Source organism: Dechloromonas sp. HYN0024, assembly GCF_003441615.1.
In the GTDB taxonomy this organism is placed as follows: domain Bacteria; phylum Pseudomonadota; class Gammaproteobacteria; order Burkholderiales; family Rhodocyclaceae; genus Azonexus.
In genome coordinates this window covers 1102920-1218262 of record NZ_CP031842.1, presented here as the reverse complement: position 1 = coordinate 1218262, position 115343 = coordinate 1102920, and the positions used below count along the sequence as shown (strand labels likewise).

Below are 115343 nucleotides of genomic sequence, written 5' to 3'. Positions count from 1 at the left end.
AGCCGTGACTCCGCCCGGTAGCCAACGCACTGTTGAAACCAATCGAACCGGGCAGTTTCCAGGCCGGCACCAGCTTTTTCACATGGCGCACGACGAAATTGACGATGACGCCCTTCAGGCCGAGCATTTCGCCCATCGGGGTAACGATGACGTGCTTGATGCCGGTGTTGGCGACCACCTGTTCCAGGGTATGGGCAAAGTTTTCGACGATGACGATAGCGACCGCACCCGAATCCTTGAGCTGGTGTTCCAGTTCACGCGGCGTGTAGAGTGGATTGCAATTGACGACGACACAACCGGCCCTGAGCGTGCCAAACAGCGCTACCGGGTATTGCAGCAGGTTGGGCATCATCAGCGCCACACGGTCGCCCTTTTTCAGCCCCTTGGCCTGGAGCCAGCCGGCAAAGGCCTTGCTCTCCTCGTCGAGCTGACGATAGGTCATGCTCTTGCACATGCTGAGGTAGGCCACCTTGTCGGCATAGGTTGAACAGGCTTTTTCAAACAGCGCGACGAGCGACGGAATATGGTCGATGTCGATCTCGGCCGGCACGCCATTGGGATAGCTTTGTAGCCAGATTTTTTCCATTATTGTCTCCTCCTTGTTGTGCCTGCTTAACTGCCGAGCAACGCCTTCTTGAGTGAGGCGTCTACCGGTTTTTCGCCCAGCCAGACTTTGAGCAGCGCTTTCCCAAAGGCAGTACCGGCTACCTTGCCGCGCCCTTCGCCATTGAGGCTGACAGCAACGCCATCGCTCGAAAAATCAATTGCCACGGTATCGCCTTCGCGGACCTTGCCGATCCCCTTCATGATGCCGCTCAACTGTACGGCCTGACCCTTCAACTCAGCCAGCTCGGCCGGGCTGTGGTTGCTTTTGAAGCCATCGTCGAGGGCCGAACTCAGCGTATCGGCATCGAGATCGCGCAGCATCCGCATCACCATGCGGCGCGGCTGCGGGCTATCGTAGATGGCATTCGGCGTCGCCGCCTTGTGACCGACGTAAAGCGCGCCGACATAGACCTTGATGAACAGTTTGCTGCGCAGGCCTGCGCCGTTGAGCACCAGTTCGCTACCGCCCACCCGGATGCTGTCATCCACCCTGACGCCGGCCACCTCGGCCGCATGCAGGCCTGGCGCGGCGACCAGCGCAGCTATCAGGGCGGCCCGCCGGACGCTTGTCGATGTAATCATGCTTTGTCTCCTCCACCGCTCTTTTGTCGGTAGTAATGTTTATCGGCAATATATACCGTGCGTTCGACCACGGTATGCACATTGCCCTGCTTGTCCTTCAATTCGACCTGATACGTTCGCTCCAGCTCGGGACTGGTCGCCAACCCGGCCCGGATTTCAGCCATTTCCGCGTCACTCAGCACAAAATCTGCATACAGCGTCGAAAACCCCGGCTTGCAGTAGCGAATGCTCGCCGCCTTGTCCCACACGATGTAGCCGCTGCCCAGTGCCGCCATCAGCATCATCGGATGCGCCCCGTCAGTGATCGCAAAGAGCGAACCGCCATAGAGCGAGCCGACGATGTTTTTCGTCTTCCAGTTCAAGGGCAGGCGTACCCGGATGTGGCGCAGGTCATTCGCCACATGGATCACCCGCCCGCCGCTGCCGCGAAAGGCGGGATGGAGGTTGAATCCCATCCGCACCATGCGCGCCCGCCAGACGGGGGGAAGTTTGGCCAGCCAGGCGGGTTTCATGCGTTGCTTCCCGGTCCGATGGTCAAATCCGCTCGATGATGCCAGCGGCGCCCATGCCTGTGCCGATGCACATGGTCACCATGCCGTACCTGCCGCCCGTGCGTTGCAGGCCATGGACGACCGTGGCAATGCGGATGGCCCCGGTCGCCCCGAGCGGATGGCCGAGGGCAATGGCGCCGCCGAGCGGATTGACCTTGCCCGGATCGATGCCGAGTTCCTGCATGACAGCAATCGACTGGGCAGCAAAGGCTTCGTTGAGTTCGATCCAGTCCAGTTGATCCTGGGTGATGCCGACTTGCGCCAGGACCTTGGGGATTGCCGCGACCGGCCCGATACCCATGATTTCCGGGGCTACGCCACCGACGGCATAACCGGCAAAGCGGGCCAGCGGCGTCAGGTTGTGCTGGCGGAGGATTTTTTCCGACACCAGCATCACCGCACCGGCACCGTCCGACATCTGGGAGGAGTTGCCGGCCGTCACCGAACCACGGGCATGAAACACTGGCTTGAGTTTGGCCAGCTTGTCGAGCGCCGAATCGGGACGCGGGCCTTCGTCGGTATCGACGGTCCGCTCGCGCAGGCGAATCTCGCCAGAGGTCAGATCGGGTAGACTTTCGCGGATGGTATAAGGTGAGATCTCCGCCTTGAAGTGGCCGGCGGCAATGGCTGCACAGGCCCGCCGATGCGACTCGACGGCAAAGGCATCCTGCGCTTCACGGCTGACCTTCCACTGGTTCGCCACCTTCTCGGCGGTGAGGCCCATGCCGTAGGCAATGCCGAGGTTTTCCTCGCGCGCGAAAATGGCCGGGTTCATCGACATCTTGTTGCCCATCATCTGCGGCATCACCGACATCGACTCCGTACCGGCGGCAATCATCACATCGGCCAGGCCGAGACGAATCTGGTTGGCGGCATCAGCCACGGCCTGCACCCCGGAGGAGCAAAAGCGGTTGATCGTGATGCCCGGCACGGTAATCGGCAGCCCGGCCAGGAGCAGGCCAATGCGGGCGACGTTCATGCCCTGTTCAGCTTCTGGCATGGCACAGCCGACGATAACGTCGCCGATCAGGGCGGGATCTATGCCCGGCACCTGCGCGACAACCGACTTGATGGCATGAGCCAGCATGTCATCCGGCCGCACGTTCTTGAACATGCCATTTTTCTTGGCCACCGGCAGACGGGTGGCAGCGACGATGTAAGCGTCTTGAATCTGTTTGCTCATTTTTCTTGTCTCCTGGCCCGATTAATTGCGAAGCGGCTTGCCGGTATCCAGCATGTGCTTGATCCGGGCCTGGGTTTCGGGGGTTTTCAGCAACTCGACGAAGAGTCGGCGTTCAACGGTGATCAGCCATTCCTCATCAACCAGGCTACCGGTTTCGACCTCGCCGCCGCACAGGGCGACAGCGGCAGAACGGGCAACCTTGTAATCGTGGGCCGAGATCATGCCGCCTTCCTTCATGTTCACCAGCATCATCTCAAAGGTAGCGATGCCGTTCTTTCCGGCCACCGGAATGGCACGCGGCATGGGTGGCGGTGCATAACCAGCCTCAGCCATGGCACGGGCCTCCTTGATGGCCACAAAAAGCAATTCATTGGCATTGAACAGAATGGTGTCAGATGGCTTGCCGAAACCGAGATCGATCGCTTCGACGGCGCTCTTGGCCACTCTGGCCATGGCGATGGTCATGAAGGCCGGTTGCAGGAAATTGAAGACCTCGCCCGGCGTAGCCGATTGCGCCGCCCATTCGGCCGCGCGCACAGCGAATTCCTTGCAGCCGCCACCGGCCGGGATCAGGCCGACGCCGGCCTCGACCAGACCGATATAGCTTTCCAGGGCCATGACGCGCTTGCCGGCATGCATGACGAACTCACAACCGCCCCCCAGAGCCAGGCCCTGTACCGCAGCCACGGTCGGCACCTGGGCATATTTAAGGATTTGCGAAGCCCGCTGGAAAACTTCGACGCCTTTCTCCAGTTGCTCGAAGGCCCCGGCCGCGCAGGCGGCACCCACCTGCTGCAGATTGGCCCCAACGGCAAACGGCGCTTCGTGCCAGACGACGACGCCATCCAGCGCCCCCTCGGCATGACGGACGGCACTGATCAAGCCGGCCAGCACTTCATCGCCGATGGTATGCATCTTGGACTTGAACGAAATGATGCCGATACCGGCATCAACCGCCGGTAGCCGCCACAGGCGAACACCATCGTTCTCGAACAAGGTCTCGCCGGATTTGTCGGGTGTCGCACCGCTCTCGCCCAGCACGCGCTCGGGGAAGAGCTGGCGCTGATAGACCGGCAACGTCGACCGGGCGACATAGGCATTCTTGCTGGCGGAATACGAGCCCTGTGCCGTATGTACGCCGGTACGCCCGGCTTCAAGCACCCAGGCCGGTAGCGGCGTGGCGCCCATCGCCTTGCCGGCCGCGATGTCGGCAGCAATCGCCTGGGCAATGTCGCTCCAGCCGGCGGCCTGCCAGGTTTCGAACGGCCCCTGCGACCAGCCGAAGCCCCAGCGCATGGCCAGATCGAGATCGCGGGCGTTATCGGCGACGTTCTCCAGCTGGACGGCAGCGTAGTGGAAGATATCGCGGAAGATGGCCCACAGGAACTGCGCCTGCGGGTGCGCCGAAGCACGCAAGGCGGAGAACTTTTCGGCCGGGTTCTTCATCTTCAGGATGGCGGCGACTTCTTCCGCCACCTCGCCAGCCGAGGCACGATAATCCTGTGCCGCCACGTCGAGCACCTGAATCTCCTTGCCCTGCTTGCGGAAGATGCCGCAGCGGGTCTTCTGGCCGAGCGCCCCCCGGGAAATCAGCGCCTGCAACCAGGCCGGGCTGGTGAAGTATTGGTGCCACGGGTCGTTGGGCAGGGTGTCCTGCATGGTCTTGACGACATGCGCCAGGGTATCGAGACCGACCACATCGGCAGTACGATAGGTGGCGCTCTTCGGACGACCGATCTTCGGGCCGGTCAGCGCATCGACTTCATCGAAGCCGAGACCGAAAGCCTGGGTGTGGTGCATGACCGCCAGAATCGACATGACACCAATGCGATTGGCGACGAAATTGGGGGTATCCAGGGCGCGAATGACGCCCTTGCCGAGACGCGAGGTCAGCCAGGTTTCCAGCGCATCGAGCGTGCTGCCGTCGGTACTCTGCGTGCCGATGATCTCGACCAGATGCATGTAGCGCGGCGGATTGAAAAAGTGGATGCCGCAAAAACGCGGCCTGACCGCCTCGGGCAAGCCCTGGGCCAGCGCATTCATCGACAGGCCGGAGGTATTGGAGGCAATGATGGCATTCGGGGCGAGGTGCGGCGCGATTTTGGCGTAGAGGTCGTTCTTCCAGTCCATGCGCTCGGCGATGGCTTCGATGACCAGATCACACCCGGCGAGCAGGGGCAGGTGTTCATCGTAGTTGGCGGCGTCAATGAACTGCAGCTTGGCCTTGCTGGCCAGCGGCGCCGGGTCAAGCTTCTTGAGGCCATCGAGCGCCTTTTTGACCACGCCGTTCTTGTCGCCCTCCTTGGCCGGCAGATCGAACAGCACGACCGGCACGTTGGCGTTGGCGAGATGCGCAGCAATCTGCGCCCCCATCACCCCGGCGCCAAGAACCGCAGCTTTCCTCACAATCAACTTGTTCAATTGCATCTCCTTTTTGGTCTCTTATTTTCCGTATCGTTAAATAAAACGAACGTTTGAATTATAGATGAGCGACACCTAGGGTCAAGCAGTTTTTGACTGAAATTCAAAAAAAATCCCCGGACCAGCCGGGGATTGAAAACCGAAAATATCGGATCAGAAAGCCATCGAAACCTGTGTACCGAACAGCCAGGCGCTGTCGCTGTAGGTACCCTGAACCAGACCTCTATTTAGGGCTGCCGTTGCACTACGCTGATCATTGTTGATACTGGCATCCTTCACGTAAAGATAGGCGCCGCCAATATCCAAAGTCATGTTATTAGACGGCTTCCACTGAAGGCCAAGGCTGAACCAAGTACGATCGTTGTCCGGTAGGGAAACCAAGCGAGAGTCAGCGCTGGAGACTGGTGTCTGATCATAGGCAACCCCGGCCTTGAGCTTGATCGTATCGTTCAGCTTGTAATTCGCGCCAACCGCAACCCGCCAGGTATCGCGAAACTTGGTATCAAGTGTTTGCAATGGTGTTCCTGAGTCACGAAAAATATCTACTTTTGGAATACTGCTCCACCCTGTCCACGACACATCGCCAAGTAATTCGATTCGCTCGCCAATCCCCTGCGAAATACTGAGAATAAACATATCCGGCAAGGCAATTTTGGCGTTGGCACCGCTGGAAGACGTCGGTGTTGCTGCAGGCCCGGAAACGGAGACATCGCCGCTCGTGCTGTATGTCACCTTGGAGCGGTACGAAAGTCCAACTTTGGTTTGCGGAGCAAGCGTCAACAAGGTACCGACGTTCCACCCCCACGATGAGTCACTGAGTTTCAAGGTTGCAGTGGTCAAACAACCTGCACCGAATGGCAGGGTGCAGCTGGTCGCCGCCGGATTTGCCGAAACTGCGGCCGTCCGTACATATTTGGCGTCGATCTGTTGCCAATTCACACCAGCCCCGACCGATAGCCATTCATTTGCACGCCACGCCACAGACGGATTGAGATTCATAGTCGTGATTTCGAAGCTACGCGACTGTGCAGCCCCAATCCACGGGTTGTCGTACTCGGTTTTCAGGCCGAACGGCGCACCAATTCCCAAACCAACATAGATATCCTTCGTCACTCCCCAGGAGATATAGGCATTAGGAACAAAGCCCACGCCCCCGCCATTACCCCCATTGCCGGTCAAACCCGGCGTTACTGAGCCGGTGTTTGAAAATTCAAACTTGGTCTGAACCGCAACGATACCGCCAGATACCTGTAACCCCTGAAGCTGCGTCATACCGGCCGGATTGTAGTAAATCGTGCTGGCATTTTCTGCCGAAGCGGCAGAACCCGCGCCGGCATTGCCGATGCCCGCGGCGTTCTGTTCACCAAGCAACTGGAAACCTGCCGCAGCCGCGCTGCCGGAAAAAGCGATGGCGATGAGCGCCGGGATCAGGCGCAGATTGGTTTTGTTCATTGATTCGTCTCCTGTTTTGTTTTGTTGGGAGAAATACTCCCTCTTTGCTGCTGCTACGATTAAATCCCAAACAGGCGTGTGAAACACCGTTTGAAATGCAGAAATTCAAACGCTCGTTGGAAATAAACAACACTGTTATTCATTGGCCGACCGCAAGTGCATCGGCCCGCCGGTGAATGGTGCGAAGCCAGTACCAAATATTACGCCGGCATCTGCCAGATCGGAGCCGGCAACGACACCATCGGCAACCAGTTTGTCGACCCGGTCGATCAAGGGTGTGACCAGACGATCAGCCAGTCCGGCCGGGATCGTCCCGGCAGCACCCTTGACCGCACGGCCGGATGACCAGTCATAGAAGCCCTGCCCGCTTTTCTTGCCAAGCTGGTTTTTTTCGACACGCTCAATCAGGCACCGCGGGGCTTCGGCCCCACCGGCCAGCTCCTTGCCTGCCGCCATGGCGATGTCGAGGCCGACGGTATCGACCAGTTCGATCGGACCCATCGGCATGCCGAAAGCCAGCATCGCGGCATCGACCGTTTCCGGCCCAATGCCTTCGTCGACGGCGCGCATGGCGGCCAGCATGTAGGGGGCCAGCACGGCATTGACCAGAAAGCCCGGCGCGCTTTTTACCGGCAACGGCAGTTTGTCGATCTGCCTGACAAAGGCGCACGCAGCCTGCACCATGGCGGGATCAGCGCCGTCGGCTTCGACGACTTCAACCAGCGGCATCATCGCCACCGGGTTGAAAAAGTGGATGCCGACCAGTCGTTCCGGCCGGCTCAGCACTGGGCGCAGATCTTCCAGCCGGAGGCTGGAGGTATTGGTGGCGAGGACGGCACCGGCTTTCATTTTGGGTTCAAGCGAACGGAACAGCGCATGCTTGGCCTCGACATTTTCGAAGATGGCCTCGATGACCACATCGGCCTGCGCCACGCCGTCACCGTTCGGATCGGGAATCAGTCGGTCGAAGGCATCGCGGATTTTGAGCGGTTCGCGCAGGCGCTTGGCGAACAGCGCGTGCGCCCGCTTGATCGCCGGAGCGATGCGATCCATCGACTGGTCCTGCAGCGTTACCGTCATGCCACGCAAGACGCACCAGGCGGCAATATCGCCGCCCATGACACCGGCACCGATGACATGAACGCGTCTGGCCTTGAAATCCGCTCCTTTGCCGAAGCCTTTGAGGCGCTCCTGCAGGTGATAGACGCGCAACAGATTACGGGCGGTCGGCGAACTGATGATGCGGTCGACGATCTCCGGCGCAGCCAGCGCGTTGCCGTCGTGCTGCGCCCACAGATCGATGATGGCGTAGGGCGCCGGATAATGTTCCGGCCGGGCCTTTTTCGCCACTTGCTTGCGGGCACCGCTGGCGACAACCGATTTCAAGGGACCATTGAGCAGCCGCTGAAGGAGAGGCAATGCCCGACGCGGCTGACCGGAAAGCAGGAGTTGGCGTGCCGCCATTTCCATGACCCGGGGCGGCACACAATCATCGGCCAACCCCATCTTTCTGGCGCGTTTGGCATCGAGCGTTTTGCCGGTCAGCATCAAGTCGAGCGCGGCAGCCGGCCCGATACGTTTGGGCAAACGCAGCATGCCGCCCCAGCCGGGGAAGATGCCGAGCATGACTTCCGGTAGCCCCATTTTCGTACTGGGCTCATCAACGGCTAGCAGGTAGCGACAGGCCAGGGCCAGTTCCAGACCACCGCCCAGACAATGGCCACGGACCAGCGCCAAGGTCGGGTACGAGACGGCAGCGAGACGATTGAACAGATCCCAGCCGCGTGCCACAAGCGCCCTGCCTTTTTCTGGCGTGTCGAGCTGCGAAAATTCCTCGATGTCGGCCCCGGCAATGAAGCCCGCTTCCTTGCCCGAGCGGATGATCAGGCCCTTGGGGGGCTGCCTGTCGAAATGATCGAGAATTTCACCGAATTCAGCCATCACTTCGGCGGACAGGGAATTGGCCGATTCGCCGGCTTTATCTAGAACGGCCAGGACAATGCCGAAGTTTTCTGTGCTTAGTTGCCAGTGTCTCATTGGTAGCTCTCCACCAGCATCGCCCCGCCCAAACCACCCCCAATACAAATCGTGGCAATCCCGCGCTTCGCTTTTTGACGTTTTAAAACCTGCAACAAGTGCAGCACGATACGGGCTCCGGAGGCGCCGACCGGATGGCCGATGGCAATCGCCCCACCATCGACATTGAGTTTTTCGTCATCGAGGCGCCCAAGAGCCCCCGGCAGATCGAGTTGTTCGCGGCAGTAGGTGTCGTCCTGCCAGGCCGCCTGACATCCGAGCACCTGCGCGGCGAAGGCTTCATTGAGCTCCCAGTAATCGATCTCAGCCAGACCCAGGCCCTGCCGCTGCAGGATGGGCGTCGCCGCATGCACCGGGCCGAGGCCCATCTGGGCCGGGTCGAGACCGGCCCATTGGCTGTCCACAATCTTGCCGATCGGCTTGAGTCCCCATTTCTCGACCGCTTCTTCCGAGGCGAGAATGACCCAGGCGGCACCGTCGGTGATCTGCGAACTGTTGGCAGCGGTGATGTTGCCGTATTTCTTGTCGAAAAACGGCTTCAACTTGGCCATGCCGGCCATGCTGGCGTCGGCGCGCACACCATCATCCTCGGCGTAGACCTTGCCCTGGGCATCAACCACCGGGACGATCTCACCGAAGTAGCCGGCAGCCCGCGCCGACAGCGCCTTAAGGTGGCTTTTGACGGCGAATTCATCCATCTGCTGCCGGTTGATGCCAAATTTCCAGGCCAGGTTTTCCGCCGTCTGGCCCATCAGCAAGCCAACGACCGGATCAGTCAGGCCCTTCATCAGGCCGATCACTGGGCTGAGCAAGTCGGCGAAGGGCAGTTTCACGAAATGGCCGATTTTCTGCCCCACCGTCCGCAGGCTCATCATGCCGGCAAACCAGCGCACCATCGCATCGGAATACAGCAGCGGCGCCCGCGACAATGCATCGACGCCGCCGGCCAGAACCAGTTCCGAGCGCCCGCACTGGATGTTGGCAATGGCCGAATCGATCGCCTGCATGCCCGAAGCGCAGTTGCGCATCACCGTCCACCCCGGCACTTTTTTACCGCAACCAAGGCGCAGGGCGACCATACGGCCGATATTGGTTTCGTCGGGCGACGGGGCGGCACAGCCGAGAATGACCTCATCCAGATCGCTGGGCAAAAAAGGCTGACGCAGCAGAAGCGCCCGGCCCGCCTGGGTGGCGAGATCGGAGGCAGCGAAGACACCCGGCCCTTTCTGCGCTTTCAGAAACGGCGATCGGGCTCCGTCGACTACATAGATTGCTTTGCGCATCGTCATGCCGCCATCCGGCATTCGGCCGGCTTGTTGGCGGTCGCCACGCCGAAATCGAAGGGGAAGTCATCGACCCGAACGACGATGTCGCGCAGGCGATTACGCCGCTTCATGACGTCGAACTCGGCTGCCGTAATGACACCTGATTCAAAGGCAACAATGGCGATGTCTCGCACATTGGCCAGCGGATTGTTGTCGAAACGGCCATCTTTCTCGGCGGCACGAATCTTCGCCTCGACCGGCTCGGCCTCCAACGTCGCGGCCAGGGCCAATTCGATGGCACCGACCGGCTCACTGTCGACCAGCGGCACATAGCATTCTGCCGTCAGTCGGTCGCGGGTGGCGGAGGGGGCGATCAGGGACTTGGCGACCGCGTGGCCAACCTCATCCGAAGGCACGACATAGGGATGGCCCCACGGGAAGATGGCGCGATGCAGGAAGGCGGCGATGAAGCGCACCGGGAAGTTGGCGATAACGCCATCGAATGCCTGCTGCGCCTTGTACATGGCATCCCAGATCGCCCAGTGGGCGAGCGGCGCATCCTCAATTTTCCGGCCTTCTTCCTCGTAACGCTTGAGGGTGCAGGAGATCAGGTACATCTGGGACAGGATGTCGCCGAGCCGCGCCGACAGCTTTTCCCGGCGCTTGACGCTGCCGCCGAGAACGAGCAAGGAAATGTCGGCCATGAAGGCGAAGGCGGCAGAGAAACGCGTCAGTTGCTGATAGTAACGGTGCATTTCGGGGGCCGTATCGACATTGACCGACGAGAAATGCGAGCCTGTCATGCCCAGCCACAGGGCGCGCAGACCGTTCCTGATGGTGAAGCCGATGTGGCCGAACAGCGCCCTGTCGAAATCGACCAGGCCCCGCTTCTGGTCGGGGTTCTGCGCCGCCTGCATTTCCGGCAGCAGATACGGGTGGCAGCGAATGGCCCCCTGACCGAAGATGATCAGCGAGCGGGTCAGGATATTGGCACCTTCAACGGTGATACCAATCGGCACCTGCTGATAGGCGCGCCCCATGAAATTTGAGGGGCCAAGACAGATACCCTTGCCACCGATAACGTCCATGCCGTCATTAACCACCTGCCGGGCGCGTTCGGTAACGTGATACTTGGCGATGGCCGAGACGACCGACGGCTTCTCGCCGAGATCGACGGCACCGGCCGTCATCTTGCGCACGGCATCCATCATGTAGGTGTAAGCACCGATCCGGGTCAGCGCCTCTTCGACACCTTCAAACCGGCCAACCGCCATCTTGAACTGACTGCGTACGCGGGCATAGCCGCCGACGGCGCGAGCCGTCATCTGCGCCATGCCGGTGTTTGACGAGGGCAACGAGATCGAGCGACCGGCAGCTAGGCATTCCATCAACATACGCCAACCCTGACCAGCCTTTTCCGGCCCGCCGATAATGAAATCGAGCGGCATGAAAACATCCGTGCCGCGCGTCGGGCCGTTCATGAACATGGCGTTGAGCGGGAAATGCCGGTTGCCGGTTTCGACGCCAGGATGATCGTAGGGCACGAGGGCACAAGTGATGCCAACGTGCTTCTTATCACCGAGCAGGCCATCCGGGTCATACAGGTGGAAAGCCAGCCCGAAAACCGTGCACACCGGGGCCAGGGTGATGTAACGTTTGTCCCACGAAACCCGCATGCCGAGCACTTCCTTGCCCTGCCACAGGCCCTTGCAAACGACGCCGCTATCGGGGATCGACGCGGCATCAGAACCAGCCCACGGGCTGGTCAGGGCAAAGGCCGGCACTTCGATACCCTTGGCCAGACGCGGCAGATAGTGATTCTTCTGCGCCTCGGTGCCGTAATGCAGGAGCAATTCAGCCGGACCGAGCGAGTTGGGCACCATGACTGATACGGACAAGGCGCTGGAACGCGTCGACAGCTTGGTCACCACCTGCGAGTGGGCATAGGCCGAGAATTCCAGCCCGCCGTACTTCTTCGGAATGATCATGCCGAGGAAGCCCTTGTCCTTGATGTACCGCCACGCCTCGGCCGGCAGGTCATAGAGTTCGTGCGTCACCTGCCAGTCGTTAACCAGACGGCAGGCTTCCTCGCATTCGTTGTCGAGAAAGGACTGCTCCTCGGGGGTCAGGGTCGGCTGCGGATAGGCATGCAGTTTCTGCCAGTCGGGCTGACCGCGAAACAGTTCGCCTTCCCACCAGACGGTACCGGCTTCGAGCGCATCGCGCTCGGTATCCGACATCTGCGGCAGCACCTTGCGGTAAGTGGAAAAAATGGGCCGAGTGATCAGACTTCGCCGCAGGGGCGGAATCATGACCAGCCCGACCAAAGCTACCAGGGCGATGGCCCCGAGCAGAGGGATGAAGTTGGTGAACATGCTGTTGTCTCCTTTTATGTCTTTTTTGGTCTTGGTCGTTTTTGGCTGCCGACCCCAGCCCTACTCAAAACTGCGGCAACGGGGCGCGCAAACCACCGATCAGGAAGGACATCAGGCGGGGCACCAGACGATCCAGACGGTCGGTCGAATCCTCGTCCTCGATCTGCCAGTCGGTGACCAGACGCAGGGCATCGGTGCCGGCAATGGCGTAGGACGTCGCGCCGAGCATGAAATGAAAGCGCCAGACGATTTCGGCCTTGGGCACCTCGGGCAGCGCCTTAAATAGCGCCTCCTTGTAGCGATCCATCACCGCCTGATATTCATGGGCGAGAAAGGCGCGGATGAATTCTGAGGGTTCGGTCAGCGTCCGGCCAAGCAGGCGCAGGAAAGTCATGCCGCCGTGATGCTCGTCGCCCGCCATACGCAGCAGCGTGCCGAAAAAGGCGTCGACAATCGCCGACGGTTTGACCGCCTGCCCGACCGCCTCGGCTTCCAGTGCATCAAGTGCCCGCATGCGTTCCTCGTTCAGCCAATCGAGCCGCCGCCGAAAAACCTCCTGCATCAGCGACTCCTTCGAGCCAAAATGGTAATTGACCGCCGCCAGATTGACCCCGGCCTCGCCGGTGATCTGACGCATCGACGTGCCCTCGTAACCATGCGCCATGAACAGGCGCTCACCGGCATCGAGAATTCTTTCGCGGGTATCAACAGTACGGACTTCCATGATGGCCTCTTGAGTGATTCATACGTTCGTTTGAATCATAAGGAAAACAATCGGCCGACGCAAGTGTTTTTCCTTCGGCAGGCTGAACGATAGTGAACGTCCATTGAACCCTATAATCTGGATCCCACTCAAAACCACTGTTTTTTCCTTGCCGGAGGTTTCCCTATGCGCAAAACAGTTATCGCCCTCTCGCTTCTGGTCGCAAGCCCCTTTGCGCTTGCCGACAGCTTCAAACTGACCAGCCCTGACATCAAGCCGAATAGCGTCATCAGCAACGAGCAGGTGTTCAATGGCTTTGGTTGCACGGGAAACAATATTTCACCCGCTTTATCGTGGAAAAATCCGCCAAAAGACACCAAGAGTTTCGCCCTTCTGGTGCACGATCCCGATGCCCCCACGGGTGGTAGTGGCTGGTGGCATTGGGTGGTGATCAATTTGCCGGCATCGGCCAGCTCTTTGCCCAGCGGCGCAGGAAAATCAGACGGTTCGGCCGCCCTTCCCGGCTCTACCCAGATCACCACCGATTTCGGTGGCCCTGGCTGGGGCGGCCCATGCCCGCCGATTGGCGACAAGCCGCACCGCTACAACTTCACGCTTCACGCGCTGAAAGTCGACAAGCTAGAGCTTCCCGCCGGGGCGACGGCTGCGCTGGCTGGTTACATGATCAACGCCAACAGCATCGGCAAGGCTTCCTTGACCGGTTTATTTGGGCGACAGAAGTAATATGTAGAGGACCGGCATAAAACCTCAGTCGGCATGGCACGCACAGAATATCTACCCCCGCCACGCCGACTGAAGTTATAGATTTAGCTCTGGCCACCCGAGAATGCCTCAGGCGTTACGCGTCTGAATATAGTCGATCACTTCAGCCGCCGGCACCGGGCGGCTATACAGATAGCCCTGGATCAGGTCGCAACCGCGGCTACGCAGGTAATCCAACTGGGCCGTGGTTTCAACACCTTCGGCCACGACTTTGAGACCAAGGTTGTGAGCAAGACCAATGGTCGCGTCACAGATCACCGAGCCGTCAGTGTCATCGCCGATCTCTTCGACAAAGGTGCGGTCCAGCTTGAGGTGCTTGAGGGGGAACATGCGCAGGTAGCTCAGCGATGAATAGCCGGTCCCGAAATCGTCGATGGCGATCACAATGCCCATGCTGTGCAGGATATCCAGGATACGGACGGTCTCGGTTGGCTGCTCCATCGCCACCGATTCGGTGATTTCAAAAATCAGGTCGGCCGGATTGAGATCGTAGGCTTCAATGACACCCCGAGCCAACACCGGCAGGTTGCCATTGCGCATCTGGATGGCGGAAATATTGATGCCCATCCTGACCCCGGAAATTCCCGCCGCGTAGAACTCTGCCAGTTGCCGGCCGGCCGCCCACAGTACCCATTCACCGAGTGGCTGGATAAGCCCGGTATCTTCGGCAATGCCGATGAAGCCAGCCGGTGCAAGCAGGCCTTTCTCGGGGTGCTGCCAGCGGACCAGCGCCTCGACCGCAGCCACCCGGCCACTGGCCATGTCAATGATGGGCTGGAAGTGCAGCCGGAATTCGTCGCGGGCCAGTGCCTGGCGAAGGCCATGTTCGGTTTTCAGTCGATCGACAGCGGCATCGTTCATCCTCGCGTCAAAGAACTGGAAGTTGTTCCGTCCGGCCGATTTGGCGTGATACATGGCGGCATCGGCATTTTTCATCAGTGTCTGACCATCGCCGCCATCGGTCGGAAAGATGGCAATGCCGATACTGGGTGAGGTGTACAGGTCGTGGCCGTCGATCTGGTAGGGATTTCCGACACTGAAGACCAGTTTTTCGGCGACCATCGCCACCGAACCGGAGTGTTCGACACCGGACAGCATGATCACAAACTCGTCACCACCGAGCCGTGCCACCACGTCGCTGTCGCGCACACTGCTGCGCAGGCGGCGGGCGACCTCAATGAGCAGTTCATCGCCGACATGATGCCCGAGCGTATCGTTGATCACCTTGAAGCGATCAAGATCGATAAACATCAGAGCAACCCGTGAACCATCCCGCCGTGCCGTGGCCAGCGCCTGATCCATTCGCCCGTTGAGACTCAGGCGGTTGAGCAGTCCGGTCAGGACATCGTGGTGGGCGATATGGTGCAGGCGCTCTTCAGCCGCTCGCTCCGATGAAACGTCAGTGAAGTGGGCAATGTGATAAAGCGTTTTGCCATCCGCATCACGAATCACCGATATTGAAATCCATTTCGGATAAATTCCGCCATCCTTGCGCCGATCCCAGATTTCGCCCTGCCAGAAATCATTCTCGGCCAGGCTCTGCCACATCTGCGCATAGTCCTCGGGGGTGGACCGCCCGGCCGACAGAAAACGTGGATTTCGTCCAACCGCCTCCTCTGCGGAATAACCGGTCAAGCGCGTAAACGCCGGGTTAACGGTCATGATCAGGTTGTTGGCGTCGGTAATCAGGATGGCCTCACCGCTGTATTGAACGGCGCTAGCCAGCAACTGCATCTGCGCCTCGGTGTCGTGCTGGACGCTGATGTCCTGAGAGGTACCGATCACCCGTACAGGTTTGTCATCCTTGCCATATTCGGTTTCCCAGCACTCGATCAGGTGCTTGATACGGCCATCGGGCATCTGCAAGCGATGCTTCAGGCAGATCGTATGGCCTTTGTCGATTGACTCCTGGAAAGCCTGTTCAACCATCGGACGATCCTCGGGATGAGTCGCCACGAGCAGCGCCTGATAATCCAGTCCGTCCTTACCCTCCTGCAGCTCAAAAATCCGGTAAAGCTCATCCGAACAGGTGAGCCGACCGGTTGCCAGATCGATCTCCCAACTCCCCAACTGGGCAATGCGCTGGGCCGCGATCAATCGTTCGCCATTACGCCGCCAATTGACTGACTCCGCCAACTCCGACCGCCGGGCCCGAAGCAGGCCATAGAGCACGACCAGCAGGACAGTTAGAAGGGCCGCAGCAAACAGTCCGACAATGATGATCCGGTGGCCCCAGGAAGCCATCACAGCGGACTCCGACAGGCCGGCCAGGACATAAAACGGATAGTGTTCAAGTGCCCGGTAACCGTACACCCGTTTCACGCCATCGACCTGGGCAGAAAAATCGAGAACGCCATGGCGAACGCCTGGCTTGATCCAATCATGGATCGGGTGCGAGGGATTGAGCGGACGGTTAATTTCGTCCGGCACAGGCGGCTGGCGCAGGACCAGTGCATGGTTATCGGTGCGCCGGATGGCCACGGCCCCGGATGCACCAAGCGGCGCCGTATCGAGGAGCCTCTGAAAATGCTCAAGTTCGATTGCCGCACTGACCAGACCGAGGAAGCTACCATCGGCGGCACGAACGGGCCGTGCCGCAACAAATGTATAGCGTCCGGTAATCCGCGACTTGAGGACCTCGGAAAAAACGATCGCCTCACCGATCCCGCTCCGGGGACGCTCGAAATAGGACCGGTCAAGCAGGTTTACATACTCGCCGCCCCCCGAAAGATAGAGAACATTCCCGGCGGGATCGATAACGCGAAAACCGGCAATTTCAGGGAATACCCGCTGCAGACGTTCAAGATCGCTCTCGATGGCGGCGCGAAACGACTTGCTCGCCGAGGCCTTCAGCGATTCCTTCGGAATCCGCCCGGCCAGCTCCTCGAGCGACACATCGATACGCCGCAAGGCAGCATCAAAACGGACTTCAAGCAACTCTGACTGCGTGCTTGCCGTCGACCTGGCGTCGACCCAAACCTCGTCATAGGCGGATGCCAACACATAGGCAAGCAGCATGAATCCGCCGACAGCCAATAAAATCAGGGCTATCCAGAGATGGTTGCCATAGCGTGCATTCTGTCCGGGTATTGCCTGCATGTCTCCCCGCTGGTCAGTCACACTGTTAAAAATTTACTCCGAGCACATGATATTCGAATTACCAGCGATTGCCGACAGGGGTCTGACCGAAGACTGCCGGTATTGCAGGAAGCGGCATGTCACATCATGGCCGCTTTTGCGTTCGCGAAACACCTTGATCGACTCGGCATACACCTCCCACTGATCGAGCGGAATGTCGGCCGGAAACAGTGTATCCCCGGCGAATGCCTGCTCGATCCGGGTCAGGTAGAAGCGATCACAATACGGCCAAGCAGCGGCGTAGATTGCTGCTCCGCCGATGACAAAGACCGGCTTGCCGGTCGCCAGCGCCGCCCGCAAGCCCTCCTCCACTGAACTAACGCCGGCACATCCCGGGCGCAGTGGCAGATCATGCTGCCGGCTGACGATGAACGAATCCGGCGGAACCACATCCATCGACTCGTAGGTCAGGCGACCGATGAGCAGCGCCGCACCCGCCACGGTTTGTTCGAAATAGGCCAGTTCCTCGGGAATATCCCAGGGCAGCCAGCCATCCAGTCCGAGCATGCCATTGCTCGCCACCGCCCCGATGGCCGAGATCACCGCCGACTCTTTGCCCACTGTTCGCGCGTCAGGGAAAGTGAAATGGCAGGCGTGCCCTGCCCGTTGTACACATGGGGCTTATGCATAGAAACAAGGGCCGAACTCACAATCGGCATGCCGAAAATGGCATCCATGACCTCAAGAATGCTCGACTCCAGGCACTCGCAGTGGGCATTGGCTTCAAGTTTTCGGATCGCCAGAAAGATCACCTCGTAATCGACGACCTGACGAATATCATGCGGGTCGGCCACGGCATCCATCGGTGCCCACGCGTCGGCGTGCACCAGCACGGCCTGGGGCCCGTGTTTTTCCAGCGGATTGCATCCGGTCCGCAATTGAATGGTGGCATCGACCGAGGCACACCAGTGATTCGCTAGCACGAGTCAGCTTCCTTTTTATCAATTGAAATTATCAGGGCCTAACAATACCAAAGCCTTTGCCAGTCAGCCGGCAAAAAAACAGGCGCCGTGGCGCCTTGTTGGTGAACTGCGGAACAAAATCCATCAGGCGGTGACGTTCACCAGCGTTCCCGTTGCCTGGCCGGAGGTATTGATGACCGGTACTGGTGCAGGAACCGGGGTGGCGCTCAGCGTATCGGACTTGAGTACCTCGCTGATTTGCGCCTTGAGATCGCCCAACTGAGTTTGTACCTGACTGGCCACATCCTGACTGGCCAGATTGAGCCGGGCCTGGCTGGCATCGCCTTGCGCCTGGCGCGATTGAACTTGCAGAGAACGGGCATTCTCCTGTGCCCGGTCAGCCACCGTCTGGGCTGACTGCGCCCTGGCCTGCAGGGCCGCAGCCTGCTGCTCTGCCTGATCGGCAGCCTGCCGCGCCTGTTGTAGCTGAAGTTGCGCCCAAAGCCCACTGCTGGCCGATTGAGCGCCTGCTGCCGAGCTTACTGCCATGTCATCACCAATCGCCGGTTATCGATCCGGCCACCATTACGCCGTCTCGTTTACGATTGTGCCCGTCACCTGCCCCTGCGCATTCTTGACCGGGCGCGGAGCCTCTTCCTTGAGTTCAACCCGTTCAGCCGGACGCGGCTCACGCCGCTCAACTTGTTGCGATTGCTGGGATTGCTGCGACTGGGCCGTCTGAGCTGTCGAGTTTGTGTAGGCACTAATGCTGGAAGCTACTGATTGAATAGCCATTTCTTCACCTCAAAACAAGAATTCCTGATCTCACTCTACACCATTCTGCGAAATATTCCAGAAGTATCCTCTACCGCCAAGTAGTCAAAATCAGCAGTGAATTTCTCCGTTTTCATCCTTAAGTCACCCCACGCCGCAATCAATTGGCCACAGATCACTGGGGCGCGACAGCAATGTCACGTTCCCGACGCCGACCAACATCGCCCAGGTTGAGCCCCATACAGTTATCCCCGACGTTTCCACAACCACTTTCATCGACTGTGGCTTCGTTGTTATCCTGTGCAACTGCCATAGACGAGAACTCAAGATGACCTTTGAATCAATCACATTTGCAGTCGAATCAGGCATTGCCCGCATAACGCTGAACCGACCCGACAAACTGAACAGCTTTACGGGTGAAATGCATGCCGAACTGCGTATTGCACTCGACAGCATTCAGACAGATAGCACTATCCGGGTTCTGGTGCTGACCGGAGCCGGCCGTGCCTTTTGTGCCGGGCAGGATCTGGCTGATACGGACATGCAGGTGGTCAACGGCAAAATGCCCGACATTGGCAATGTCGTCGAGAAGAACTACAAGCAACTGGTGCTGCGCCTGCAGAGCCTGCGCGTACCGACCATCGCCGCCGTCAATGGGATCGCGGCGGGAGCCGGGGCCTCAGTGGCACTGGCCTGCGATCTGGTCATCGCCACCAAGTCGGCGTCCTTCCTCCAGGCCTTCTCCAAGATCGGCCTGATTCCCGACACCGGCGGCACGTGGTTCCTGCCGCAACGCGTCGGCATGGCCCGCGCCATGGGCCTCGCCATGCTCGCCGATAAGCTACCGGCCGAGAAGGCCGCCGACTGGGGACTGATCTGGGAATGCACCGAGGATGCCAACTTTGCTGCCCGCATCGATACCCTGGCCAAGCAGTTGTCGGTCGCCCCGACCAAGGCGCTCGTCCGCACCCGCCAGGCCATGCACGCTGCCCCAAGCCACACGCTGGAGCAGCAACTTTCGTTCGAAGGCGGCTTCATGCGCGAACTTGGCTGGAGCCCAGACTACGCCGAGGGGGTTGCCGCCTTCATGGAAAAACGCGCGCCGAATTTCACCGGAGAATGACTACCCAGACCCCCCTCATCAGCAACGGAAACTGACCCAGGGCTACGAAGCAGTTAACGGATCGTACTGGGGGAAACGCACGGGCAGCGTCGCATCCTCGCTGGGCACACTGCAATCGGAAAGGCAGAGCATCCGGTCAAGATGACGGCGGGAAAGCGGCTCCAGCCGGTTGTACAACTCCTTGCACAGCAATCTCGCCTGCTGACCCGGCCAGTCGCCGGGCAGGAGGACTTCCGGCAATTCGGGGTCACGCAGCAGCAGGCGACGGTAGTCGTGAATGAGCAGAATGCGGACGAGGAAAGCATCCTGTTCGCTGACATCAGCCAGATGATCGCGCCGCAATTCGTCGAGAATCGGTTGGTAGCCGGCCACAAACTGGTCATAGGCTTCGGCCAGGCTACCCAAGTCCCAGGCCCGACGGACCAGATCGGCATCACTGGCCGACTGGGCCGAGCGTGAATCGGCGGCAAACAGCGGCAACAAGGCGCCCAGGGCCGAGGATAGGCCTTCGGCAATCAGCGCATCAAGGACACTCGGCAGTTCGGCACTCGGGTGCACGAAACAGTCCCCCCCAAGGACCCCGAAGCCTTGCCAGAAGAGGGCCCGGCGAAGCTGGTCGCGAACCTTGGGATCGACATCGCCGACCACCAGGATGAGCCGCCAGCGACGATCCCATAGCGGCGCATGTGAGGCATAGATATGCCGCGACGCCTCCTCGAAACGCCGCCGTCCAGCTGCCGTCAGCACGTAGTCGGCACGCCGGCCTACGGTTTCGGTACGCAACCACTCTTCCTTAACCAGGCGAAATACCGAGGTACGAACCAGTCGCTCGTTGAGTTCAAGCGGCTCCAGCAGACGAATCAGGCTCCCCAGCCAGATACGCCCACCGCGCGGCAAAACGGCGTCACCAAATACAGTAATGATGAGCGAACCGGCCTGAACCCGACGCTGCTGGCGAAATTGGTCGAGGCGGGAATGAATGGCAAGGCTCACGATGATTGGCGCTATCTGGTATGCAGCGATCGAGAAAAACAGGAGTACCAGCGCGATATGTTACCCGATCCGGCGTATCGTCTTTTTGGCCCGAGGAAAATACGAGACCCTAAAGAACAAGGCGCTTACAGGCCAGTTCAAATAGAACCGGATACAAATACACAAAAATGTTTAATTATCGGTACTGCTTTAGCCAGTCAGTCGGGCCAACTGTTCGTCACCGCTACCAGGGCAGTTCAGCCTGCACAGCCACAGGCATGGACTTCTCGCCTGCCAGCTCGACCAGGCCACCGGCACGAACGCCCAGCAGGCGAATCCGCTGATCAAGAGGAATTCGCTTGAGGCACAGTCCTGCCGCCTGGCGAATTTCCGCACCATCACTGACGGCGAGTGGCAGGGTGACATCCCGGGTCACCGCATGAAAATCCGAATATCTGACCTTGATGCCAACCGTCCGGCAAGCGTAGCCTTTGCGCACCAGATCATCCCCAACGCGCAGACACAAGGCCGTGAATACCTCGGACAGTTCCGCCCGATCAAGCCTGGCGTGCAAATCCCGCTCGAATGTCGTTTCCCGACTGATTGACTTGGGTTCCGACTCGGTTACCACCGGCCTGTCGTCAAGGCCATGCGCAATTCGATGCATCCACAAACCTGTCGCCTGACCAAATTTGTTGACCAGAAAATCGGCAGGTGCGGCGGCCAGCTGGCCGATAGTCTGAATGCCATGGCGGGCGAGACGCTCACTCGCCTTCGGACCGATCCCGTTCACTTTCTTTGCCGGCAATGGCCAGATCCGCGTCGGCAAGTCATCCATCGTGAGAATTGTCAGCCCATTCGGCTTCTCGAGGTCGGAGGCAATCTTGGAAAGCAGCTTGTTGGGCGTCACGCCGATGGAGCAACTCAAGCCGGTCGCAGCAAACACCGCATCCTTGATGCGCTGGGCGAGCGTACTGATTGGTTCGGCAATGTCGCTAAGATCGATGTATATCTCGTCGACTCCCCGATCTTCAACATTGGGTGCGATGGCCCGGACAGCAGCCTTGAACAGTCGTGAATAATGCCGATAGGCGTCGAAGTTGGCGGGCAGAAGAATCGCCTCGGGGGCCAGTTTGGCTGACTTCATCAGCCCCATGCCGGAAAATACGCCCAAGGCTCGCGCCTCGTAGGTCGAGGTAGTGATGACACCCCGCCCGACATAGTCACGCAAACGTGAGAACTGCCAGGTGCCATCAACCTGCATCACTGGCTGATGCACATTTCGCCCACCAACCACCACGGCCTGCCCGCGCAACACGGGATAACGCAGCAACTCAACGGAGGCAAAGAAGGCATCCATGTCGAGGTGGGCAATACGGCGAATACTGTTCATAAATACAGTATATCAAATCCGTACGGGACTGAAGCCCTGAACATGCAGATCGACCACCCGTTCGGCAAGCACTCATCAGAAGCCGAAAAGCATGAAGCCCATGTGTTTCAGACATGGGCTTCTCAGATCTTTGCCCCAGGTACTCATGGCCTAGGTATTCGGCAGTTTGCCGTTGGTGTGCTACTTGGCTTGCTTGTGAATTTGCGGCGGACTATCAACCATAAAGCCTCCAGTCATTTCAAAAACACCATTCTGGTGGAACCACTTATTGCCCAGAACCCGATTTCAGAATACTCCTCTGTTAAGGAAAGTCCAGCTAATTTGAAGATTTTTCGATAGCGCCGTTAAGCCATGGCGGGCGCCAGATGACGAGGCACCAGGGAGCGCTCGGAAACGATCAGCCGTTTGCGGATGCCAGCACCGATCTGGCGCTCGACTTCCCACATGGCGGAACCCTTGACCACGGCGACCTGCTCGATGGCGGTAACAAACTCACCCAGTTTGGTGCACAGATACTCAGCACCACGTTCGATTGAAGACTTCACTTTCATGCGGCCAAATCTCCCGAGTAGACGTTGCGTGAATAATCCTACTGAAGTTGCGACAGGATTGAAACCAGAAAATTTTTCGTACCTTTTTGCTTGCCCTGGTGTCGTCGCGAAGCCCTGTCATGCCAGGCTTTCGCAGACCCCAAGTCAATCAGTTCCCGGGCGCGGGCTTGCCGGCGCGGGGTGCCCTTGCCCCCGGCTTGCCCATCATGCGATCACGGGGGCCGGCATGAAAGTCGTCGAAAACTTTCTGCTGCTCAGAACTGAGTACGCCGTAGAAAGCCTTGAGCGCGGTCACATGTTCAGCCATCCGGGCTTGTCGGGCGGTCGCCATTTCGAGCATTTTTTCCGCTCGCTCGGGTGCCTTGAGTTTGGACCAGTCGTCCTGCCCGGCCGGCATGGCGACTCCCGCCTGTTCGGATTGCATCAGCTTGTTCCACGCCGGCTCCTGCTCGGCGCTTAGCTTGAGTGCCTTGTGCAGGCTGGCGTGATGCGCCTCCATCATTTTGGCGTGATGTTCCGAATGGTCCCTCATGTGATCACAGCCGGGATCGGCCATCACCGGGCCTGCAGCAAAGAAACCAACCCCAGCCGCAAGAAGAAGTGACTGGACAGCTTTGCGATAGGTCCTCATGGTTGCCCTATGCAAAGGCGCGGATACAGCGAGAGGCTGGACAACCTGCTTCACCTTGGCGGCGCTTTGGCTGAGCAGCAGGTAATTCCTCGAGACATTGAGGAAAGCCTTGATATGGATGCCCTGACGATTATCTTCGCCGTCACGGCGGTACTGGGTTTGGATCATTTGCTTGCTCCCTTGAGTGTCGTGCACAGGAAGCATCTTCACATCAACCGGCCACGCCGACTTTATAGGCATTGCAACGCTTTGTATCGATATGTTGCAGGGACGCGCCAAGCCCCCTTTGAAGGCAAAAAGGGCCAGCTCATGCTGACCCTTTTTGTGACCTTCCATCGGCCTCTATCTCCGGCTGGTGAAGCCGGACAGGCACTTATTTCTTGGCAGCGACCGGCGCCGGCGCGAAGGCAGGCTTGGCTTCGGCCTTGGCTTCCTGAGCTGCCTCGTGCTTTTCAGCCGAATGGCCCTTGGCCTTGCCATGCTTCTCAACCGGCTTGGCCGCATTGGCCTTCGGCGCTTCGGTCTTGACCGCATCGACCTTGACCGACTCGGCTGCCTTCGGGGCTTCGACCTTCTTCTCGGCAGTTGTCGGCGCCGGGGCAATGACCTTGGCAGCTGCGGCAGGCTGGGTAGCTGGTGCGCTGGTGGTGCCCTGAGCAAAGGAAGCGGATGCGAAACCAGCAGCAACGGTCAGCGCGACGAGAATTTTGGAAACTTGCATTTTGAATCTCCTGAGTAAGTAGGGTGTTGGTCCGGTATTCGGTGCTGACAACAATTTGCAGCGCCTTGTGCCGAATAACGCGGCCGGTTACCCACCGGATGTCAGAAGAAACGTAATGCTGTGTATCCATCGGTGACCGAGTTGTTTCGGAAGGTCTCGGCCATGGCCGTCCGACCGAACAACTCAGTCACACGGGGGATTTACAGGGCGAGCAAGGGGCGCAGCTTTTCCAGGGTCTTGGCACCCATGCCCTTGGCCTTGCACACGTCCTCGATGGCGGCATACGGACGCGCCGCCACGATGGCCCGGGCAACTTCACGTGACAGCCCCTTGAGGGCAGCCAGATCATCTTCGCTCGCCTTGTTGATCGATACCGGCTTGGCCGCCACCTTGATGCTGTCGGGCTTGCTGGCTGCCTTGGCAGCAGATTTCGCTGCGACAGGCTTGGCTTCTGGCTTCGGTGCCTTGGCCGCCACTGGCTTGGCTGCAGCCTTGGGCTTGGCGGCCACCTTCGGCTTGCCAGCCGCCTTGGCCTTGGCGGTCGGCTTTGCCTTGGCCGGCAGCGCGGCAATATTGCGATAGTCGCGCGTAACGTAACCAGCCGGCGTCCATTCGCGCAGCATTACGGTCAATGCGGCGCCATCTGCGGGTAGTGCGGCGGGCACGTCATACTGACAATCAGTCCATTGATTACCGCCACCGAGAATGCCGACAACGACGCTGGCCACCGGACTACCGACCCAGGCACCACCCGCATACGGCGTATCGAGTGCCCAGACTTCAAGTGCCAGCGTACCGCTCAGGTTGTCTTCGCCGCGCGGATTGGCAATCGCCTCAATAGTCAGCCGGGCAGCGCCGTCGGCCAGCGTACAGCGCACATCCCCGAGCAGGCAGGGCTGGCAGAAATTCTGGCGGGCCTCGTAGACACCGAGGTCACGCAGCGCGACCAGACCGTCAGCGGTGGTACTCAACAAGGCCATGGCCAGCACCTGGTCGGCCGCACCGGCCGGCGGAATCGCAGCACAGCAGGCGTTAACCGTAATTCCACCGAACATCGGCTCGATGGCCAGTTCCGCCACCCGGATGCCCACCGGTTCGTTCCCGGAGAATCCGCTCTCGCTGGCCAGCAGTTGCAGCGACCAGGCCGCGCCAGCCGCCAGATCAGCCTCGGAAAAATTGACATCCGCGTTGAGATAAACGAAATCACCGTCGAAACGATAGCCGTGATTGGAAAGTTGGGTCATGTGTAGTGCCTGTTTTGGGTTGGAAACGGCGCGCATTATAGAGGCGAATTTCCTTGTTTTATCATATAGTTAGTTTTAATTTAAAGAGCACCGACATGGTGCAAAAAAACGCGGATATTTGTCGTTTACATGACAAATATCCGCGCTTCTTTTGCCTTCGGGTGGCGACCACTCCGTCGCCCCGATTTGCCGCCAGAACTATTGGGCGATCCCCAATTTTCTCGTCCACCACGGCGTAATGGCGGGCAGCAGGGTCAGCGTCCAGATCACCACCCATGCCGTCAGCGGCATCAGCAATTCAAGTTCGGGAAACTGGGCCACGGTAATCACCGCGAGAACAACGGGAATCACCCCGGTTTCCCGCACCACACTGAGGAACAGCTTGTCCTTCATGTTGAGACTGGTTGGCAGCATCGACAGCATGACCGCGACCGGCCGGGCAATCAGGATGAAAGCCAGCGACACAACGAGACCGAGGAGCGCCGTATGCCAGAGGGTATCAAGGGCGACGAACGGGCCGACCATCATGAAAATAGTCGGCTTGGCGATACTCTCAACCTTGATCTCCATGGTCCGCAAGGTGGTGTGGAAATAGGCCTGACCATGATTGTAGTTGGCCATCAGGCCGGCTATAAATGCCGCCAGGAAACCGTTGCCATGAATCAACTGGGCGAGCAGGAAGGTAACCAGGGGGATGGCCAGCACCATGGCGAAATCGTAGGTCGTTTCGCCGACATCACGGTCGTTGTCCCGCGACTTGTAAACCCCGTAGCCATGCATCGCCCCCCAGCCGACCATGCCGGCAATCGAGCCGAACAGGAACTGCTTGCCGAGGAGCAGCATGTTTTCCGTGCTGAACAATCCGGCCGCCAGCGTACCCAGCGAATCGACCGAGGTGCCGGCCAGCACCATGGCGGCAACCGCCGCCGTGAAGATGGCACCGACCGCATCGTTGAGGGCGCTTTCGGCCACGGCAATATCGTTGAGGCGTTTGTAGTCGTCCTTGAAGACAATGTTTTTGAGGGTCGGGATCAAGGCCGCCGGATCAGTCGAACCGAGAATGGCCGAGAGCAAGGCGGCCGTTTTTCCATCCAGTCCGACCAGCATCAGGATCGGGAACATGACAAAGAAGGTGATGAGATAACCGACGATGGCAATCATCAGGGTCGGAAAGGCAATCTTGACGAAATCGACCCGGTCAAGCTCGTCGCCCCCCCCTTTCAGAATGATGGCCGCCAGTGCGGTACACACCACCACGGCAATCATGATCTGCGGGGCAATGGGGGCCAGTGCATCATGCAGGACGATGCCGACTAGCAACTGCAAGGTGAAGTTCGGGAAAATCGTCCCTTCGGCCGCTTTGCTGCAGGCCCAGCCAAAGACCAGAAAGATCCCCAGGCACCACAGCGAATTGGCAATCGCCGTCTCGGTACCGCCCAGTTCGACGAGGTGCTGAAGGATTTCAGGTGCGCTGCTGTTCAGGAGAAAGGCAACAACAAACAGGGCCGCAATTTTTCCGTATTTCATGGTGTCGATTTCTCGAAATGGTCTGGTTTGGCCGGCAGAATAACCGCCCGCCCCGCCAACTGTCGATAAGGGAAATCCTCTGTGGGCCGACGCGCTTTGCCGGCACCCGGCAATATCCCTGACGGCGCCGCCGCAAAAAACCGACGCTTGGCGCACGCCCGTCCGCCCCAATAAAAAAGGAGCCCGTGACACAAGCCAGGACTCCCTTTGCGGCGGGTCTTTAGCCAGCCGATACTGATCGGGCCTTACTTGCCCATGTGCTGCAATACGGTATGCAGGCGTTCAGCCGCATAAGCTGCCTCGGGATCGTTCTCGGTCAGCTTGAGGATGTCGGACCAATTGATGTAGCGGTCCAGCCGAACCAGGGCATTGGCGCTGACCACATCCAGATCGATATTCAAATTGATGGCATCACCGCTACCGTCCAGCTTGTACTCGAACATACCTCGCATGCTTCCTTCTCCCAATTGATCGTGTTTTAGATGTTCGCAGTGTACCGACCAGCGCCCCGAAATGAAATCCCGGGCCGTCGCTGGCGACGGCATTTTCGGTTCGATAGCACCGAAAAAGTGCCGCGACCCCAAAATTCGCGCCTGCTTGGTGCTTTCGCCAAGGTTTCACCATCGTTCCGGATGGCAACTTCCGGCTGGCCACAACAGGCTGCAGCGGCTTTGCTCGCTGCCCTCAACAGGCGAAGCATTCGGCATGCGAATTGCTTGATTTGTAAATCGTCAAAGAAATGTCAGGGAGTTTCTGTATCCTCTGCCTGCTTTCATGACACACGACCAAACAAAATATTTCCAAGGGGGTAAAAATATGGCAAGCGAACGCAAGGCAACACTGAGCATTGATGGTCAGACACCGGTCGAATTTCCGATCATGACGCCGACCCACGGCAACGACTGCGTCGACATTCGCACACTGGGTGCCAAAACCGGCCTGTTTACCTACGACTCCGGCTTCCTGTCCACGGCCAGCTGCAAATCGACCATCACCTTCATCGACGGCGATGTCGGCCAACTGCTCTATCGCGGCTACCCCATCGAGCAACTTGCCGAAAACTGCAACTTCCTTGAAGTGGCTTATCTGCTGAAGAACGGCGAACTGCCGAACGCCAGCCAGAAGACCGAATTCGAGACGGAAGTCACCCGCCACACCATGGTGCACGAACAACTCGCCAAGTTCTTCTCCGGCTTCCGCCGCGACGCCCACCCGATGGCCGTCATGACCGGCGTCGTCGGTGCGCTGTCGGCCTTCTACAACAACGCGATGGACTTCGCCGACGCCGAGAACCGCAACAAGAACTTCACCCACCTCATTGCCAAGATGCCGACCATCGTCGCCATGGCCTACAAGTACAGCACCGGCATGCCCTTCATGCATCCGGACAATGAACTTGGCTATACCGCCAACTTCATGCGCATGATGTTCGGTAATCCGTGCGAGAAGTACGTCCCCAATCCGGTTCTAGTCAATGCCCTGGACACCATCTTCACGCTGCACGCCGACCACGAACAGAACGCCTCGACGTCGACCGTCCGTCTGGCCGGCTCGTCGGGTGCAAATCCCTTCGCCTGTATTGCTGCCGGTATCGCCTGTCTGTGGGGCCCGGCACACGGTGGTGCGAACGAAGCCTGCCTGCAGATGCTGGAAGAAATCGGCGACGTTTCCCGCGTTCCCGAATTCATTGCACGCGCCAAGGACAAGAACGATTCCTTCAAGCTGATGGGATTCGGCCACCGCGTCTACAAGAACTTTGACCCACGTGCCAAGCTCATGCGCAAGGTGTGCAACGAAGTGCTGACCGAACTCGGCCTGCAGAATGACCGCCTCTTCAAGCTGGCCATGGAACTGGAAAGAATCGCCCTGGAAGATCCGTACTTCGTCGAGAAGAAGCTCTACCCGAACGTCGACTTCTACTCGGGCATCGTCCAGAAGGCGATCGGTATTCCGACCGAAATGTTCACCTGTATCTTCGCCCTCGCCCGCACGGTTGGCTGGATGACGCAGTGGGAAGAAATGATTACCGATCCGGAATACAAGATCGGTCGTCCGCGTCAGCTGTACATGGGTGCCGCCAAGCGCGACGTCGTGCCGCTGGCTCAGCGCGGCTAATCGCCCCCCTTGAGGATGACCGGAAGCAAAGCCTGGTCATCCTCACTGCTGCACCTGCCTGTAGCGCCCTGGAAGACAGGCTGATCATCGGGAAGTCTGGCCGACTTGACCGATTGAATGATACGTTCTGACTTCGCCTGAATTCCCCTCTCAGAACACCATGCAAATAAACTCTGGAAACCCGCTCCGCGGCCCTCTGGCCGGCATCAAGGTCGTCGAATTCGCCGGCATCGGCCCCGGCCCCTTCTGCGGCATGCTCCTCGCCGACATGGGTGCCGATGTAACGCTGCTTGAGCGCGCCGGCGGCACCTTTGCCTCGCAACTATTTGGCGGTGGCCGCAAGGCGGTAGCCAATCGCGGCAAGAAATCCCTGTGCATCGACCTAAAGCACCCCGAGGCCAAAACCCTCGTCAACAAACTGATAGCTGAAGCCGACGTGCTGATTGAAGGCTTCCGCCCCGGCGTCATGGAACGTCTCGGCTTTGGTCCGGACGCATGCCTGGCCATCAATCCGCGCCTGATCTATGGCCGCATGACCGGCTGGGGACAGACCGGGCCGCTCGCCCCGCGCGCCGGGCACGATGCCAATTACGCGGCAATTGCCGGCGTCCTCGATACCGGTCGTCGTCACGGCGGTGCGCCGTGGGCCCCGCCGACGCTGGTCGGCGACATGGGTGGTGGTGGCCTCATGCTGGCCTGGGGCATTGCCTGCGCCCTGATAGAAACCCAGCGCTCGGGCCAGGGTCAGGTCATCGACGCCGCCATGTGCGAAGGTGCGGCAGTCCTCGCCCACGGCCTGTTCAACCTCGAAGCCCTGGGCGAATGGCAGGGCCAGTGCGCCATCGACTCCAGCGCCCCGTTCTACGACGTCTATCAATGCGCCGATGGCGAGTGGATCAGCGTCTGCCCGCTTGAGCCGCAGTTCTACAGTACCTTCATCGAGCGCCTCGGCCTCAGTGGCGACCCCGATTTCAATGGCAAGCAGTACGACACCTCCCGCTGGCCAGTCATGAAGGATCGCCTGACGGCAATTTTCAAGTCAGCCCCGCGCGATCATTGGGATACCCTTTTTAACGACACCGACGACTGTGTCTGGCCGGTATTGAGCATGGGGGATGCACCAGCGCACCCGCACAACGTGGCGCGCCAGGCTTTTGTCGACATCGCCGGCATTCGCCAGCCAGCTCCGGCTCCCCGCCTGTCGCGGACCCCGGGCGACATCCAGAGCCCACCACCATTGCTTGGCGAACACTCGCGCCAACAGTTGTCCAGCCTTGGTTTGCCGGATGAAGAAATCGAGCGTCTGGCAAGGGCCGGCGTAATCAGTGACCCGGTCTCGCCGTAAGGCATGACCGAACTGAATCGGAAATAGCCCGCCAACAGTCGCCTGCAACAGGAAAAGTTGCTCAGCCGGCCCCATGGCAAACCGGGCCATCCTCCCTCTGACCTGAGCCTCGAATTGATACAGGGCATGCGCAAAGCTACCGTGCTACTGTTCGCTGACGCACATAGTTGATGCTTGTCCTGAGCTAGCTTCGGCTCGCCACTGCATTTTTCGGAAGTGTGTAGCAGCGCACGGAAAAACTGCTGAAGTACAGCTACACCTCAACCACCCAGACTCTTGATGCACCGGACCGGACCCATGATCGAACCACTGCTCCTCACCGCCGCCCGCATCGCCACCTTCCATGAAAAATCACTGCTGACCAACGCCAGCGGCTTCTTCTTCGGACGCGACGAGCGGCTGTTTCTGGTGACCAGTCGCCATGTCGTGTTCGACAAGGCGAGCAAGCACTTCCCGACCCGGATCGAGATCGAACTGCATACCAATGCCGCCAATATCGCTGAATCGACCGGCTTTTCCATCCCGCTCTATCACAATGGCAAGAGCCTCTGGCGGCACGGGCTGGATGCGGCCGGCGACATCGATGTCGCGGTCATCGAGATCAACCGCAAGGCGTTGCCCAAAACCGCCGTCTATCGCGCCTTCAGCCCACACCACCTGCTGAGCAGCCTGGATCAGGTCGAGGTCGGTTCCTCATTGCTCATTGTCGGCTTTCCGCTTGGCTTCCATGACGCCATGCATCACACGCCGGTGGTCCGCCACGCCATCATCGCCTCGTCTTTCGGCCTGCGTTTTCAGGGCGAAGGTTTCTTTCTGACCGATGCCCGCACCCATCGCGGCAGCAGTGGTGCACCGGTAGTCATGCGCATTGTGGACACCACGACAGCCCACGGCGACCTCCCCTGGATGTTGCTGGGCGTTCATTCGGCCCGCTTCGACGTCGGCAACCGTGATCTGGTCGAAGACGAGGCGCTCGGCTTGAACTGCGCCTGGTACGCCGACATCCTGCTCAAGCTGACCGAGGGATAGACCGTCGCATAGAACATATTTCAGGACTTCAGCCTAATCACTGCCCTAAAAGAAGACCTGGACTTTTCGGTGTAGCGGGTCCGCTAAAACAGCGGCCCCGCAATTTATAGGCTAAAGCGTTCAGCTACCAAAAACCTTGTCACTGAACCCGTATTTTTCGATGAGACGATAGATATGTCGTTCGCTGATACCCAGAACGGCGGCCGTCTTCACACGATTGCCGCCATGCTTGGCCATGACCTGGCGAAGGTATTCGCGTTCGATCTGTTCCAGATTGGGGTCTTGTCCGAAGCGCAGCACCACCTCGCCGGCCTGGTTGCGTGGAATGAAGGAAAGATGTTCGACGCGGACTGGATTTCCTGGTCGCGCCAGGATGATGGCGCGCTCAATGGCATTTCTCAGTTCACGAACATTGCCTGGCCAATCATAGGCCAACAACATTTTGAGCGCCTCGGCTGACATGCTGGTTGGCGCATTTCGAGTAAGCAGTGCGAGAAAGTGCCGTGCCAAAGGTTCAATATCCTCACGGCGCTCGCGTAACGGTGGAATGGTGATGACAAAGCGCGAGAGGCGGAAATAGAGATCGCTGCGAAACGTGCCGCCCCTACTCATTGCCTCGATGTCACGATTGGTTGCAGTGACGATCCGGGCATCGGAACTGAGTGTCTTGTTGCCACCCAGGCGACGGAAACTGCTGGTTTCAAGTACGCGCAGCAACTTGGCCTGGATGGCGCTACCGATATCGCCGATTTCATCTAGGAAGAGCGTACTACCGGCCGCTTCCTCGATCAGGCCTTTCTTTTGCCGGTCTGCCCCGGTAAAGGCACCCCGCTCATGGCCAAATAGTTCGGATTCAAACAGATTTTCCTGCAAACCGCTGCCGTCGATTGGCACCAACTCTCGCTGCGCCCGCGGACTACGCTCATGAATCGCCTGGGCAACCATCTCCTTGCCTGTACCCGACTCGCCGAGGATGAGGACCGTGGTATCGGTCGGGCCGACGGCATCGATCATCTCCTGCACGTTGCGCATCGCCTGGCTCTCAAACACCATTGGCCCCGGCCTGTGGGAAGCCAACTGGGTTCGATAAAAGCGGTTGGATTCGCGCAATTCGGCTGTTTCAAGTACCCGCCGGACAGTCAGTTCCAATTCGTCGATATTGACCGGTTTGGTCAGGAAATCAGCAGCACCCTCACGGATGGCGCTGACCGCATTCGGTATCGAACCATAGCCGGTGAGGATTATGACCGGATACTGGTTGCGTATCTCGCCGAGAATCCGCGAGGCATCGCTATCCGGCAATTTGAAGTCGAGAATGATGGCACACGGTTCGATTTCGCTGAGTCGCTCCTGTGCCTCTGCCCATGAGCCAGCACCGAGCGTGGAAAATCCCATGGACTCGATTTGTCGCCGCAGCAAACTGCTGAATACAAGATCGTCATCGACAATCAGCAGGGTCTTTTTCTTCATGCGCCCCTCTTTAGTGCGGTTTCAGCAAGCGGCAGGCGAATGCGAAAAAGCGTACCTTGCCCGACCGTGCTATCGACACGGATAGTGCCCCCCATGCGCTCAACAAAATTCTTGACGATGGTTAGACCAAGCCCCGTCCCGGTCACCCCGTCGGCACGCCTACTGAAAAAAGGATCAAAAATGCGAGCGAGGACGTCGGGAGGAATGCCCACGCCGGAATCGGAAATCTCGATCACGGCATCACCATCATCGGCGAGCAGACGGGCAATGAGCGCCCCCCCGGTGTCCATGGCGTGGTGGGCATTCTGGATCAAGTTGAGAAAAATCATGCGGATGTCGGCTTCATCGGTCAGCAGGCGCAGGGGTTGTTCGGGAAGTTCAATTTGCTGGGTTATGCCATGTGCGTGCGCATCGAATTCGAGCAACATCAGGGTATCTGCCAGCGCCTCATTGACCACCACCAGTTGCAGGCTGCTGACAGGTGGGCGCGAGAGTAGAAGCATACGCCGAGTTACGGCAATGCACTTGTCGACCTCCTGGTCAATAAGCCTCATGTATTCGATAATTTGATCTTGTGTAACATGTCCGGCCGGCAATTCGCGCACCAGTCCCTGGACACCAAGTCGGACCGATCCAAGCGGATTGTGAATTTCATGGGCGATCCCCGCTGCCAGGAGGCCGAGTTCCGATAGGCGCTGTTCATGTGAAATCTGCGATATCTGGCCCAGATCGCGCACCGACTCGACAATGTAGCGCTCACGCCCCTGTCCATTATCCAGCTCGACCAGTACAGCATGAATCTCGGCATGGAAAACCGTGCCATCAGGCCTTTTCAGGTAATGGCTAGCCTTGAGCCGATCGCCCACTTCCTTAAGTTCCATTAGTGGGCAAACCGTCAGTGTCGGCACACAGGGTTCGTCACGGCCGTAGCTATACTGGTAGCAAGGCCGCTTGAGTATGGTCTGGGCCGATTGGCCAACCTGCTGACAGAAGGTATGGTTGGCCAGAACGACCTGCTTGTCGGCAACACGAATCAGGCGCACGCCATCCGGTAGTCCGTCCAGCAACGTCTGCAGAAACTGTTGCTGCGCCTCAGCCAGAGATATTTGCACCGACAGTTGCTCGGCCATCGAGTTAAAGCTGATGGCCGCACGTCCGATCTCGTCATTGTTCGCTGATTGCGCCCGAACCATCAGATCTCCGTTTGCCAAGGCTCGGGTGGCAGCGTCCAGGCCAGCCAGAGGCTTGATGACATGTCGGCGTAACATCAACCACAAGGTCAGCAGCGTTAGTGCGATAACGCCGGTTCCAGCCAGCATGAACAGAATGGCGCTATGCATCGCGCTTTCACGGATCGGTGCAGCATCATAGTCAACGACGAGTATCCCGTTGACCGGATTTGCGACGATTTCGCCATGGCAGGAGGTACAGGCCGCGCGATTTGGCACGGGATTGATGGATCGCAGCACTTCGCCGCCGACCTGGGCTTCAAAGCGGGTGACGGGCTTTCCCGACGTGGTCATGTGCGCAATCGTCGGCATCAGTTGTCCCAACTTGTCGGGATCGGAGGCGAAACGAACTTCGCCGGCGGGAGAAAGAATCAGTACATCACGAATGCCATTGAGCCCGCCTAGCTTGGCCACGATATCGCGCAAGCCATCCACATCGCGCTTGAGCATGGCATTTTCCCAAGTCACCTGGAGCATGCGGTTGAGTTGCATCGAAACCTCAGCCCGCTCATGGAGGAGCTGATCGCGGTAAAGTCCGAGAAAGAGTAAGCCAAGGGCCAGCGAGGCTCCTCCCGCGACCAGGAGAACGCCGCGCAGCAGGCGATGACTCAGGTGACGCGTTTTGGTTTGCATCTGGGAAGAATTTGTCCGGTTAATCGGCAATTAGAAACCTAATGCCTCTACCGTAGCAACAAGATCGGCAAAAGTTGCGGCTTCAAGTCTTGCCGCCAACGATTCCCTGTCCAGACGCGGGTCACTGTAAGGCGAAAAAAGGACGTCGTCAGGTAAGTCGCGCATATCTTCCGGCGACATGTAGCCAAAGCCGCAGATTTGTTTCAGGCAGTCGCGCTCAACATCGTTAAGTTCGAGACCGTGGTGCTTGAGAATTTCCAGGTAGCGTTCTGCCGTGCGATTGACCTTGCCGCTGATTTCCATGGTGTTGGTCTCACCTTCGGTGAGTAATGCCAGCGGTGGGCCAAAGAATAGAGGAGTTTTTCGATTCACATTATCCGCCTGCAATCAGAAATTCAAATGGAAATCGGCCAGCGCACAGGGCTGGCCATTCATGCCTGAGAGGATGGAAGCATCATGTGCTTGGCAGCACCCTGATCAACCTGCTCAGTGGCTCGCCGCACCTGACTTTCGCCGCTCGTGGTCGGCCGTTTTCAAACCTTTCGGCAATGCAGGGGCGGCCTCTGGCTGATGCTGCGCAAAACCCCGGTTGCGGTCACCATGCTGGACATTGTGAGGATTGTGGCACTCGGTGCAGACAAACCAGCGCTTGGTGCCAGTGCTCGCCCATTCGCCGATCCGCTTGCCATGGATACCCTCGCGCCAATCCCGATAGACCTCGCCGTGGCACTTCCCACAAAGACGCTGCGGCTGGTCGAAGCTGATCGGATTGTCGCGGTGGTCAACCAGCTTGTTGCGCTGCGTCGAATGATGGCAATCCAGACACCAGATATTGCCCCGCCCATGGGGCAGTTTAGTTGAGTCGAGCACGATGGCCTGATGCATCAAGACCAGTTGGCGAGTGTCCTTATTTTGTGGAAATCCCTTGGGCAAGACACCGGTATGACAGGTATTTCCGCAAAGCGGAAGCAGTCCCAGCTTGTCTGAACGCGGCTTGACCACAGCTTTTTCGCTGTTGAAATTTGCATCCTGAACAGGCATGTCGCCCATTGGCACGGTGCCATCGAAAGGGTCGCTCCACCACAAAACGGCACCTGTCTTAGGCGAACACTTCACGTTCGTCAGATTTTCTCCAATCGTCCGCTGGGTGACTTCGGATGCACCCTTACGACTTTCGAAACACTTGACCGGCTCTGCCCAGGCTGAAGAAAAGCTGAGCATGGCAACCAGCAGGGCTGCTGACAAAAAAGCAGGGATCTTCATTCCAGTTCCTTTAGGTCAACTCGGGCGTAGGCGACACGCCGGTGTCGCTGGCGGTGACCCTGTCCTGCATCGAGGTGGCATAGGCAATATCGCCCAGCAGTATTCCGATAGCCCCTTTCAGCAAAATCGTGAGGATAAGAAAGCCGAGTGCCCAATTGCCGAGTGTGACGACTATCTCAAGGGTGGTCGGAAAATACTGCGAGAACTCACCGATCGGTGTCGGAATAAAGCCGGGAACCAGCAGGCCCATACCTTTCTCCACCCATATGCCGGCAAAGGCCAAGCTGCAGGCAATCGGCAGCCAGCGATAGTCGCGACGCAAGCCGGGCGTCAGCAGGATAACGAAGGCGCCAAGGCTGGCGGCCAGCGACCCCCAGAACCAGGGCACCAGATCATTGAAACCATGCATGCCGAACATCAGGTATTGCAGCCCCAGTGCATGTTCGGTATTGGCATAAAGCTCGGTGACCACTTCTGACAAGCTCAGGAAGAGGGAAAGGCCAAGGCAATAGGTGATGATCGTTGCCAACTGATTAATGGCAGAGTTGTCGATCCAGAGCCGGGTTCGCGCACGAACAATAAGGAAGATAAGAACGATTAGCGACGGCCCTGCCGCAAATGCCGTCAAGATGAAGCGGATCGGCATCATGCTGTGGTGCCACATCGGGCGCGACGGCATGGTATTGAGCAGGAATGCCGTAACCGTGTGGATACTCAGTGCCCAAACGATGGAGACGTAAATCAGCGGCATATAGAATTTGTTGTTCAACGGCTGGCCGGTGTATTTCTTGTAAAGGAAATAGAAACCACCAATCAAATTGAGGAACAGGTAGCCGATCAGAACCAGGGTATCCCAGGCCAGCATGGAATTTGGAAGGTTGTAGATGCCGATGACGGGCAGCATGTGCCAGAGACGATCAGGCCGCCCCATGTGCGACACGATGAAAAGTATGCACATCAACACCGCCGAAATCGCCAGCATTTCACCCAGCACCGCCACTGCGTGGAGCCCCTTGTGGTGGTAGACATAGGCCGGGAAAACAATGGTCACGGCTCCGGCCGCAATGCCGACCAGGAAGACGAAGTTAGCCAGGTACAGACCATCATGGACCTGGTCAGTCAGACCGGTGTAGCGTAAGCCATCGGCCGTATGCAGGTAGGTTCCGTATAGCAAGCCGAGAATGAGCAAGCCGAGAAAAGCAACCCAGGCATAAAATGCCGGACTGCCTTTCACCACGTAAGTTACATAATCGATGGCAAATCTCTTCAGTTTGTCCATGATGTTGCGTCTCAATCCATGAAATAGAAGAATTTGGGGAAGGTATTGAGTTCCGCCTTCAGGCGAAAGACGTTCTTGCGCGCGATGATTCGGCTGACTTCGCTATTGGGATCAAGTAGGTTGCCGAACTTTCGGGCACCTGTCGGGCACACTTCGACGCAGGCGGGGTAGCGTCCCTTGCGGGTACGCTGGATACAAAATGTGCACTTCTCGACGACGCCCTTCATGCGTGGCCGGTTGCCGAGATAATGGGTCACCGGATTCATGGCTTCCTTGGGCAGTTTCGGATCACTCCAGTTGAAACGCCGCGCCCAGTAGGGACAGGCCGACATGCACATACGGCAACCAATGCACCAGTTGTAGTCGATAACAACCGGACCATCTGCTTCACGGTAGGTCGTACGAACCGGACAAACCTTTACGCAGGGCGGTTTTTCGCACTGCATGCAGGCGATTGGCATATAGGCTGAATCTTTCTCGGGGACCGCCTCCGGCTGGTAATAATGCTCCCCTTCAAGGACAACACCAGCTGGACTGTAGGCATTGCCCCCAACCTGTATCCCAAGGCCCTCGGGATAGCCCTGGTTCATCTTTTCCTGGCTGAATTCACCTTTCTCCATCTTGAGAACGCGAATCCATTCGATTTCCTGATCCTTGCCTCGCGACTGGTTGTTTTCCTCCACACAAGCCTTGGCACAACGGCGGCAACCGATGCACTTTTTGATATTCAGGGCATAGCCCATGAGCACGCCCTCCTGTGCTGGCGTGCCATCAACGCTCACTGCCTTGCCATATTCGCGAGAGTAGCGACGTTCGAGCCTCGCCCTGGCCAATGCCTTTTCTTCATCGGTCATGAGCCGGTAGTTGCCCTGGAACCATTCGGCCCACTCCATGTTCGCCCGCGCATCGTCGGACATGGTCATTAAGGCAGCCGTGCCAAGTAACGAGCTGACGCTAAGCGAACCTGCGCTTTTTAGAAAGTTGCGGCGGGAATTTACTTTCTCGACGGGGGCCACCGTCGGTGCTTGCCCTGAACAGGCGCATCCACCCGCCGATTGTTGGGGGTTGCAGCATTTTTCTTTGTTCGTCACGTGTTTTCTCCGTGCAAGACCATAATTGGCCATGTGGATGTGTCTGAAAATTGAATCGGGCTCATCGGGATCGGACTCACGACCCGCTACCAGCCAGGGCCGCCGATGCCGGGCATGAATTGAATGGGCATCGTCTTCACCTCATCAAGATGCTTCGGTCGCAGCGTTGCCTCGATCTGCTCCTTGCTCGGTCGGGGAGTACCCAAATGCAAGGCAATAAAGTCGCGCAGTTGCTCGCACCAGATATTTGTCAGCAAGAACAGGGCAGCGTAAAACTCCGTGTCGCAGCGAGCCGAGACCCGGCTGGCGAAATCCGGTAGCCAACGCAGCAGGTGGTGATCCAGCAGGGTAGCCAATGAGCGCCAGAGGTCATTGGAAATTTGAGCGCTGTCGGCGTCGCTCAGGGCGGCAATCCTGTCCAGCCGCCGAGCGAGAAACTGAAGCTGGAATACGAGATGGTCGTCAGGCCGCAGGCGCCAGTTGGGAACTGCCAGTCCATCAGCGGCATACAACTCCCGCATGTCGAACATCGCGTCCTGGCAGACAAGATGTTCGTCGGAAACCCAGAACGACTCGAAAGGTGATGCATCCAGCCCACCGGTCAGGTAGATGGCGGCATAATCCGCAGCAAGGTTGTCCATAAACACTTGGTCGGGCATGTCCGGCAAGGCTGCCACGACCTCGCGCATCGCGTCATAAATCTGGCTGCCACTCTCGCCACGCGGCACCATGCCGAGGTTGCCCGGAAAGCCAATGGCTTTGACACCTCCGATCATTCCCAATGTCATTTCACGGTCATGCAAGATCGCCAGGGTAGCCACATCATCGGACCAGGCCAGCGCGGTTTCTCTGTCGATCATCATTTGACCTTGCCGTTGCGATGCGGGACAAAGGCAATCGACGGCTTGGTCAGCTCGGGATTGGCCATATTTTTTACCTGGCGCACCGTTTCGTCATGCGGCCCTACGGCCTTGGTCTTGAACTTGCCTTCCCACAATTTGTCGATCGGTCCAATGTCGAGAACACGCATCATGCAGGCCATCACACAATATGGCTTGCGACCGGCATCGATCTCATCCACACACATATTGCACTTCTGAATGATCTGTTCCTTGGGGTTCCACTGGGGAGCGCCATAGGGACATGCGGCCTCGCATTTGCGGCAGCCGATGCACAACGAGGAATCGATATCGACGATGCCATCCTTGCTCCGCTTCCAGATGGCACCCGTCGGACAGGTCGGCAGGCAGGCAGGCTCGGCACAGTGGTTGCAGGACATGTTCACCTTGTAGGCAAACACATCAGGATAAGTTCCCCCCTCAACGTACATCACGCGCCGGAAGCGAGGACCAGGTGGCAGACCGTTCTTGTCCTTGCAGGCGATTTCGCAGGCGCGACAGCCGATGCAATCGACGTTGTTATGGATGAAACCGAACTGCATGGCCGGTTTGACCGGTTCATAGGTCTGGGCCACCTTGCGCTCCAGGGCGACCTTAACTTTCTTCATGTCTAGTTTGTTGGTCATGCTCGCCCCTTACGCATCGCGCCGGAAAATGAAGGAACGCGACGTCGCCTGGCTGTCCCAGCCCGGACGATGGGCAAGCGTTGTCTTCTTCAGATTGACCAGAATGGTGTTATAGGCGAAGGCGCCGGCGGGACTTGGCTCATCCTTGGTCAGGAAATCGGGATTACCGGAACGGTCGACCCCCTTCTTGTCGAGATCCATCCAGGAGCCTTCGTACACGACGACGACACCAGGCATGCAACGCTCGGTGACATAAACTGGAACAACAATCCTGCCCCGCGCATTCCACACTTCGACCATATCGCCTGTCACCAACTTCAGGCGCCGCGCATCGCTCGCGTTGATGGTGATCTCCTGCTGGAAGGTTTCACGCAACCAGGGAATGTTGTGGAAGATCGAATGCGTCCGGTGACGTGGATGTGGCGTGATCATGTGGAACGGATATTCCTTGACCTTGGGATGCCCCATCCATTCGAACGGCTCTATCCATTTCGGGATGGCTGGAATCGGATAGCCCCACTGGGTCTTCTTCCAGTCAGTCACTTTGGCTAGCGTGGTCGAAAAAATCTCGATCCGCCCCGAGGCCGTATCGAATGGAACGCCATTCTCAATCTGTTCGCGGAAGGCAACATGTGGCTTGTCAAAGGTGAATTTGTACACCCCACGCCGCTTGAACTCCTCCCAGGACATGGTGACGCCCTGATGGTGTTGGACCTTTTTCCACCACGCGACCAGATATGCCTCATCGACTGCATCCGGGTTCTGAAAATAGCTACGGTCGGCACGCGGGTTGTAGCGCTTGCCCAAATCCTTGACGCTTGGATCCAGCTTTTCCAGGCGATAGGCCAGTTCGGTATAGACCTGAAAATCCGTCTTCGACTCGCCCATTGGTTCAATGACCTTGGGACGATGGATGTGGTAATGGCCCTTGTACCAGGGCAAGCCGACATCGTGTCGCTCAAAGTGTGTGGCAATGGGGAGCAGCACATCGGCCCACAAGCCGGACGGTGTGATGGTCGAGTCGGAACAAACCACCAGTTCCAGCTTCTTGATGGCCTCGATTTCTTTGTTGATGTTGGTGAGCTGGTTGAACCAGTCGGAGCCATGCCAGAAGATGGCCTTGATGTTGGGGATATTACCGTCCAGCTCATCCTCGCGTGGCCAGCAGCCGATTTCCTCACGTTTGACGTTCGGATAATTCAATACACAGTGTGCCCAGCGGTCTGACTTGATCGATGCCCACCAAAGATTGGCATTGTCATCATAGGGGTAGGCCACCGACTCGGCGTGCCACCCCTTGCCGACGCCCTCGGCGCAACCGCCCAGAATGCCGATGTTGCCGGTCATCGCCTGAACCGCAGCCGCCATGCGGTTGTACTGCTCGCCATAGGCATTCCGCCCTGGCCCCCAGGAAGCTTTTAGCGCCGCCGGCTTGGTGCGGGCATACAGGTCGGCCAGCTTTTTTATATCGGCTGCCGATACGCCGCAGATTTTTTCAGCCCATTCTGGCGACTTCGGGGTCTTGTCCCTGACCCCAAGAATATAGTCCTTGAAGCTTTCCTGATCCTTCGCCCATGCCGGCATGGTTCCGGCATCCATCCCTTGGACAAATTTGTCGATGAAAGCCTGGTCCTGAAGGTTGTTCTGGAAGATGTAGTGCGCCATGCCCGCGAGCATTGCTGCATCGGTATTCGGCTTTATCGGTATCCACCAGGCATCGTAAGCGGCTGCAGAATCAGTGTATTGCGGGTCAATGACAACGAACTTGCAACCGTTCTGCTTGGCCATTCGCATGTAATAGAACGTATTGCCGCCGTGAAAGGTGTAGGCGGGATTCCATCCCCACATAATGATCAGTTTGCTATGGGCGAAGGCATCATCTTCGTTGCCGTCCTGAATGGTGCCAAAGGTCATATTCGACGAGAACGTCGTACCTTGATAGCTGGGGACGGACCACGAATTGGTGCGACAACCGAACATACCGAGAAAGCGTGCCAGCAGGCCTTCAATCTGGTCGGATTTGTGGAGTACGCCGTAGGAACTGCCGGCATAAGCCTGATCGAGGATAGCCGTCGGGCCATACTTGGTCTTCAGTTCGACCATTTTCTTGGCAATATGGTCAAGTGCCTCATCCCAAGAAACGCGCTTGAACTTGCCTTCGCCCCGTTCGCCGACACGCAGCATGGGATAGAGCAGACGCTCGGGAGAGTACAGGCGCGAGCGATATGAGCGGCCACGCAGGCAGGCCCGTAATTGCGGTTCGGCGACCGTATCCTTGCCGAATTCGCCACCCGCCTGATAGCGCCCATCGTCGGATGAAAGGCGCACGATGACGTTGCCCTTCTTGTGCGCAACCAGCATGTGACGCGAACCGCAGTTGTGGTCGCACGAAGTAACGACGGTGGTCAGTTGGTCGTCCCGGTAATAGGGCTCATAGGCAAATGCCTCAGCATCCTTTTGCCCGAGAGCCATCTCAAGCAAGCCACTTGAACTCGCCAATACAGTTCCGGCCGCCGAGGTTTTCAGAAAGCTGCGGCGCGCCGGATTGAGAATGGTGACATCGGGCTTGTTCATGGTTTCTGCTCAGTCTGGATGAATCGTGATTCGGAGTGCGTGGGCCGATCCTTGGCCCATTCAGGCGTGCCTTCCGGCATTTCCGGCCAGGGGTTGCGGGCATAGGGATAGGGGACGCGATACCAAGCCCGGCCACCATGACACCCGAGACAGACGTCGGCGCCATTGCCTTTCTCTTGCGCGGCAATGGCTGTCGCCTCGATAGCATCGGCCTTCAAATAGCTGACCCGATGCCGCTGCGTCCGCGTCGCCACGTGACATGCCAGGCAGTCATTCTTGAAGTATTGTTTGACCTCCTCCCATGTACCTGGCAGGCGCATTAACTCCCACCCTGGAAACTGGCCGTGGCACTTGAGACAGATAGTTTCCGGATTGACCTGCTTGCGCAGGGTAAAAGCGTTATCGTCCTGCGCAGCAGCCGTTGCTGAACTCCCTGGCGCTTCTTCGCGCGGGTCGTGACCTTCATGGCAGGTATTGCATTGCAGGTTCATCAATTCCTTCGCCATGGGCGTAACCAGATGGCGTCGATGGAAGGTGTCCTGCTCCCCCGTGTAGGTGGAAAGCCGCTGATACCATGCCAGCGTATCCGTGGCTTTTACCCCCGCAGGTGAAATCGGTCGAACGAGGTCTTCAAGGACCTCTCGATGGCAGGCAAGGCACTCTTCATTGCTGGCATTTGCAATGGCCGGCTTGAAGTGGATCGGGTCGTAGGTAGCCCGAAAATGACTCTTGCTGTCGCTATCTTCTTGCGTCTGCTGCTCCGGAGCGTTCTGTTTCCCACAGCCCGCCGTTAGCGCAACCAGAGAAATCAACACGACATTGATAAACCCGATGATCGAGTAGCGTATTTTCATTTTTTTTCCGCCGCCCGGATTGGTGTGGTGTGCCATCCGCGCAGATCGTAGGGGCCGGTCATGCCAGGATGCGTAAAGGGTGTGAACCAACCTCCCTGATCCTTAAGAAACTGAAGGCTGTCCGGAATCGGAGAAGAAACACCACGCAATGCCAACCTGTTGTCCAGAACAGGACTGGTAGCCAATACTGGCGCATTGACCGGCCGCTGAGATGGGGTCAAGCCGGCTACCGGATAGGAAAGATCAGGAGCCGCATATCCCTGAGTCGCGCTGCATTGCACGATCAGGGCAACCAGTGTGGCTTTAAGCCATTTTCGCTGTGTGTACATTGGAATATAGATGAAGCCAAGAAGCGGATGGGAAAAGCCCCCCACCCGCTGGATCACTGAAGGATTACTTCTTGCCTTCCATGCCACTCATACCGGACATGCCAGACATACCCTTCTGGCCTTCCATACCCGACATGCCAGACATGCCCTTCTGCTTCTTGCCTTCCATGCCGCTCATACCGGACATGCCAGACATACCCTTCTGGCCTTCCATACCCGACATGCCAGACATGCCCTTCTGCTTCTTGCCTTCCATGCCGCTCATACCGGACATACCGGACATACCCTTCTGGCCTTCCATGCCAGACATGCCCGACATACCCGACATGCCCTTCTGGCCTTCCATACCCGACATACCGGACATGCCAGACATACCCTTCTGACCTTCCATGCCGCTCATGCCAGACATGCCCTTTTGGTCTGCAGCAACAGCAGCACCGGCAATGGCCATGGAAAGAATGGATGCAGCAACGACGAACTTGGATTTCATAAAATCTCCTTCGAAGTGAGATAGCAGTTAATGCCCCGCACAATGCAAGACTCGAAAACAAACCGATCAAACGGTGTGTTCTACAAATCCATTGCACAAGCCATGCCACCATCGAAGTGAAACGCTAATTCATTGTTTTAATGCGATAAATCAAGTTTTTGAAAAAAACCGAAAATTTATCCAGACTGCCATCCTGTCATGCCAATTTTCTGAAATTCAGCGTATATCCTGTCGGCAACAGGAAATGGGCACATGCCAAAAAGTCATCCTGCGATGACATCGATCCGACGTCATCGGGTTAAAAATTCTCGACTTCTTCGACTGCGAGTGGCGTCATGCAAACTTTGAACTTGGCGCCTGACTACCCCGTACATTGTCCAGTTCTGTCAGGCAATCAGTATCCGATACGGACTCGGATGAAGATCGCCCTCTCATCGCTATACAGTCGGCTTTGACTCATTGAGAGAGGCATCTACAAACTCCTAGCTGAGTGGGGACCGACGATTTAGTCATCGAACAGACCTGCCAATCGATGGGTACCGAATATCCGGATACCCCAAAAGCCAGCTTTTAGCGTAGATGCCTGACTCTTCGGCTACCTGCGCCGGGCATGAGGGCAACAAAAAACCCGCCGAGCCTTGCGCTGAGCGGGTTTCTGTTTTCTCTGAAGTGGTGGGCGGTACTGGGATCGAACCAGTGACCCCTGCCGTGTGAAGGCAGTGCTCTACCGCTGAGCTAACCGCCCACTTGAGAGGGGCGCATTTAACCACAAGTCACCAAGCCGGTCAAACGCGGGTCGGCTAGAATAGGACCCTTTGTTTACGCATAGATCACGCCTCCCATGAAGCCTGTCCGTACCCGTTTTGCTCCCAGCCCCACCGGTTATCTACATATTGGCGGCGCCCGCACCGCACTGTTTTCCTGGGCCTATGCCCGCCGCCACGGTGGCACCTTCATTCTGCGCATTGAAGACACCGATGTTGCCCGTTCGACACCTGAGGCCGTCCAGGCCATTCTCGACGGCATGCAATGGCTCGGTCTGGCGCACGACGAAGGCCCGTTCTACCAGATGCAGCGCATGGATCGCTACAAGGAGGTGATCGGTCAGATGCTGGCCGCCGGCACGGCCTACTACTGCTACACCAGCCGCGACGAACTCGATGCGCTGCGCGCCGAGCAGGAAGCCAAGAAGGAAAAGCCGCGCTACGACGGTCGCTGGCGCCCGGAGGCAGGCAAGACGCTGCCGCCCGCGCCGGCCGATATCCCGCCGGTTGTCCGCTTCAAGAACCCGAAGGATGGCGTCGTCGCCTGGGATGACCAGGTCAAGGGCCGCATCGAGTTTGCCAACGGCGAACTCGACGATGTGATCATCGCCCGCGCCGATGGCACCCCGACCTACAACTTCTGCGTCTGTGTGGACGACTGGGACATGGGCATCACCCACGTCATCCGTGGCGACGACCACGTCAACAATACGCCGCGCCAGATCAACATCCTGCAGGCATTGGGTGCCGAGATTCCGACCTATGCCCACCTTTCGATGATCCTCGGCGATGATGGCGCCAAACTGTCCAAGCGCCACGGCGCGGTGTCGGTCATGCAATATGACGAGGATGGATTCCTGCCCGAAGCGGTGATCAATTACCTGGCTCGCCTCGGCTGGTCGCATGGTGACGACGAGGTGTTTTCCCGCCAACAGTTCGTTGAATGGTTTGACCTTGATCACATCACGGCCTCGGCCGCCCAGTTCAATACCGAAAAGCTGCTGTGGCTGAACCAGCACTACATGAAACAACTGCCGCCGGCCGAACTGGCCGCCCAGGTCGAGGCCCGACTGACGGCGCGCGGCGTGGCGACCGGCAACGGCCCCGACCTCGCAAAGGCCGCTGCCTTGTATGTTGAGCGCTGCAACACCCTGAACATCCTGGCCGATGCACTGGAAGTGTTCTACGGGCAGGTCACGCCTAATCCGGAACTGCTCGCCCAGCACCTGGCCGACGAAGCCCGCCCCGCCCTGGCCGATTTCGCCGCCGGGATCGCCACGGTAGCCTGGGAAGCGCCTGCCATCGGCGCTCTGATCAAGGAAATGGTGACCAAACATGGCCTCAAGATGCCCAAGCTGGCCATGCCGCTGCGCGTCATCCTGACCGGCCAGGCGCAGACACCGGCGGTCGATGCGGTGATCACCCTGATCGGCCGTGACAAGGTGGCTGCGGCACTGGCCCCGTATCTCTAAATAATCGCGAAAGGCCCTTTACAAGGACCGGGACGGTCCCTATAATGCGGCCTTCTTTCGCGGCGGGGGTATAGCTCAGCTGGGAGAGCGCTTGCATGGCATGCAAGAGGTCCGCGGTTCGATCCCGCGTACCTCCACCAAAAGTGCGAAAGAAAACAGTCCGGGTCCCCATCGTCTAGAGGCCTAGGACACCGCCCTTTCACGGCGGTAACCGGGGTTCGAATCCCCGTGGGGACGCCAAGAATTTGGCAGTAAAGGTTTTAGCGCGGAGTGGTAGTTCAGTTGGTTAGAATACCGGCCTGTCACGCCGGGGGTCGCGGGTTCGAGTCCCGTCCACTCCGCCAACATATAAGAAGACCGGAGCACTCCGGTTTTTTTAGGTCAGAAGGCATTGCCTTCGGGCCAGATAGTTCGGCTGTGTCTCGATTGTGGGGGTATAGCTCAGCTGGGAGAGCGCTTGCATGGCATGCAAGAGGTCCGCGGTTCGATCCCGCGTACCTCCACCAAGCGCCGAACTAGGCAATACTGAAAGTCCGGGTCCCCATCGTCTAGAGGCCTAGGACACCGCCCTTTCACGGCGGTAACCGGGGTTCGAATCCCCGTGGGGACGCCAAGGTTTTAGCGCGGAGTGGTAGTTCAGTTGGTTAGAATACCGGCCTGTCACGCCGGGGGTCGCGGGTTCGAGTCCCGTCCACTCCGCCAACATTCAAGAGACCAGCCCCGGCTGGTCTTTTTCGTTCACCAGCCAAAAGTGGACTTTCCCCACCGGGGTATAATCGCCTTCTTAGTAGACCCAAAAGTGCCAGGAGCCCCATTCATGCAGCAGCGCAGCGTCCTGTCGCCAATCCGCCAGATATTTGCCGCAATGCTTGGCGCCGTGCTGTTGACGCTTGCCGCACCACTGCTCGCCGAAGGGCTGGATGCAACGAACTATCCGTCGCTGAGCATGCCCTCGCTGGCCGAACCCGGTCCAGCTTTCGACGATGCACTGACCGTCCACGAAATACGCCTGGCCCCACAACTGCCCGGCACCATCGATCTGACCGTTCATTCGACCAACCTGTGGGAGCGCATCCGCAACGGATTCGCGATGACCGACCTGAATGACGACCTGGTTCTCTATTACCAGCAGTGGTACCAGAACCGTCCCGATGCGCTGCGCCGCATGGTCTCCCGCAGCCGCCCATATCTTCACTACATTGTCGACGAACTCGAGGCCCGTGGCATGCCGACGGAAATCGCCCTGCTGCCCATGGTTGAGAGTTCGTTCAACCCGAACGCCTATTCGCCGGCCCATGCTGCCGGTCTGTGGCAGTTCATCCCGGCCACCGGCAAGCGCTTCAATCTCGAACAGAACTGGTGGCGCGATGAACGGCGCGATATCGTTTCGTCGACCGGCGCTGCTCTCGATTACCTGCAGGCCATCTACGACATGCATGGCGACTGGCACCTCGCCCTGGCCTCGTACAACTGGGGGGAAGGTGCCGTCAAACGCGCCGTTGGCAAGAACGAATCGCGCGGCCTGCCAACAGACTATCCCAACCTGACCATGCCGAACGAAACCCGGCATTACGTCCCCAAGTTGCAGGCATTGAAAAACATCCTCGGCAACCCGGCGCTGATCGCCCGCCTTGATCTGCCGATGATTCCCAACGAACCGTATTTCGCGACCCTCGAAACGCGCCGCCCGATGGACGTCAAGACAGCCGCCCGCCTGGCCAACATGAGTCTGGAAGAGTTCCAGCGCCTCAACCCGTCGCACAACCGCCCGGTCATCAAGGCATCAACCCCGGTCGTGATTCCGACGGACAAGCTTGACGCCTTCCGCAACAACCTGCAAAACACGCAGGCACCGCTCTCCCAGTGGCAAGCCTACACGCTGACCGCCCCCCAGCGACTCGACCGGATTGCCGCCAGCTTTGATACCACGGCGGGCGAACTGGCCCGCGCCAATGGCCTGTCCGAAAGAGTCCGGCTGGGTGCCGGCTCAACCTTGCTGGTCCCGGGCAGTGGCAATACGGCGAGCCTGAACAATCTGCTCAATACTTCGACCCCGCAGCACATCATCGAGCCGGAACGCTCAGCCCGTTGCGGCAAGGCCGGCAAGGGCAAGACAGCAAAGAAATGCGGCAGCGGCGAACCGCGCGCGACCAAGGCGGGAGCAAAGGCGGCGGGAAAGCCTGGCCATGGCGGCACCAGGGCGGCAAAGACCAAGGTGGGTGGCAGTAAAGCTGTGCGGATTCAACCGGTGGATGCAACACACTAGAATCTGCGTAAGCAGAAGGAGTGTTGCCAATGAAACAGAGAACCCGGATCTATTACACGGATAGCCAGAAGGCGCTGATGTGGGAACGCTGGCGCAAGGGCGACTCACTACAACAAATCGCCCAGCTCTTTGATCGAAATCACTCATCGGTTCAGGGAATCCTGGCCGAGACTGGCGGGATAACTCCGGCACTGCGATGTCGCTCCAAACGGGCATTGACACTTTCCGACCGGGAAGATATTTCGCGAGGTTTAGTTGCGGGCTGTTCCATCCGTGCGCTCGCTACTCAATTGAGGAGAGCGCCGTCCACCGTCAGTCGTGAAGTCAACCGCAATGGTGGCCGGGAGTGTTACCGAGCGACTCAAGCCGACCAGGCAACCTGGGCTCGGGCACTTCGCCCCAAGCCTTGCAAACTGGCTGAGAACCCTGAGCTGGCGCATATAGTGGCGAACAAGCTGCATTCGCTGTGGTCACCAGAACAGATTGCTGGCTGGCTCAAGCGGACCAACCCAGACAATGCGAGTCATCAGGTGTCACACGAGACTATCTATCGCACCCTCTATATTCAAACCCGAGGCGCTCTGAAGAAGGAGTTGCTGGCGTATTTGCGGCGGACGCGAGCCATGCGCCGCTCTCGCCATCACACACAAAAGACTGGCGATCACGGCCGAATCGTCGATGCTGTGTCAATCAGCGAACGGCCGGCCACGGCTGATGATCGGGCGGTGCCGGGGCACTGGGAAGGTGATCTGCTGTGCGGCAGCAAGAACAGTCAGATTGCGACGCTCGTCGAACGTCAATCGCGCTACCTGATGCTGGTCAAGCTCTCCGGCAAAGATACCGGGACCGTCACCAACGCCCTGATCAAAAACGCTCGTAAGTTGCCGCAAGAGCTCTACAAATCGCTGACCTGGGACCGGGGCAAGGAAATGGCTGGCCACAAGCGATTCACGCTGGCGACGGATATCCAAGTCTATTTCTGCGACCCCCATCACCCTTGGCAACGTGGAACGAATGAGAATACAAATGGACTGTTGCGCCAGTTTTTCCCAAAGGGAATTGACCTGTCCCCCTATTCGCAAGCGAAGCTGAGTGCCATTGCCCGGAAACTGAATGAGCGCCCTCGGAAAACACTAAACTACGAAACACCGGCACAACGTTTTTACCAAACCGTTGCATCCACCGGTTGAATCCGCATGTCAAAGCTGCCAGTGCAACCAAGCCGGCTCACGGCAAGCGCCGCTGATACAAGCAACAATTCAGCCGATCAAATGACAGCTGACACGATGCGTTCCTGAGATACCTCTCACCGTCGGGTAGTGCTGGCGGCAAACTACCATCGCCTGCGGACAACGCGGATGGAAATGGCAGCCACCAGGCGGATTGGCCGGCGACGGCGTTTCGCCGGCTAGCCGAATGATGGTCGTCGGCCCGGCCAGGCGGGGCACGGGCACCGCCGAGAGCAGGGCTTGCGTATAGGGATGCCGTGGCGTGCGCAAGACTTCCTCCGCCCTCCCCTGCTCGACAATACGACCGAGATACATGACGGCAACGTCGTGAGCCAGATATTCGACCACGGCGAAGTTATGGGTAATGAACAGGTAGGCGACGCCGAGTTCGGCCTGCAGCTTCTTCAGCAAATTGAGGATTTGCGCCTGGACAGAAACATCGAGCGCCGAGGTGGGCTCGTCGCAGATGAGCAGCTCCGGCTGAACGGCCAGCGCACGGGCGATGGCGATACGTTGGCGCTGACCACCCGAAAACTCGTGCGGATAGCGGCCAACCGCCTCCCCCGACAATCCGACCTGCTGCAGCAAAGCCACAACAGCTTGAGTGGTCGCCCCTGGCTCGGTCGCGACCCCGAGCGCCCCCATCCCTTCGGCGATAATTTCGCCAACGCGCAGACGCGGATTGAGCGAGGCAAACGGGTCCTGAAAAATCATCTGCATATGTCGGCGCGCATCGCGCAACCGTCGTCCCTTCAGGCCGACCAATTGGCTGCCGCCCAGCGCAACGCTACCAGCGGTCGGCCGGATCAACTGGAGCAAAGCCTTGCCAACCGTCGTCTTGCCACAACCGGATTCGCCAACCAGGGCCAGCGTGCGCCCGGCCGAAATGGCCAGGGAAACCCCGTCGACCGCCCGCACATGGCCCACCGTTCGTTGCAGGAAACCCTTGCGGATGGGGAAATGCACCTTGAGATCACTGACCTGGAGAAATGGCCTTCCCGGTTCAATATCAAGCTCGGTCACCGCATGGCGGCCAGCATCATCGGCGACTGCCTCTCCCTGCCAGTGGCAGCGCACGGTGTGGCCGTCGGCAACCTCGCGCCAGGGCGGCGAAACCTCACGACAAACGGACATAACCTGCGCACAGCGGTCGGCAAAGCGGCAGCCAGAAGGCATCGCTGCCAAGGATGGCACCTGGCCGGGGATGGTGGTCAGCTTGAGGCCCCGCCGGGAAACTTCCGGCAGCGCCGCGAACAGGGCCTGCGTATAGGGGTGTTTCGGGCATGAGAAAAACGCCTCGCGGCTGGCCACTTCGACCAGTTCACCGGCATACATGACGCCAATGCGGTGCGCCATGCGGGCAACCACGCCAAGATCGTGAGTGATGAGCAACATGCCCATGCCCCGGTCAGCCTGCAACTTGGCCAGCAAATCGAGTATCTGCGCCTGCACGGTGACATCCAGCGCGGTGGTCGGCTCGTCGGCGATCAGGAGTTCCGGCTCGCCGGCCAGGGCGATGGCTATCATGACGCGCTGCTTCATGCCCCCCGAAAGCTGGAAAGGGTATTCCGTCAGGCGGCGCTCGGGATCGGCGATGCCGACCTGACGCAGGAGGTCAACCATGCGCCCGTTCGCCGCTTCGCCGCGCAGGCCGAGGTGACGTTCGAGCACCTCGCTGATCTGCCGACCGACGGTCAGTACCGGGTTGAGGCTGGTCGCCGGCTCCTGGAAAATCATTGCCATGCGGCCGCCGCGCCAGACACGCATGTCGGCTTCGGAAAGACCCAGCAGTTCCGTGCCTTCCAGTCTGACCTCTCCGGCGAGGATCCGCCCGGCGGCAGGCAACAGTCGCATGATGCCCTGCGCCGTGGCCGATTTGCCACAGCCCGATTCACCGAGCAGGGCAAAGGTCTGACCAGCGGAAATCGCGAAGGAAATACCGTCCACAGCAGCCAGCGTAGCTTTACCGGCGGCGAAACCCAAACGGAGATTGTCCACCTTCAACATTTATGCAGCCCTCGGGTCGAATGCATCGCGCACGGCATCGGCAAACAGATTGGCGGCCAGGACGAGAATGAACATGGCCGAAAAAGCCGCAGCCAGTGACCACCAGACAACGGGATCTCGACCCAGCTCGAGACGGGCGCTGTTGATCATCGTGCCAAAGCTGGTCATGGTCGGATCGACGCCAATACCGACGTAGGAGAGCACGGCCTCGGCCAGCACCAGCCCGGAAAAGTCCATGACCAGGGCGATGATGACGATATGCATGAGGTTGGGCAGGATGTGGCGGATGATGATGCGCCAGTTCGACACGCCGAAAGCCTGCGCCGCCTGAATGTATTCGAGTTCGCGCAACTTCAGCGTCTCGCCGCGCAGCAACCGACACAACCCCGTCCAGCTGGTGATGCCGAGAATGAAACAGAGTGCCAGCAGCCGCAGATCGGCCCGTTCGGCCGCCGTCGAGAACCACTCGGGATGGGTATCGATGACCACCTGCATCATGAGCACGGCGGCGGCAATCAGCAGGACACCTGGAATCGAGTTGAGGACGGTATAAATGTACTGGATCAGGTCATCGACCCAGCCGCGAAAATAGCCGGCAACAATGCCGAGCAGCACCGCCATGGGCAACATGACGAGGGTCGTGACAAGACCGATGATCAGCCCGGTTCGAACGCTCTTGAGAATCTGATAAAGCACGTCTTGGCCAACCTTGTCAGTGCCGAAGACATGGTAACGGCCGGAAAGCCAGAATAGGGGCACACTGACCAGCACGATGACGAGCAGCGTGAGCAGGACAGCATCCCAGGCAAAGCCCGTCTGCCCCGCCAGGGTTACCTGACCCTGGCGCCGGGTGCCTGCCACCACCAGGCCAAACACCCCCAGCCAGCCGACAAACGCCAGCAGACATGCCCGGAAAGCCGTGAAACCAACATCCTCGGCGACCTCACCCTCCCGCTCACCGAGATGCTGGCCACCGTGCTTGAGGCGCGGATAGTCGCGCACCGACCCCTGCCCCGGCACATCGATGGTCTCCTTGGCGTAGAGCCGGGTGGCGAAAGGGGCTGAATAGGTTTTTTCATTGCGCGAACGGAGTGGCGCCGCCAGCGCATCAAGCACCGACAGCACTTCGACCGCATAGACCGCCTTCTTGCCCGGCTTGCTCTCCAGTTGCGCCCGGTAATGCAGCGAATCGAGCAGGCCGATGAGAATGAAGGCCAGCAACACCGTCGCCGAGGCCATGCCCACCCGGCTCGCCCCGACTCGTCGCCAGGCAGCCAGCAAGGGCGGGCTCTTCGCAATCAGCATGGCAACCCCGATGGCGGCAGCGACGAGCAACCAGATCAACCCATCCGACCAGAGAACAACAATCTGAAAGCCCATCATTCGAAACGTATCCGCGGGTCGACCAGAGTGTAGGAAATATCGGTCAGGATCAGTCCGACGATATAAAGCACCGAGCCGATGAAGACCATGGAACGTACCACCGAGAAATCCTGGGCGTTGATCGCATCGATGGTGTAGCTGCCGAGGCCGGGGATGCCGAAGAAGGATTCGGTCAGCAGCGAACCCATGAAGAGCAGCGGAATGACCACGACGACGCCGGTCAGGATGGGAATAAGCGCATTGCGCAGGATGTGGCGGAAGAAGACCAGCGTCTCCGGCAAGCCCTTGGCGCGGGCCGTCCGCACGTAATCCTTGCCCACCTCTTCAAGAAAGATCGTCCGGTACCAACGCGTCGACGAGCCGATGCCCGAGACGACGCCGATCACCACCGGCAAAATCAGGAAACGCCACGCTTCCAGCCCGGCCCCAAAACCGGAAATGGGCACCAGCCGCCACAGCTTGCTGATCATGTATTGCCCACCGATGATGTAGAACAGTCCTGAAATGGACATCGCCGCGACGCACAGCACAACGCCCCAGAAATCAAAGGCAGTGGCGCGGAAGAAAGCCAGGGTCAGCGCCAGCGTGATCGTCACAAACAGACCAAGGATGAAGGTGGGCAAGGCAATGGCTAGGGAAGGCAGCATCCGGCTACCAATTTCGCGGGCGATGTCCCGGCCATCCTCAGCCCGGCCAAAATCGCCGACAAACATGCGCGCCGATTTTTCAAAGAAAATGGTATTGGTCACGACTGACAATCCAGCCCCCTCACCATTGACCAGCAGCGGCTTGTCGTAACCACGCTCGGCCTTCCATTTCTCGATAGCCTCTGGCGTTACGCGCTTCACCCCCAACTGCATGCGGGCCATGTCATCAGGGGTGTTAACGACAAAGAAAAGGGCAAAAGTAAGGAGATTCACCCCGATCAGGATGGGGAGCGCATAGAGCAGGCGGCGGACGATGTAAGCTAGCATTGGCCAGATTATGCCAAGAGCTGGCGTCCAGAGGTAAAGGCAAAATCGACAGGCATGGCAGGGACCCTTGGCACTGGCCGGAGGTGGCTGGTCCGAAGACAAAAAAGGCCGGGAAGAATCCGGCCTTGGTTCGGGCTTAGTCCCCGGTCAACTTCTTGATGACTTTATCGGTGATATCGACTCGGCCACTCACCGCGACAGCCTCCTGCAGGATCAGATCCCAGTTTTCGGCCTTGGCCAGTTCGACGATGGCCAGATTGGCTTTCTCAAGAATCGCCGAGGTCTCTTCGTTCTGGCGAATTTTCAGATCTTCCTGAAAGACTTGCTCACGACGCTGCAAGGCCACCGCCACCTCGTTCAGTTCCGCCTCCCTGACTCGCCGCTGACTGTCAGAAAGCGTCCTGGCCTTCTCGGCGAGTGCTGCCTGACGCGATTTCAGGTCATTCTCCAGGCGCAGAAGTTCCTGCCGGCGACCATCGAACTCGTCCTGCATTTTCTTGCTGACCTTGATAGCCGCAGGTGCCTCGCGGAAGACGCGCTCCAGATTGACGAATCCGATCTTCAATTCATCGGCATGGACAGCCATGGAAACCGGCCCAGTGAGCAGACAGGACAGCAGTACGCGCTGTAATCCCTTGAGCATGAAGCACCTCAGCATTAGAAACAGGAACAATAGATAGAGCCAAATGTCACTCCGCTAACCAACGAGCGGCAAAACTACCAAGTGCACATTATCCGTTACTGGAAATCAAAACTCACATCCCTGACAAAAATTGACCTTTCGCCCCAGCTGAGCGCAGTCCCCGATTCTAAAGCGATTCACTCGCCTCATCGTTGCCACTGAGACGCCTGTCGAGACGCTCATCGGGATTGGCAAAATAGCAGTTAAGCGCCTCCTTGAGGTTCTCTACCGCCTCACTCTTGGTCAGGCCATCCGTTGAAATATCCAGTTCGATACAACGTGCGACGAAAACGCCGTCCTCCAGATCAACCGTGAAATTTAGTTTTTCAGCCATGGGCACACCCTGCAGTCGTTTCCTTGGCGGACAGGCAGGCCCGACCAAGCAGCAAATTTACATTAATAAATATTTCCCGCCTTCTCAGAGGGAGGCCACAAAGGTAGAGTGCGCGTCTTACATTGTTTCGCTAACGCACTACCCACCATCGTACCCGCCGCCAAGGGCAATAAAAAAGCGCCCCGAAAGGCGCTTGATTAGTTGGTCGCTGGCGGAGAGGGTGGGATTCGAACCCACGGTACCTTGCAGTACGCCTGATTTCGAATCAGGTACATTCGACCACTCTGCCACCTCTCCGCAGCGGCCGGCATAATAGCACAACAGATGCACTGGATAAAACGTCTATCACTGCTAGTTTCATGTTTTTTTATCGTCAGCTGTGGCGACGTCGGTTCACGCCTGCCATTTCCGACGCCCGGCCGGCAGGATCTGGTGGTCCTCACCCAGCCCGGCCTGCTGACCTACGATACCGATGACAACGATAATCCGGTCGGTCTTGAATACGATCTGGCCCAGGCTTTTGCCCAGGAACTCGGGGTATCCGTCAGGTTCGAGGTGGCCGAACCGGGCGAACTCGAAGCCAGTCTGGCCAGGGGAAAATATCACCTCGCCGCCGCCTGGCTCCCGCCGAGCCGCGACCCGGACGTTCAGGCAACACCACCGATCTTTCTGACGCGCGACATTCTCGTTCAGCACGACGCTTCGCTCCCGCTCGCCGAACCGGGGCAACTGGTCGGCAAGGAAATCCATGTCTTGGCCGGCTCGCGTCAGGCGGCGACGCTGCATCGACTGGGTGGAGCCATGCCGGGCATCAAGGTTATCGAATTCGCCGATGGCGACATCCTCGACCTGCTCGATAACCTTGGCAGCCAGCGCATTCACTACGTCGCCATCGACGAAACCTTTGCTGACATCGCCAACCAGTTCGTCCCCAACCTGCGGACCTCCCTGCCTCTGAGCGAGGCAAGTCCGGTTGTCTGGCAACTGGGCAATCATCCCAACCCGGAACTGCGGGCCAGGCTCAATGCGTTTATTGAGCGTGTCCAGCACGATGGCACGCTGGCTCGACTGGAGGACCGCTATCTCGGGCATGTCCGCCGACTGACGCAGACAGACGTCACCAAATTCCTCGGCGAGATGGAAACCACCCTGCCCAAGTTCCGCAAGTTCTTCCACGCTGCCCAGGCGCTGACCGGCATCGACTGGCGGCTGATCGCTGCCGTTTCCTACCACGAGTCGAATTGGGACCCGAACGCCACCAGCTACACCAATGTACGCGGCATCATGATGCTCACCGAAGACACGGCTGACCGACTGCAGGTCAGCAACCGCCTCGACCCGAGCGAAAGCATTCTGGCTGGGGCGCGCTACATCAATCTGCTCAAGGAACAGCTACCGGAGGATGTCGAGGAACCGGACCGAACCTGGCTGGCGCTCGCCGCCTACAACATCGGGCCAGGCCATTTCAACGGTGCCCGCCAACTGGCGAAGCAGCTCAAAGCCGACCCCAATTCGTGGTACGACATGAAGCGGGTGCTGCCCAAGCTGGCCCAACCGAAGTATTACCAGCAGTTGAAATCGGGTCGGGCACGGGGGGGAGAGGCTGTCATGCTGGTCGAGAACATCCGCAGCTATTACGACATCCTGCAGCGCAATGCGGAGCCCTTCGCGCCGACGCCGTCAGCTGCCGAAGGCCTGAAACGGCTGGTCATCGAGATTGAAGAGCGGCGCAAGGCTTACGTCAAACGGATCACCACAGCCAAATCAATCTCGGTCACCGAGAAAAATGATGGCAGCAGCGAAAGACTGCGCCTGCCGACCATCGGGCAGGACCTCAGTCCTCCCCGCCCGGCCGACAAGGAATAACCGACTCAGCCGGCCGAGATGACTTCCAGGCCACCCATGTAGGGCCGCAGGACGGCAGGAACGGTAACGCTGCCATCGGCGTTCTGGTTGTTTTCGAGAATCGCCACCAACGTGCGACCAACGGCCAGCCCGGAACCATTCAGTGTGTGGCACAACTCCGGCTTGTTCTTGTCGTTGCGGAAACGCGCCTGCATGCGCCGGGCCTGGAAGGCGCCGAAGTTGGAGCAGGAGGAAATCTCGCGGTAGGTATTCTGGGCCGGCAGCCAGACTTCAAGGTCATAGGTCTTGGCGGCAGAGAAGCCCATGTCACCCGAACACAGGGCCATGCGGCGATACGGCAGTTCGAGTTTTTCGAGAATGATTTCGGCGTGGCGGGTCAGCGCCTCGTGCGCCTCGGCGGATTGCTCGGGATGAACCACCTGAACCAACTCGACCTTGTCGAACTGGTGCTGGCGAATCATGCCGCGCACGTCGCGCCCGCCGGAGCCGGCTTCGGAACGGAAGCACGGGGTATGGCAGACGAACTTGAGGGGCAGTGCCTCGGCGGCAATGATTTCATCGCGCACGATGTTGGTGACCGGCACTTCGGCAGTCGGGATGAGATAGAGCGGGTCCTGGTCGCCGCGCAGCACCTTGAATAGATCTTCCTCGAATTTTGGCAGCTGGCCGGTGCCGTAGAGGCTGGCCGCATTGACGAGGTAAGGGGCATAGAGTTCGGTATAGCCGTGATCGGCCGTGTGGGTGTCGAGCATGAACTGGGCGAGCGCCCGGTGCAGACGGGCCAGGCCCCCCTTGAGCAGCGAAAAGCGCGAACCGGCAATCTTGGCGGCGGTGGTGAAATCGAGCTGGCCGAGCTGTTCGCCCACATCGGTGTGGTCCTTGACCGGAAAATCGAAGCTGCGCGGCGTGCCCCAGCGCTTGATCTCGACATTGCCCGTTTCATCAGATCCCACTGGTACGGATTCGTCGGGAATATTGGGCAGCGCAGCCAGAATGGCATTGAAACGCTCCAGCAACTCGCCCAGGCGAACTTCAGACGCCTTCAGTTCGTCACCGATGGCACCAACTTCGGCCATTACACCCGATGCATCCTCGCCCTTGCCCTTCAACATCCCGATCTGCTTCGAGAGCGAATTACGCTGCGCCTGCAGTTCCTGCGTCCGGGTCTGCAGCGTCTTGCGTTCGGCTTCGAGGGCCGAGAATTCGGTGAAATCGATCGGCTTGCCGCGCTTAGCCAGGCCAGCGGCGACGGCATCGAGATTGGAGCGAAGTTGTTGGATGTCGAGCATGGTGCACCTGCGTATTGGTCAGCCCGTCATTATACGCGAGTGACCAGACAAGCCGGGACCCGCCGGGCTCAGCATAGTCAGCACAAAGACGCGATTTTATGTACCATCAGGCTCATAAAAAAATCCTTCCGAAATTGCCCGCGCACTCTCGGAGACCGCAATGGAAAATCCATTTCCCGTTGCCCGGCATTGGCGCAGCCAAGCCGGATCGTTCTTTCGCCGTATCGCCGCGACCTGTCTTGTCGGCATCCTTCCGCTGGCCCAGGCCGGCGACCTGAGCAAGGCCGACATCGAGCGGCGCTTCCTGCCGCCACTGCACGTTCAGGAAAAACTCAGCCAGATTCCTGCCTGGCCGCTGACCAGTGAACTGGAGCCAGAGGGCGGGCCGGTCGGCTATGTTTTCGAATCCATCGATCTTGCCCCCATCCCCGGCTTCGAAGGCACGCCGATGAATTTCCTGGTCTCGATCGACCGCAAGGGAAATTTCATCAATGTCGAACTGCTGCGCCAGCACGAACCGGTCTTTCTTGGCGGACTGGGCGAAGCACCCCTGCGCGAATTCGTCACCCAGTACGCCAACCGCAATATCAAGCAGCAGTTCCTGATCGCCCTTAACGCCGCCCGCAACCACGCCGGTCCAACCGACCTGCGCAGCGACCAGACAACACTCGACGGTGTCGCCAAGGCGACCGCCTCGGTGCGCATCGTCAACCAGAGCGTGCTCGGTGCCGCCCTCGAAGTAGCCCGCGCCAAACTTGGTTTTGCCGACCGCAGCAAACGTGGCCCGGCGGCGCAGATACGTAACGATGTCGCCGAACCGGTAGCCTTTGCCGAGATGTTGAAAAACGGCATGGTCGGCCACCTGCGCCTGAGCAATGCCGAGGTTGAAAAGCTGTTCGCCGGAACCGAGGGGGCCGAAGTCGATGAAGACGGCCTCGCCCTGCCCGATAGCGTGTTCACTGACATCTACATTGCCTATCTGAACACCCCGAGCATCGGCCGCGCCATCCTCGGCGACGCCCAGTACAAGGAGGCGATGGGGCGCAATTTCGAGAATCGTCACCTGTGGTGGATCGCGTCGGCCGGACGCTATCCGATTGTCGACGACAATTTTGTACCGGGCGGACAGTCGTCACGCCTGAGCATGGGCCAGGACGGCTTCTTTCTCGAACTGCGCGATCAGGGCTTCGAGCCCAAGGACATTGCCGGGCCGCCCGATCTCAATACCTCACGGCTCTTTGGCGTCTATGCCGAAGCCGGCCTCGACCCGGGCCGTCCGCTTGATCTGACCCTGACCATCACCCGCGCCAAAGGGATGATCCTGCCCACCCTGACCCACCAGAAAGTCAGCCTCAAGTACGCCCCGCCCAACCACCTGTTCACCTACCCGCCGGAACCGCTGCCGGAATGGCTGCTGGCCTGGCAGCAACGCTGGCTCGACCTGTGCATCCTGAGCGCCGCGCTGATCGGACTCAGCCTTGTCCTGGCCCGCCCCCGCTGGATTTCTGTGAGCGCCAGCCGCCTTCGAATCTTCCGCCTCGGCTTTCTTGCCTTCACGCTGATTTACGTCGGCTGGATCATTCAGGGGCAGCTTTCCATCGTTCAGGTGACCGGCGCGATCAAGTCGCTGAAATCCGGCCAGGGGCTTTCGAGCTTTCTGTACGACCCGATTTCGCTCCTGCTCATCGCCTTCACGCTGGTCAGCTTTTTTATCTGGGGCCGTGGCACATTCTGCGGCTGGCTCTGCCCCTTTGGCGCCCTGCAGGAATTCATCGGCCGGCTAGCCCGCCGGCTACACCTGCCGCGCCTGCACATTCCCCTGGCCATCGCCAAGCGGCTGGAATTGGGTCGCTACGTAGCCCTTGCCGGGCTCGTCGGCGCCGCCCTCTTCCTGCCCCACCAGGGCGAAAGCCTCAACGAACTGGAACCCTTCAAAACCGCCATCACCGTAGGTTTCGACCGCAGTTGGCCTTTTGTCGCCTACGCCGGCGGCCTGCTCCTCCTGGGGGCCTTCTATTACAAATTTTTCTGCCGCTTCATTTGCCCGCTCGGTGCCGTAATGTCGCTTGGCGGCCAACTCCGCCGCTTCGACTGGCTGACCCGGCGCATCGAATGCGGCAAACCCTGCCAGAGCTGCAAGGCCAAATGCGCCTATGACGCTATCGAACCAAGCGGTGATATCCGCTACGACGCCTGCTTCCAGTGCCTGGACTGCGTCGGCATCTACCACGATGCCAAACGCTGCCCGGTCATGCTTTATGAGAAGAAAGGGCTGGTCTTGACCCCAAAAGGCGTCATGAACGTCAAGTCAAGCGAATGATTACGAAATCGAGCTGTGTTGACCACTGAATCTCATGCGATCTAACGTGACGAGATCATCAACTTGACCTGCCCGAGTAGAACGGCAGCAGTGTGCCTATTCTGTTGAAAAACACCCCGTAGGGAAGGCTGCATGGTAAAATATGCGTATCGCATACGCATTGATGGTGCCGTGATGATGGGTCAACAGAGCGGAAGTCAGGATCGACTGTTTTATTCGTTTGACCTGGAAAGTTTCGTTCCTCCGAATCATCTATTGCGAGGTATCGACCAATGCCTCGACTTTGGCTGGCTTCGCCAGCGTCTGGCCAGTCACTACAGCCATACAGGGCGTCCTTCGATTGCCCCTGAACTGATGATCAGAATGTACCTTTAGCACGCGATTTCACTCTGTTTAATGCCTAAATTTCATCAATCACCGGAATTTCGGCCAACAATATCGGCCATTAAATCGGATTTTTCAACAGAATATGCCCATTGCCGCCTCATCGCAAATGAAAGTCTGGTGTCCGCTCATGCGGACACTCCGGCCATTCGGAATAACAGGAATTGAACTTAGCTGCTTGACGACTTCAGCCACTTTAGCAGCTTCGCAAATAGTAGATCAGGCTCAAAGGGCTTGGCGATGAAGTCGATCATGCCCGCTTCGAAGCAGCTTTCACGGTCATCGGCGAATGCGTTGGCGGTCATGGCCAAGATGGGTACGTTGCCACATTTGGCCAGTTGGCGGATACGGCGTGTAGACTCAAGACCATCCATAATGGGCATTTGCATATCCATAAGAATCAAATCATATGCGCTGGTTTCGGCATAGCACACGGCTTCGGCGCCGTTTTCTGCAGTTTCCACCACCAGCCCCAAGTCTTTTAGCAGCATCTGGGCCACTTCCCTGTTGATTGGTTCGTCTTCCACCAATAGAACCCTTCTCCCTGCATGATCACGCCTAAGGATAGTTTCAGCGTCGGCGCTAGCGATGTTAGGCTGAGTCTCACTGAGCGGCAGGCCTTTTTTAAGACAGGCTGTGAACCAGAAGGTGCTACCGACGCCCAAGGTGCTTTCCGCACCAGCTTCGCCCCCCATCAGTTCTGCTAGCTTGCGATTAATGGCGAGGCCCAGTCCCGTTCCACCGTACTTACGGGTAGTACTGTTGTCTGCCTGTTCGAACATTGAGAAGAGTCGGGGCATTGCGGCGGGATCGATGCCCACACCCGTATCACGGACTTCAAAACGCAGGTGCACGCTGTCGGCTGTTTCTGACACGACCTCAATGCCCAAAGTAATGCTTCCGGTTTCAGTAAATTTGACGGCGTTTGTGGCGTAATTGAGAAGGGCCTGTTGCAGACGGGTGGGATCACCGATGAGTTCGTAGCTCAAGGATTGAATTTCGCTGAACAGTTGGAGATGCTTGAAGTCGGCCCGGTCTTTGATCATGGAAATGACGTTGGACACCAGAGGTTCAACCCGTAGAGGCGTTTCTTCGAGCCCGAACTTACCAGCCTCGATTTTTGAGAGATCCAGAATGGCGTTCAGAATTCCCAGTAGATGTTGGCTGGCGCCCTCCAGTTTGCCCATCTGTTCTGCCTGAATTTTGGTGAGGCCATCACGCCGGATAAGTCGGGCCATGCCGATGATACCGTTGATGGGGGTACGAATCTCATGGCTCATGTTAGCTAGGAAGCTGGATTTGGCTAGGCTGGCCTCTCGGGCAACCTGCTCTGCCGCATCCTGGGCAGCCATGCCCTTAAGAACTTGCCAGCACAGGATCGCTAGCAACATGGAAACCGCCAAAGCCACGGTCAGAATGAAGTACTGATGCTGGCGTACCGGTGCCAGGTATTCTTCCATACTGCCCCCAACCCGTACTGTCACGCCTCGCTCTGGCAGCCGGTTGTAGCTGGTCAGGCGATTAATGCCGTCGGTCTGGGAAACCCGCATAATTGTGCCTTGAATCGGTGCACCCGGGTCTGTGTACGGTGAGGTGCTGAGCACCTTACCCAAATATTTTTCCAGGCCAAGGTTACGGGCCATGATTTCGCCCGTATCCCGTACGATCAGCACCAGACCATGCTCACCGAGCTTGATCTTCTGGGCGAAGCTCGAGAGATATGCCGGGTCCAGGGAAAGCACAATCATGCCGTCGAACTTTCCGTTCCTGAGAATGGGGCGACTGAGCTGAATGGACCAGCGGCCTGACAGCCGACCCTTCACGGGACGACTGATGAAAAGGTTGTCTACTCCAGCAGTCTGGTGAACCTTGAAGTGCTCCCGGTCTTTGTAATTCAGCCTCAGGGGATCCCCGTCCTTAGGAATCCCCAGAGTGCTGTAAGCAAGATTGCCGTCCCTGTCCATTACGGACATTTGGATGATGGTATCTGCAAGCAGGGTCTTATAGCGCTCCACAGCCTTGTCGAAATTGCGGGGATTTTCTAGCCAGGCCGTGCGCATTTGAATGAGGGTGTTGTCAGCCCTCAGGAAAATCGACTCGGTTCGTTCGCTAAGAGCCAGGGAGAGAGCGGCGGTTTCCTGCCGCATCTTGGTTATTCCGTCCTCTTCAGTGGTCTTGTAATCCCAGACCACCACTCCCCATAGGGCTGCAAGGGAAAAAACAACCAGTAGAACCAGTTGCTTGCGCAAGGAGGAGAAAAGAGAGCGTCTAATCGTAATCACAGATCGGAAAACATCAAGTCTCGGTGCTTGGTGCGACAACTAACAATGGGTGTAGCGATGCTGAACTCATTGCTGTCAATCTGCAAGTTGCATTGTATTTCTGGCGGACAAAACGCTGAATGACCCAATGGCCGGTCTGTAATCAACGGCAGTCGTTCAGGCGGCAGCGAAGCAAATCCTCAAGTCATCGAGTTACTGCAAAAGTGGAGAATTCTTATTTAGCTTGACGGTAAACCAGAAGGAGCTACCTTGGCCTTCAGAGCTATCGCAACCAGCGTTGCCCCCCATGATTTGTGCGATTCGTTTTGTGATAAATAAGCCAATCCCAATGCCACCATGTTTTCGAGTAGACGAATTGTCTAATTGTTCAAACATTGCGAATAGATGCGTTTGTTGATCAGCAGAAATGCCAACGCCATCATCCTTTACTTCAAATCGGATAAGAGCAGATTCCAAGTCTTCCTCAACTAATATTGAACGAACCTTGATCGTCTTGCATTGACTAAAACGAATAGCATTGACTAGGTAATTTTGCAGAGCTTGCGTCAGATGGCTTGAATCCCCAATTAGGTTTTCTGGAAGATTGTCTGATTCGACAATTATTCGAATATCTTTTTCCGCTGCTTTATCACGGACGGTTGATATTGAATCATTTATGAGCTGACCCCAGGCAATAGTACCTTTCGGAAGATCAATTTTATCCGATTGAAATTTCGTCACCTCAAGGATGGAATCGATAATTTTTGTAAGATTTGAAGTGGCAGTCTTTAACTTACCCATGCGATCTATTTGCTTAGGTGTTAGGTGCTCAAACTCGATTAGCTGTGCCATGCCAATGATTTGATGCAGCGGTGTATGCATTTCGTGTGATATGTTGGCGAGAAAGGCATTTTTTGCATTGGTTGCCGCTTCTGATCGCTCATTGGCAGCCAGCAGCTTTTGTTCGGTGCGCCGCCTTAACTTAATCTCGCTCGCGAGTTTGCGATTCCAATACAAGAACGCTAGAAATATGAATGTCGCAGCAGCCAATATTTGCCAAACCAGCGTGTAATCAGTCTGTCTCTTGAATTCAATAACACCCCATTTTTGATCAATCGCCATTCGCTCTTGTGCTGTCATCGACATAAATCCCTTGTCGATAAGCCCAGCGAGAACTGCCCAATCTTTGCGTACTGCCATTGCTTGACTTTGAGAACCAAACGGAGTTGGTGCAGTAACACTTAGATTATTCAGGTGATTGGCCCTAATCAGGTTGTTGGAAATGGCCAGATTACCAACGTAGGCATCCGCTTGACCTGTCGCCAAAGCGAACAGTGCATCAGAGGAGCTTTTGACCTCAACAAGGTGAATCGCCGGGAATGTATCTCTAAGCAGTTCAGCGACTAAAAACCCTTGTTCGACTACTATCGTTTTTCCCTTAAGCGCATCTAGTCCGCTGTAATAGGGGCTATCTCCCCGGGTGTACATAACCCATGGAGCAGAGATGTAATCTGTTGTGATAGCGAGAAGCCTCTCACGATCCGGAGTGCGACGAATAGTCAGCAGCAAATCGTAATGCTTACGAGGCCCTGTGACATCGTCCAAAGAACTCTTCCAGCCAAATTCATCAGGGACGAGTTCAATTTCGAATCCAACACGGTCGGCAATAGTCTTAATGTAGTCGACCGACACGCCAGTGAGCTCCGGTTCAACAATCATATACGGAGGCACATTAGCAACCCGAACCCTTACCTTATGCTGTTCTGCCAACCAAACTTTTTCTTCTGCAGTGAATTCAATCTGCGTCGAAGCGTTTGTCGCAAACGGCAACGCCGCCACGAAGAGTATTAGCAGAGTACGGAAATAGAAAGGAATGAGATCGGAAATCATAATTCTTCGTGAATCCACTCATGCTAAGTACGAAAACCGGAAGACAGAAAAATATATTTGGCATATTCTGCCCAAACATATGCTGCACCTTCGACCACGACCTTGCTTATAGCAGTTGCTAACAGTACCACGTTGTTGGTATTAGAGAAAGTACCATTTTTACCATATTATCCGGGTTGATTATCATATTTTCGAATGGCCAGGAGGACTATTCACGAAATATGGTGCCTCAATGTTAATAACCAGCCTAAGAACGCCCGATCATATGAAGGTGTGCCTATGACCTTTTTCGCCGAAGTGCTCACCTAGGCTTTCCGGCAAGTTTCAAAACCCAAGCGGTCATCCAGATGGCTGCTTCCGGGGATCAGCGACCGTCCGCAGATTGCCAATGCCTACCCGATGACACTCTCATTATCACTGTACCAAGGTGGTCAAACCTCCGATATTGCAGGTCAACACCGGCGAGCTTAGGTGGCCAACTCACGTGATATTCCGCAAATGAGTCAGCAGCCTGTCGTTAGCTAATTCTTGCCAGCTTTGCGATCCAGTTCCCGCAAGTGTGCGAGTTTCTGGCCAATCTGGCCTTCCAGTCCGCGGGGTGTCGGCGCGTACCAACCGGGTTCGGCCATGCCATCCGGCAGGTAGGTTTCGCCGGCGGCGTAGGCTTCCGGCTCATCGTGGGCATAGCGGTAGGCGTGACCGTGGCCGAGTTCCTTCATGAGCTTGGTCGGGGCATTGCGCAGATGGTTCGGAACAGGACGCGAGCCGTCCTGCTTCACAAATGCCTTGGCCTGATTGTAGGCGTTGTAGCCAGCGTTCGACTTGGCGGCGACGGCAAGGTAAATCACTGCCTGACCAAGGGCCAGTTCTCCCTCCGGCGAGCCGAGGCGCTCATAGGTTTCGGCCGCATCGTTGGCCAGTTGCATGGCGCGCGGGTCAGCCAGACCAATGTCTTCCCAGGCCATACGGATGATGCGTCGGGCCAGGTAGCGCGGGTCGGCACCGCCATCGAGCATGCGGGTCAGCCAGTAGAGCGCACCGTCCGGGTTTGAGCCGCGCACTGATTTGTGCAGCGCCGAAATCTGGTCGTAGAAGGCATCGCCCCCCTTGTCGAAACGGCGCAGGCTTTGCGCCATGGTCTTCTCGATGAATTCGCCGTCAACCACGGCCAGTCCGGCCGTGCGTGCTGCTGTACGAACCTGTTCGAGCAGATTCAGCAAGCGCCGTGCATCGCCATCGGCCAGCCCGATCAGGCGTTCGCGGGCTGCCGACTCGACGCTCAGGTCGGCCAGGGCCTGAATGCAGGCGCGGTCGAACAACTGGCCCATCTCGGCCTCATCAAGGGACTTCAGCACATAAACCGAGGCCCGCGACAACAAGGCGGAATTGAGTTCAAACGAGGGATTTTCCGTGGTCGCACCAATGAAGGTCAGCAAGCCGGATTCGACAAAGGGCAGGAAGCCGTCCTGCTGCGCCTTGTTGAAGCGGTGGATTTCGTCGACAAAGAGGATGGTCCGCCGTCCCTGCCCGCGCCACATTTCGGCCTGCGCCACCGCCTCGCGTACTTCCTTGATGCCGGAAAAGACCGCCGACAGCGCGATGAACTCACACTGGAACTGCGTCGCCATCATGCGCGCCAGCGTCGTCTTGCCCACACCCGGTGGCCCCCAGAGGATCATCGAATGCGGCTGGCCGGATTCGAACGCCAGACGTAGCGGCTTGCCGGAACCCAGCAGATGCTGCTGGCCGATCACTTCATCCGGCGTCTTCGGGCGCAGTTGCTCGGCGAGCGGGGCGGCACGATCAAGGCCCGGTTGGGCAAACAAATCACTCACAATTACTGCTCCAGACATTGATCAACACCTTCGCCCTGCCGATAGACCCGAAATGGCGGGCCCAAGAAATCCTGCGCCCCACGGCAAAGGTTCGCCAACAGCGGCAACCCGGCCAACACCTTAATACGCAGACAGCGACCAACCAGCAGCGTTGGTGCAATGGTGACAGGCTCTAACGGATCACTTTCATCAGGCGCTCAAAACGCCTGCTCTTTCCAAAGCCTATTACTGCACACGATTCATGTAAAGCGCAGCGGCGAATAGCGCCGGGCATCGCCACAGCTCCCCCCCGAAATGCGGCAAAGGCGCAACCTCAACATCATGCGTTTGACATACATTGACTCGCTGGGTAGCCTATTGCTCGTCATGACAATTGCATTGTTCGTACACAAATACTTTCCATAAAGGATAAAAATGAATAAATTTCACGTCGGCGACGTCGTTCAGTTTAAATCGGGAGGCCCGAAAATGACGGTAGTCGCTGTGCTTGGCGAGCCTGAAACACCGAAGACGCTGGAGGTTCTGGCAAAGCAACAAGGCTATTGCGTCGGCGATATCTCCTGCAAATGGTTTGATGGCCCTGATACAAAGGGTAGCCTGTTCAAGTCCGGCACCGTGCCACCGGCGTAAGCGCGATGTCAGAGGGGGCCACCTGGCGCAGCAACCATTATGGTCAAATACGGTCCACCCCGCTTCGTGAGCCAAAAGGAGAAACCATCATGACCACCGGCACCGTCCGCCTGCACCGCGTACTCAAGACCGAGCCTGCACAGGTTTACAAGGCGTTTCTCGATGGTGATGCACTAGCCAAGTGGCTACCACCGTATGGCTTTACCTGCCGGGTAGAGAACATCGATGCGCGGGTTGGCGGTGGCTTCAGGATGTCATTCACCAACTTCACCACCGGCCACGGCCATGCCTTTGGCGGCCACTATCTTGAGCTGGTTCCCGGCGAAAAGATCACTTACACGGATACCTTCGACGACCCCAACCTGCCGGGAACCATGCGCACCACCGTAACCCTGAAAGCCGTGCTGTGCGGCACGGACCTGAGCGTGGTACAGGAAGGTATACCGGCGGCCATCCCCACTGAGATGTGTTATCTCGGCTGGCAGGAGTCACTGGCGCAATTGGCGAATCTCGTCGAGCCGAAGATTCCCGACTAGCGAGTGGTCCTGGCGGCCATGTCACCTGGCGTAGCCCGTGTCCGCCTCTCCCGAATGGCAAAATAACCGCAAGCCTGGATGCACTAACGACATCGCGCTTTCAATTTCGTATCATCTTGCCCTTCAGCAGCAAAAGCCTGCCCTCACAACGAGAATTAGCACCCCATGTTGAAAGCCCGTTGTCGCCTTACGCTGATCGCTGCCATCGGCACCATCCTTGCGGGCTGCGCCGCGACCAATGAACGTCCAGGCTCCCCCGACAATTTCGCGACGGTGGTCGACGCTGTCCCGAATATGCCCCACGCCACCGGCGACCTTCAGAAAATCAACGATCTTGAGCGCCAGCTTGTCAGGGAGCAGCGCCAGTGCGTGCTCGAAAAGCGCCGACTGGAACTCTCGCTGAAGGAGTCCCAAAAGCAGAGCGATGATCTGCAAAAAAACTGGATGCCCTGCTCGCCATCGACCAGGACCTGCGTAGCCGGAGCAGACATCGCTGATTGTCGCGACCAGCGCAGAGGCAAGTTATCAATGCATTCACCGACAACTGGCTAGTGTGGCGCTGGATACCGTGAGCCACCTGATATCCCTGACGCATCTAGCCGGACGGCATGGGAAACCAACGTTCTGGCCCATGACAGCCCGAGGATTGCCCACGCCGCTAAGTGGGCAAACATACCATTTATGAGCCGAATAACATGCAACACTGCTGTAGCTTAAGTCAGGCTTAAGCTACAGCAACTAGACTGATGACAACCTGTTACGGAATGATTCCATGCGCCGCCGAACTTTCATGATTGTCCCGCTCCTTCTGTCTGCTGCGGCAACACTGCTTCAAGCTGAAGAATCCCGCCTGACGCTGCAGACGGCCCAAATCAAGGCATTGAACATTGAGACAGCGATAGCCGGCGAGATGCTGGCTGGCCGCAATGGCAGTTTCCCGGCCCAGGTGCGGGTTCCCAATGAGCAGATGCGCGTCGTCGCGGCACCAGTCGGTGGCATGGTCGAGATGCTCTCCGTGGCACCCGGAACCACGGTCAAACGTGACCAGGTGGTCGCTCATCTGGCCAGCCCGCAAGCACTCGAACTACAGCGCGATGCGCTGCAGGCGAGCAGTCAGGCAGGCCTGCTCCAACAAAATCTGAAACGCGATGAACAACTCTTTGCCGAAGGCCTGATCGCCGAAAGTCGTCTGCAGGCAACCCGCGCCGCCGCCGCCCAAGCCGGCACCCAGGCCAGCGAACGCAGCCAGGGCCTGGCCCTGGCCGGTGCTGCACCGGGCAAGCTGGGTGGCAAACTGGCCCTGACCTCACCGATTGATGGCGTCATTCTCGAACAAGGTGTCCAGCTCGGTCAGCGCGTCGAAACGTCGACGCTGATCTATCGCATCGCCAAACTCTCGCCGCTCTGGCTGGAAATCCAGGCCCCGGTCGATGTAGCCGCAACGCTACGTACGGGAAGCACGGTGAAACTTGCCAACAGCGATGTCACCGGCAAGCTGATTGCCATTGGCCGCGCCGTCGACGCAGCCAGCCAGACCATCCTGCTCCGGGCCGAAGTTACCAAGGGGGCCGAAACCCTGCGTCCGGGCCAGGTCATCGAAGTCGAAATCGCTGCGCCGGCCGGTCTGCCGCAACGCGTGCCCGCCTCGGCACTGGCCCGCAACGAAGGCAAAACGCTGGCCTTTATCCAGACAGCCAGCGACGACAAGGCGGTGGTCTTCGAAGCCCGCCCGGTTCGCGTCATCAGCCAGGGCGGCGACAACGTCACGGTCGAGGGTATCAAGGCCGGCGAGAAAGTAGCCATCAAAGGCGTTTCCGGACTGAAAGCCATATTGACCGGCGTCGGTAAAGAATAATGCTCGACGCCCTGATCCGTTTTTCGCTGACCCAGCGCCTGCTTGTCCTGGTCCTCACGGTCATGCTGGTGGGAGCCGGCGTGCAGGCCTTCCTTGGCCTGCCCATTGACGCCTTCCCCGATGTTTCTACGACCCAGGTCAAGATCATCCTGAAAGCCCCCGGCATGACGCCGGAGGAGGTCGAAACCCGCCTCGCCGTGCCAGTCGAGCAGGAACTGCTCGGTATCCCGCACCAGCGGTTGCTGCGTTCAACCTCAAAATACGCCCTGACCGATATCACCCTCGATTTCGAGGATGGCACCGACATCTACTGGGCACGCCAGCAAGTCGGCGAACGGCTGGCCGCCGCGATGGGCAATCTGCCGCCCGGCGCCACTGGCGGCATGGCCCCGATCACGACGCCGCTCGGCGAAATGTTCATGTTCACCATTGAGGGCGATCTGTCGCTGGCCGACAAACGCGCCCTGCTCGACTGGGTGATCCGCCCGCAACTGCGCACGGTGCCGGGCGTCGCCGACGTCAACAGTCTGGGCGGTGAAGTCCGCACCTTTGAAGTCGTGCCGAACCCGCAGCGGCTGGCGGCTCGCGGGCTGGCCCTCAAGGAACTGCAGGCAGTCCTCGAAACCAATAACCGTAACGATGGCGCGGGCCGCCTGAATGATGGCGAAGAATCGCTGCTGGTCCGGGCGGAAGGGGCAATTGCCACGGTCGACGATGTCAAAGCCATCGTTTTGCAGGCCAGGGACGGTAACGTCGTGCGTGTTGCCGATGTCGCCGATGTCCGTCTGGGCGCCCTGACCCGCTACGGCGCTGTCACCAAGAATGGCCAGGGCGAAGCTGTCGAAGGCCTAGTTCTCGGCCTGCGCGGGGCCAACGCGCAGCAGGTGGTGGCCGGGGTCAAAGAACGCCTGGCCGAACTGGCACCGACCCTGCCCCCCGGCGTCAGCATTGAACCCTTCTACGATCGCAGCAATCTGGTCGGGCGCGCCGTCGGCACCGTCTCCAAGGCGCTGCTCGAAGCCATCGTTCTCGTCGTGCTACTGCTCCTCGCCTTCCTCGGCAACCTGCGCGCCGCACTGGTCGTCGCCCTGATGCTGCCCCTTTCTGCCCTCGCCACCTTCATTCTGATGCAGATGTACGGCCTTTCAGCCAACCTGATGAGTCTGGGTGGTCTCGCCATCGCCATCGGCATGCTGGTTGATGCCGCTGTGGTGGTCGTCGAGAACGTCGAGAGCCAGCTTGCCGAGGCCCAGGAAAACCTGCCGACCCTGCACCTCATCTACCGGGCGGCCCGCGAAGTCGCCTCGCCGGTCACCTCCGGTATCGTCATCATCATCATCGTCTTCCTGCCGCTGCTCACACTGCAGGGTCTGGAGGGCAAGATGTTCGGCCCGGTCGCCCTGACCATCGTCTTCGCGCTGGCCTCGTCGCTGCTGCTGTCATTGACCGTGGTTCCGGTGCTCGCCTCCTACCTCATCAAGCGCGGCCTCCATCACGAACCCTGGCTGGTCAAGAAGCTGGCGGCCATTTATGACCGTACATTGACGGTCGCCCTCGCCAACAGCCGGACCTTCATGCTCGCCGCGACGATTGCCCTGGTTGCCGCTGCCGGAGCCTTTCTGGTGCTAGGCAAGAGTTTCATGCCAACGATGGACGAAGGCGACCTCATCATGCAGCTCGAAAAGCTGCCATCGATCGGCATCGATCAGACCATCGCCATCGACAGCCGCGTTCAGCAGGCAGTCCTGGCGCAGGTGCCGGAAATCAAGGCGATTGTCGCCCGTGCCGGCTCGGACGAGCTTGGCCTCGACCCGATGGGACTCAATCAGACCGACACCTTCATGGTCCTCCAGCCCCGCGAAACCTGGCGCAAACCTGACCCGGCGTGGCTGGCCGACCAGTTACGGGCAGTCATGGCCGACTTCCCCGGTGTCGGTTTTTCCTTCACCCAGCCGATCGACATGCGGGTTTCGGAAATGCTGACCGGGGTGCGCGGCGATCTGGCCATCAAGGTTTTCGGGCCCGACCTCGCCACGCTCAACCGCCTGTCCAACGAAATTGTCACGGCGGTCAAGAAAGTACCGGGCGCCGAAGACACCTTTACGCTCAAGAACGATGGCGTGCAGTATCTCAAGATAGCCATCGACCGCCTGGCCGCCGGCCGTCTCGGGCTCAATGTCGATGATATCCAGAATGACCTGAAGGCCCTGCTTGAAGGCCGCAACGTTGGCGTCGTCATCGAACAGGGACGGCGTGTCCCGGTCGTACTGCGTGGCCCGGCCAGCCTGCTCAATTCACCAGCCGACTTCGAGGCCCTGCGCCTTAGCGTGCCGGGCGGCGGCAGCGTGCCGCTGGCCAATGTCGCCAAAATCGCCCGGGTCGACGGCCCGGTCAAGGTCGACCGGGAAAATGCCCAGCGCTATGTCGTCGTCCAGTCGAACGTCCGTGACCGTGACCTGGTCGGTTTTGTCGACGATGCCAGGGCGGCGGTTGCCCGTGACGTCAAGCTGCCTGGCGGGTATCGCCTGGCCTGGGGTGGTCAGTTCGAGAACCAGCAACGGGCCGCCGCCCGTCTCATGGTTGTCGTGCCGGTGGCGCTGGCGCTCATTTTCTTCCTGCTCTTCTCGACCTTCGGCTCGGTACGCCAGGCCCTGCTGGTCCTCTCCAACGTCCCGTTCGCCATGATCGGCGGCGTCTTCGGTCTGCTCATCTCGGGTGAATACCTGTCGGTCCCAGCCTCGGTCGGCTTTATCGCCCTGCTCGGCATTGCCGTCCTCAACGGGGTCGTCATGGTCACCTACTTCAACCAGTTGTTGGCCCGCGGCATCGCCGTCGGCGAGGTTGTCGTTGAGGGAGCAAAACGCCGCTTGCGGCCGGTGTTGATGACCGCCAGCATCGCTGCCTTCGGCCTCGTGCCAATGCTCTTCGCCACCGGCCCGGGGTCGGAAGTGCAGCGCCCCCTGGCCATCGTCGTCATCGGCGGCCTGGTCACCTCGACAGCCCTGACGCTGGTCCTGCTACCCATTCTCTTCCGCCGCTTCGGCGTCAAGACCACCGTCTCCTTCAATGAGGGCCACCATGGCTGATGTTCTGCTCACCCTGATCATGCCCAATGACATTGCCCAGCATGTCGAAGACCTGCTCCTCTCCCGCCCCGATCTCGTGCCCGGCTTCACCGTCAGCGCGGCCGAAGGGCACGGCTCCGCCATCGCCCTCGTCGACGACGGCGAACTGGTTGCTGGTCACGCACCACGCACGGTCATCCGCACCGTTGGCCCGGAATCTGCCAAGCGCGAAGTGCTGGCGCTGATCAAGCAGGCCATGCCGAACGCCAACGTTTTTTACTGGTTACTGCCGATCATTGAGGCGAAACATCTATGAAATTCGGCCACTATTTCCGTCTGGCGTTACCCTTCCTTGTGGGCGGCATCGGTGGCTCCGGCTTTGCCGCCGAGGTCGCGCCCAATCTGCCGCCGAGCGAAATCGTCGCGCGGGTCCTACGTGAAAACCTCTCGGTACAGGCCGCGGCCGGCCAGATACGTGTCGAAGAAGCCAACCGTAATCGACTGGAAGCCGGCCCACATGAATGGAACGTCCGTCTCGGTGGCCAGCAGCGCCGGAGCGCTCCGACCACCGGCCCGGAAGAACGCTTCAACGAATGGAATGCGGCTATCGAGCGCCCCTTGCGCCTGCCCGGCAAAGGCGGGGTTGATGGCGAACTTGGCGCCAACGGCGTGGCGCTGGCTGAAACCGCGCACGGTGACGCGCTGCACGAAGCCAGCCGCAACCTCCTGAAATCGTGGTTCACCTGGCTCAAGGAAAGCGCAGGCGCAGCCCAATGGAGCGAACAGTTGGCCTTGCTCGATAAACAGGCAAAGGGCATCGAGCGCCGCCACCAACTCGGTGATGCCGCCCGCCTCGAATCCATCCAGGCCGAAGCCGCACTGGCCCAGGCCGAAGCCCAGCTGGCCCAGGCCAGGGTACGCCAGCAGACGGCCGGCGAAGATCTGCGTCGTCGTTATCCCGGCCTGCCCCTGGTTGCCCAGAATGTCATTGCCGAGCCGCTACCGGTCGACGGCAACGAAGCTGACTGGATCAATGCCATCCTTGAGCACAGCCACGAACTTGAACTGGCCCGCGGCGAGACGCAGCGGGCGCAACTTCTGGCGGGCCGCTCCAGCCGCGACCGGCTGCCCGATCCGACCATTGGCTTTCATGTTTCCCGCGAGCGGGCCGGTGAGGACAAGGTTTTCGGTGCCTACATCAGCATCCCGTTGCCTGGCGGCGCCCGCCGTGCCGGTTCTGACGCGGCACAGGCCCAGGCCGACGTCGCCGGCCGGCGCGAAGCCGCCACCACGCAGAAGATTACCGCCGAGTCGGCCACCCTCTACCAATCGGCCAATGCAGCCTTCTCAACCTGGCAGGCGAGCCGCAGCGCTGCCGAACGCCTCGGTCGGGCCGCCGACATGACGGCGCGCGCCTACCAGCTTGGCGAGGGTAGCCTCAACGATCTGCTAGCGGCCCGCCGGCAGGCCAACGAAGCCCAGCTAGCCGCCCGCCTGATGCAGCTGGAAGCGCTCGAACTGCGCTACCGGCTGCAGCTCGATGCCCACCGACTCTGGGACTTCGACGAAGAAAAGCCGGTCGGCCAGTGAGCAATCGGTCTTCGTAAAAAATCCGCCCCAACCGCGCAGGCTGAGGCATATCATGGCCAGCCCCCCCGATGAGGCGATGCCATGACTCTGCATGTAAGTCAGCTTTTCCGCCTGTTCTGCGTTCTAGCCACGATCTCCTGCTCCTTGCCGGCCGCGGCATGGGAACTTGCCGGAAGCAAGCTCATCACAGTGCACACCCGGGAAGGTCAGTCGATGGCAATCGGTCGGGTGGTCTTTTTCCCGGCCGGTGAGACAAGCACCTTCCAGCTCCATCTCGACGAAGCCCGGCTGAAGGACTTTTTCCTTTCCATGAAGGAATTCAAGTGCCTGGAAGGCGAGGAAATTCACTGCCATGTGCCGTATCCCTACGCCAACCCCGGCACAGTCAGCCGCCACGACCTGCGCTGGCTTGAACACTCACTGCTCTTTCTCTACAAACAGCCCAAGGACTTCGGTGCCAAGCTCTGGAACGGTCTCTACTACCAGATGGAACTGACTGAAAAAGGTATCGTCGGCACGCCGCAAGCCATTGATCTCGGACTGATTGGCGCACCGCCGGCAAACACCGACACGCCGCCCTATGGCCCGGGTGAACGCGCCGAAATCACGCCCGACTCACGCTGGATTCGACGCCTGACCATCGAATAGGCCGAGGGCCGTTTGGCGGCAACTAGTTTTCGGCTTTCCGCCAGCCTCTCGCGACCATGCAGGCATGCATGCGGCGAACACTGGCATTGGTGACGATACCGTCGGTGCCGGAATAAACCTGTTGCTTGCAGACGATTTCGTCGCGCGAATAATCGCCATCCAGCGCACCGGGCTTTTCCCAATGCCAGGAGGAGCATGCCGCCAGGGCTAGGCAGGCGATCAAACCTGGTTTCATAGGGTATCCCAAAGGGCCGGGAGGCTACGCCGGGTCGGCCGGCCAGCCAGTCGGCCAAGCCACTTCAGCCCGGTTGCGTCCAGCTTCCTTGGCCTTGTAGAGCAGTTGATCGGCCAGTCGGAAAAGTGGCTTGATTTCGCCCACGGCGGGATCGCAGCAGGCGGCCCCCAGCGAAATCGTGACCACGCCGAAATTTCCGTTCAATTCATGAGGAATACCCATGGCATGAACCGATTCGATCAGGCTGGCCGCAATACCGGCGTGAACGCCGGGTGCCGCATCGGGAATGACTACGGCAAACTCTTCGCCACCATAACGGGCAACAAATGCCCCCTGGGCGACCCGGTCATTGTTGACCCGCTGAATACACTCCTCGAGGCAGTTGGCAACCGCTCTCAGACAATCATCACCAGTCTGGTGTCCGTAGTGGTCGTTGTATTTTTTGAAGTTATCGACGTCGACCATCAACAGACTGAACGGTCTGGCGGAGAGCGTTGCCGTTTCCCAATCGATATCCACCTGCATATCCATGGCGCGACGATTGAGCAGTCCGGTCAAACCATCCCGGCTGGCCTGATCCTTGAGTTTTCGGTTAGCCAGATAGAGCCGCGTACGCATCGCGGCAATCCGCGACATTGCCTTCATCTTCGCCTGCAGGACATTTTCCGGCACCGACTTCGAAATGAAGTCATCACCCCCCGCCTCAATAGCGGTCACCAGATTGGTGTCGGTATCGGTCGCCGTGACGAAAATAATCGGCGTCCATGCCCAGGCATCGAGGCCTTCCAGGGCGCGAATCCGGGTGGTTACCTCAAATCCGTTCATGCCCGGCATTTCGATATCCATGAGGATCAGATCGAAAGATTCCGCCTTGAAAAACTCGATTGCCCGCTCACCATTGATGGCGTGCTTGACGTCGTGGCCGAAAGACTCGAGCCGGGCCCCCATGACCATGGCGATTGCGCGGGAATCATCCACCAACAGTATTTTCATCGGGAACCCAAGAAGTCAAAATTGATCTACCAAGTTTACCTCCGGGATCAGGCAGAGGCAGAAAAAATTGCATTTCTGAAACCGGCCATCTACGGCAACAGTACCCTGAAAGGGCAATCATGAACAATCCGGTCGGCTGGTTTGAAATTTACGTGCAGGACATGGCCCGTGCGAAAGCCTTTTATCAGGCAGTATTCGACGTTGAACTGAGCCAACTGGAAAGCCCCGGCCTTGAGATGTGGGCCTTTCCGATGCAGCCTGACGGCTATGGTGCCTCCGGCGCACTGGTCAAGATGCCGGGTTTTTCATCCGGCGACAACAGCGTGCTGGTGTACTTCAGTTGCACCGACTGCGCCGTACAGGCAGCCAAGGCGGCCAAAGCCGGGGGGCGCATCCACAAGGACAAGATGTCGATCGGACAATACGGATACATCGCCCTGATCGTTGATAGCGAAGACAACATGATCGGCCTGCACTCGATGCAGTAAGCCGGTGCCTTAATCGACCTACTCGCCCACCACATCAACCCCGGCCGGCGGGGTGAATTTGAAGGTACTGGGCGGCAAGGCCGGATTGCGTTCAATCCTGGCAAATCGAATATGCGTGGTCTGCCCGAAGCTGTCCTGCAACTCCATCGCTTTTAGGTCATTACCGGCAAAGCCGAGACGAACTTTCTCGAACCCGCTGTCACCGGCCTTCGGCGTCGCTTCGACCCAGGCCATACCTTCGGCCTCGCCGACTTCCCTGAGGGTGAAGTTCTTTTCCAGCTCATTGCTGCCCGAGAGCAAGGCGGCCGGAGAGCCACCGATGGCTTGCCCGGCCTTGCGGACGGTTACCTGCTGCAGGTCGGGGTCGTGAATCCAGACCTTTTCGCCGTCACCCACGACCAGTTGCGGATATGGCTTCTGGATTTCCCAGCGCAGCTTACCCGGCCGCGAAATGCTCACAATTCCTGATGATTGCTGCGGCTTGCGCCCGTTCTTGCCAATCACCATCTGGGAAAAATCAGCTTTCAGCGTACGCGTGCTTTTCAGGAAGTCATGCAGTTGTTCAATCGCACCGGCCTGGGCGAGCAGCGGGAATACGGAGAAAGCAGCAGTCAGCAGTAATTGTCGGGCAATTTTCATGAGGCAAGCTTAGCGGATCGTGGGGTGGCGTGTTGTTTCAGGGTGTAACGAATTGCTGACAAATACCGGCGACGATTACTCTGCCGGTTTCTTCATCAGCACTTCGCGCCCGCCCCGACCGTCCATACCGGACACCAGCCCGGCTTTTTCCATTGCCTCGATGAGCCGCGCCGAGCGGTTGTAACCGATGCGCAGGTGGCGCTGAACCAGCGAAATTGAAGCACGCTGATTCTTCAGGACAATATCGACAGCCTGATCGTAAAGCGGATCACTCTCGGCGTCACCACAGCCCTCCCCGGCCTCGCCACCTTCCTCGTCATCACCGCCCGAACCGTTGAGAATATCCTCGATATACTCCGGCGTACCGGTCGCCTTGAGATGCTCGACCACCCGATGCACTTCATCATCAGAGACAAAAGCACCATGGACGCGGGTCGGATAGCCGGTACCCGGTGCCAGATATAGCATGTCGCCCTGACCAAGCAGGGCTTCGGCCCCCATCTGGTCGAGAATGGTGCGCGAGTCGATCTTGCTTGAGACCTGGAAGGAAAGACGGGTCGGGATATTGGCCTTGATCAGGCCGGTAATCACGTCGACACTCGGCCGCTGCGTCGCCAGCACGAGGTGGATACCGGAAGCACGGGCCTTTTGTGCCAGACGGGCGATCTGCTCCTCGACCTTCTTGCCGACCACCATCATGAGGTCGGCCAGTTCGTCGATGATGACCACGATGAAGGGCATGGTCTTGAGCGGCTCTGGAGTTTCCGGCGTCAGGGACAAAGGATTGGCAATATGCTCGCCGCGCTTTTCGGCGTCACGAATCTTGGTATTGAGGCCGGCGATATTGCGCACGCCCATGGCCGACATCAGCTTGTAGCGCTTTTCCATCTCGGTGACACACCAATGCAGCGCGTTGGCCGCCTGCTTCATATCGGTGACGACCGGTGCCAGCAGGTGCGGGATACCCTCGTAGATCGACAGTTCGAGCATCTTGGGATCGACCATGATGAGACGCACCTGATCCGGCTCGGCCTTGTAGAGCATGGACAGGATCATCGCATTGACGCCTACCGACTTGCCCGAACCGGTCGTCCCGGCGACCAGCAGATGCGGCGTCTTGGCCAGATCGGCGACCACCGGCTGACCACCGATGTCCTTGCCGAGGCAGACGGTGAGTGGGCTGCTCATGTCGTTGTAGGGCTTGCTCGAAATGATCTCAGACAATTTCACCATCTGCCGCTTGGGATTGGGCAGTTCAAGTGCCATGCACGACTTGCCGGGCACCGTTTCGACGACGCGGATCGACACCATGGCCAGGGCGCGGGCCAGATCACGGGCCAGATTGACGATCTGGGCGCCCTTGACGCCAATCGCCGGCTCGATTTCATAACGGGTAATGACCGGGCCGGGCATGGCGGCGAGCACCTTGACCTGAACGCCGAAGTCGGCCAGCTTGCGCTCGATCAGGCGCGACGTGTATTCAAGGGTTTCCGGGCTGACCGTCTCAGTGGCCGGCGGGGCCGGGTCGAGCAGGTGGAGCGGCGGCAACTGCCCACCGAAAATAGCCTCGGGAAAGAGCGCCACCTGTTTTTCGCGCTCGATGCGCTGCTCGGCTTTTTTCGACACCGGCACTTCCGGCGCTGGCGCTTCGATGATGATCGGATCGTGCAGCTCGACGCGCTGCTTTTCTTCCTTGACCACCACTTCACGCTTCTGCGCGACTTCCTTGCCGATCTGCCGGTCGCGCCAGGCATCGACGCGGCCGTAGAAAAAGCCGACGATAGCTTCAAGGGTCAGGCCAAGTTGTTCAAAGGCCCAGACCCACGACATGCCGGAAAAAATACTCCATCCGACAGCCATCACGGCGAGCAGGAACAGGGTTGAACCGGTATAGCCAAACTGGGTCGCCAGCACGCGGCCGACTTCGACCCCCAGCACACCACCCGGGACCAGCGGCAGCGCCGCCTTGAGGCTATAAAAACGCAGGGCTTCGAGGGCAGAACTGGCCACCAGCAGGAAGGAAAAGCCGCCGAGGGAGATGAACAGCGGATGCTGCTTGTGTTCGTCGGGCGAATGAAACTTACGGAACCCCCACCACACGAACATGCCGAGCAGCACGATCCACCACCAGGCGGACAATCCGAAGATATAGAGCATAAGGTCGGCGATCCAAGCGCCGGCACGGCCGGCCGGATTATGCATGGTGGCCGAACCGATGGCATGCGACCAGCCCGGGTCATCCTTGCTGAATCCCCACAGGGCCATGATCAAAAACAGTGCTACGGCACCGACACCCAGCCAGCGCGACTCCTGTAACAAGGACCCGATCTTCTCAGGTAGCGGGCTGGGCGCCATCGCCCGATTGACCATCCGTGCGCCCACAGTCAGGCAGCCCCGGGAATAACCACCAGATCGTTCTCGATCCGTATGTAGCCGCTCAGTTCGAGATCACGCATGACCTTGCTGACCATTTCGCGCGAGGCACCAATCATTTTCGCCATATCCTGCTTCGACATCTTTTTCTTCACCACGCGATTGCCCTCAACCAACTCCGACATATCGAGCAGAAGGCGCGCCACACGACCGTACACATCGAGCAGGGCCAGGCTTTCAATCTTGCGATCCGCCTCGCGCAAGCGCAGAACGAGGATCTTCATGAGTTTCATCGCGACCTGGAAATTCTCCTGCATGCATTGCTGCAGGGAGCTCTTGTCCAGGAACAGCAACTCGCAGGTTTCGGCGGCAACCACATTGGCTGAACGCGGGCTGCCGTCGATCAGGCCCATTTCGCCAAAAAATTCACCCGGACCAAGCCAGGCGAGAATGATTTCCCGCCCTTCTTCGTCCGTATTGGTCACTTTGGCCCGGCCGCTGATCAGCACATAGAGGGAATCTGTCGCATCACCGGCCCGGACAACCGTAGCCGCACGTTCGACCCGCTTGCGCCCGGCCAACTTCGCGAGTTTTTCCAGCTCGTGGTCATCAAGCCCCGAAAACAGAGGGACATTACGCAAGATAACCAAGCTTAAACCAGGTTGGGTTGCTGACATAAATCAGTTTCCGTTCATAGAGTTACGAAATGATTATAAACCTGTTTCCCAAATAACATAGGAACTTCGAAAAAATTGCCGGCTCAGAGAACGCTATAATTTTCCCATTAATCACCCAAGAGGATGAACATGTCCCAAAACGCCCGTCACAATCCCCTCATCATTCTCGGCTCCGGCCCGGCCGGCTACACTGCCGCCGTCTATGCCGCCCGCGCCAATCTCAAGCCGGTGCTGATCACCGGCATGGCCCAGGGCGGCCAGCTGATGACGACAACTGAAGTCGACAATTGGCCGGCCGATGCCGATGGCGTTCAGGGCCCCGAGCTGATGGCCCGTTTCGAAGCCCATGCCCGCCGCTTCGAAACCGACATCGTCTTCGACCACATTCATACCGCCCAACTGACCCAAAAGCCGTTCACCCTGATCGGCGATGCCGGCACCTACACCTGCGACGCCCTGATCATCTCGACCGGCGCCTCGGCCCAGTACCTTGGCCTGCCTTCCGAAGAAAAATTCATGGGCAAGGGGGTTTCGGCCTGCGCCACCTGTGACGGTTTTTTCTATCGCAACAAGCCGGTTGCGGTCGTCGGTGGCGGCAATACCGCTGTTGAAGAAGCACTTTACCTGGCCAATATTGCCAGCCATGTGACACTGATTCATCGCCGCGAAAAATTCAAGGCGGAGAAAATCATGCAGGACAAGCTGTTCAAGAAAGCCGCAGAAGGCAAGGTCACCATCCTCTACAACACAACCCTCGATGAAGTGCTCGGCGACGACTCCGGCGTTACTGGCCTGCGCGTCAAGAACAAGGACACTGGCGCCACTCAGGATATCGCCGTGCACGGTGTCTTCATCGCCATCGGCCACAAGCCGAATACCGACATCTTTGCCGGCCAACTGGCGATGGACAACGGTTATCTGGTGACCGAAGCCGGCCGTAACGGCAACGCCACGCAGACCAGCATCACCGGCATTTTCGCTGCCGGCGATGTGCAGGACCAGATCTACAAGCAGGCCTGCACCTCGGCCGGTACCGGCTGCATGGCGGCTCTCGATGCCGAGCGTTACCTCGACGCACTCGCCTGAATTTGATCGACCCGGAAGACCTCGCTGCCTTCCAGGCGGCAGTGGCTGACATCAAGCCGCTGCCGCCGGTCAATCGTGTTCAGCTGAACCAACCGAAAAAGTTCATTGCACCGCGCCCGGCGGACGGCGAAAAGCCACCCCCGGCACCGCGAAAAGCTCAGGCACAGGCACTGCCAGCGCACTGGAGCGCCACACCGGAGAGCGATTCAACGCTACCAAGCGTACCGCTAGCCCCGGAGCAGGCGGAATTCCGTGCCGCCATGACCGGCGTCCAGCCACTCCCGCCACCCAACCTGGTCATGCACGGCACCCGACCGCCCCCACCCCGACCGTTGCAGCATCTCGCTGACGAGCAGGCCGCCCTGCATGAAAGCCTGCACGGGCCGATCGGCCTGCAGGACAGGCTGGAAGGTGGTGACGAGCCGCACTACCTGCGCCATGGACTGGCCCAGATGGTCCTGCGCGATTTGCGGCGGGGACGCTGGGTCACCCAGGATGAAACAGATCTGCACGGACTGAACCGCGACGAAGCGCGGCAGCAACTTGCCACCTTCCTCGCCACCTGCCTGCATCAAGGCAAGCGCTGCGTCCGCGTCGTGCATGGCAAGGGGCTGGGTTCGCCGCAAAAGACCTCAATCCTGCGCCAACTGGTACGCGGCTGGCTGGCGCAGCGCCAGGAGGTATTGGCCTATTGCCAGGCCAAGCCGCCGGATGGCGGCGAAGGCGCGCTGATTGTGCTCTTGCGCAATCAGAAATAACTTCTAGGCGCTTGATTTATTAGTCGTTTCTTCGTAATGGGCACCCATCGAAAAGGAATCAGCCCGAATAAATCAAGAACTTGCGCCACCGCAGTCATGACGATCAGGCAAACGGTAGTACCGAATCAGGCGGTCTCGTGCTCGCCACCATCCTTGCTCTGGCGACCCAGCGTCAGCTCGGTATTTTCGCTCAGCGCATAGAAGAAGGCTTCGACGGCTTTCGGCTCACCCGAGGCGGCAAAGGTCGTCTGGCCGCACTCGCACTGGCCGACCCAGATCGCGTCAATGCCACGCAGGCCACGCGTGCTGACCGGATTAATGGTCGCCACCTCGGCGCCGCAGCCGTTGCAGACAAGTTTTTCCGGACGCGTCGCCTCGATTTTGGCTTGCGCCTGAGCAATTCGTTCGGCCTGCGAACCCCGATTTTTCGCCTGTCCCATCTCTGTTCCCCTCGATTTTCAAAGGCAGGCAGGATACAGGAGTTTGGCGCCACTTCCGAGCACCTAGTCGGCCAGGAAATAGCCCCGCTTGCCCCCGGCCTTGGCCCGGTACATGGCCTGGTCAGCCCAGCGGATAATCGCCTCGGCACTGTTTTCCAGCCCACTCCGGGGAAACAGGCAAATGCCGATGCTGGCACTGAGGGCCAGTGATGACGGCAGGCCGGCGACCGGCTGCTCGATCAGATCGATGAGCTTTGCCGCCAGATGGGCGGCCGCATCGCATGAACCGATATCCTGCACAAGCAGGAAAAACTCGTCACCACCGAGACGTGAAATGGTGTCCGTTTCACGCGTCGCAGCAATCAGGCGACGGGCTATTTCACGCAGCACGATATCGCCGACTTCATGTCCCAACTGGTCGTTCACGCTCTTGAATCCATCGAGATCGAGAAAAAAGCCGGCATGCCGCTCGGCGTCACGACGCGCCAGCGCCAAGGCCTGCTTGATCCGGTCGTCGAGCAGGTCGCGATTGGGCAGGCCGGTCAGGCGGTCATGCAGTGAGCGCTCGAGGTGCTGACGACGCTCCTCATCGAGTTGCTGCTCACGCAGAAAAAGCTGGCGGCGCTGATATTCGACCAGATAGCCGGCAGCACCGCCGATCAGGTTGGCCGAGATCATGAAAAAATTTTCGCTCAGCAGAATAGGCTCGGGATAGGCACGTACGTAGCCAAACAGGATGTTGTAGAGGAGCAGGACGAAGACATTGACGCCGAGGGCATGAATGAAGCGGGCGCCGAGCAGATTGTAGGTATAGAAGGTGGCGAGCATCAGGCCCGGGTAGTAGTAGCCGCTGCTTTCGACCGGCAGATGCCAGAGCATGAGGATCAGACCAAGCGCCGACGACAGCCCGACCAAAGCCAGCGGAAACTGGTTGGCGCGCTCGAACCAGCGCGAAAAGGTCAGCCCGATGACCACCAGCGGCACGGTCAACGCCAGCATGCGAATGCCCCAAACCATGCCCAGTTGCTCGGGCGGGACAAACAGGTGATCGAGGGTGCCATACAGGAAATAAATGATCACGCCGACGACAATCGCCGCCCGCCCCTGAAGGCGCAGACGCGGCACCAATTGCCGGGCAAAGGCACACTCGGTGACCGGGTCGTGGAAACTCAAGGTGATCGAATGCATTCTGTTCATGGAGGCAACGCCTGGATGATCCTCTTGGCCGGTGAACCGAAGCGAGAATGTGATGCCAGTCACAAAGTAACACTTTTAGCATAATCCCATGATGGTCCGTGCGACAACAACGGTTTCACCATGTCGGATAAGGATCGCCTATGGCAATATGCAGGCATGCATGCTCTACCCCATCTTTCTGCCGCCGACTGGATTTCCCTGGTCATTTTCTTCGCCAGTTGGGCCGGCTATGCCTGGTATTCCGAACACAGCCAGCGCGGTGCCAACGGTCTAATCCATACCAGCCAGCACTACCGCCTGACCTGGGCCTATCGCATGCTGGAGCGTGACCTTCGGGTGGCCGATTCGACGCTGATCGGCAATCTGGTGACCAGTGTTTCTTTTTACGCCAACACCACCATCTACATCATCGCCGGCCTGGTCGCCGCGCTGGGCGCCTCCGACAAATTGCTCAGCTTCACCGCCGACCTGCCCTTTGGTGGCGCCGGCAACCGCGAACTCCTTGAAATCAAGCTGATGCTGCTCCTCGGCTCGTTCGTCTTTGCCTACTTCAAATTCACCTGGTCGCTCCGCCAGTTCAACCTGCTCTCCATCCTCGTCGGTGCCGCCCCCTACGGCAAATCCGGTGAAGCCGGCATCGACGCCTACGCCGAGCGCGTCGCCGGGGCCAACAACCTGGCCGGCGACGACTTCAACCGCGGCATCCGGGCCTATTATTTCGGCCTTGCCGCCTCCGGCTGGCTGCTCAACCCGGCCGCCCTTGGTGCCTTGGCCATCGCCGTGCTGATCGTGCTTTTTCGCCGCGACTACCGCTCGCCGGCACTGAAACTGCTGCGCGACTAAGCTTGATGTCACCCAAAAGCCAAGGAGCCGGCATCGCTTACGGCCTGCTCGCCTACGTCATCTGGGGCTGCTTTCCGATCTACTTCAGGCAACTGGCGGATATTTCGCCGATGGACATTCTGTCTAACCGCACGGCCTGGGCCTTCGTTTTCGTCACCCTGCTGCTCACCCTGCGCCGACGCTGGGACAAGATTCGCGCGATGTTCCGGATGCCCAGCCACCTAATCCGCCTGAGCGTCGCCGCCCTGCTCCTCGGTAGCAACTGGCTCGGCTTTTTATGGGCACTCGACCAGCATCAGCTGGTCGCCGCCAGCCTTGGCTATTTCCTCACCCCGCTGGTTAACGTTTTGCTCGGTTTGCTCGTCCTCAAGGAAAAACTCAACCGCCAGGAATGGCTGGCTATTGCCCTGGCGGGCGTAGCCATCGGCAATGAGTTGGTGGCCCTCGGCACCCTGCCGTGGATATCGCTATTCCTCGCTGCCACCTTCGGTACCTATGGCCTGCTCCGCAAGCAGGTGCCGATCGATGCCATTTCCGGCCTGTGGCTGGAAACCCTGGCGATGCTGCCGATCTGCCTGATCTACGCCGTCTGGCAGGCGGAACACGGTCACTTCGTATTCACGGTTGCCGCAAATACCACCACCGTGCTGCTGATCGGTTCCGGCATCATGACCGCCCTGCCCCTGATGGCCTTCGCCGCCGCCACCCAGCGCCTCGATCTGGCGATGGTCGGCATGCTCATGTACATCAACCCGACCATGCAGTTCGTCACCGCCATCGTCCTCTTCGATGAACCCTTGCAGCCGGCCCGCCTCGTCAGTTTTGCGCTGATCTGGCTCGGCCTGCTCATCTTCAGCGCAAGTGCCTGGCAGAAATACCGGAAGTACGCCTGATGTCCCGCTTTCTCCTCTACACCATCGTTTTCATCGAAGGTTTCTGCTCACTCGGGGCTGAGGTCATCGCACTGCGCCGACTGGTCCCGCATGTCGGCAGTTCCATCGTCGTCACGGCACCGACCATCGGCTTTTTTCTCCTTGCGCTGGCCCTCGGTTACGCCTCGGGCGCCAGGGTCGCCGCCAATTACCGCACTATCGTTGCCCGAAATTTCATGATCGCCGCCGGGCTGGCCGGCCTAGGGCTGGCCGGGATCAGCGTCGACTGGATGTTCGCCCACCTCCAGCCGGTGCTTGTCGCCTACCTCGTCTTCGTCGGCGGCGTCCTCTGTCCGCTCGCCTGGCTACTCGGCCAGACCGTGCCGATCCTGACCAACCTGATGAAAACCGAGCGCACCGGGGAGGCCAGCGGCCTGGCGCTATATTGGTCCACGCTCGGCTCCTTCCTCGGTTCGCTCAGCCTGTCACTGGTCGTCATGCAATGGCTGGGCGTGTCGGCAGCCGTCTTCACCTGCGCACTGGGCCTGCTCGTCGGCACCCTGCTGCTGGCCCGGCGTGACGTAAAAATAACGATCCTGGCCGGAGTGATTGCCGTCATCGCTGCCGGCCTCAATCTCCACCATGAAGTCACTGCCGATACAGCCTACGCCGAATACCTTATCGGCCCCGTCGACCTCCCGGGACAGAAGGACCCACGCGCCTTCTGGGTCAACAAGTCCACCGCCTCACTGCTCGACGACAGCGAGCCGCCCAACTACACCCGCTATATCCGGCATCTGCGCCAGATCCTGCTCAACGATCTGGGTTTCGCGGGCAAGGACATCCTCGTCCTGGGCGCCGGGGGCTTCACCCTGTCGCATCGGGAGCCGCTCAATCACTACACCTACGTCGACATCGATCCGGCCATCCGGGCCATCGCCGAAAAACACTTCCTGCACGAACCGGCCCGTGGTGAATTCATCGCCGACGATGCCCGCCGGTTCATCGCAACCAGCGAGCGCCGCTTCGATGCCGTGGTTGTCGATGTCTACAGTTCACACACCTCGATTCCCAGCCACCTGGTCACCCGCGAATTCTGGGTCGGCACCCGCCGGGTGTTGAAGCCTGAGGGAGTCCTGATCGCCAATCTGATCCTCGATGGCAAGCTCGAAACGCCCTACGCCCGGAACCTTCTGGCGACCATTGACAGTGTTTTCGGGCGTTGCGCGGTCGACGTACTGCACAAGGCGAAAACGCTGGCCAACGTCGAAGTCAGCTGCTTTGCCAGCAGCCAGCCCGGGGTTACCGGGATATACATTGACGAAAAAAACCGGGCCGATCTCGACCGGGTGCGCTGAGCTGGGTCGATCACCAGGCAGCTATAGCGTATCGACCCCACCATCCGACTTTTTGCCGCGCAAGGGCAGAATGACCCTGAAAGTTGAGCCAACCCCGACTTCGCTGCTGACCTCCAGTCTGCCGTCGTGCTTCTTGACGATATCGTAGGAGAGCGAAAGGCCGAGCCCCGTCCCTTTGCCGACCGGCTTGGTGGTATAGAACGGCTCGAAGATGCGCTGCATGACAGCCGGGGTCATGCCCTTGCCGGTATCGGCGACCTCGATCCAGGCCCAGGTCTCATCGTGGCCGCTACGCACGGTGATCGTGCCGTGCGTGTCGATGGCATGTACCGCATTGACCAGAAGGTTCATCACCACCTGATTGATCTGCGCCACCACACAGGGCACCGGCGGCAGTTCGCCCAATTCGCGGATGACATCGGCCTTGTACTTGAGTTCATTCCAGACCACATTGAGCGTACTCTCGATGCCGCTGTTGAGGTCAGCATCCTGACAGTCCGACTCGTCGATGCGGGAAAAATTCTTGAGGTCGGCAACAATCTTCTTGACGCGTTCAAGGCCGTCGCGTGACTCGCTGAGCAGTGCTGCCAGATCTTCCTTCAGATAATCAAACTCGATGGCCTCAAAATCGGCCTCTCCCGCCTGCCCACTACGGCAACGCTCAAGAAGGGCGATCATCTGCTGGCTATAGTTCTTCAGCGAGCCGAGGTTGGAATTGACAAAGCCGACCGGGTTGTTGATTTCGTGAGCCACCCCGGCCGCCAGCTGGCCGATTGACGCCATTTTTTCCGACTGCAGCAACTGGCGCTGCGAAGCCTCTAGTTCATCCACCTTGCCGGCCAGCTCGAACCAGCGGCGGCGGAGTAGTTCAAGCAACAGCCAGGCGGCTAAACCGACGACCATGAACTCAAGAGCATGGATAATCAGTGTGCTTCGCACCCCATCCTGAACCACCTCCTCGATCGGGCCATAACGCTGGGAGATGCTCAGTCCTCCGCGGATATCGCCAACCTGGTATCCCTGTCTGGCATGACACGCCATGCAGCTTGTCTTGACCTGCAGGGGAGCCATGTAGCGCAACATCAGGCCATTCGCCCCGGTCTCGACCCCGGTCACCTCCTTGACCCCTTGTTCAAAGGAGAGCAACGCCTGTCGCTCCCAGGCATCCGGCTCGTTTCCCGGCCGGATCGGGCGCAGGCTGCTCAGGCGAAATACCGCCCCCGACGCAACTTCGGCCGACTCGCCAATGAGGCGGGTCATGTAGGCCGGGTTGACCATGGTCAGCTGGGTACCATCCGTTGCCGTAAGGTCCCGGCGCGGATGTTCTAGATAGGGATTGGGCTGCGTCGTCGGCGTCACCGGCACATAGATCCCGCCGTGACTGGCATTCCAGTTACGCGTCAGGAGAACCATCCGGAACATGTTGCGGGCGCCTTCGGTCGCCACTTCAGTGGCTTTTTCCCTCGCCTCGTCGATGTGGGACTGCAGCGAGAACCCGACACCCATCGCCCAGACAAGAAGGAGCACCAGCCACCAGCGACGCTCGCGAACCACGCGCGGTATGGCGCGGCCTGCAACGGATGTTATCGACGCTTCCATGAGAGACGACTCTGGGCAACACGCAATTTAGTAATGCCTCAGAATACATCAAATTCCTGATGGAAATTCTGCCAAATTCCCGTCACACCGGCCTTTACCGGTCAACGCCGGAAACCCGCCTGACCTGAAAGACTTACGAACTCGAGGAACTGATTACGGATGAAACAGGTTCGGCATGGAGTACCGCCTGTTCCCGGCGGACACCATTGCCATGCCAGAATAGCAGCGCCCAGATCAGCGACCCGAGGGGCAAAACCACACCGACCCCGAACAGGGCAATCTTGACCGAACGCCCTAAGCGCGAACGAGCCGAGAACATCATGGTCGTTGCCTGCGGCAACCGGCTAACCCAATGACCATAACAGCGCACCCAGGTGGTGGCAGTTCTCAACATGACGGGGATCCTCGCTGGTAACGCCCCCGATCATCGCTGATGCGCATTGCCGGAAGATGACTACGGCAGACTTTCCGGATCAGGGGAAGCGTCGGGCTACCCGACCAGATCCAGATGGACGAGTGGATCCTCAGCGCCTCGAATGGCATCAACCCAGACGACGACGCGCCTCAAACAGACAGACCCCGGCGGCAACGGAAACATTCAGACTTTCAACAGAGCCGTGCATCGGGATCTTGACCAGCTGGTCGCAATTTTCCCGGGTCAGGCGGCGCATCCCCTCGCCCTCCGCGCCGAGCACCCAGGCCGTCGCTTTTGGCCACTCGGCGGCGTAAAGATCGCTCTCTGCCTCGCCGGCCGTGCCGACCACCCAGATGTCGCGCTCCTGCAACTCGCGCAGCGTCCGCGCCAGATTAGTGACCATTACATAAGGCATGGTTTCAGCCGCCCCGCAGGCGGTCTTGGCCGCCACATCCGTCAGGCCGACGGCACGATCCTTCGGGGCAATCACCGCATGGACGCCGGCCGCATCGGCAACGCGCAGACAGGCACCGAGGTTGCGCGGATCGGTAATGCCGTCGAGTACCAGCAGAAAAGCCGGCTCCTCCAGCGTGTCGAGAACATCGTCGAGGTGGGCCAGTTTACGATCTCCCTCGATGCGGGCAAGAACGCCCTGGTGCTTGGCGCCCGGCGCCATGCCATCAAGACGCTTGCTGTCGGCGCCAATCACCTTGACCCCTTGCAGTTCGGCATGGGCCAGAAGGTCGCGCGCCCGTGCATCGTGACGCGTCGCGTCGATGACGATTTCCTTGACCGACTCGGGATCGTGGCGAAGTTTTGCGGTAACGGCGTGAAAACCGTAGATCAGGCGGGAGGACATGGCTGCTTTCAAAAAACCGGAAGGCGAATTTTACCGCGCCAGCGCCACGCGCCGACGATTCATCCGGCAATCACAGATGCTTGTGCATGGAATCGTCGCGGGAAATCCAGCGCATCAGAATCTGGTCGTGCAAGGCAATGTGGTTAACCAGCCAGCGCGTCAGCAAGGCATCCAGCTCTCGAATCCGCGCAACGACGTGCCGGGAATCGAGCGACGAAACGATCTCCTGAACCTTGGACGATATCGCCGCATGATCTTCCATGTGTGCCTCGCAGATGTTGCGATCCACCATCAGCAGCAGTGACTCCCGCATCACCGCTTCTTCCGTCTTGAAATGATCGAGAATAAAGGCAAAGAGGTCACCGAGCATGCCAACCACCAGGCTCTCGCATTGCCCCTGCAGATCATCGCTGCACGTGCCGCAATCACTCTGGCCGGTATAGTTGGAGCATACCCTGCGCAAATCGGCGATGATCGAAAGGAGGAAGCAGTGCTCGAAATCGATCAGCTTGTGGCCAGTCACCAACGCTGGCGGCAACTCGCCGTTGGCCAGCCAATGGGCAACGAGTTCCGATGAAACATCGACGGAAGCCGAGGCCATTTTTGAAGGATCGAATACTACTGACTGCCAGGCCATTTACATTCCGAACAATGTTACACAAATTTATTTTACCTCCCTGATTTGGCTTGATGTTAAGGTAATTGTGAAACTTGGTAATGCGACTGACTCTCAACGCATTGCCACCAATGGAGAAATAGCTTGCTGTCGGAACACCAGAAGCGCTGGGGCGTCGATCAATGGGCAGCCTACCTGAGCGGGCGGGAACTACCCTGCATGCCGCGCTCGAAAGTACGCCTACTTGAACTTGAAGCCGAGCGAGGCGAACGACTGGCGGCCATCGACCTGGCCGACATTGCCGCGGCCGACCCCTTTCTCTGCCTGCGCCTGCTGCGCGAGGCCGAAGGACACCGTGCCCAACGCCTCGGCCACGAAACCACCAACCCTCTGGGCACCGTCATGCAACTGGGCACCGATGCCGTGCACAAGTTGATGCTCGACAGCCCGGAAACCGACGAAGCGAATGCCGGCCTGGCCGAATGCGAAGCCCGCGCCCACCTGGCCAGTCGCCTGGCCCTGCGCTGGGGAGCGGCGCGTGCCGACATTTCGCCCGACGAAATCGCCATGGCTTCGCTGCTCGCCGAAATCGGCGAACTGCTCCTCTGGTCTTTTGCCGAAGAACTCCCACTGGCCGCCCTCGAAGCGCTGCACTCGGGCCATTCGGCACGCTCGTTACAGGCCCAGGTTGACACCTGTGGTTTCCGTTTCAAGGATCTGACACTCAAATGCGCCTTGATCTGGAATCTGCCGACACTCCTGACACAACTGATCCGGGGCATCGACAATACCCGCGCCAATCTGTCACGCCTTTGTGTCGACACCGCCCGGCATCTCAGCAGCGGCCCGGATGATCCGGCCCTCCCCGCTGATATCGCTGCCGCCAAGGAGATCATCCCTGGCGCCTCAATCGAATGGCTAGCCGAACAACTACCGGGCCTCAGTGAGGAGCAGGTTGCGGTAATCGCGCTCAAGGCCGGAGAAATCCTCGCCCCCCCCGGGCATTGAGCGCGACAGCTCGGCTCAGCGCTTTTTAGCGCCTCCCTTGTGGGCGGCCTTGCCGCCGCCGACCTTGCTGCCTGGTGCAGCCGACTTCTTGGCCGAAGATTTTTTACCCGCCGGTTTCGCTTTGCCCTTGGCGGCCGGCTTTTCCGCCTTACCGAAGGATGGCTTGGCAGCCGACTTTCCGGCCTTGGTTGGCACCTTGGGCGCCGCATCCCAACTCACCGCAGCCTTGGCCTGCGGGCGCGAACCAACCGCCTTGACCGCAGCTTTAGGCACCGTCCTCGGACCGGCATAGGCCTTGTCGCTACCAGCCATGACAAAGTCGATACGGTTCGACTCGAGGTCGGCCCGCACCAGTTTGACGCGGACCCGGTCGCCGAGGCGGAAACGCTGGCCAGTCCGTTCGCCGAGCATCTGATGCTTGATGTTGTCGAACTGGAAGTAATCGGCTCCTAGTTCGGAGACGTGCACCAGGCCCTCGATATAGACGCTGTCGAGGGCGACGAAAATACCGAAGGCGGTGACGCCGGAAATCGTGCCGTCGAATTCCTCGCCGATGCGCTCCTTCATGAAGAAGGTCTTCAGCCAGTTCTCAACGTCCCGCGTCGCCTCGTCGGCCCGTCGTTCGGTGCTCGAACACTGCAGACCGATGTCGTCCCACGAGCGATCCGGCGTATAGACCTCCTTGGCCAGCACCGCTTTGATGGCACGATGCACGAGGAGGTCGGGATAGCGGCGGATGGGTGAGGTGAAGTGGGTGTAATGCTCATAGGCCAGGCCGAAGTGGCCGACGTTGTCGGGGCTGTACATAGCCTGACGCAGTGAACGCAGCATGACCGTCTGCAACAACTGGAAGTCCGGACGCGGCTTGACCTTCTCGAGCAGGATGGCGTAATCCTTGGCCTGGGGATTGTCGCCACCGCCCAAGGCGAGGCCGAACTCGCCAAGGAAGGCGCGCAGGTTGGCCAGTTTTTCTTCCGACGGCGCAGCGTGGATGCGGTAAAGGCAGGTCTGCTTGTGCTCGGCAAGGAAATTTGAGGCGCAGACATTGGCCGCCAGCATGCATTCCTCAATGATCCGGTGAGCATCGTTGCGGACCACCGGGACGATGTTCTCGATCTTTCCCTGAGCATTGAACAGCATCTGCGTTTCGGTCGTCTCGAAATCGATCGCGCCGCGCTGGCCGCGCGCCTTGTGCAAGGCGGCGAACAGCTTGTAGAGATTCTGCACATGGGGCAAAACCCCCTGATGCACCTCGGTTTCCGGCACTTTTTCACCGGATAGCCAGGACCAGACGAGATTGTAGGTCAAGCGTGCATGCGACTTGAAGACGGCCGGATAGAACTTGTACTTCCCGATCTTGCCGTTGGCACTGATTTCCATGTCGCAGACCATGGCCATCCGCTCGACATCAGGATTGAGCGAGCAGATACCGTTGGATAGTTTCTCTGGCAGCATGGGGATGACCCGGCGCGGGAAATAGACCGAATTGCCGCGCTCCACCGCCTCACGGTCGAGCGCCATGCCCGGCCTGACGTAATGCGAGACATCGGCAATAGCCACGACCAGGCGCCAGCCCCGGCCCTTCTTTTCGCAATAGACGGCATCGTCGAAATCGCGGGCCGTCTCGCCATCGATGGTAACCAGCGCGACATCGCGCAAATCGACGCGACCTTTCAGGTCGGCCTTGGTTACCTTATCCGGCAGCGCCTTGTTTTCCGCCAGTGCCGCCGGGGAAAACTCGAAAGGCAGATCGTGCTTGCGCAACGCAATCTCGATTTCCATGCCCGGATCGGCATAGTTGCCGAGCACCTCAATGATCTTGCCGATCGGCTGCGAGAATTTGCTCGGCTGCTCGATGATCTCGACCATGACCACCTGTCCGGACTGCGGCTGATTTTTCGCCTTGGGCTGCGGCGGCACCAGAATATCCTGCGAAATGCGCTTGTTTTCAGGGGCCACGACAACGACGCCATGCTCGACGAAAACCCGGCCGACAATCCGTGTATTGACCCGTTCGGTCACCTCGACGATGCCTCCCTCGGGACGCCCCTTGCGGTCAATGCCGGTGACGCGAACCAACGCCCGATCGCCATGCAGCACCTTCCCCATCTGGTGCTGATCGAGAAAGACATCGGCGCTGCCATCATCGGGAATCAGGAAACCATATCCGTCCGGGTGTCCCTGGATACGACCCGCCGTCAGACTGGCCCGCTCGGGCAGGATATAGGCACCCTTGCGATTGCGCATGAGTTGGCCTTCGCGCTCCATGGCGCCGAGCCGGCGTTGAAACATATCGCGCTCGGTAGTGGTGATATCGAGCAATTCGATCAGTTCAGCCAGCTCGATCGGACGCCCTTCGTCAGTCAAAACCTGGGTCACATATTCACGCGAAGGTAGCGGAAATTCATAGCGTGCCAGTTCGCGTTCGAAGAAGGGATCAGCCCTACGGACTTTTGATAGCTTTTTTCTTGACATCTTTTGTTCTTTCTCTATAATGGCGGCTCTTCGCACCTGTGCCCAGGTGGCGGAATTGGTAGACGCACTAGTTTCAGGTACTAGCGGGTAACTCCGTGGGGGTTCGAGTCCCTTCCTGGGCACCAGCGATTTTGATAGAAGGCCTTGTTAAAACAAGGCCTTTTTTCATTTCTGCTGGACGTTTGATGATCTGAGCCTTAATTCTGTATTTTGCTTGGGTAGCGCTGTCCTGACTTCAGGACACAGACAAACCGCAGGTCGCCCAATGCGACCCGGTCATTGTACCCCTCCCCGCCACCAATCAGGTTTCCAGCAGGAAATTGGCCTCGCGGTAACAATTGCTCACACTTGCGTACACAGCAACTGTCATCACCCGGTGACCTGCCTCGTTATTCGGCTTGTCCAAACGACAATGACGAGTCGAAAAATGAAAAAAATTATCGCCCTCTGTATCGCCGCCACCCTGGCTCTCACCGTCAACACCTCGGCACAGGCCGATTGGGGTCGCCACGACGGAGGTTACCGCGACCATGGTCACCACCATCGCCATGACGGCGGCGGTCGCGGCTGGATCGGTCCGGCAGCCATCCTCGGTATCGCCGGCCTGGCCATCGGCACTGCGGTCGCTTCGCAGACCTACTATGCAGCCCCGGCCCAGGTCTATAGCGCGCCGCCACAGCCGGTACAGGCCAACTACGGAACCTGGTATTTCTGCGGCTCATCCGGTCAGTATTACCCCTACACCAACGCCTGCCCGGAAGGCTGGCAGGCGGTTCCCGCCCGCTAAAAAAAAACGGGCCGACAAGGCCCGTTTTGACTACCGCAACCCGGCTATCGCCTAGTTGTTGAAGGGGTGCTGCTTGAGAATGGTCTCGTCGCGCTCCGGGCCGGTCGACACGATGGCAATCGGCACTTCGCACAGTTGTTCGAGGCGATTCAGGTAAGCCTGTGCCTCGGCCGGCAGATCTTCCCAGCGCTTGACGCCAAAGGTCGTACCGCTCCAGCCCGGCATCGTTTCATAGATCGGCACACAGCGGGCGACTTCGTCGGCACCGATGGGCAGCAGGTCGATGACCTTGCCATCGAGCGTGTAGCCGGTGCAGATGCTCAGTTCCTTGAGGCCATCAAGCACATCGAGCTTGGTGATGCACAGCCCGGTCAGGCCGTTGATGCGACCCGAACGGCGCAGCGCAGCCGCATCAAACCAGCCACAACGGCGTTTGCGCCCGGTAACCGTACCGAATTCGCGACCAACCTGCGACATCTGGTAGCCAGGCACGCCTTCGGTTTCGATATCCAGTTCGCTCGGGAAGGGGCCGCCGCCGACACGGGTGCAATAGGCCTTGGTGATGCCCAGCACGTAATGCAGCATGCCCGGGCCAATGCCCGAACCGGCCGAGGCCTGACCAGCCACGCAGTTCGACGAGGTGACGAAGGGGTAAGTGCCGTGGTCGATATCGAGCAGGGTGCCCTGGGCGCCTTCGAAGAGCAGGTTGGAGCCGGCCTTATTGGCGGCGTAGAGCGCTGCGGACACATCGGTGACCATCGGACGAATCTGCTCGGCATCGGCCATCGCCTGATCGTAGACGGTCTGGAAATCGACAGCTGGTGCCTTGAAATACTGCGTCAGCACAAAGTTGTGATATTCCAGCACTTCCTTGAGCTTCTCGGCGAAGCGTTCCGGCTGAAACAGGTCATAGACGCGCAGGCCGCGCCGCGAAACCTTGTCTTCATAGGTCGGGCCGATGCCCTTGCCGGTCGTGCCAATCTTCTTGTCTTCCGACTTGGCACCTTCGCGGGCCTGGTCGATCGCCGAGTGATACGGCAGGATGAGCGGGCATCCCGGGCTGATCTTGAGGCGCGAACGGACATCGATGCCGCCCTTTTCGAGTTCGGCGATTTCCGACAGCAGGTGATGGATGTCGAGCACGACGCCATTGCCGATATAGCACTCGACGCCGTCGCGCACGATGCCCGAGGGCACCAGATTCAGCTTGTAGACCTGTTCACCGACCACCAGTGTATGGCCGGCATTATGACCACCCTGGAAACGCACAACCCCCTTGGCGTGATCGGTTAGCCAGTCGACGATCTTGCCCTTCCCTTCGTCGCCCCATTGGGTACCCACCACGATGACATTCTTGGCCATTTTATTAGTCCTCTTGTATTGCTTCAATAATCCAGTGTTCGCCAACCAGCGCCAGTTTCCGGTCACAGACCGGGCCTTCGCAGGCGGTTTCACCCGGCAGCAGCTGAACGACAATTTCACCCTGCTCGCGCAAGGCGGCGATATGTGCGGCGAGGCGCTGATCATGGCTGGCATGCGGAGCCAGAATCGCGCCATTCGACTTGCCAACCGGCGCCAGACGGGCTACTTCGCGCAGGTCCATCGAAAAGCCGGTGGCCGGACGGGCCCGTCCGAACGCCTTGCCGGCGCCGTCGTAGCGACCGCCCATGGCGATGGCTGCCGGATAGCCCGGGCAGTAGGCGGCGAAGACGACGCCATTGTGATAGTGATAACCGCGCAGGTCGGACAGGTCGATCGAGAACGGCAGTTCCGGCGCCCCGGCCAGCAGGTGACGCAGGCCGTCGAGCGCGGCGGAAATCGCCGGCAAGGCGGGCAATTCGGCCGCGGCGCGTTCGAGCACTTCGGCGCCGCCGTACAATTGCGGCAGGCGTTGCAGGGCTTCGCGATAGGGCGACGGCACATTGACACAGGCCTCTTCGAGACCCGGCACATCCTTGGCCTGGAGAAGGCTGAGGACATTTTCCTCGGCTTCCTGCGGCAAACCGGCGGCCTCGGCGAGCGCCTGGAAAATACCGACGTGACCGAGGTCGATGCGGCTGAGCGGCAGCTTGGCCCGCTCGAAAGCACCGGCCATCAGGCGAATGACATCGAGATCGGCCTCGATCCCGGCAAAACCGTACAGTTCGGCCCCGATCTGGACCGGCTCACGGCCGGCCGAAATGGTTGCCGGCAGCGTATGCAGGACGCTGCCGCAATAGCACAAACGAGTCACGCCCTGATGGTTGAGTAGGTGCGCATCGATGCGCGCGGCCTGCGGCGTGATGTCGGCGCGGACGCCCATGGTCCGGCCGGTAAGCTGGTCGACCAGCTTGAAGGTGCGCAGATTGAGGTCCTGGCCGGCACCGGTCAGCAGGGATTCGAGATATTCGAGCATCGGCGGCATGACCAGTTCGTAGCCACGGCCACGAAAATGATCAAGGACCGTCCGGCGCAGATTTTCGATGCGCACCGCTTCAGCCGGCAGCGCATCGGCAAGGTATTCAGGTAACAGCCAGTTCATGAGAAAACAATCAGTAAGATCAGGCCAATCAGCATCGAGGTCAGACCGACGAAGCGGATTTGCCCATCCGAAAATTGAATGAGGCGGCGAAAGGTTTCACGCCAGGCCGCCGGGGCAATAAAGGGCATGAAGCCTTCGAGCACGAGCATCAGCGCGAAGGCCAGCAGCAGAGTCGAGTTCATTTGCCTTTGTCAGCGCCGCGTCCACCACTCTTCATGTACTTGAAGAAATCGGAACTGGGTTCGACAACCAGCACATCACTCCTGCTCTTGAAGCTGCCGCGATAGGCTTCAAGACTGCGGTAAAACGCGTAAAACTCGGGGTTCTGGCCAAAGGCCTGAGCGTAGGTATTGGTCGCCTTGGCATCGCCCTCACCCTTGATCTTCTGGGCATCGCGGTAGGCTTCGGCAACGATGATTTCGCGCTGACGATCGGCATCGGCACGAATCTTCTCGGCCTCGGCCGAACCTTCCGAACGCAGTTCGTTGGCGACCCGCTTGCGCTCGGCTTCCATGCGGCGATAGACGGCTTCGCTAACCTCAGTCGGCAACTCGACGCGCTTGAGACGCACGTCAACGATCTGCACACCAATCTTGCGCGCATCGTTATCGGCCTTTTCACGCATCTGGTTCATGATCTTGTCCCGCTCGCCGGAGACCACGTCATGCACCGTGCGCTTGCCGAACTCCTCGCGCAGGCCAGCGTTGACCGTCTGATTGAGACGGGTCTTGGCGCGCGACTCGTCACCACCGACCGAGATGTAATACAACTGCGGATCGACAATACGCCACTTGATGTAGGAATCGACCAGGACATTCTTCTTCTCGGAGGTGATGAAACGCTCCGGCTCGGCATTGTCGAGGGTGATGATGCGCTTTTCGAAATAGCGCACGTTCTGGACCATCGGCACCTTGAAATAGAGGCCCGGCTCGCTGATCGCCCGCTTGACCTCACCCAACTGGAAAACCACGGCGTACTGACGCTGATCGACGGTAAAGATCGACATGGCAAGAACCACCAGCACCGTGGCGAGAACTGCCCCGAGGAAATTGATACGCGGACTCATTACCGTCCCTCCCGATCACGCGAACGCAGCGAACCATCGCGCGAACTTGAAGAATTCGAACCGCCACCCACCTTTGGTGCCGCCTCAAGCTGTGGCGGCGCATCGGTCGATAGCGGAGCCGCCTTGGCGGTCGACGGAGCAACCGAGGCTTCCGGTGCCGCCTGCGCGGCAGTCGCCGCAGCAGTCGCCTGCATCAGCTTGTCGAGCGGCAGGTAGAGCAGATTGCCCTGACCCTTGGCATCGACCAGAACCTTGCTGGTGTTGGCATAAATCTGCTGCATGGTTTCCAGATACATGCGCTGACGCGTCACTTCCGGTGCCTTGGCATACTCGGTCAGCACCTGCTTGAAGCGCGAGGCATCGCCCTCGGCTGACTGAATGACGCGCTGCTTGTAACCATCGGCTTCCTGCAACAGACGGGCGGCCGTACCCTTGGCCTTGGGAATCACGTCGTTGGCGAAGGCCTGACCTTCGTTTTTCTGCCGCTCGCGATCCTGACCGGCCTTGACCGCATCGTCAAAAGCCGCCTGAACCTGCTCCGGTGGCTGGGCATTCTGCATGGTTACCTTGGAAATCAGGATACCGCTCTGGTAACGATCCAGAATATCCTGCATGAGCTTGGCGGCCTGGGTGGCAATCTGCTCGCGACCTTCGTAGAGCACGTAGTCCATCTTGCTCTTGCCGACGATTTCTCTTACAGCCGACTCGGCTGCACCCATCACGGCTTCATCGGTCGACCGGTTATTGAACAGATACTCGACCGGATCCTTGAGGACATATTGAACAGCGAACTGTATGTTCACGATGTTTTCGTCATCGGTCAGCATCAGGGCTTCCTTGAGCACCTTGTTGCGCTCACTGCCGCGATAGCCGATTTCGATGGTGCGCACGCCGGTCAGGTTGACCAGCTCGTGCGACTGGATCGGATAGGGCAGGCGCCAGCGCAGGCCGGGGTCAGTAGCTTCCTTGAAGCTGCCGAACTGGAGTACCAGGCCGCGCTGCGAGGCGTCGACGATGTAGAAACCAGAAGCCAGCCAGACGACGGCGACCAGACCGGCAATCAGGCCGACGCCGCCGCCGACAAATTTGGGATTGAAATCGATATTCGGCATGCGCGGACCATCGCCGCCGCCACTGCCGCCACCACCGCCCTTCTTGCCGAACATGCCGGAAAGCTTGCGATTGAAGTCGCGCCACAACTCTTCGAGGTCGGGCGGGCCATCATTGGGTCGGCGCGGGCCGTTGCCACCGGATTTGTCATCGTCATTGCCGCCGCGATTACCCCACTGCGGGTCATTGAGCGACATGAAAATACCTAGGGTCGGAATCATGGATGTCGGGGTTCAGTTGATGTAGTCGTGTTGTGCTTCAAATTCAGCGTCGGCTATCGCCTTCTGACGGGCTTCAGCCTTGGCTCGGGCATATTCGGCCAGGGATTCACGCAGCAAATCCAGGCCTTCTCCAGTCCGCGCACTGACTCGAACGCGCGCGATATTACCATACTCGTCCCGCTCGATGCCCGGCTGGGCCTCGGTCAGGTCTATCTTGTTCCAGGCAACCAGCTGCCTGACGTCATCGGCGCCAATTTCACAGAGCACCTTATTCACTTCCTCAATCTGCTCGTCACGGGCATGACTGGCACTATCAACCACATGCAACAACAAGTCGGCATGTGTCGCCACCTCGAGTGTGGCATGAAACGCATCGACCAGCGAGTGCGGCAGATCACGAATGAAGCCGACCGTATCCGAAATCACGATATTGCCGGCACCGGCGATCCACAGCTTGCGTGATGTCGTATCCAGCGTGGCAAACAATTGATCGGCCGCAAAAACACCGGCGTGGGTCAGCGCATTGAACAAGGTCGACTTGCCGGCATTGGTATAACCGACCAGCGACACATTGAGGACATCGCCGCGCATTCGCGCCTTGCGCTGCACACCGCGTTGGCGTGACAGTTTCTGCAATCGATCCTTCAATAGCTTGACACGGTTGCCGAGCAGGCGGCGGTCTGTTTCCAGCTGCTTCTCACCCGGACCGCGCATGCCGATACCACCGCGCTGCCGCTCAAGGTGAGTCCACCCGCGCACCAGCCGAGTTGACAGGTGTTCAAGCTGCGCCAGTTCAACCTGCAACTTGCCCTCCGCACTTGAGGCACGCAAGGCAAAAATATCCAGAATCAGGCTGGTTCGATCGATCACCCGGCATTTGAGTGCCCGTTCGAGATTCCGTTCCTGCGCAGGCGAAAGCTCATGGTTAAAAATAACCAGATCGGCCTGGCCGGCTGCCAGCATGTCGCCGATTTCATCAACCTTGCCTTTTCCGGCAAACGTTTTGGGATCGGGGCTGGCGCGCCGACCAAAGACTTCGGCCACGACCACGCCACCAGCCGATTCGGCGAGCAAACGCACCTCTTCAAGCTGATCCTCGAGATCGGGCTGACCAAAATCAAGCTGAACGATCACCGCACGTTCACCGGCGGCGGGTCGTTCAATCATGGGCGTTTCCTGGAAGTAGAAGGGCGACCCGACCAGACCGGCGGGTCGCTGGACAGGGTTCGATTATTCCGGAGCCTGTTCCTGCTGGAGGTTAACCGGACGGGCCGGCACCACCGTCGAGATGGCATGCTTGTACACCATCTGCGTCACCGTGTTCTTGAGCAGTACGACGTACTGATCGAACGATTCAACCTGGCCCTGCAATTTGATCCCGTTCACCAGGTAAATAGAAACGGGAACATGCTCACGACGAAGAGCGTTGAGGAAGGGGTCTTGTAAAAGTTGCCCTTTGTTACTCATGGTGTGGACTCCATGTAATTGTTATGAGGGTCCTAATGTACCCAAATTTATAAAGTGCTGCCAAAGATTTTGTAGTTTATTTACTGTCCTTGTCGGCAAACGGGTTTTTCGCGCTGACACACTGAATTCGCAAGGGCGTTCCCTGCAATTTGAACGCTTCGCGGAAGGTGTGTTCGAGAAAACGCCGGTAGCTGTCGGTAATCTTGTCGACCGCATTGCCGTGGATGACGATGATCGGCGGATTCGAGCCGCCCTGGTGTGCATAGCGCGGCTTGGGCCGGAACAGCCCGTGCTTGGCCGGCGCCTGCTTGGCCACCGCATCGATCAGTACGCGGGTCAAGCGTGGCGTGGTCATCTTGGCCATGGCTGCAGCATAGGCGGTATCAACCGAGCGGAACATCGCTTCAAGGCCGATATTGTCCTTGGCCGAGACAAAATGAAACTTGGCAAAATTCAGGAACTGCAGCTTGCGCTGCAGGATCTGGCGCGTCTGTTCGCGGGTATAGGCATCGAGGCCATCCCACTTGTTGACGGCAACGACCAGAGCGCGACCGGACTGGACGATGAAGTCGGCAATATGCGCGTCCTGATCGGACACATCAGCCTGGGCATCGACCATGAGGATGACCACATTGGCCCCTTCGATGGCTTGCAGGGTCTTCACCACCGAGAATTTCTCGATCGACTCGAAAATCTTGCCGCGCTTACGCATGCCGGCCGTATCGACCAACACGTACTTGCGACCACCGCGCTCGAAATCGATTTCGATCGAGTCGCGTGTCGTTCCCGGCGCATCAAACGCAATCACCCGCTCTTCGCCGAGCAGCGTATTGACCAGCGTTGACTTGCCGACATTGGGACGGCCGACGATGGCCACGCGCACGGCATCGGAATGCCATTCGTCATCTTCCGGTTCAGGGAAGCTCTCGAGCGCCAGCTCGACCAGACCACGCACCCCTTCGCCGTGGGCCGACGAAATGGCATTGGGTTCGCCCAGGCCAAGTTCGTGGAACTCCGCCTCGACCATGCCGGCATTCATGCCCTCGGCCTTGTTGACCGCAACAATGACCGGGCAATCGACCCGGCGCAGCTTGTTGGCAATTTCCTTGTCGTGCGGCGTCAGGCCGGAACGACCATCAACCACGAAGATAATGGCGTCGGCTTCGGCAATCGCCTGTTCCGTCTGGCGTGCCATTTCATGCAGGATACCTTCCTTGACCAGCGGCTCGAAACCACCGGTATCGACCACCAGATGCGGCTTTTTACCCAGTTTTCCATGACCGTAATGACGGTCGCGGGTCAGCCCGGGCAGGTCGGCGACGATAGCGTCGCGCGACTTGGTCAGACGATTGAAGAGCGTGGATTTGCCGACATTGGGTCGGCCAACCAGAACGAGCGTAGGTTTCATTGAGCCTCGACTGCGCTCACGCTGCCACCCGTGGTCTGGACCAGGACAGCATTACCGAGCATCTTAAGTGGCGCGCGAACCGGCGTGCCATCGGTTTTCTGACGCGCGGCAAAACTGCCATCCTCGCGTGAAAGGAAGTGCACAATGCCTTCCGCATCGGCCACCGCCACCAGACCACGCTGCACGACCGGTGCCGAGAGCTTGCGGTTCTTGAGTTTGTCCTGTTTCCACAGGCTGCTGCCGGACTGACGATCCAGCGCCGAGACAACCCCCTTGTCATCGGCCACGAACAGGTAGCGACTATCCATGGCCAGACCAGTCACCGACGACAGGTCACGCGACCAGATCATGGTCCCGCCCTGCCCCATGTCGAAGCAGGCGACCCGCCCCTGGAAGGCGACGGCGCAGATCAGACGACCATCAATCACGGGGGCAGCGACGATATCGGCCACCCGGTCAAGTTCCGTCGCGCCCTTGGGCAAGGCGACGGTTCCCTCCCAGACCGGCGCACCGTTCTGGATGGCCAGGGCGACCATTTTGCCACCCGGATAGCCGACGAAAACATAGCGGTCGGCAAAGACCGGCGAACCGGCGCCGCGTACCGACAAGGGTGGCGTGGCCCGCTGATAGACCCATTTCCGTCCACCATCGCCGAGATCCAGCAGATGTACGCGGTTATCACCGCTCTTCACGGCAACGCCGTCATCGCCCACCACCGGCGAAGCCAGCACTTCACTGGACACCTTGGCCTGCCAGAGGGCCTTGCCATCCTCAGCCGAGAAAGCCAGTACCTCGCCCTTCGAGGTTCCGACCACGAGCAGGCGGCCGTTGGCACCGACGCCGGCGGAGAGAGGCTGGCCGGCTTCGATTTTCCATGCCACCTTGCCGCCTTCAAGCTTGGCAATGCTGCCACTACGACTGGCGACAAAGGCGGCATCACCGACGACGGCCGGGGTAAAGCTATAGTCACCCGCCTTGCCGATACTTGCCGACCATGCCGTACGCACCTCGGCGGTAGCGGTAAATGGGGCCAGCGGGGTCATTTTCGGCCCGGCACTGGAAAACGGATTGATCGCGTCGATAGTATCCGACACCGTCGCACAGCCACCGAGCAACAGTCCGGCAGTGGCGAGAAGGGCAACAAGTTGACGTGACATCAGACGGCCTCACCGAGGTTATCGAGTTTCTGCTGCAGCAATTCACGGCCGGCGCCCTGCTTGCCGGTCATTTTATCCAGAGCGGCCTTGTAGGCAGCGCGTGCTTCGGGCTTCTTGCCCTGAGCCGACAATACATCGCCCTTCAATTCCTGAAAGCGCGGGTCGAAGGCCGGTGCATGGGCCGTTTCGAGCTGCTTGAGGGCTTCATCGTAGGCCTGTTCGTCAATTTGCACGGCGGCCAGACGCAGACGGGCAAGATCACGGATCTCATCCCTGCCATTTTCAGCCACCCATCCAAACTGGGTCTTCGCCGTCTTCAGGTCACCGGCTTCGAAGGACTGCTTGCCAGCCAGCATGGCGCCCAGAGACGCGTAGCTGGTGCCACCGAATTTCTCGGCCAGTTCGCCGGCTGCCGCCTTGACCTTCTGTGCGTCGCCGGTCGCCGTCGCCTGCTCAAGCACGCCATAAATGGCGGCAGCCTGCGCCGACTGGCCGCGCTGATACCAGTTCCAGCCCTGCCAGCCGATGATGCCCAGTGATGCGGCAACGACCACGCTGGTCACGAGGTTGCCATACATCTTCCACCAGGTTTTGATGGAGTCGATCTGTTCCTGTTCTTCGAGGTCGTAATGCGCCATGCTGCTTATTCCTCTTCATCCGAATCAATAATTTGGCCGATGATGGCTTCTGCCAGTTCATCGACTTTCAGTTTACGTTGTTCCATACCTGACTGGCGCAGCGACTTCAACTGAGCTTCGCCGGTTGCCGCTTCATCATCACCGATGATCACCGCGAAAAGCGCGCCGCTACCGTCGGCCTTTTTCATCTGCGACTTGAAACTACCACCGCCGCAGTGCTGCAGCACGTCGATACCCTGATCGCGCAGGCCTTCGGCCACGCGGAAAGCCAGGCGGGCGGCTTCATCGCCCTGATGCACGAGATAGACATCCGGCGTCGGCGCCGCCGGCTCGCCACCGGAATCCTTGATCAGCGCAATCAGGCGCTCGATACCCATGGCAAAGCCACAGGCCGGCGTCGGCTTGCCGCCGAGTTGCTCGACCAACCCGTCGTAGCGGCCACCTGCACAGACCGTGCCCTGAGCGCCCAGCTTGTCGGTGACCCACTCGAAAACGGTCAGGTTGTAGTAATCGAGGCCACGCACCAGACGCGGATTGATCTTGAAGGGGATGCCGGCATCCCGCAGAACGCGCTGGACGCCTTCGAAATGGGCAAGAGATTCGGCCCCGAGGTAGTCGATCAGCTTGGGCGCGGCAGCGCACAGATCCTGCATGGCCGGATTCTTGGTATCGAGAATGCGCAGCGGATTGGTATGCAGACGACGCTTGGCCTCCTCGTCGAGCAGCTCGGCATTTTCTTCGAAATAGGTAATCAGCGCGGCGCGGTGCTGGGCACGTTCGGCCGGCTGGCCAAGACTGTTGAGTTGCAGCTCAATGCCGTCGAGACCGAGATCGTTCCACAGGCGGGCACCCATGAGGATCATTTCGGCGTCGATATCAGGGCCGGCCATGCCGAAGGATTCGACACCAACCTGATGGAACTGGCGATAGCGCCCCTTTTGCGGGCGTTCGTGGCGGAACATCTGGCCGATGTAATAGAGACGCTGTGTCTGACGCGCGGCCAGATTGTGCTCGATGACGGCGCGCACACAACCGGCAGTGCCTTCCGGGCGCAGGGTCAGGGCTTCGCCATTGAGACCGTCGATGAAGGAATACATTTCCTTCTCGACGATGTCCGTAACTTCGCCGATGGCCCGCTTGAAAAGCGGCGTCGGCTCGACGATGGGCATGCGGATCGGACGATAGCCGTAGCCCTTGAGCCACGACCGGATGGTGTCCTCGAACAGTTCCCAGAAAGCGGCTTCGTCGGGCAGGATATCGTTCATCCCGCGCACGGCTTGCAAGGTTTGACTCATGACTTCAGTTTCTTGGTGTAGGTGCGCTCGACATAGCGCTCGATTATTTGTTTGAATTCGCTGGCGATGTTGTCACCCTTGAGGGTGACCGTCTTCTGGCCATCTTCGTATACCGGTGCCGATGGGGCCTCGCCCGTCCCCGGCAGGGAAATGCCGATGTTGGCATGCTTCGACTCACCCGGCCCGTTGACGATACAGCCCATAACGGCCAGCGTCATGTTCTCGGCCCCGTCGTATTTCAGCTTCCACTCCGGCATCTTGGCACGGACGAAATCCTGCACCTGACCAGCCAGCTCCTGGAAGAAGGTGCTGGTCGTCCGGCCGCAGCCAGGACAAGCCGCAACCATCGGCGTAAAGGCGCGCAGACCCATGGTCTGCAGGATTTCCTGGGCAACAATGACTTCCTGGCTGCGCGACCCACCGGGCTCTGGGGTCAGCGAAATGCGGATGGTGTCGCCAATGCCTTCCTGAAGCAGCACGGAGAGCGCAGCCGTCGACGCGACGATGCCCTTGGAGCCCATACCGGCCTCGGTCAGCCCGAGGTGCAGGGCGTAATCGGCACGCTTCGACAACTCACGATAAATGGCAATCAGATCCTGAACACTGGAGACCTTGCAGGAAAGAATGATCTTCTCCCCGGCCAGACCGACCTCTTCGGCTTTGGCCGCCGATTCAAGCGCCGAGGTAACCATCGCATGACGCATGATCTCGGTGGCATCAAGTGGCTGCGGACGACGTGAGTTTTCGTCCATGATGCGGGCCAGCAAGTCCTGATCAAGACTGCCCCAATTGACGCCGATACGGACCGGCTTGTCATATTTGCAGGCAAGCTCGACCATCTGGGCAAACTGCTCGTCCTTCTTCTTGCCGAAGCCGACGTTGCCCGGATTGATCCGATACTTGGCCAACGCCTCGGCACAGGCCGGATGCTCGGTGAGCAGGCGATGGCCGTTGTAATGAAAATCGCCGATGAGCGGCACATTGCAGTTCATCCGGTCGAGATGTTCGCGGATTTTCGGCACCGCCGCCGCGGCTTCCGGCGAGTTCACGGTAATGCGAACCAACTCGGAGCCAGCCCGGGCCAGCTCAGCCGTTTGCACGGCCGTCGCGAGGTAGTCGGCCGTATCGGTATTGGTCATCGACTGGACGACCGGCGGCGCATTGCCGCCCAGCGTCACGTGGCCGACGAGACAGGACCGGGTCAGGCGTTTGGCAACGGCGCTCACGACTTACTCCAGAACCAGACGGGCCACATCGCCGCGCGTATGGGGGGCGAGATCGACCGCCTCGCCATGCCAGAAGACACGAACCCCCGGCGCATAGCCAACGTTCAGGGAAAGCGGCCCGTGGCCATCCATGGCCTGCTCGGCACCGGCCGCAAGGCGCTGGGAAAAAATGACTTTATTGTCGCGATCCCGGACTTCAAGCCAGGATTCCTTGTCGACCACGAAGCGCAATTGCGGCGCCTTGCCCGATTGGCCGACATTAGTCCCGGTCGCCGGCGCGGCGGTGGTCGATGGTGGCGACTGCACTTCGGCCGGTGCCAGCGCCTGCGGATTCATCACCTGTTGCGGCGTGCTGCCGGGTGGGAAAACCGGCTCGGCGGCGGGGGCTGGCGCCACCACTTCCTTGTCCTTGCGGGCCAGCGAATCAAGAAGCGACTGGGTGCTTTCACGCAGCGACGACAGATCACCGGGCATCAAAAAATAGGCCAGCGCTGCGAGCACCACCGAGCCAGCACCGATCAGCACAACCAGCTTGCTACGCTGCGAGCCAGCGCTGCCGGAATGCGGCATGGCCGCCGGAGCTACGTCGGAATCGCCAAGGCTGCTCACCGGCTTTTCCAGCACCTCATCGAGCTGGGCCATGAGCGGTGCCGAATCAATCTGGACCAGACGGGCATAATTGCGAACAAAACCACGGATAAAGGTATTGCCCGGCAGACTCTTCCAGTCGCCGCCTTCGAGGGCATCGACCTGGCGCTGCCCGAGCTTCAGCGTCTGCGCGATATCTGCCACCACCAACCCGCGCGCCTCGCGCGCCAGGCGCAACTGCTCACCCACCGGCGGCCCAGAGATCACAACAAGCTCTTCCGCCACGACGTCCTGGTAATTCTCCTGCTCACTCATTCAAAATTGCCCTTTAGGAATTCCTGATACTCCGGCGATGTCGGATAGCGGCCGCGCAGTTGCGAGGCGTAGCCAGCCTCACCCGCCCGGTTGCCCTTCTTGCGATCCAGGCGCAGACCAAGCCACAGGGCATCTGCCGTCGGTGGCTCCATCATTTTCAGCGACTCAGCCAGATAGATGCGCGACTCTTCGAAATTGCCGCGCCGGTAAAAGATCTGGGCCAGTTGCAGACGTGCCGACACAGCGCCATCGCGCGAAAGCTGCAAGGCCTTGAGCAGGTAGTCCTGCGCCGCGTCGAGATCACCTGCCTTGAAGGCACAGGTGCCGGCATTGGTATAGGCCCGGTCCGGCGTTTCGTAGAGCGGGCTCTTCAGCGCGTTGAGAAAATAGCCGATGGACTGGCGCTCCTTGCCTGTTTCGCAAAGAAACCAGCCGTAATTGTTATTCACCTCAGGATCGTTCGGCGCGAGGCTCAGGGCCTGGCGAAAATCCTCTTCGGCCTTGCCGTATTCCTTGAGCGACAGACGAACCAGGCCGCGCACGCTATACGCTTGGAAATAGGCGGAATCAGCGCTCAGCGCAATGCGCAGCTCATCGAGGGCAACGCCCGGATTGCCCGCCTGGAAATACATCGAGCCCAGCTCGGTATGAATCTTGGCCCGACTGCGCGGATCGCTCGGGCCTCTGGCCTGACCGGTGGCCGCTGGATTGAAGTCATATTGCGCATGGGCGGCAACGGTACAGAGCACACCCAGACACACCGCTACTACCCAGCTTTTAAGCGAGAAAATATTCACGATCTTGCCTCCACTAGGGGAATCACCCGGCTGGCGGTCCGTCGGGTTTTGTCCTGCACTTGTCCGGCCAGTTGGCCACAGGCAGCGTCGATGTCGTCACCGCGCGTCTTGCGCGTGGTGGTGACGATACCGGCCTGCATCAGGATATCGGCAAAGCGCCGCACCCGCTCGGCCGGCGAACGCTTGAACGGCGAACCCTGGAAGGGATTGAAGGGAATCAGGTTGAACTTGCAATGGACCGCCTTGACCAGCGCCAGCAGTTCGCGGGCGTGGGCATCGCTGTCGTTGATGCCGTCGAGCATGATGTACTCGAAGGTGATGAAATCGCGCGGCGCCTTGTCGAGGTAACGCTGACAGGCGGCCATCAGTTCTTTGAGCGGATATTTCTGGTTGATCGGCACCAGTTGGTCGCGCAGCTTGTCGTTCGGCGCATGCAGCGAAACGGCGAGGGCAACCGGACATTCGTCGCCGAGGCGATCCATGACCGGCACCAGACCCGAGGTCGAGACCGTGACGCGGCGGCGCGACAGGCCATAGGCGTTGTCGTCGAGCATGAGCTTCAAGGCGGCAACGGAATTTTCAAAATTGGCGAGCGGCTCGCCCATGCCCATCAGGACAACATTCGAAATCACCCGCTCGTCGCCATGCACGGCGCCCAGGGCGTGGTTGGCCTGCCACAGCTGGCCGATGATTTCCGCCACCGTGAGGTTGCGGTTGAAACCTTGTTTGCCGGTCGAACAGAAGGCGCAATCGAGCGCGCAACCGGCCTGCGTGGAAATGCACAGCGTGCCACGGTCGTCTTCGGGGATGAACACCGTTTCGACGGCGTTATTGTTACCGACATCGATCAAAAACTTGCGCGTACCGTCATCCGACAGCTTGTCGGAAACCACGGCCGGCGGCAAAACAACCGCCGTCGCCTTGAGCTTCTCGCGAAGGCTCTTGGCAATATCGGTCATGGCGTCAAAATCCGCCACACCGGAGCGATGAATCCAGCGCAGTACCTGCTTGGCCCGGAAGGGCTTTTCACCCTGCTCGGCAAACCAGGCAGTCAGGCTTTCGCCATCGAGATCAAGAAGATTTTTCATGGGTTCCAGGAACAAAGGTGGCGCTTTTGGTTAAAAGCCCCACCCTCAATCCGATTGGCAGCTTTTAGCGGCCGGCGTAAACGTTCAGGCCCGGGAAGAAGAAGGCAACTTCCACGGCGGCGGTTTCGGGAGCATCAGAGCCATGCACGGCATTGGCATCGATCGATTCAGCGAAGTCAGCACGGATGGTGCCCGGTGCGGCTTCCTTCGGGTTGGTGGCGCCCATCAGCTCGCGGTTCTTGGCGATGGCGTTTTCGCCTTCGAGCACTTGCACCATGACCGGACCGGAGGTCATGAAGGAAACCAGATCCTTGAAGAAAGGACGAGCCTTGTGCACAGCGTAGAACTGGCCGGCTTCCTGTTCGGACAACCAGACCATCTTGGAAGCAACGATCTTCAGACCATTGGTTTCAAAACGGGAGTAAATCTTGCCGATAACGTTCTTGGCAACAGCGTCAGGTTTGATGATGGAGAGGGCGAGTTCGATAGCCATAAAATTGCTCCGCAAAAGCTAGTCAGTTGAAAAACGGACAATTTTAGCAGATTCGGGCCACGAACGCCCGACTCACTGCGCAGCGTTTTTCCCGCCGTCGCCCCTGTTCAGAGGGGCGCGCAACAGTGAAAAACTGCGCGGCGCCACGTATTGCAGCAACTCCTTGCCGTCGGCATCGACCACGACGTCAAGCCCCTTCTCCGGATAAAGCAGATGAACCCGCTTTTCAGAGACAGCCAGACGCTCGCCCGGCGCACCAAAACGCTGGACCACCATCGCCTCGTCGAGATTTCCGGCGGGAATAACGCTGATCGCCTTGACCGGCATGTTTTGAATGACCACCAGATCATCCGGATGCAAGGTGATCTTGCGCGTCGTGCTTTCCATGTGATTGGCCTTGAGGGCGCGTTCTCGCATGGCGGTAATGGCCTCGGACGTTACATCCACCGTCACCACCACCTTGGCCAGGACAAAACCGAGCGCCACTTGCGAGTAATAGCCCTCCACCGCACCCACCTCATCCGGCTCGGCGATGATCGCCAGGTCGATCTCGCTGCCAAACTTCTGGCGCACCTCGCCGAGCGTGCTGACTCCCGGTCGCAAACCAAAGACTGAACTGCCTCCCTGGCCGTCCAGCTCGATCTGCCAGGGCAGGTTGGCATTGGGGTCGACACCCTCCTGTTTGCCCGGCCCCGGAATCAGAAAAGGAACCACCAGCGCAACGAGGACAAGGGCAATCATCGACAGGGCAAATTTCATGGTTTTCTGGCAGTCGTTCCGGGGAGCGGATTGTGCCATACCGGACTGGCAAAAAAACAAGCCCCGAACAAAGTCGGGGCCTGCCCATATCAAGCACAGAAGGCTTAAATCATTCCTAGCCGCTGTGGCAGCCACAGCGACAGCGCTGGCCAGTAAGTCACGACCATCAGGAACCCAAGCATGGAAAGCAGCCACGGCCAAACCGCCACAGTCAGTTCGGTAATGCCCATTTTGGTAATACCGGAAGCAACGTAGAGATTGAGGCCCACCGGCGGGTGGCACATGCCGACTTCCATGTTTACCACCATGATGATGCCGAAATGCACGGGATCGATACCCAGCCTGATCGCCACCGGGAAGAGAATCGGGGCAAAGATCAGCACGATCGACGAAGGCTCCATGAAATTGCCGGCCAGCAGCAACAACACGTTGCACATCAGCAGGAAAGCGATCACCCCCAGTCCATTGCCCATCATCCAGTCAGCCAGCGCCTGCGGAATGTTCTCGTTGGTCATGATGAAGGAGAACAAGACAGCATTGGTGATGATGTACAGAAGCATCGCCGACATATTGGCTGAATTGAGCAATACCTTTGGTACATCCTTGATGCCGAGGTCTTTGTAGATAAAGACGGCACAGATGAAGGCATAGACCGCCGACATGGCCGCCGCTTCAGTCGGCGTAAAGATGCCGGTATAGATACCGCCCATCACGACGACGATCAGCAGCAGACCCCACACCGAAGCGCGGAAGGCTTTCCAGCGCTCCCCCCAGGTTGCCTTGGGCTGACGCGGGTAGTTGAATTTCTTGGCGCGATACCAGGTCACACCACCCAGCGTTGCCGCCAGGGCCAACCCGGGGATAACGCCAGCCATGAACAGCGCACCGACCGAGGTATTGGTCGCCACCGAGTACATGACCATGACGATGGACGGCGGAATCAGGATGCCGAGCGCCCCCGAGGTGGCGATGACGCCCGCCCCGAACTTGTTCGGGAAACCCGCCTTGACCATGGCCGGCAGCAGGATGGAGCCGATGGCCACCACAGTTGCCGGGCTGGAGCCGGAAACTGCCGCGAACAGGGCGCAGGCCAGCACGCCGGCCAGGCCAAGACCGCCGTACCAGTGGCCGACCATCGATGTGGCGAAATTGATCATCCGTTTCGCCACCCCGCCATGGGTCAGGAAGTTGCCGGCCAGAATGAAGAACGGAATGGCCATGATCTCGAACTTCTCGATACCGGTGAACAATTTCAGGGCCACCGATTCGAGTGGCACCTGCGTCATCGTAAAGAGAAAGGTGAGCACTGTCAGGCCGAGCGAAATGGAGATCGGCATGCCGGTCAGCATGAGAACAGCGAGCAAGCCAAAAATTACCAGGGCGTTCATTGCTGTTCTCCCTTGTCGTCGTTGTGACGGCGGTCAGCACCGGTGCGGCGTTCGCCCAGCATGGGATGCTTGAGGTCGTGCATGTGCAGGTTGTCGTCCATGCCATAAAGATTGACATCGGCCGGCGGCACTTCATCCTCAAGTCCATCGACGTGGCCATGATCGTGATGCGGCAATTCTCCTGTTTTCAGGAAGCACCACGTAACTTGAAGAAAACGGAAACACATCAGCGACGAACCCAGCGGGATGGCGCTGTAGACCATCCAGGTCGGCCATTCCAGATCGGGCGTCGTCGGCCCTTCGTAGTTGTCGCCGGTATCGATGCCCAAGAACTTGAAAATGGCGTAGTGAGCCCCGTTTTCCCAGACAAAATGGGCCCCCAGCGTAGCCACAACCCCCGTGAATAAGGCTCCGGACAGCAGCCCGAAAACAATGGCCTTGCCGCGCTTGCTATCATCAAGGCGGTTGATCAGCACATCGACCCCCACGTGGATACCGGTCCGCACGCCATATGCCGCGCCAAACTTGGCCATCCACACGAACATGATGATGCACAGTTCCTGCGCCCAGCCGAAATCGAGTGTCAGCAGCCAGTCCTGAAGCCCGGGAATATCCTGTCCGGCCAGGTAGCGGTGCATGACGGAAATGAAAATAATGAGTGTGGCTGCCCCCATCAGGAAAGTAACCAGCAACTCTTCAAGGTGATTCAACGCCTTGTTGATCATGACGAGTTCCCCCGTTGTGAAGCGGAGGCCGCAGCCCCCGCTTTCCTGTTGCTATGACGATTAAAGGCTGTCCGGCTTGAATCCAGTGTCCTTGTAAACCGACTGGATAACTTCCTTGCCAACGCGCCCTTCCATCTTCTGATGGACTGGCACCAGCGCCTTCTTGAAAGCCAGGCGCTCTTCCTTGGTCGGCACATAAACGGTGGTCTTGCCGCTTTTCTTGACGGCATCCAGCGCACTGTCGTTTTCCACCTTGGCAATCTGGTTGGCGTAACGGGTCGCCTGCTCCATGGCGTCTTCGAGCTGGCCACGGACATCAGCCGGCAATCCATCCCAGAACTTCTTGTTAACAATGACCGCATAGCCGAGGTAGCCATGCTCGGTCAGCGTCAGATGCTTCTGCACCTCGTGCATTTTCTGCGTGTAGAGATTGGAAATCGGATTCTCGGTGCCATCGACCACGCCGGTCTGCAAAGCCTGATAAACCTCAGAGAAAGCCATCACCTGAGGCAGACCGCCGAGCGCCCGGATTTCCTCCTCAAGCACCTTGGACGACTGGATGCGCAGCTTCTTGCCCTTGAGATCGGCCGGCGTCTTGACTGGCGTATTCAGGGAGAATGACTTGAAACCGTTGTCCCAATAACCCAGACCTCGAATGCCCTTGGGCTCCAGCTTGGCCAGCAACTGCTTGCCTACCGCACCATTGGTCACCTTGCGCAGCGCATCGTAGTCACTGAAGATAAATGGCAGATCGAAGACTTCGAATTCCTTGACGCCGAGCGGGCCGAATTTGGCCAGCGACGGGGCCAGCATCTGGACGGCGCCCAGTTGCAAGGCCTCCATCTCTTCCTTGTCCTTATAAAGAGTGGAGTTGGCATAGACCTCAACCTTGACCTTGCCCTTGGTCAGCTCTCCGGCTTTCTTGGCAAACATCTCGGCTGCCTTGCCCTTCGGCGTATCGGCGGCAACCACGTGGCTGAACTTGATGACAATCGGCGCCTGTGCATAGGCGGCCAGGGACAGTGCGCCGGCAAACAGGGCAACCAGCAGCTTGGATACTTTCATTGTTGTCTCCTCCAGAGATTGGAATCGCGAACTATTAATTTCGCCTGAGTGAAAGTATTACGAAAGAGATAAGCGCAGCGTATTGTGGTTATCCACATGCCGATTACCCAATAAAATCTATGGTCAGCCCGATTTTTGCAAGGGAGATTTTGTTTTAAACTAAAGTTGGCTTGCGCAAATCTATCCGGCGTCGAATTGGGGAAGGAATTCCCCGCGCCACGATGAGAGCCGCGCCTGGCAATCCTCAAAAAACCATCAGCGTGTGATCGCTGTTTTTATTGTCAGGTTCTTTGCCAGGCCGTTGTGCCGTTTAGTTCATCACGTGATCTACCGTCGCAAAACCAGGTGGGTTACAAAAAGGTGAAGCGTTCCGTCAGATGGTGGCAGCCAGCGAACGGGATTGATAGTGTGTCCCTTTGGCGAGGATAGCCCAGGCGATCCTCGCCATTTTGTTGGCCAGCGCGCAGGCCACGACATTCGAGTGCCGTCGGCACAGCATGTCCCGTACCCATTCACCGAGCCCATCGCTTCTTGTCTGAATACGTTGCATGATGGTCCGTGCCCCCTGAACGAGCAATCGTCGCAAATTCTTGTCGCCCCGTTTGCTGATGCAGAGCAAGGTTGGTTTGCCGCCGGTGCTGTACTGACGGGGCACCAGACCGATGGAGGCGGCGAACTGGCGAGCATTGGCAAACTGATGGGCATCGCCCAGTTCGACCGCCAGGACGCTGGCGGTGATCGGCCCAATGCCAGGAATTTCCAATAAGCGTTGGCTACGCTCGTCTTCAGCCAGTTGTTGAGCCAATTCGCCCTCGACCGCTTTGATCTGTTCATCCAGATATTTGAAATGCGCACGCA

Annotated in this window: 104 protein-coding genes, 9 tRNA genes and 1 pseudogene (2 of these 114 cut by a window edge); 35 read left to right on the top strand and 79 right to left on the bottom strand. The window is 58.9% G+C overall.

Annotated features, from left to right (window positions below; all coding sequences use genetic code 11):
* The 10 genes from HYN24_RS05820 to HYN24_RS05775 form a co-directional block, all read right to left on the bottom strand.
* Positions 1-586, bottom strand: the start of a protein-coding gene (locus tag HYN24_RS05820) for a long-chain-fatty-acid--CoA ligase (protein WP_117608373.1). 1073 nt of this gene lie to the left of the window's left edge; 586 of the gene's 1659 nt are visible here — the first part of the coding sequence; the start codon lies at positions 584-586; the stop codon falls past the left edge of the window.
* A gap of 26 nt (positions 587-612) precedes the next feature.
* On the bottom strand, positions 613-1188 hold the full coding sequence (locus tag HYN24_RS05815) for a chalcone isomerase family protein (RefSeq protein WP_117608372.1): 576 nt from the start codon (positions 1186-1188) through the stop codon (positions 613-615).
* The gene (locus HYN24_RS05810; protein ID WP_117608371.1) at positions 1185-1700 is read right to left on the bottom strand and encodes a DUF4442 domain-containing protein; all 516 of its coding nucleotides are present in this window, start codon (positions 1698-1700) and stop codon (positions 1185-1187) included. Before HYN24_RS05810 ends, HYN24_RS05815 begins: the two co-directional genes overlap by 4 nt.
* Positions 1701-1722: 22 nt before the next feature.
* Positions 1723-2922, bottom strand: a complete 1200-nt coding sequence (locus HYN24_RS05805) for an acetyl-CoA C-acyltransferase (protein WP_117608370.1) — start codon at positions 2920-2922, stop codon at positions 1723-1725.
* 21 nt (positions 2923-2943) lie between these two features.
* Positions 2944-5343, bottom strand: a complete 2400-nt coding sequence (locus HYN24_RS05800; protein WP_117610221.1) for a 3-hydroxyacyl-CoA dehydrogenase/enoyl-CoA hydratase family protein — start codon at positions 5341-5343, stop codon at positions 2944-2946.
* Between the two features lie 153 nt (positions 5344-5496).
* On the bottom strand, positions 5497-6795 hold the full coding sequence (locus tag HYN24_RS05795; protein WP_117608369.1) for an OmpP1/FadL family transporter: 1299 nt from the start codon (positions 6793-6795) through the stop codon (positions 5497-5499).
* Positions 6796-6930: 135 nt separating this feature from the next.
* Positions 6931-8832: a 3-hydroxyacyl-CoA dehydrogenase NAD-binding domain-containing protein gene (locus HYN24_RS05790; protein ID WP_117608368.1), complete on the bottom strand. Its 1902-nt coding sequence runs from the start codon at positions 8830-8832 to the stop codon at positions 6931-6933.
* Entirely contained in the window at positions 8829-10115 is a 1287-nt protein-coding gene (locus tag HYN24_RS05785) for an acetyl-CoA C-acetyltransferase (protein ID WP_162888774.1), read from the bottom strand. Before HYN24_RS05785 ends, HYN24_RS05790 begins: the two co-directional genes overlap by 4 nt.
* A 2-nt stretch (positions 10116-10117) precedes the next feature.
* On the bottom strand, positions 10118-12472 hold the full coding sequence (locus HYN24_RS05780) for an acyl-CoA dehydrogenase (RefSeq protein WP_117608366.1): 2355 nt from the start codon (positions 12470-12472) through the stop codon (positions 10118-10120).
* 64 nt (positions 12473-12536) lie between these two features.
* Complete coding sequence (locus HYN24_RS05775) at positions 12537-13196, bottom strand: TetR/AcrR family transcriptional regulator (protein ID WP_205421451.1); 660 nt, start codon at positions 13194-13196, stop codon at positions 12537-12539.
* A gap of 165 nt (positions 13197-13361) precedes the next feature.
* Between HYN24_RS05775 and HYN24_RS05770 the strand changes: the two genes are divergently transcribed.
* Positions 13362-13919: a YbhB/YbcL family Raf kinase inhibitor-like protein gene (locus HYN24_RS05770; RefSeq protein ID WP_117608364.1), complete on the top strand. Its 558-nt coding sequence runs from the start codon at positions 13362-13364 to the stop codon at positions 13917-13919.
* Positions 13920-14027: 108 nt separating this feature from the next.
* On the opposite strand, the gene HYN24_RS05765 is transcribed toward HYN24_RS05770, so the two are convergent.
* From HYN24_RS05765 to HYN24_RS05745, 5 genes are all read right to left on the bottom strand, one after another.
* Complete coding sequence (locus HYN24_RS05765) at positions 14028-17057, bottom strand: EAL domain-containing protein (protein ID WP_117608363.1); 3030 nt, start codon at positions 17055-17057, stop codon at positions 14028-14030.
* Positions 17058-17090: 33 nt separating this feature from the next.
* Positions 17091-17639, bottom strand: coding sequence for a dihydrofolate reductase (locus tag HYN24_RS05760; protein ID WP_162888607.1), 549 nt, complete (start codon positions 17637-17639; stop codon positions 17091-17093).
* Positions 17636-18019, bottom strand: coding sequence for a dihydroneopterin aldolase (locus HYN24_RS05755; RefSeq protein WP_117608361.1), 384 nt, complete (start codon positions 18017-18019; stop codon positions 17636-17638). Before HYN24_RS05755 ends, HYN24_RS05760 begins: the two co-directional genes overlap by 4 nt.
* Positions 18020-18142: 123 nt before the next feature.
* A complete protein-coding gene (locus HYN24_RS05750) occupies positions 18143-18547 on the bottom strand; it encodes a hypothetical protein (protein ID WP_117608360.1) in 405 nt (134 codons plus the stop codon).
* A 36-nt stretch (positions 18548-18583) separates the two neighbouring features.
* A complete protein-coding gene (locus tag HYN24_RS05745) occupies positions 18584-18793 on the bottom strand; it encodes a hypothetical protein (protein WP_117608359.1) in 210 nt (69 codons plus the stop codon).
* A gap of 307 nt (positions 18794-19100) precedes the next feature.
* On the opposite strand from HYN24_RS05745, the gene paaG reads away from it, so the two are divergent.
* On the top strand, positions 19101-19895 hold the full coding sequence (gene paaG, locus HYN24_RS05740; RefSeq protein WP_117608358.1) for a 2-(1,2-epoxy-1,2-dihydrophenyl)acetyl-CoA isomerase PaaG: 795 nt from the start codon (positions 19101-19103) through the stop codon (positions 19893-19895).
* A 42-nt stretch (positions 19896-19937) separates the two neighbouring features.
* Here paaG and paaX read toward each other — a convergent pair whose 3' ends face one another.
* Positions 19938-20888 carry a phenylacetic acid degradation operon negative regulatory protein PaaX gene (gene paaX / locus HYN24_RS05735; protein WP_117608357.1) on the bottom strand — a complete coding sequence of 317 codons (951 nt, stop codon included), beginning with the start codon at positions 20886-20888 and terminating at the stop codon, positions 19938-19940.
* A gap of 223 nt (positions 20889-21111) precedes the next feature.
* Positions 21112-22260, bottom strand: coding sequence for a DNA polymerase IV (gene dinB, locus HYN24_RS05730; protein WP_117608356.1), 1149 nt, complete (start codon positions 22258-22260; stop codon positions 21112-21114).
* 42 nt (positions 22261-22302) lie between these two features.
* On the opposite strand from dinB, the gene HYN24_RS05725 reads away from it, so the two are divergent.
* Positions 22303-22599: a hypothetical protein gene (locus HYN24_RS05725; protein ID WP_117608355.1), complete on the top strand. Its 297-nt coding sequence runs from the start codon at positions 22303-22305 to the stop codon at positions 22597-22599.
* A 5-nt stretch (positions 22600-22604) separates the two neighbouring features.
* On the opposite strand, the gene HYN24_RS05720 is transcribed toward HYN24_RS05725, so the two are convergent.
* From HYN24_RS05720 to HYN24_RS05695, 6 genes are all read right to left on the bottom strand, one after another.
* Complete coding sequence (locus HYN24_RS05720) at positions 22605-22811, bottom strand: hypothetical protein (RefSeq protein WP_117608354.1); 207 nt, start codon at positions 22809-22811, stop codon at positions 22605-22607.
* Between the two features lie 148 nt (positions 22812-22959).
* Entirely contained in the window at positions 22960-23778 is an 819-nt protein-coding gene (locus HYN24_RS05715; protein WP_117608353.1) for a Spy/CpxP family protein refolding chaperone, read from the bottom strand.
* A gap of 37 nt (positions 23779-23815) precedes the next feature.
* Positions 23816-24163 (bottom strand): amine oxidase, encoded by a 348-nt coding sequence (locus HYN24_RS05710; RefSeq protein ID WP_117608352.1) that lies wholly within the window; start codon positions 24161-24163, stop codon positions 23816-23818.
* Between the two features lie 200 nt (positions 24164-24363).
* Positions 24364-25407, bottom strand: a complete 1044-nt coding sequence (locus HYN24_RS16290) for a helix-hairpin-helix domain-containing protein (RefSeq protein ID WP_205421450.1) — start codon at positions 25405-25407, stop codon at positions 24364-24366.
* A 198-nt stretch (positions 25408-25605) separates the two neighbouring features.
* Positions 25606-26934: a cation:proton antiporter gene (locus HYN24_RS05700; protein WP_117608350.1), complete on the bottom strand. Its 1329-nt coding sequence runs from the start codon at positions 26932-26934 to the stop codon at positions 25606-25608.
* Positions 26935-27179: 245 nt separating this feature from the next.
* Positions 27180-27386, bottom strand: a complete 207-nt coding sequence (locus tag HYN24_RS05695) for a hypothetical protein (RefSeq protein ID WP_162888606.1) — start codon at positions 27384-27386, stop codon at positions 27180-27182.
* 364 nt (positions 27387-27750) lie between these two features.
* On the opposite strand from HYN24_RS05695, the gene gltA reads away from it, so the two are divergent.
* From gltA to HYN24_RS05680, 3 genes are all read left to right on the top strand, one after another.
* Positions 27751-29049 carry a citrate synthase gene (gene gltA, locus HYN24_RS05690; RefSeq protein ID WP_117608348.1) on the top strand — a complete coding sequence of 433 codons (1299 nt, stop codon included), beginning with the start codon at positions 27751-27753 and terminating at the stop codon, positions 29047-29049.
* A 160-nt stretch (positions 29050-29209) separates the two neighbouring features.
* The gene (locus tag HYN24_RS05685; RefSeq protein WP_117608347.1) at positions 29210-30394 is read left to right on the top strand and encodes a CaiB/BaiF CoA-transferase family protein; all 1185 of its coding nucleotides are present in this window, start codon (positions 29210-29212) and stop codon (positions 30392-30394) included.
* Positions 30395-30691: 297 nt separating this feature from the next.
* Positions 30692-31423 (top strand): serine protease, encoded by a 732-nt coding sequence (locus HYN24_RS05680; protein ID WP_117608346.1) that lies wholly within the window; start codon positions 30692-30694, stop codon positions 31421-31423.
* Between the two features lie 120 nt (positions 31424-31543).
* On the opposite strand, the gene HYN24_RS05675 is transcribed toward HYN24_RS05680, so the two are convergent.
* The 13 genes from HYN24_RS05675 to HYN24_RS05620 form a co-directional block, all read right to left on the bottom strand.
* On the bottom strand, positions 31544-32893 hold the full coding sequence (locus tag HYN24_RS05675) for a sigma-54 dependent transcriptional regulator (RefSeq protein ID WP_117608345.1): 1350 nt from the start codon (positions 32891-32893) through the stop codon (positions 31544-31546).
* On the bottom strand, positions 32890-34755 hold the full coding sequence (locus tag HYN24_RS05670) for a HAMP domain-containing sensor histidine kinase (RefSeq protein WP_117608344.1): 1866 nt from the start codon (positions 34753-34755) through the stop codon (positions 32890-32892). Before HYN24_RS05670 ends, HYN24_RS05675 begins: the two co-directional genes overlap by 4 nt.
* 30 nt (positions 34756-34785) lie before the next feature.
* Positions 34786-35127 carry a hypothetical protein gene (locus tag HYN24_RS05665; protein WP_162888605.1) on the bottom strand — a complete coding sequence of 114 codons (342 nt, stop codon included), beginning with the start codon at positions 35125-35127 and terminating at the stop codon, positions 34786-34788.
* A gap of 114 nt (positions 35128-35241) precedes the next feature.
* The gene (locus HYN24_RS05660; protein ID WP_117608342.1) at positions 35242-36018 is read right to left on the bottom strand and encodes a hypothetical protein; all 777 of its coding nucleotides are present in this window, start codon (positions 36016-36018) and stop codon (positions 35242-35244) included.
* A gap of 10 nt (positions 36019-36028) precedes the next feature.
* Positions 36029-37297: a sulfate reduction electron transfer complex DsrMKJOP subunit DsrP gene (gene dsrP / locus HYN24_RS05655; RefSeq protein ID WP_117608341.1), complete on the bottom strand. Its 1269-nt coding sequence runs from the start codon at positions 37295-37297 to the stop codon at positions 36029-36031.
* An 11-nt stretch (positions 37298-37308) separates the two neighbouring features.
* Positions 37309-38220 (bottom strand): 4Fe-4S dicluster domain-containing protein, encoded by a 912-nt coding sequence (locus HYN24_RS05650; RefSeq protein ID WP_117608340.1) that lies wholly within the window; start codon positions 38218-38220, stop codon positions 37309-37311.
* 254 nt (positions 38221-38474) lie between these two features.
* Entirely contained in the window at positions 38475-39251 is a 777-nt protein-coding gene (locus tag HYN24_RS05645; RefSeq protein ID WP_117608339.1) for a molecular chaperone, read from the bottom strand.
* On the bottom strand, positions 39248-39913 hold the full coding sequence (locus tag HYN24_RS05640; RefSeq protein ID WP_117608338.1) for a 4Fe-4S dicluster domain-containing protein: 666 nt from the start codon (positions 39911-39913) through the stop codon (positions 39248-39250). Before HYN24_RS05640 ends, HYN24_RS05645 begins: the two co-directional genes overlap by 4 nt.
* Positions 39914-39922: 9 nt before the next feature.
* Positions 39923-42487: a molybdopterin-dependent oxidoreductase gene (locus HYN24_RS05635; protein WP_117608337.1), complete on the bottom strand. Its 2565-nt coding sequence runs from the start codon at positions 42485-42487 to the stop codon at positions 39923-39925.
* Positions 42484-43341, bottom strand: coding sequence for a hypothetical protein (locus tag HYN24_RS05630; protein ID WP_205421449.1), 858 nt, complete (start codon positions 43339-43341; stop codon positions 42484-42486). The genes HYN24_RS05635 and HYN24_RS05630 overlap by 4 nt, the downstream gene beginning before the upstream one ends.
* Positions 43338-43727: a hypothetical protein gene (locus tag HYN24_RS15785; RefSeq protein ID WP_162888604.1), complete on the bottom strand. Its 390-nt coding sequence runs from the start codon at positions 43725-43727 to the stop codon at positions 43338-43340. The genes HYN24_RS05630 and HYN24_RS15785 overlap by 4 nt, the downstream gene beginning before the upstream one ends.
* 7 nt (positions 43728-43734) lie before the next feature.
* A complete protein-coding gene (locus HYN24_RS05625; RefSeq protein WP_117608335.1) occupies positions 43735-44160 on the bottom strand; it encodes a hypothetical protein in 426 nt (141 codons plus the stop codon).
* Positions 44161-44830: 670 nt separating this feature from the next.
* Positions 44831-44905, bottom strand: a tRNA-Val gene (locus HYN24_RS05620).
* 96 nt (positions 44906-45001) lie between these two features.
* Here HYN24_RS05620 and gltX point away from each other — a divergent pair.
* The 9 genes from gltX (at position 45002) to HYN24_RS05575 (ending at position 49852) form a co-directional block, all read left to right on the top strand.
* Positions 45002-46396, top strand: a complete 1395-nt coding sequence (gltX, locus tag HYN24_RS05615; RefSeq protein ID WP_117608334.1) for a glutamate--tRNA ligase — start codon at positions 45002-45004, stop codon at positions 46394-46396.
* Positions 46397-46460: 64 nt separating this feature from the next.
* Positions 46461-46536 (top strand) — tRNA-Ala (locus HYN24_RS05610).
* 24 nt (positions 46537-46560) lie between these two features.
* Positions 46561-46636, top strand: a tRNA-Glu gene (locus tag HYN24_RS05605).
* A gap of 27 nt (positions 46637-46663) precedes the next feature.
* A tRNA-Asp gene (locus HYN24_RS05600) sits at positions 46664-46740 on the top strand.
* Positions 46741-46826: 86 nt separating this feature from the next.
* Positions 46827-46902 (top strand) — tRNA-Ala (locus HYN24_RS05595).
* A 31-nt stretch (positions 46903-46933) separates the two neighbouring features.
* Positions 46934-47009: transfer RNA gene (locus HYN24_RS05590), tRNA-Glu, on the top strand.
* 12 nt (positions 47010-47021) lie between these two features.
* A tRNA-Asp gene (locus HYN24_RS05585) sits at positions 47022-47098 on the top strand.
* Between the two features lie 115 nt (positions 47099-47213).
* Positions 47214-48662: a transglycosylase SLT domain-containing protein gene (locus HYN24_RS05580; protein WP_117608333.1), complete on the top strand. Its 1449-nt coding sequence runs from the start codon at positions 47214-47216 to the stop codon at positions 48660-48662.
* 29 nt (positions 48663-48691) lie between these two features.
* Positions 48692-49852 carry an IS30 family transposase gene (locus HYN24_RS05575; protein ID WP_117608264.1) on the top strand — a complete coding sequence of 387 codons (1161 nt, stop codon included), beginning with the start codon at positions 48692-48694 and terminating at the stop codon, positions 49850-49852.
* A gap of 69 nt (positions 49853-49921) precedes the next feature.
* Here HYN24_RS05575 and HYN24_RS05570 read toward each other — a convergent pair whose 3' ends face one another.
* The 6 genes from HYN24_RS05570 to HYN24_RS05545 form a co-directional block, all read right to left on the bottom strand.
* Positions 49922-51898: an ABC transporter ATP-binding protein gene (locus HYN24_RS05570; protein ID WP_117608332.1), complete on the bottom strand. Its 1977-nt coding sequence runs from the start codon at positions 51896-51898 to the stop codon at positions 49922-49924.
* Positions 51899-53278, bottom strand: a complete 1380-nt coding sequence (locus HYN24_RS05565) for an ABC transporter permease (protein ID WP_162888773.1) — start codon at positions 53276-53278, stop codon at positions 51899-51901. It lies immediately after the preceding gene.
* Positions 53278-54255, bottom strand: coding sequence for an ABC transporter permease (locus HYN24_RS05560; RefSeq protein WP_117608330.1), 978 nt, complete (start codon positions 54253-54255; stop codon positions 53278-53280). The genes HYN24_RS05565 and HYN24_RS05560 overlap by 1 nt, the downstream gene beginning before the upstream one ends.
* 136 nt (positions 54256-54391) lie before the next feature.
* Complete coding sequence (locus tag HYN24_RS05555) at positions 54392-54898, bottom strand: OmpH family outer membrane protein (protein WP_162888603.1); 507 nt, start codon at positions 54896-54898, stop codon at positions 54392-54394.
* A 166-nt stretch (positions 54899-55064) separates the two neighbouring features.
* Positions 55065-55271, bottom strand: a complete 207-nt coding sequence (locus HYN24_RS05550) for a type II toxin-antitoxin system HicB family antitoxin (RefSeq protein WP_117608328.1) — start codon at positions 55269-55271, stop codon at positions 55065-55067.
* A 209-nt stretch (positions 55272-55480) separates the two neighbouring features.
* Positions 55481-55568 (bottom strand) — tRNA-Ser (locus tag HYN24_RS05545).
* A gap of 27 nt (positions 55569-55595) precedes the next feature.
* On the opposite strand from HYN24_RS05545, the gene mltF reads away from it, so the two are divergent.
* Complete coding sequence (gene mltF / locus HYN24_RS05540) at positions 55596-57137, top strand: membrane-bound lytic murein transglycosylase MltF (protein WP_117608327.1); 1542 nt, start codon at positions 55596-55598, stop codon at positions 57135-57137.
* Positions 57138-57142: 5 nt separating this feature from the next.
* Here the strand turns inward: mltF and serS are convergent, their stop codons facing one another.
* Complete coding sequence (serS, locus tag HYN24_RS05535; protein WP_117608326.1) at positions 57143-58426, bottom strand: serine--tRNA ligase; 1284 nt, start codon at positions 58424-58426, stop codon at positions 57143-57145.
* A 160-nt stretch (positions 58427-58586) separates the two neighbouring features.
* Between serS and HYN24_RS05530 the strand changes: the two genes are divergently transcribed.
* Both HYN24_RS05530 and HYN24_RS16105 read left to right on the top strand, forming a co-directional pair.
* Complete coding sequence (locus HYN24_RS05530) at positions 58587-60746, top strand: 4Fe-4S binding protein (protein WP_117608325.1); 2160 nt, start codon at positions 58587-58589, stop codon at positions 60744-60746.
* 174 nt (positions 60747-60920) lie between these two features.
* Positions 60921-61112: pseudogene (locus HYN24_RS16105) on the top strand (IS5/IS1182 family transposase); the annotation flags it as partial.
* Positions 61113-61300: 188 nt separating this feature from the next.
* Here HYN24_RS16105 and HYN24_RS05525 read toward each other — a convergent pair.
* The 3 genes from HYN24_RS05525 to HYN24_RS05515 form a co-directional block, all read right to left on the bottom strand.
* Complete coding sequence (locus HYN24_RS05525; RefSeq protein WP_117608324.1) at positions 61301-63379, bottom strand: hybrid sensor histidine kinase/response regulator; 2079 nt, start codon at positions 63377-63379, stop codon at positions 61301-61303.
* Positions 63380-63604: 225 nt separating this feature from the next.
* A complete protein-coding gene (locus tag HYN24_RS05520; RefSeq protein ID WP_117608323.1) occupies positions 63605-65281 on the bottom strand; it encodes an ATP-binding protein in 1677 nt (558 codons plus the stop codon).
* Between the two features lie 521 nt (positions 65282-65802).
* Positions 65803-67134 carry a replication-associated recombination protein A gene (locus HYN24_RS05515; protein ID WP_205421448.1) on the bottom strand — a complete coding sequence of 444 codons (1332 nt, stop codon included), beginning with the start codon at positions 67132-67134 and terminating at the stop codon, positions 65803-65805.
* 396 nt (positions 67135-67530) lie between these two features.
* On the opposite strand from HYN24_RS05515, the gene HYN24_RS05510 reads away from it, so the two are divergent.
* From HYN24_RS05510 to HYN24_RS05475, 8 genes are all read left to right on the top strand, one after another.
* Entirely contained in the window at positions 67531-67746 is a 216-nt protein-coding gene (locus tag HYN24_RS05510; protein ID WP_117608321.1) for a DUF2158 domain-containing protein, read from the top strand.
* An 89-nt stretch (positions 67747-67835) separates the two neighbouring features.
* Positions 67836-68282: an SRPBCC family protein gene (locus HYN24_RS05505; protein WP_117608320.1), complete on the top strand. Its 447-nt coding sequence runs from the start codon at positions 67836-67838 to the stop codon at positions 68280-68282.
* Between the two features lie 165 nt (positions 68283-68447).
* On the top strand, positions 68448-68834 hold the full coding sequence (locus HYN24_RS15780; protein ID WP_162888601.1) for a hypothetical protein: 387 nt from the start codon (positions 68448-68450) through the stop codon (positions 68832-68834).
* 220 nt (positions 68835-69054) lie between these two features.
* Positions 69055-70137, top strand: a complete 1083-nt coding sequence (locus HYN24_RS05495; RefSeq protein ID WP_117608318.1) for an efflux RND transporter periplasmic adaptor subunit — start codon at positions 69055-69057, stop codon at positions 70135-70137.
* Positions 70137-73223: an efflux RND transporter permease subunit gene (locus HYN24_RS05490; RefSeq protein ID WP_117608317.1), complete on the top strand. Its 3087-nt coding sequence runs from the start codon at positions 70137-70139 to the stop codon at positions 73221-73223. The genes HYN24_RS05495 and HYN24_RS05490 overlap by 1 nt, the downstream gene beginning before the upstream one ends.
* Positions 73216-73518, top strand: coding sequence for a DUF3240 family protein (locus HYN24_RS05485; RefSeq protein ID WP_162888600.1), 303 nt, complete (start codon positions 73216-73218; stop codon positions 73516-73518). The genes HYN24_RS05490 and HYN24_RS05485 overlap by 8 nt, the downstream gene beginning before the upstream one ends.
* Positions 73515-74792 carry a TolC family protein gene (locus HYN24_RS05480; protein ID WP_117608315.1) on the top strand — a complete coding sequence of 426 codons (1278 nt, stop codon included), beginning with the start codon at positions 73515-73517 and terminating at the stop codon, positions 74790-74792. The genes HYN24_RS05485 and HYN24_RS05480 overlap by 4 nt, the downstream gene beginning before the upstream one ends.
* A gap of 81 nt (positions 74793-74873) precedes the next feature.
* On the top strand, positions 74874-75440 hold the full coding sequence (locus HYN24_RS05475; protein ID WP_117608314.1) for a hypothetical protein: 567 nt from the start codon (positions 74874-74876) through the stop codon (positions 75438-75440).
* Positions 75441-75462: 22 nt separating this feature from the next.
* Here the strand turns inward: HYN24_RS05475 and HYN24_RS05470 are convergent, their stop codons facing one another.
* A complete protein-coding gene (locus HYN24_RS05470; protein ID WP_117608313.1) occupies positions 75463-75675 on the bottom strand; it encodes a hypothetical protein in 213 nt (70 codons plus the stop codon).
* Positions 75676-75699: 24 nt separating this feature from the next.
* Complete coding sequence (locus HYN24_RS05465) at positions 75700-76668, bottom strand: diguanylate cyclase (RefSeq protein WP_117608312.1); 969 nt, start codon at positions 76666-76668, stop codon at positions 75700-75702.
* A 119-nt stretch (positions 76669-76787) separates the two neighbouring features.
* On the opposite strand from HYN24_RS05465, the gene HYN24_RS05460 reads away from it, so the two are divergent.
* Complete coding sequence (locus HYN24_RS05460; protein ID WP_240327742.1) at positions 76788-77156, top strand: VOC family protein; 369 nt, start codon at positions 76788-76790, stop codon at positions 77154-77156.
* 18 nt (positions 77157-77174) lie between these two features.
* Here the strand turns inward: HYN24_RS05460 and lolA are convergent, their stop codons facing one another.
* From lolA to HYN24_RS05445, 3 genes are all read right to left on the bottom strand, one after another.
* Positions 77175-77795, bottom strand: a complete 621-nt coding sequence (lolA, locus tag HYN24_RS05455) for an outer membrane lipoprotein chaperone LolA (protein ID WP_117608311.1) — start codon at positions 77793-77795, stop codon at positions 77175-77177.
* 75 nt (positions 77796-77870) lie between these two features.
* Positions 77871-80165, bottom strand: a complete 2295-nt coding sequence (locus HYN24_RS05450; protein ID WP_117608310.1) for a DNA translocase FtsK — start codon at positions 80163-80165, stop codon at positions 77871-77873.
* Positions 80166-80179: 14 nt separating this feature from the next.
* Positions 80180-80845, bottom strand: coding sequence for a Crp/Fnr family transcriptional regulator (locus tag HYN24_RS05445; protein WP_205421447.1), 666 nt, complete (start codon positions 80843-80845; stop codon positions 80180-80182).
* A gap of 129 nt (positions 80846-80974) precedes the next feature.
* Here HYN24_RS05445 and trxB point away from each other — a divergent pair, with 129 nt between their 5' ends.
* The gene (gene trxB, locus HYN24_RS05440; protein WP_117610218.1) at positions 80975-81931 is read left to right on the top strand and encodes a thioredoxin-disulfide reductase; all 957 of its coding nucleotides are present in this window, start codon (positions 80975-80977) and stop codon (positions 81929-81931) included.
* Between the two features lie 2 nt (positions 81932-81933).
* Positions 81934-82689, top strand: coding sequence for a Smr/MutS family protein (locus HYN24_RS05435; RefSeq protein WP_240327740.1), 756 nt, complete (start codon positions 81934-81936; stop codon positions 82687-82689).
* A 125-nt stretch (positions 82690-82814) separates the two neighbouring features.
* Here HYN24_RS05435 and HYN24_RS05430 read toward each other — a convergent pair whose 3' ends face one another.
* Both HYN24_RS05430 and HYN24_RS05425 read right to left on the bottom strand, forming a co-directional pair.
* On the bottom strand, positions 82815-83129 hold the full coding sequence (locus tag HYN24_RS05430; protein ID WP_117608309.1) for a hypothetical protein: 315 nt from the start codon (positions 83127-83129) through the stop codon (positions 82815-82817).
* A gap of 63 nt (positions 83130-83192) precedes the next feature.
* On the bottom strand, positions 83193-84326 hold the full coding sequence (locus tag HYN24_RS05425; RefSeq protein WP_117608308.1) for a GGDEF domain-containing protein: 1134 nt from the start codon (positions 84324-84326) through the stop codon (positions 83193-83195).
* Between the two features lie 156 nt (positions 84327-84482).
* On the opposite strand from HYN24_RS05425, the gene HYN24_RS05420 reads away from it, so the two are divergent.
* From HYN24_RS05420 to HYN24_RS05410, 3 genes are read left to right on the top strand one after another with little or no spacing between them, the layout of a single operon-like run.
* Positions 84483-85169 carry a DUF599 domain-containing protein gene (locus tag HYN24_RS05420; protein ID WP_240327739.1) on the top strand — a complete coding sequence of 229 codons (687 nt, stop codon included), beginning with the start codon at positions 84483-84485 and terminating at the stop codon, positions 85167-85169.
* Between the two features lie 5 nt (positions 85170-85174).
* Positions 85175-86062: an EamA family transporter RarD gene (gene rarD, locus HYN24_RS05415; RefSeq protein ID WP_117608306.1), complete on the top strand. Its 888-nt coding sequence runs from the start codon at positions 85175-85177 to the stop codon at positions 86060-86062.
* Positions 86062-87399, top strand: coding sequence for a fused MFS/spermidine synthase (locus HYN24_RS05410; RefSeq protein ID WP_117608305.1), 1338 nt, complete (start codon positions 86062-86064; stop codon positions 87397-87399). Before rarD ends, HYN24_RS05410 begins: the two co-directional genes overlap by 1 nt.
* A 21-nt stretch (positions 87400-87420) precedes the next feature.
* Here the strand turns inward: HYN24_RS05410 and HYN24_RS05405 are convergent, their stop codons facing one another.
* From HYN24_RS05405 to HYN24_RS05390, 4 genes are all read right to left on the bottom strand, one after another.
* Entirely contained in the window at positions 87421-88998 is a 1578-nt protein-coding gene (locus tag HYN24_RS05405; RefSeq protein ID WP_117608304.1) for an ATP-binding protein, read from the bottom strand.
* A 133-nt stretch (positions 88999-89131) separates the two neighbouring features.
* Complete coding sequence (locus HYN24_RS05400) at positions 89132-89392, bottom strand: hypothetical protein (protein ID WP_162888599.1); 261 nt, start codon at positions 89390-89392, stop codon at positions 89132-89134.
* Positions 89393-89540: 148 nt separating this feature from the next.
* Entirely contained in the window at positions 89541-90272 is a 732-nt protein-coding gene (gene rlmB, locus HYN24_RS05395) for a 23S rRNA (guanosine(2251)-2'-O)-methyltransferase RlmB (RefSeq protein ID WP_117608302.1), read from the bottom strand.
* Between the two features lie 70 nt (positions 90273-90342).
* Positions 90343-90909, bottom strand: a complete 567-nt coding sequence (locus HYN24_RS05390; protein ID WP_117608301.1) for a bacteriohemerythrin — start codon at positions 90907-90909, stop codon at positions 90343-90345.
* A gap of 123 nt (positions 90910-91032) precedes the next feature.
* Here HYN24_RS05390 and HYN24_RS05385 point away from each other — a divergent pair, with 123 nt between their 5' ends.
* The gene (locus HYN24_RS05385) at positions 91033-91896 is read left to right on the top strand and encodes an HDOD domain-containing protein (protein ID WP_117608300.1); all 864 of its coding nucleotides are present in this window, start codon (positions 91033-91035) and stop codon (positions 91894-91896) included.
* Between the two features lie 15 nt (positions 91897-91911).
* On the opposite strand, the gene rnr is transcribed toward HYN24_RS05385, so the two are convergent.
* Positions 91912-94371: a ribonuclease R gene (gene rnr / locus HYN24_RS05380; protein ID WP_117608299.1), complete on the bottom strand. Its 2460-nt coding sequence runs from the start codon at positions 94369-94371 to the stop codon at positions 91912-91914.
* Positions 94372-94411: 40 nt separating this feature from the next.
* Here rnr and HYN24_RS05375 point away from each other — a divergent pair.
* Together HYN24_RS05375 and HYN24_RS05370 are read left to right on the top strand one after the other, a co-directional pair.
* Positions 94412-94496: transfer RNA gene (locus HYN24_RS05375), tRNA-Leu, on the top strand.
* Positions 94497-94798: 302 nt separating this feature from the next.
* Positions 94799-95158, top strand: coding sequence for a hypothetical protein (locus HYN24_RS05370; protein ID WP_117608298.1), 360 nt, complete (start codon positions 94799-94801; stop codon positions 95156-95158).
* A 51-nt stretch (positions 95159-95209) separates the two neighbouring features.
* Here HYN24_RS05370 and HYN24_RS05365 read toward each other — a convergent pair whose 3' ends face one another.
* The 21 genes from HYN24_RS05365 to HYN24_RS05265 all read right to left on the bottom strand — a co-directional run.
* Positions 95210-96520 (bottom strand): adenylosuccinate synthase, encoded by a 1311-nt coding sequence (locus tag HYN24_RS05365; protein WP_117608297.1) that lies wholly within the window; start codon positions 96518-96520, stop codon positions 95210-95212.
* A gap of 4 nt (positions 96521-96524) precedes the next feature.
* Complete coding sequence (locus tag HYN24_RS05360) at positions 96525-97679, bottom strand: ATP phosphoribosyltransferase regulatory subunit (RefSeq protein WP_117608296.1); 1155 nt, start codon at positions 97677-97679, stop codon at positions 96525-96527.
* Positions 97676-97861: a DUF2065 domain-containing protein gene (locus HYN24_RS05355; protein WP_117608295.1), complete on the bottom strand. Its 186-nt coding sequence runs from the start codon at positions 97859-97861 to the stop codon at positions 97676-97678. The genes HYN24_RS05360 and HYN24_RS05355 overlap by 4 nt, the downstream gene beginning before the upstream one ends.
* A complete protein-coding gene (hflC, locus tag HYN24_RS05350; protein ID WP_117608294.1) occupies positions 97858-98745 on the bottom strand; it encodes a protease modulator HflC in 888 nt (295 codons plus the stop codon). The genes HYN24_RS05355 and hflC overlap by 4 nt, the downstream gene beginning before the upstream one ends.
* Complete coding sequence (gene hflK, locus HYN24_RS05345; RefSeq protein ID WP_117610216.1) at positions 98745-100052, bottom strand: FtsH protease activity modulator HflK; 1308 nt, start codon at positions 100050-100052, stop codon at positions 98745-98747. Before hflK ends, hflC begins: the two co-directional genes overlap by 1 nt.
* A gap of 36 nt (positions 100053-100088) precedes the next feature.
* On the bottom strand, positions 100089-101243 hold the full coding sequence (gene hflX, locus HYN24_RS05340; RefSeq protein WP_117608293.1) for a GTPase HflX: 1155 nt from the start codon (positions 101241-101243) through the stop codon (positions 100089-100091).
* Between the two features lie 63 nt (positions 101244-101306).
* Complete coding sequence (gene hfq / locus HYN24_RS05335; RefSeq protein WP_117608292.1) at positions 101307-101543, bottom strand: RNA chaperone Hfq; 237 nt, start codon at positions 101541-101543, stop codon at positions 101307-101309.
* Between the two features lie 76 nt (positions 101544-101619).
* Positions 101620-102951: a ribosome biogenesis GTPase Der gene (gene der, locus HYN24_RS05330; RefSeq protein WP_117608291.1), complete on the bottom strand. Its 1332-nt coding sequence runs from the start codon at positions 102949-102951 to the stop codon at positions 101620-101622.
* Positions 102948-104108: an outer membrane protein assembly factor BamB gene (gene bamB / locus HYN24_RS05325; protein WP_117608290.1), complete on the bottom strand. Its 1161-nt coding sequence runs from the start codon at positions 104106-104108 to the stop codon at positions 102948-102950. The genes der and bamB overlap by 4 nt, the downstream gene beginning before the upstream one ends.
* Positions 104108-104746, bottom strand: coding sequence for a tetratricopeptide repeat protein (locus tag HYN24_RS05320; RefSeq protein WP_117608289.1), 639 nt, complete (start codon positions 104744-104746; stop codon positions 104108-104110). Before HYN24_RS05320 ends, bamB begins: the two co-directional genes overlap by 1 nt.
* Before the next feature lie 5 nt (positions 104747-104751).
* Positions 104752-106041 carry a histidine--tRNA ligase gene (gene hisS, locus HYN24_RS05315; protein WP_117608288.1) on the bottom strand — a complete coding sequence of 430 codons (1290 nt, stop codon included), beginning with the start codon at positions 106039-106041 and terminating at the stop codon, positions 104752-104754.
* The gene (gene ispG / locus HYN24_RS05310) at positions 106038-107267 is read right to left on the bottom strand and encodes a flavodoxin-dependent (E)-4-hydroxy-3-methylbut-2-enyl-diphosphate synthase (protein WP_117608287.1); all 1230 of its coding nucleotides are present in this window, start codon (positions 107265-107267) and stop codon (positions 106038-106040) included. Before ispG ends, hisS begins: the two co-directional genes overlap by 4 nt.
* A gap of 3 nt (positions 107268-107270) precedes the next feature.
* Positions 107271-108170, bottom strand: coding sequence for a helix-turn-helix domain-containing protein (locus HYN24_RS05305; RefSeq protein WP_117608286.1), 900 nt, complete (start codon positions 108168-108170; stop codon positions 107271-107273).
* Positions 108167-108967 carry a type IV pilus biogenesis/stability protein PilW gene (gene pilW / locus HYN24_RS05300; RefSeq protein WP_117608285.1) on the bottom strand — a complete coding sequence of 267 codons (801 nt, stop codon included), beginning with the start codon at positions 108965-108967 and terminating at the stop codon, positions 108167-108169. The genes HYN24_RS05305 and pilW overlap by 4 nt, the downstream gene beginning before the upstream one ends.
* A complete protein-coding gene (gene rlmN, locus HYN24_RS05295; protein ID WP_117608284.1) occupies positions 108964-110055 on the bottom strand; it encodes a 23S rRNA (adenine(2503)-C(2))-methyltransferase RlmN in 1092 nt (363 codons plus the stop codon). The genes pilW and rlmN overlap by 4 nt, the downstream gene beginning before the upstream one ends.
* Before the next feature lie 64 nt (positions 110056-110119).
* Entirely contained in the window at positions 110120-110548 is a 429-nt protein-coding gene (ndk, locus tag HYN24_RS05290) for a nucleoside-diphosphate kinase (protein ID WP_117608283.1), read from the bottom strand.
* Between the two features lie 72 nt (positions 110549-110620).
* Positions 110621-111307, bottom strand: coding sequence for a hypothetical protein (locus tag HYN24_RS05285; protein ID WP_117608282.1), 687 nt, complete (start codon positions 111305-111307; stop codon positions 110621-110623).
* A 104-nt stretch (positions 111308-111411) separates the two neighbouring features.
* A complete protein-coding gene (locus HYN24_RS05280; protein WP_117608281.1) occupies positions 111412-112695 on the bottom strand; it encodes a TRAP transporter large permease in 1284 nt (427 codons plus the stop codon).
* Positions 112692-113417 carry a TRAP transporter small permease gene (locus HYN24_RS05275; protein WP_117610215.1) on the bottom strand — a complete coding sequence of 242 codons (726 nt, stop codon included), beginning with the start codon at positions 113415-113417 and terminating at the stop codon, positions 112692-112694. The genes HYN24_RS05280 and HYN24_RS05275 overlap by 4 nt, the downstream gene beginning before the upstream one ends.
* A gap of 63 nt (positions 113418-113480) precedes the next feature.
* Positions 113481-114485 carry a TRAP transporter substrate-binding protein gene (locus tag HYN24_RS05270; RefSeq protein WP_117608280.1) on the bottom strand — a complete coding sequence of 335 codons (1005 nt, stop codon included), beginning with the start codon at positions 114483-114485 and terminating at the stop codon, positions 113481-113483.
* 373 nt (positions 114486-114858) lie between these two features.
* On the bottom strand, positions 114859-115343 hold the 3' portion of the coding sequence (locus HYN24_RS05265) for an IS110 family transposase (protein ID WP_117610214.1). It continues 547 nt past the right edge of the window; only the last 485 of its 1032 coding nucleotides appear in the window; the start codon falls outside the window, past its right edge; its stop codon occupies positions 114859-114861.

Bases quoted from the DNA above. Each gene is read 5' to 3' on its own strand.
- HYN24_RS05815 (WP_117608372.1), bottom strand. From the start codon at position 1,188: ATGATTACATCGACAAGCGTCCGGCGGGCCGCCCTGATAGCTGCGCTG.
- HYN24_RS05810 (WP_117608371.1), bottom strand. From the start codon at position 1,700: ATGAAACCCGCCTGGCTGGCCAAACTTCCCCCCGTCTGGCGGGCGCGC.
- HYN24_RS05805 (WP_117608370.1), bottom strand. From the start codon at position 2,922: ATGAGCAAACAGATTCAAGACGCTTACATCGTCGCTGCCACCCGTCTG.
- HYN24_RS05795 (WP_117608369.1), bottom strand. From the start codon at position 6,795: ATGAACAAAACCAATCTGCGCCTGATCCCGGCGCTCATCGCCATCGCT.
- HYN24_RS05790 (WP_117608368.1), bottom strand. From the start codon at position 8,832: ATGAGACACTGGCAACTAAGCACAGAAAACTTCGGCATTGTCCTGGCC.
- HYN24_RS05785 (WP_162888774.1), bottom strand. From the start codon at position 10,115: ATGCGCAAAGCAATCTATGTAGTCGACGGAGCCCGATCGCCGTTTCTG.
- HYN24_RS05780 (WP_117608366.1), bottom strand. From the start codon at position 12,472: ATGTTCACCAACTTCATCCCTCTGCTCGGGGCCATCGCCCTGGTAGCT.
- HYN24_RS05775 (WP_205421451.1), bottom strand. From the start codon at position 13,196: ATGGAAGTCCGTACTGTTGATACCCGCGAAAGAATTCTCGATGCCGGT.
- HYN24_RS05770 (WP_117608364.1), top strand. From the start codon at position 13,362: ATGCGCAAAACAGTTATCGCCCTCTCGCTTCTGGTCGCAAGCCCCTTT.
- HYN24_RS05765 (WP_117608363.1), bottom strand. From the start codon at position 17,057: ATGCAGGCAATACCCGGACAGAATGCACGCTATGGCAACCATCTCTGG.
- HYN24_RS05750 (WP_117608360.1), bottom strand. From the start codon at position 18,547: ATGGCAGTAAGCTCGGCAGCAGGCGCTCAATCGGCCAGCAGTGGGCTT.
- HYN24_RS05745 (WP_117608359.1), bottom strand. From the start codon at position 18,793: ATGGCTATTCAATCAGTAGCTTCCAGCATTAGTGCCTACACAAACTCG.
- paaG (WP_117608358.1), top strand. From the start codon at position 19,101: ATGACCTTTGAATCAATCACATTTGCAGTCGAATCAGGCATTGCCCGC.
- dinB (WP_117608356.1), bottom strand. From the start codon at position 22,260: ATGAACAGTATTCGCCGTATTGCCCACCTCGACATGGATGCCTTCTTT.
- HYN24_RS05725 (WP_117608355.1), top strand. From the start codon at position 22,303: ATGCAGATCGACCACCCGTTCGGCAAGCACTCATCAGAAGCCGAAAAG.
- HYN24_RS05720 (WP_117608354.1), bottom strand. From the start codon at position 22,811: ATGAAAGTGAAGTCTTCAATCGAACGTGGTGCTGAGTATCTGTGCACC.
- HYN24_RS05715 (WP_117608353.1), bottom strand. From the start codon at position 23,778: ATGGAAGGTCACAAAAAGGGTCAGCATGAGCTGGCCCTTTTTGCCTTC.
- HYN24_RS05710 (WP_117608352.1), bottom strand. From the start codon at position 24,163: ATGCAAGTTTCCAAAATTCTCGTCGCGCTGACCGTTGCTGCTGGTTTC.
- HYN24_RS16290 (WP_205421450.1), bottom strand. From the start codon at position 25,407: ATGACCCAACTTTCCAATCACGGCTATCGTTTCGACGGTGATTTCGTT.
- HYN24_RS05700 (WP_117608350.1), bottom strand. From the start codon at position 26,934: ATGAAATACGGAAAAATTGCGGCCCTGTTTGTTGTTGCCTTTCTCCTG.
- HYN24_RS05695 (WP_162888606.1), bottom strand. From the start codon at position 27,386: ATGCGAGGTATGTTCGAGTACAAGCTGGACGGTAGCGGTGATGCCATC.
- gltA (WP_117608348.1), top strand. From the start codon at position 27,751: ATGGCAAGCGAACGCAAGGCAACACTGAGCATTGATGGTCAGACACCG.
- HYN24_RS05685 (WP_117608347.1), top strand. From the start codon at position 29,210: ATGCAAATAAACTCTGGAAACCCGCTCCGCGGCCCTCTGGCCGGCATC.
- HYN24_RS05680 (WP_117608346.1), top strand. From the start codon at position 30,692: ATGATCGAACCACTGCTCCTCACCGCCGCCCGCATCGCCACCTTCCAT.
- HYN24_RS05675 (WP_117608345.1), bottom strand. From the start codon at position 32,893: ATGAAGAAAAAGACCCTGCTGATTGTCGATGACGATCTTGTATTCAGC.
- HYN24_RS05670 (WP_117608344.1), bottom strand. From the start codon at position 34,755: ATGCAAACCAAAACGCGTCACCTGAGTCATCGCCTGCTGCGCGGCGTT.
- HYN24_RS05660 (WP_117608342.1), bottom strand. From the start codon at position 36,018: ATGAAGATCCCTGCTTTTTTGTCAGCAGCCCTGCTGGTTGCCATGCTC.
- dsrP (WP_117608341.1), bottom strand. From the start codon at position 37,297: ATGGACAAACTGAAGAGATTTGCCATCGATTATGTAACTTACGTGGTG.
- HYN24_RS05650 (WP_117608340.1), bottom strand. From the start codon at position 38,220: ATGACCATGTCCGACGATGCGCGGGCGAACATGGAGTGGGCCGAATGG.
- HYN24_RS05645 (WP_117608339.1), bottom strand. From the start codon at position 39,251: ATGATGATCGACAGAGAAACCGCGCTGGCCTGGTCCGATGATGTGGCT.
- HYN24_RS05640 (WP_117608338.1), bottom strand. From the start codon at position 39,913: ATGACCAACAAACTAGACATGAAGAAAGTTAAGGTCGCCCTGGAGCGC.
- HYN24_RS05635 (WP_117608337.1), bottom strand. From the start codon at position 42,487: ATGAACAAGCCCGATGTCACCATTCTCAATCCGGCGCGCCGCAGCTTT.
- HYN24_RS05630 (WP_205421449.1), bottom strand. From the start codon at position 43,341: ATGAAAATACGCTACTCGATCATCGGGTTTATCAATGTCGTGTTGATT.
- HYN24_RS05625 (WP_117608335.1), bottom strand. From the start codon at position 44,160: ATGAAATCCAAGTTCGTCGTTGCTGCATCCATTCTTTCCATGGCCATT.
- gltX (WP_117608334.1), top strand. From the start codon at position 45,002: ATGAAGCCTGTCCGTACCCGTTTTGCTCCCAGCCCCACCGGTTATCTA.
- HYN24_RS05580 (WP_117608333.1), top strand. From the start codon at position 47,214: ATGCAGCAGCGCAGCGTCCTGTCGCCAATCCGCCAGATATTTGCCGCA.
- HYN24_RS05575 (WP_117608264.1), top strand. From the start codon at position 48,692: ATGAAACAGAGAACCCGGATCTATTACACGGATAGCCAGAAGGCGCTG.
- HYN24_RS05570 (WP_117608332.1), bottom strand. From the start codon at position 51,898: ATGTTGAAGGTGGACAATCTCCGTTTGGGTTTCGCCGCCGGTAAAGCT.
- HYN24_RS05565 (WP_162888773.1), bottom strand. From the start codon at position 53,278: ATGGGCTTTCAGATTGTTGTTCTCTGGTCGGATGGGTTGATCTGGTTG.
- HYN24_RS05560 (WP_117608330.1), bottom strand. From the start codon at position 54,255: ATGCTAGCTTACATCGTCCGCCGCCTGCTCTATGCGCTCCCCATCCTG.
- HYN24_RS05555 (WP_162888603.1), bottom strand. From the start codon at position 54,898: ATGCTCAAGGGATTACAGCGCGTACTGCTGTCCTGTCTGCTCACTGGG.
- HYN24_RS05550 (WP_117608328.1), bottom strand. From the start codon at position 55,271: ATGGCTGAAAAACTAAATTTCACGGTTGATCTGGAGGACGGCGTTTTC.
- mltF (WP_117608327.1), top strand. From the start codon at position 55,596: ATGCACTGGATAAAACGTCTATCACTGCTAGTTTCATGTTTTTTTATC.
- serS (WP_117608326.1), bottom strand. From the start codon at position 58,426: ATGCTCGACATCCAACAACTTCGCTCCAATCTCGATGCCGTCGCCGCT.
- HYN24_RS05530 (WP_117608325.1), top strand. From the start codon at position 58,587: ATGGAAAATCCATTTCCCGTTGCCCGGCATTGGCGCAGCCAAGCCGGA.
- HYN24_RS05520 (WP_117608323.1), bottom strand. From the start codon at position 65,281: ATGATTTCCGATCTCATTCCTTTCTATTTCCGTACTCTGCTAATACTC.
- HYN24_RS05515 (WP_205421448.1), bottom strand. From the start codon at position 67,134: ATGTCTGGAGCAGTAATTGTGAGTGATTTGTTTGCCCAACCGGGCCTT.
- HYN24_RS05510 (WP_117608321.1), top strand. From the start codon at position 67,531: ATGAATAAATTTCACGTCGGCGACGTCGTTCAGTTTAAATCGGGAGGC.
- HYN24_RS05505 (WP_117608320.1), top strand. From the start codon at position 67,836: ATGACCACCGGCACCGTCCGCCTGCACCGCGTACTCAAGACCGAGCCT.
- HYN24_RS15780 (WP_162888601.1), top strand. From the start codon at position 68,448: ATGTTGAAAGCCCGTTGTCGCCTTACGCTGATCGCTGCCATCGGCACC.
- HYN24_RS05495 (WP_117608318.1), top strand. From the start codon at position 69,055: ATGCGCCGCCGAACTTTCATGATTGTCCCGCTCCTTCTGTCTGCTGCG.
- HYN24_RS05490 (WP_117608317.1), top strand. From the start codon at position 70,137: ATGCTCGACGCCCTGATCCGTTTTTCGCTGACCCAGCGCCTGCTTGTC.
- HYN24_RS05485 (WP_162888600.1), top strand. From the start codon at position 73,216: ATGGCTGATGTTCTGCTCACCCTGATCATGCCCAATGACATTGCCCAG.
- HYN24_RS05480 (WP_117608315.1), top strand. From the start codon at position 73,515: ATGAAATTCGGCCACTATTTCCGTCTGGCGTTACCCTTCCTTGTGGGC.
- HYN24_RS05475 (WP_117608314.1), top strand. From the start codon at position 74,874: ATGACTCTGCATGTAAGTCAGCTTTTCCGCCTGTTCTGCGTTCTAGCC.
- HYN24_RS05470 (WP_117608313.1), bottom strand. From the start codon at position 75,675: ATGAAACCAGGTTTGATCGCCTGCCTAGCCCTGGCGGCATGCTCCTCC.
- HYN24_RS05465 (WP_117608312.1), bottom strand. From the start codon at position 76,668: ATGAAAATACTGTTGGTGGATGATTCCCGCGCAATCGCCATGGTCATG.
- HYN24_RS05460 (WP_240327742.1), top strand. From the start codon at position 76,788: ATGAACAATCCGGTCGGCTGGTTTGAAATTTACGTGCAGGACATGGCC.
- lolA (WP_117608311.1), bottom strand. From the start codon at position 77,795: ATGAAAATTGCCCGACAATTACTGCTGACTGCTGCTTTCTCCGTATTC.
- HYN24_RS05450 (WP_117608310.1), bottom strand. From the start codon at position 80,165: ATGGTCAATCGGGCGATGGCGCCCAGCCCGCTACCTGAGAAGATCGGG.
- HYN24_RS05445 (WP_205421447.1), bottom strand. From the start codon at position 80,845: ATGTCAGCAACCCAACCTGGTTTAAGCTTGGTTATCTTGCGTAATGTC.
- trxB (WP_117610218.1), top strand. From the start codon at position 80,975: ATGTCCCAAAACGCCCGTCACAATCCCCTCATCATTCTCGGCTCCGGC.
- HYN24_RS05430 (WP_117608309.1), bottom strand. From the start codon at position 83,129: ATGGGACAGGCGAAAAATCGGGGTTCGCAGGCCGAACGAATTGCTCAG.
- HYN24_RS05425 (WP_117608308.1), bottom strand. From the start codon at position 84,326: ATGAACAGAATGCATTCGATCACCTTGAGTTTCCACGACCCGGTCACC.
- HYN24_RS05420 (WP_240327739.1), top strand. From the start codon at position 84,483: ATGCATGCTCTACCCCATCTTTCTGCCGCCGACTGGATTTCCCTGGTC.
- rarD (WP_117608306.1), top strand. From the start codon at position 85,175: ATGTCACCCAAAAGCCAAGGAGCCGGCATCGCTTACGGCCTGCTCGCC.
- HYN24_RS05410 (WP_117608305.1), top strand. From the start codon at position 86,062: ATGTCCCGCTTTCTCCTCTACACCATCGTTTTCATCGAAGGTTTCTGC.
- HYN24_RS05405 (WP_117608304.1), bottom strand. From the start codon at position 88,998: ATGGAAGCGTCGATAACATCCGTTGCAGGCCGCGCCATACCGCGCGTG.
- HYN24_RS05400 (WP_162888599.1), bottom strand. From the start codon at position 89,392: ATGTTGAGAACTGCCACCACCTGGGTGCGCTGTTATGGTCATTGGGTT.
- rlmB (WP_117608302.1), bottom strand. From the start codon at position 90,272: ATGTCCTCCCGCCTGATCTACGGTTTTCACGCCGTTACCGCAAAACTT.
- HYN24_RS05390 (WP_117608301.1), bottom strand. From the start codon at position 90,909: ATGGCCTGGCAGTCAGTAGTATTCGATCCTTCAAAAATGGCCTCGGCT.
- rnr (WP_117608299.1), bottom strand. From the start codon at position 94,371: ATGTCAAGAAAAAAGCTATCAAAAGTCCGTAGGGCTGATCCCTTCTTC.
- HYN24_RS05370 (WP_117608298.1), top strand. From the start codon at position 94,799: ATGAAAAAAATTATCGCCCTCTGTATCGCCGCCACCCTGGCTCTCACC.
- HYN24_RS05365 (WP_117608297.1), bottom strand. From the start codon at position 96,520: ATGGCCAAGAATGTCATCGTGGTGGGTACCCAATGGGGCGACGAAGGG.
- HYN24_RS05360 (WP_117608296.1), bottom strand. From the start codon at position 97,679: ATGAACTGGCTGTTACCTGAATACCTTGCCGATGCGCTGCCGGCTGAA.
- HYN24_RS05355 (WP_117608295.1), bottom strand. From the start codon at position 97,861: ATGAACTCGACTCTGCTGCTGGCCTTCGCGCTGATGCTCGTGCTCGAA.
- hflC (WP_117608294.1), bottom strand. From the start codon at position 98,745: ATGAGTCCGCGTATCAATTTCCTCGGGGCAGTTCTCGCCACGGTGCTG.
- hflK (WP_117610216.1), bottom strand. From the start codon at position 100,052: ATGTCGCTCAATGACCCGCAGTGGGGTAATCGCGGCGGCAATGACGAT.
- hflX (WP_117608293.1), bottom strand. From the start codon at position 101,243: ATGATTGAACGACCCGCCGCCGGTGAACGTGCGGTGATCGTTCAGCTT.
- hfq (WP_117608292.1), bottom strand. From the start codon at position 101,543: ATGAGTAACAAAGGGCAACTTTTACAAGACCCCTTCCTCAACGCTCTT.
- der (WP_117608291.1), bottom strand. From the start codon at position 102,951: ATGAAACCTACGCTCGTTCTGGTTGGCCGACCCAATGTCGGCAAATCC.
- bamB (WP_117608290.1), bottom strand. From the start codon at position 104,108: ATGTCACGTCAACTTGTTGCCCTTCTCGCCACTGCCGGACTGTTGCTC.
- HYN24_RS05320 (WP_117608289.1), bottom strand. From the start codon at position 104,746: ATGGCGCATTACGACCTCGAAGAACAGGAACAGATCGACTCCATCAAA.
- hisS (WP_117608288.1), bottom strand. From the start codon at position 106,041: ATGAGTCAAACCTTGCAAGCCGTGCGCGGGATGAACGATATCCTGCCC.
- HYN24_RS05305 (WP_117608286.1), bottom strand. From the start codon at position 108,170: ATGAGTGAGCAGGAGAATTACCAGGACGTCGTGGCGGAAGAGCTTGTT.
- rlmN (WP_117608284.1), bottom strand. From the start codon at position 110,055: ATGAAAAATCTTCTTGATCTCGATGGCGAAAGCCTGACTGCCTGGTTT.
- ndk (WP_117608283.1), bottom strand. From the start codon at position 110,548: ATGGCTATCGAACTCGCCCTCTCCATCATCAAACCTGACGCTGTTGCC.
- HYN24_RS05285 (WP_117608282.1), bottom strand. From the start codon at position 111,307: ATGAAATTTGCCCTGTCGATGATTGCCCTTGTCCTCGTTGCGCTGGTG.
- HYN24_RS05280 (WP_117608281.1), bottom strand. From the start codon at position 112,695: ATGAACGCCCTGGTAATTTTTGGCTTGCTCGCTGTTCTCATGCTGACC.
- HYN24_RS05270 (WP_117608280.1), bottom strand. From the start codon at position 114,485: ATGAAAGTATCCAAGCTGCTGGTTGCCCTGTTTGCCGGCGCACTGTCC.